Consider the following 111896-nt stretch of genomic DNA (forward strand, 5'->3'; position numbering starts at 1 on the left):
TCTTCCTGAAAATCAAGGCTGCCTTCCCCGGGAAAGCGCGATGAACCAAAAAAAAGCCGGGCATGGCCCGGCTTCATGGCTTCAGTCTGTCAAGCCTGAACAAAACTGGCAGGGTACGCGAGGGAGGCCTGGGCACTCTGCACGTTGCTGAGCGTCTCGCGCACGACCTGCTTGGCGACGCAGGCGCACTTGCCGCACTGGGTGGCGACGCCCGTCGTTTCCCGTACTTCACGGTAGCTGCAGCAGCCTTCGTAGATGGCATCGCGAATCTGGCCGTCGGTTACACCCTGGCAAAGACAGACGTACATAGAAGCACTACCCGTTGAATTCGTTGACGGTTGGGATGCTAATCAGAATGAGAATAATTGTCAAAGTTCGTTCGTCGGGGGTTTCTCCCGATGAGCGTATTTTTCCGTTCGTACCGACGGTGTCGAAGGCCGCAGCGAGGATCGGTGTTGACCGCTTTGCGGTAGACTGCGCGCCTTTTCGCAACGGAGGCCGTTCATGGCCCTGCAAGCCACACCATATAAAGTCGAGCTGAATCTCACGGACCTGGACCGCGGGGTTTACGAGAATCTGCGCTTTACGGTCGCCAAACACCCGTCGGAAACCGAAGAACGCCTCGGCGTGCGATTGATTGCCTATGCGCTCTGGTATAGCGAGCAGCTGGCCTTTGGTCGCGGCCTCTCTGATGTGGACGAGCCAGCACTCTGGGAAAAGAGTCTGGATGGCCGCGTCCTTCATTGGATCGAAGTGGGTCAGCCGGATGCAGAGCGATTGACTTGGTGTTCGCGACGAGCCGAACGCGTCAGCCTGGTTGCCTATGGCAATCTGCGCGTCTGGCAGGGCAAGGTGATCGATGCGGTGAAGGGATTGAAGAATCTGTCCATTGCCACCATCGACTCGGAGTCACTTGCCGCGTTGGTCAAGGACTTGCCGCGTAGTCTGCAGTGGGGCGTGATGATCAGTGACGGCACGTTGTTCATCACCGATGAGCGTGGCCAGTTCGAAGTGAAGTTGGGTTGGTTGCTCGGCGAGCGCTGAGAGCGCCCGCCGTGCCAGTCACGCTTGCCAGAACTCCAGCAGCGCATTGAACGACATCACCACCCCAACCGCCGTGGCCAGCATGGCCAATATGCCGAACATCAGCATCCAGGTAGGGTGACGGTAGGCATCGCCGACGATGTTCGATTTGCGCGACGCGAGCAATATGCAGCCCAGCGCCAGCGGCAGTACCAGGGCATTCAGGGTGCCCGCCACCACCAGAACCTTCACGGGCTGGCCGACCAGGCTGTAGATGAGCGTCGAGCAGGCAATAAAGGCGATCACCACACGCTGGTTATGCCGGCGGATGCTGTCATGCAGCGAGTACATGAAGGTCACACTGGTATAAGCGGCGCCGATCACCGATGAAACCGATGCGGCCAGTAGCACTACGCCAAAAATCTTGTAGCCGATGGTGCCCATCGAATGGGAGAACACCGATGCAGCGGGGTTGCTCGGGTCGAGAGTCAGGCCCTGGCTGACGACACCGAGGGCTGCGAGGAACAGGCAGATGCGCACGACGCCAGTGGTAGCGATACCGATCACGGCCGCGCGGGTTACCAGCCTGACATTCTCTACACCGGTGATGCCGGCCTCTACCAGGCGATGGCCACCGGAAAACGATATGTAGCCGCCGACCGTGCCGCCCACCAATGTCACGATCGGCAGCAGCAGGATCAATGGGTCGTCCGGATTGAAGCTGCGACTCATCGCTTCGAGCAGTGGTGGATTCGACTGCAGCATGGCGTAGCCGATCATGCACAGCATCACCAGGCCAAGGACTTGCATCACCGAGTCCATCACGCCCTTGGCGTTGCGCAGCAGGAAGATGCCGATGATCAGCACGGCGGCGATCAACGAGCCGATTATCGGCGGGATACCGAAGATCACATTCATCGCCAGGCCGGCGCCACCGATGTTGCCGATGTTGAAGGCAATGCCGCCAAGCACGATGAAGGCGGATATCAGATGGCCGACGCCGGGTATCACGCGGTTGGCGACGTCCTGGCCGCGCAGGTTGGCAACGGTGATCACCCGCCAGATATTAAGCTGGGCACCGATGTCGATGAGCAAAGAGATCAGGATCGCGAAGGCGAAACTCGCCAGATACTTCTCGGTGAACAGCGACGTTTGGGTCAGAAACGCGGGTCCGATGGACGAAGTCGCCATGATGAAAATGGCGCCGCGCAGGACGTTGCGCTGGGCGGGAGTGCCGCGTTCGGCTTGTGTGGCTTGCATTGGATACCTTCTTTTTCTTGGCGTTGGGGCAGGTAGAAATGCGCCCGGGTCATACCCGGCAATGTTGTTCTTGTTGGAATAACTGGCTGCTGGTCAGCGGCTCCTTATGAGCGACTACCGCCACTGGGCGAGCAGTTCGCGGTGCGCGCGTTGCGCGGCCTCCAGTGAAATCGGTTTGAGCCTGAGCGAGGTGCCTGGCAGGCACTGCGCCAGCTGGGCCACCGCCGCAGGTGTCAGCGCGCCGAGGCGTGGATAGCCGCCGATTGTCTGGCGGTCGTTGAGCAGGATGATCGGCTGCCCGTCGGCCGGAACCTGGATCGCCCCCAGCGGCACGCCTTCGGAAATCATGGATGAGCGCGTGCTGTGAAGCGTTGGGCCGAGCAAGCGCACGCCCATGCGGTCGGCTCGTTGATCGACTGTCCAGTCGCTGTTGAAGGCATCGAACAGGCTCTGGCCGCTGAAATCACCAATCTGCGCGCCGAGCACGACCGCCAGGGTCGGGCTCGGTAGTGGGGTGACGGTTGGCACTGGCAGCTCTCGGCGAGCAGCAGAAACACCACTGAGCCAGTGCAAGCGGCCGCCCTCGGCCAGCGCTTGGCCGTCACCGGCCAAGCCGCCGAGTTGCTCGCGCCGGACCGTGGCGCAGCTCCCCAATACCGGTGTCGCCTGAAAGCCGCCTGGCGCAGCGAGATAGGCGCGAACGCCTCGCTTTGGGTGCGTGAAGGTAAGCAGTTGGCCCTTACGGACCTCGAAGCTACGCCCCGGTGCGATGGCTTCGTCATCGAGCGCGGCGCCGAGATCGGCACCGCAGATCGCCAGGCAGGTATCGGTTTGCGCGCGAAGGCTGAAATTCCCCAGCGTGATTTCCACCGTAGCGGCCTGCACAGGATTTCCAAGCAGCCAGTTGGCCCAGCTGTGGGAAATCCAGTCCACCGGGCCGCCCTGGGTAACGCCGAGGTGGCGGACGCCCATACGGCCGCCGTCCTGCAAGCTGGCCAATGCGCCGGCGCGTTCGATAAGCAGACTCATACGGCAGTCTCCTGAAAAGGGCTGTCGTTGCCGCCCAAGCGGATGAATTCGGCGCGCTCGATGGGCACGAAGCGCACCCGGTCGCCTGGCTGCCAGAGGCTGTAGCCGTCGGGCTCGCGGTCGAACAGACGAACCGGGCTGCGCCCGATCAGATTCCAGCCACCCGGCGATACCAGCGGATATATGGCGGTCTGCCGATCGGCGATGCCCAGGCTTCCGGCCGGCACCTGCTTGCGTGGTGTGGCCAGGCGCGGGCTGGCCAAACGCTCATCGACCAGCCCGAGAAAGGCGAAGCCGGGTGCGAAGCCGAGGGCGAAGACCTGATAGATGTGTGCGCTGTGTTGCTCGATCACGCCGGCTACACCGAGCCCGCTGCGCTTGCCTAGCGCTCGTAGCTCGGGGCCGACGCTGGCGTCGTACCACACTGGGATTGCATGCTGGCGCGCAGTTTCGGCGGCGGCGGGCTGCAGACCCTCGAGCGCTTGGTGAAGGTGCTGGCGAGCCTGCAGGTCGTCCAGTTGGATCAGGTCGTAATGCACCAGCAGGGTGGTGTAGGAAGGCACCAGATCGATCAGTGCCGTGCCGAAGGCGTCGCGCACCCGCTGACTGGCGGCAAGCATCCAGGGCATGTTGCCTTCGTCGATCTGATCGAACAGGCGCAACAACAGGCTGTCGACGCCCACCACTTCGATCCGCGGCTTCATGCGGGAAGCGCTTGCAGCGCGTGGCGGATGCGCTGGACGGCGGCTATGGAACCGGCGTTGTCGCCATGCACGCAGAGGGTATCGGCCTGCAGAATCAGCGCGCTGTCATCGCTCGCGATCAGCGCCTCGCCCTTGGCCAGGCGCAGGGCCTGGTCGGTCACGGTTTCTGCATCGTGGTGGACGGCGCCTGGCAGGCTGCGCGAAACAAGCATGCCGGCGGCGTCATAGGCGCGGTCGGCGAACACCTCGAACCACAGGGTGATGCCCATTTCCTCTGCCAGTGCTTGGCTTGCGCTGTTGTCGCGGGTGGACATCAGCATCAGCGGCAGGTTGGCGCTGTAGGCCTTGATGGCGCTCATCACTGCGCGCAGCAGTTCGGGCTGGCGCATCATGTCGTTGTACAGCGCCCCGTGCGGTTTGACGTAGCGAACCTGCGTGCCTTCAGCGCGGCAGATGCCGTCGAGTGCGCCGATCTGATAGAGCAGCATGTTCTCCACTTCGGCCGGGCTGCAGGCCATGGAGCGCCGGCCGAAGCCGACCAGATCCGGATAGGCCGGATGGGCGCCGATGCGCACATCATGCTTGCGTGCCAACGCCACTGTGCGCCGCATGATCTGCGGATCGGACGCATGGAAGCCGCAGGCGACATTGGCGCAATCGATGAACGGCATCACCTCGGCATCCAGGCCCATGGTCCAGGCGCCGAAGCTTTCCCCTATATCGCAATTGAGTAAGAGACGACTCACGATGGCTGCTCCTTTCGAAATGGACTGGTGCGTTTGCGGCGGCGTTGAGGGTCGATACACTGATAAAGTATTGATAAATTATCAACGTATTTCTGCCGTTGGGCGTCTGAAGTGCCTGAGCGGACATTGCTGTATCCTTGCCCGCCCCATCGATACGAACGGCGCTGCCGCTTCATCAATCAGGAACTCAAGATGGTTGACGCCAAAAGCCCCCGCCCGTTGCGATCTTCGATCGTCGCTTCGGCGCACCTCGCCGAGCAGTCCCAGGAACTGTCTGAACTGGAGTACGGCATCATCGTCGCCAGCGCCGCGCTGATGCGCTGGATGGAGCGTTGCATGCAGGCCTGCGGCACGGTGGAGATGAACGCGCTGGACGTCATGGTGCTGCACAATCTCACCAGCCGTGGCCGCGCCAAGCGACAGGCGGATATCTGCCTGCTGCTCAATGTGGAAGACACCCACACCGTGACTTACGCGCTGAAGAAGCTGAGCAAGCTCGGCCTGGTGGAAGGGGCGAAGCAGGGCAAGGAGATGTTCTATCGCACCACCGACAAGGGCCGTGCGCTTTGTCAGGAGTACGCCGACATCCGCCGCGAATGCCTGATCGCCTCGTTCGAGAACCTCAATATCGACCCTGATGAGATCCACCGCCTGGCGGGCATGCTGCGCGCTATGTCGGGCCTGTACGACCAGGCCGCACGTGCGGCCACCTCCCTGTAATCCGTTTCACCGAGTCTGGAATCCGACGATGCGTATCGAACCCCGCCCCCTGCCCGAGCAGCTGCCCGACCTTGGCGAGCTGCCGCCGCTGCTGCAGCGCCTCTACGCGGCCCGTGGTGTGACCTGCGCAGAGGAGCTGGACAAGGGGCTGGCGCGGTTGATTCCTTATAAGCAGCTCAAGGGCATCGATGCCGCGGTCGAGCTGCTGGTCGAGGCGCTGGAGAAGCGTCAACGCATCCTGTTCGTCGGCGATTTCGATGCCGATGGCGCCACGGCCAGCACCGTGGGTGTACTTGGCTTGCGCCAGCTTGGCGCTGCCCACGTCGATTACCTGGTGCCCAATCGCTTCGAATATGGCTACGGTCTGACGCCGGAAATCGTTGCCGTTGCCTTGCAGCGCGAGCCCGATCTGTTGGTGACCGTGGACAACGGCATTTCCAGTGTCGACGGCGTGGCGGCGGCCAAGGCCGCAGGGCTCAAGGTGCTGGTCACGGACCATCACCTGCCGGGTCACGAACTGCCGGCGGCTGATGCCATCGTTAACCCCAATCAGCCTGAGTGCGCCTTTCCCAGCAAGTGCATCGCCGGTGTCGGGGTCATCTTCTATGTGCTGCTGGCATTACGCGCTCGCCTGCGTGAGCTGGACTGGTTCATCCGTCAGGGCTGGGCAGAGCCGAACCTGGCTGAGCTATTGGACCTCGTGGCGTTGGGCAGTGTCGCCGACGTGGTATCGCTGGATGCCAACAATCGCATCCTGGTCCATCAGGGATTGGCGCGGATTCGCGCGGGGCGGGCGAGGGCGGGCCTGCGGGCGATTCTCGAAGTGACGGGGCGCGACCATCGACGCATCACCTCTACCGACCTGGGCTTCATTCTCGGACCGCGGCTCAACGCGGCCGGGCGGCTGGATGACATGTCGCTGGGCATCGAATGCCTGCTCTGCGAGGACGAGGCACTGGCGCGCGATATGGCGGTCCAGCTCGATGAGCTGAACAAGGACCGCAAGAGCATCGAGCAGGGCATGCAGCGCGAGGCACTGGCGCAGCTCAAGGATTTGCCCCTGGAAGACCTGCCGTTCGGCCTGTGCCTATTCGAGGCGGACTGGCATCAGGGCGTGATCGGCATCCTGGCTTCGCGTATGAAGGAGCGCTACCACCGCCCGACCATCGCCTTCGCCGATGCCGGCGACGGCCTGCTCAAAGGCTCTGCGCGCTCGGTGCCGGGCTTTCATATCCGCGATGCGCTGGATGCGGTCGCCGCCAAGCATCCCGGCTTGATCAGCAAGTTTGGCGGGCATGCCATGGCGGCCGGGCTGTCGCTGCCGCAAGCCAGCTTCGGCGCATTCGCTGCCGCCTTCGACGCCGAAGTGCGCCGCCAGCTGTGCGAGGATGATCTCACCGGCCGGCTGCTAACCGACGGCCAGCTCAGCGTCGAGGAGTTCCACCTGGAACTGGCGCGTGCGCTGCGCAACGCCGGGCCCTGGGGCCAGCATTTTCCCGAGCCGATGTTTCATGGGGTGTTCCAGTTGGTGCAGCAACGTATCGTCGGCGAGCGCCATCTGAAGCTGGTGCTCAAGAGCGAATGCGGCTCGCTGACCCTCGACGGCATTGCCTTCAACGTCGACCGCGAAATCTGGCCGAATCCGACGGTGCGCTGGGCCGAGCTGGCCTACAAGCTCGACGTCAACGAGTACCGCGGTCAGGAAAGCGTGCAGCTGATGGTGGCGCATATCGCCCCGCGCTGATCGATGCATGCCGGCTGACGATAGGCCGGCTGAATCCAGCGCCATTCCCCGTCAAGACGTCTGATTGTTGCCCGCGGCCATGGCGCCTAGAGTGGCTGGACAACAACAGCGCCATGCGGGAATCCGAAATGAGCGAGATCAGCGTCCATCACCGTGCCTGTCATCTGTGCGAAGCCATCTGCGGCCTGACCATCCAGACCGAAGGCGAGCGCATCCTTTCGATCAAGGGCGACCCCCTCGACAGCTTCAGCCGCGGCCATATCTGTCCCAAGGCTGTCGCCCTGCGGGACATCCAGAACGACCGTGACCGGCTGCGCCACCCGATGCGGCGCTGCGGCGATGAGTGGCAGGCGATCAGCTGGGAGGAGGCCTACGAACTGGTCGCCGAGCGCCTGGCTGAGATCCGCGAGCGCCACGGCGCCAATGCCGTGGCCATCTACCAGGGCAACCCGAGTGTGCACAACTACGGGCTGATGACCCACAGCAACTACTTCCTCGGGCTGCTGAAGACGCGCAATCGCTTTTCCGCGACCTCGGTCGATCAGCTGCCGCATCACCTGACCAGCCATCTGATGTACGGCCACGGCCTGCTATTACCCGTGCCGGACATCGATCACACCGATTTCATGCTGATCCTCGGCGGCAACCCGCTGGCCTCCAATGGCAGCATCATGACCGTGCCCGACGTAGAGAAGCGGTTGAAGGCGATCCGTGCCCGCGGCGGCAAGCTGGTGGTGGTCGACCCGCGTCGCAGCGAGACCGCAGCGATCGCCGATCAACATATGTTCGTGCGGCCGGGACAAGACGCGGCGCTGCTGTTTGGCCTGCTCAATACTCTGTTCGAGGAAGGCCTGACGCGCACCAGCGAGCTCCCGCTGGACGGCATCGAGGAGGTGCGCACGGCGATCGCCGCCTTTACCGCCGAGGCGATGAGCGCCCGTTGTGGGATTCCGGCCGAGCAGATCCGCCAGCTGGCGCGGGATTTCGCGGCGGCGGACAAGGCAGTCTGCTACGGGCGGATGGGCGTCTCGACCCAGGCCTTCGGCACGCTCTGCCAGTGGTTGGTGCAGCTGATCAACCTGGTCACCGGTAACCTCGATCGGGTCGGCGGCGCGCTGTGTACCGAGCCTGCGGTGGATCTGGTGGAGACCACCTCCGGCGGCCACTTCGCCGCCTGGCATAGCCGGGTTTCGCAGTTGCCTGAATACGGCGGCGAACTACCGGTAGCGGCACTGGCCGAGGAGATGCTTGAACCCGGGGAAGGGCAGGTGCGTGCACTGATCACCGTGGCCGGAAACCCGGTGCTCTCCACGCCCAACGGGCGCAAGCTGGAGCAGGCGCTGGATGGGCTGGAGTTCATGCTCAGTGTGGATTTCTACATCAACGAAACCACTCGCTATGCCGACGTGATCCTGCCGCCGACCGCGCCGCTGGAGCACGACCATTACGACGCCACCTTCAACCTGCTCGCCGTGCGCAACGTTACCCGCTTCAACCAGCCGGTACTGCCCAAACCCGAGGGTGCGCTGCACGACTGGGAAATCTTCATCGGGCTGGCTAAGGCGTACGCAGCGCGGGTCGGCGTCGAGCTGAAGCCCACCATGCCGCCGCAGCAAATGATGGACCTGGCGCTACGCCATGGGCCATACGGCGACAAGTCCGAGCGCAAGCTGCGCCTGGCAGCACTGGAGGATCATCCCCACGGGCTGGATCTCGGGCCGCTCAAGCCAAACCTGGCGCGGCGCCTGAAAACGCCGAACAAGCGCATCCAGACCGCGCCGGCGCTGATGCTGGACGATCTGCAGCGTTTCGCCGCGCAGCCTCAGGCAGGTGCCGACGAGCTGTTGCTGATCGGCCGCCGGCATGTACGCAGCAACAATTCCTGGATGCACAACTACCAGCGCCTGGTGAAGGGCAAACCTCGTCATCAGCTGCTGATGCACCCTGCGGACATGGCTGCTCGGACTTTGCAGGATGGCCAGCGGGTGCGCGTGCATTCCCGGGTCGGCGTGGTCGAGGTGGAGGCGCTGGCCAGCGAGGAGATGATGCCCGGCGTGGTCAGCCTGCCGCATGGCTGGGGCCACGCCCGTCCTGGCGTGCAAATGGATATCGCCCGGCAGCAACCGGGCGCCAGCAGTAACGACCTGACTGACGAGCGCCAGTTGGATGTATCCGGCAATGCCGCGCTCAACGGTGTGCCGGTGCAGGTCAGCGCTGCCTGAGGCTGACAGTTCCACCGATGTCGGGCTGGGCATGAGCGGCGAAACGGTCTCTACTGACGGGTGTCAAATCCGCATCACCGACAGTAGAGGCCGACATGTCCCAGCTTTTTCAGCCGCTTACCCTGCGCCAGCTCAAACTGCCCAACCGGATTGCCGTATCGCCCATGTGCCAGTACTCGGCGAAGGCCGGGATGGCCAACGACTGGCATCTGGTGCATCTGGGCAGTCGGGCCGTCGGTGGCGCCGGGCTGGTGATCATCGAAGCGACGGCGATCAGCCCTGAGGGGCGTATTTCGCCGGACGACCTGGGTATCTGGTCCGACGAGCATGTCGAGCCATTGCGGCGGATCACCCGCTTCATCGAGGCGCAGGGCGCATTCGCCGGCGTGCAGCTGGCCCATGCCGGGCGCAAGGCGAGCACCTGGCGGCCCTGGCTCGGCAAGCACGGCAGCGTGCCGATCGCCGCTGGCGGCTGGACCCCGGTCGGTCCTTCGACCATTGCTTTCTCGCCTGAACATGCCGTGCCGACGGCGCTGGACGACGCCGGCATCGCGGGCGTCGTGCAGGCCTTCGTCGAGGCGGCCGAGCGCTCATTGGCGGCCGGCTTCAAGGTTTCCGAGGTACATGCGGCCCACGGCTACCTGCTGCATCAGTTCCTTTCGCCGCTATCCAACCAGCGGCAGGATCGCTACGGCGGCTCGTTCGACAACCGTATCCGCCTGCTGCTGGAGGTTACGGCAGCTGTTCGCCAGGTCTGGCCCGAGGAATTGCCGCTGTTCGTCCGCCTCTCGGCAACAGACTGGGTCGATGATGGCTGGAATGCCGACGAAACCGTCGAACTCGCGCGGCGGCTCAGGGAGATTGGCGTCGACCTGATCGATGTGTCGTCCGGTGGCACTGCTGCCAACGCCGATATCCCGGTCGGGCCCGGCTACCAGACCCAGTTCGCCGAGCGCGTGCGCAAGGAGGCGGGTATCGCCACCGGCACGGTCGGCATGATCACCGAGGCGGTGCAGGCCGAGCACATCCTGCGCACCGGCCAGGCCGACCTGATTCTGCTCGCCCGCGAACTGCTGCGTGATCCGTACTGGCCGCTGCATGCTGCCGAGGACCTGCGTGACAGTTCCGTGGCCTGGCCGGCGCAGTACGTGCGTGCTGCCCATCGCGACACGCCGATTCGTCAGGTGCCCGAGTCGTTTGACTGAGCACTGCTGTTCAAATCCTGATTCAATCCGTTTGGGGACTTCGATGAAAACCAGTGGCCTTCTCGATCAACTGCTCAGGTCCGGTCAGGACCTGCTGCAGAAGCAGCAATCCAGTGCAGGTGGCAAACCTGGCAAAGGCGGTTTGAGCGACCTGCTTTCCGGCGTTGGCGGCGGTTCGCTCGGCAATGCCCTGTCGGGTGCCGGTGGCGGCGCGCTGGCGGCCGGTGCCATGGGGTTGCTGCTGGGCAACCGCAAGGTGCGCAAGATGGGCGGCAAGGCGGTGACCTACGGCGGTCTGGCGGCGCTCGGCGTGCTGGCCTACAAGGCCTACAGCAACTGGCAGGCGCAGCAGGGCGGGGCGCAACAGCAGACGCCACAGACCATCGATCGCCTGCCGCCGGCAGAGGTCGAGGTGCACAGCCAGGGCATTCTCAAGGCACTGGTGGCAGCGGCCAAGGCCGACGGCCATGTCGATGCCCGAGAGCGTCAGCTGATCGAGGCGGAGCTGGGCAAGCTGGCCGATGCTGATCTGCAGCACTGGCTCGAGGCCGAACTGAACAAGCCGCTGGACCCGGCTGACGTGGCCAGTGCCGCCAGTACCCCCGAGATGGCTGCGGAGATGTATCTGGCCAGCGTGCTGATGGTCGACGAGGAGCATTTCATGGAGCGTGCCTATCTGGATGAACTTGCCCGCTGTCTGCAGCTCGATCCGCAACTCAAAGCCGAGCTGGAAAGCCAGGTACGCGGTGTGAGTGCCTGATCGACCGTCATGAGGGCAAATCCGTTTCCTGACCGTCCGCCGGCACGTCCGGCGGGCTGTCAGCGCGGGTTGGCTGAGTTATAATCGCCGGCTTTTGCACCGTCCGATTGAGAGCTGCCTACCTATGGAAATCAACCCGATCCTCAACAGCATCAAGGACCTGTCCGAGCGCACCCTGTCAATTCGGGGGTATCTTTGACTACGATCAGAAGCATGATCGTCTCGTCGAAGTAAACCGCGAACTCGAAGACCCCAACGTCTGGAACAAGCCCGAATACGCCCAGAGCCTGGGCCGTGAACGCGCCACCCTGGCGCAGATTGTCGAAACCATCGATGACCTCGATGGCGGACTTGCCGACTCTCGCGACCTGCTCGACATGGCGGTCGAAGAAGATGATCAAGGCGCCGTTGATGATGTGGCCGCCGAGCTGGACCGTCTGCGCGGAATCCTCGAAAAGCTCGAATTCCGCCGCATGTTCAGCCATGAGATGGACCCGAATAACTGCTACCTGGACATCCAGGCCGGTTCCGGCGGCACCGAGGCGCAGGACTGGGCGAACATCCTGCTGCGCATGTACCTGCGCTGGGCCGACAAGCGCGGTTTCACTGCCGAGATCGTCGAGCTGTCCGAGGGCGAAGTCGCCGGCATCAAGGGTGCCACGGTGCACATCAAGGGTGAATATGCTTTTGGCTGGTTGCGCACCGAGATCGGTGTGCACCGCCTGGTTCGCAAGAGCCCGTTCGACTCCGGCGCGCGCCGCCACACCTCGTTCTCGGCAGTGTTCGCCTCACCCGAGATCGACGACAGGGTCGAGATCGAGATCAACCCGGCCGACCTGCGCATCGATACCTACCGTTCCTCCGGCGCCGGTGGTCAGCACGTAAACACCACCGATTCGGCCGTGCGTATCACCCACGTCCCGACCAATACCGTGGTGGCCTGCCAGAACGAACGTTCCCAGCACGCCAACAAGGACACCGCCATGAAGATGCTGCGGGCCAAGTTGTACGAACTGGAAATGCAGAAGCGCAACGCCGCCTCTCAGGCGCTGGAAGACAGCAAGTCGGACATTGGCTGGGGGCACCAGATCCGTTCCTACGTGCTCGACGACTCGCGCATCAAGGATCTGCGTACCGGTGTGGAGCGCAGCGATTGCCAGAAGGTGCTCGACGGCGACCTCGACGGATACCTCGAAGCCAGCCTGAAACAGGGGCTCTGAGAGCAGCTGCAAGCCTCAAGCCGCAAGCACCTCCATTGAAACGATTTGACCGGGACGACCCGCAATGAGCGAACAACCGCTGAACCAGCACGCCATCCAAGAGGAAGAAAACAAGCTGATTGCCCAGCGCAAGGAAAAGCTTGCTGCCGTGCGCGAGCAGGGCAATGCCTTCCCCAATGACTTCCGTCGCGACCGCTATGCAGGCGACCTGCAGAAACAGTACGCCGAGAAGACCAAGGAGGAGCTGGAGGCGGCCGCCATTCCGGTCAAGGTCGCCGGGCGCATCATGCTCAACCGCGGGCCATTCATGGTGCTGCAGGATATGAGCGGGCGCATCCAGGTCTATGTCGATCGCAAGACGCTGCCGGCCGAGCAGGTCGACGCGGTCAAGCACTTCGACCTGGGCGACATCATTGCCGCCGAGGGCACACTGGCGCGCTCCGGCAAGGGCGACCTGTACGTCTACATGAACAGCGTGCGCCTGCTGACCAAGTCGCTGCGCCCGCTGCCGGACAAGTTCCACGGCCTGACCGACACCGAGCAGCGCTACCGCCAGCGCTACGTCGACCTGATGGTCAACGAGGAGGTGCGCGAAACGTTCCGCGTGCGCTCCCAGGTCATCTCGCATATCCGCAAGTTCCTCGCCGAGCGTGACTTCCTCGAAGTCGAAACGCCGATGCTGCAGACCATTCCCGGCGGCGCTGCGGCCAAACCGTTCGAGACCCATCACAACGCGCTGGACATGCCGATGTTCCTGCGCATCGCGCCGGAGCTCTACCTCAAGCGTCTGGTGGTCGGTGGCTTCGAGCGCGTGTTCGAGATCAACCGCAACTTCCGCAACGAAGGCGTCTCGACCCGGCATAACCCCGAGTTCACCATGCTCGAGTTCTACCAGGCTTACGCCGACTACGAAGACAATATGGATCTCACCGAGGAGCTGTTCCGCGAGCTGGCCCAGGCCGTGCTTGGCAGCACCGACGTGCCCTACGGCGACAAGGTGTTCCACTTCGGCGAGCCCTTCGCGCGGCTGTCGGTGTTCGACTCGATCCTCAAGTTCAACCCGGAAATCTCCGCGGATGACCTGAACGACGTCGAGAAGGCTCGCGCCATCGCCAAGAAGGCCGGCGCCAAGCTGCTCGGCCACGAAGGGCTGGGTAAGCTGCAGGTGATGATTTTCGAGGAGCTGGTCGAGCACAAGCTGGAACAGCCGACCTTCATCACCGAGTACCCGTTCGAGGTCTCGCCGCTGGCCCGACGCAATGATCGCAACCCCAACGTCACCGACCGCTTCGAACTGTTCATTGGTGGCCGCGAGATCGCCAACGCCTATTCCGAGCTCAACGATGCCGAGGATCAGGCCGAACGTTTCCACGCGCAGGTAGCCGACAAGGATGCCGGCGATGACGAAGCCATGCACTTCGACGCCGACTTCGTGCGTGCGCTGGAATACGGCATGCCGCCGACCGCGGGCGAGGGTATCGGCATCGATCGCCTGGTGATGCTGCTGACCAACTCGCCTTCGATCCGCGACGTGATCCTCTTCCCGCACATGCGTCCGGAACTCTGATCCACTGAGCGTCGACTGACACCGCAGTGTGCCGGCCTCGGCGGCTGCGGGTATAACCTCAAGGGTACGGGTCATCCGTGAAGAGGGACTGATGAACAGCCGTAACAACCTGGATGAGTATCAGACCATCGTGCGCGGGCTGTCCGACCGCATCGTCGAGGCGCAGACGCCAGTGCGCGTACTGGACGCGGTGAAGTGGGACGAGAATACCCGCCAGGGTTTTTTCGCCGCCAAGGGCCGCGAGCTGCCGAAGATCGATCGCGGCTACTACGAGGGCCGGCCACTGGCCTTCGATTCCAGCGCCAAGAAGCAGGAATTCCAGGACATCGAGCGCGACATCACCCGTCAGCTCGGTCAGTTCAACCCGGTCGGGCAGATCATGCGGCGCATGTGTAAGGAATACCGCATGGTTATCCGCATGCTCGAGGCGCGTGGCACACCGGACTTCGGCATGATCTCCCAGGAGCTCTACGGCGCGGCATCCGACGCCTTCCATGCTGGCGATCCAACCCTGGCCGACCTCGGCCTTATGCTCTCCGACTACCTGAACAACATCGCCGACCGTGGCGATCTGCGTGACGAGCCGAAGAATCTCACCGCGCCGCAGGCCGTCGAGCTGCTGCAGAAGCGGCTGGATGTGGTGTTCGGCGAAGGCGAGGGCGTGATCCGTGTTTTCGAGTCCGACGGCATCCTCGCCGATGCGGCAGCGGGCGCCGACTACATCAAGATCCGCAGCGACGCGCTGTTCAACGAGCGTGACGTGCGCGCGCTGGAGGTTCACGAAGGCCTGGTGCACGTCGGCACCACGCTCAACGGGCAGAACCAGCCGATCTGCACCTTCCTCGCCAAGGGGCCGCCGTCTTCAACGGTTACCCAGGAAGGCCTGGCAATCCTGATGGAGGTGATTGCCTTCGCCTCCTACCCGACGCGCCTGCGCAAGCTGACCAACCGCACCCGCGCCATCCACATGGCCGAGGAGGGCGCGGATTTCCTCGACGTGTTCGCCTTCTTCCGCGAGCAGGGATATGGCGACGACGACTGCTACAGCAATGCCAGCCGGGTGTTCCGCGGCTCGACCCCCGATGGTTTGCCCTTCACCAAGGACCTGTCCTACCTGAAGGGCTTCATCATGATCTACAACTACATCCAGCTAGCCGTGCGCAAAGGCCGGCTGGAGCAGATCCCGCTGCTGTTCTGCGGCAAGACCACGCTTGAGGACATGCGCACGCTGCGCCAGCTGGTGGACGAGGGCATGGTCGTCCCGCCCAAGTATCTGCCGCAGCAATTTCAGGACCTCAATGCGCTGTCGGCCTGGATGTGCTTCTCCAACTTTCTCAATCACCTGAGCCTGGATCGCATCGAAGCCGACTACGCGAACATTCTCTGATCCCGAATATCCGACATCACTCACGCAAGGAAGCGTAACGATATGGAAAACTCCGTCTTTGCCCGGCGTGCGAACCCGATGGATCGCACACTCTCCCCCGCTGCGTATAACCTCGTCATTGGCCTCACGCTCTGTTGGGGCTTCTGGGTCAACTGGTGGATGGTCGGCAACATCCCGGTCGAGTCCATTCGCAGCATCCATCCCTGGCTGTTCTTTGGCGGCTACTTCGCCAGCTGCCTCACCGGCGCCTGGCTGTTTCATCGTTCGAACCAGCCCTGGGTGAGTTTTGTCGGCTACAACCTGGTCGTGGTGCCGTTCGGACTCATCGTCAACCTGGTGGTGAGCCGCTACGACGCCTCTCTGGTGCATGAGGCGATACGCATCACCGCGCTGGTTACCCTGGGCATGATGCTGCTCGGCACGCTGTTTCCGAAGTTCTTCGCCAGCATCGCCGGTGCGCTGACAGTGGCGTTGTTGCTGGTGATCGTCGTCGAGTTGGTCGAGGTGTTCATCCTCGGCATTCATCACGGCGTGATCGACTGGATCGTCGTGCTGATCTTCTGCGGCTATGTCGGCGTGGACTGGGGCCGGGCGAATCAGATCCCCAAGACGCTGGACAATGCGATTGACAGCGCAGCCGCGCTCTATATGGACATCATCAACCTGTTCCTGCGTATCCTGCGCATTCTCGGGCGCAAATAGGCAACGGCGGGACGCTGCCGCATCCTTGCAGCGCCGCAACCCGATCGCTTCAGGAGCTCGCCGTGTCCAGCCACGAACTCGAATACGAAATCCTCGGTCAGTCCGCGCAAAGCGTGGAAATCATCCTCGATCCAGACGAGACGGTGATCGCCGAAGCCGGAGCAATGAACTACATGACCGACGGCGTGCGTTTCGAAGCGCGCATGGGCGACGGTTCGGCGAGCGGCGTGCTCGGCAAGTTGTGGGGCGCGGGCAAGCGCATGTTCACCGGCGAGTCACTGTTCCTCACTCACTTCACCAATGAAAGCAAGGCCAAGGCACGCGTGGCCTTCGCCGCGCCTTATCCGGGCACAGTGGTACCGATTGATCTTGCTGCCGTGGGCGGCAAGCTGTTTTGTCAGAAGGATGCCTTTCTCTGCGCGGCTTATGGCACGCGCATCGGCATAAGCTTCAGCAAGCGCATCGGCGCAGGCTTTTTCGGTGGTGAGGGATTCATCCTGCAGCGCCTGGAAGGCGATGGACTGGCGTTCGTGCATGCCGGCGGCACCGTGATTCGCAAGGAGCTGAACAACGAAACCCTGCGGCTGGATACCGGCTGCCTGGTGGCCTTCACGCAGGGCATCGACTACGACATCCAGCTTGCCGGCGGCCTCCGGAGCATGCTGTTCGGTGGCGAAGGGCTGCTGCTCACCACCCTCAAGGGCACCGGCAGCGTCTGGATCCAGAGCCTGCCCTTCTCGCGCCTGGCCGAGCGGGTCTACGAGGCGACCTCACAGGCCCGCGGTGAAACCCGCGCCGGCGGTAAATGAGCCGCAGGCGACCTTCGAATTTGTCACAATGCGCCTCTTTGCCTCGATGAGACCGTCCATGTCCGAACGCAATCCCATTCCCCTGATCCTGACCGCCATCGGCAGCGTGCTTGGCACGGTTGCGGTGCTGTCCTATTACGGCTACGTGCATATCGCCAAGCCAGAGGATGCGTTGCTGCTGGCTGACTACACCATGCTCAAGACCGTTCCCGGCGAGGATTACCGGGTATCGCTGAAGCCGGCGTCGCAGGTGGCTCAGTGCATCGATGGTGTGCTGGTGCTGTTCGATACCGAACAGAAGGGCCTGACAGGCGTGCTGGTCGACAGGAAGAAGCGCGCCGTGCGCTGCATGGGTCAGGATGCGCCGCAGGAGAGCAAATAAAACAGCCCGTCAGGGCGACGGGCTGCTAAAGGGGCAGGGCATCAGCTCGCCATGCCCACGGTCCGTGGTCACTCCATCGACGAACGTGGCGCGACGCGCTGGCTGTCGTTGGAGATAGTCACCTCGACGCGGCGATTCATCGCGCGGCTGGACGGCGAGTCGTTGCTCGCAACCGGGTATTGCTCGCCATAGCCCACCGCCTGGATGCGCTGTGGATCGACGCCCGCGTGGGTCAATGCGCGGCGCACGGATTGGGCGCGGCGCTCGGAAAGCTGCTGGTTGTAAGAGTCGGAGCCGGTGCTGTCGGTATAACCCTCGACTACCACCTTGCGCTCCGGATTCTCGTTCAGGAACTCAGCGAGCTTCTGGATGCCGCGCATACCGGCCGGTTTAAGTTCGGCCTTGTCCAGGTCGAACAGAACGTCACCGAAGGTCACCAGGGTGCCGCGCTCGGTCTGCTTGGCCTGCATGTCCTCCTGCAGCTTGCGGATCTGCGCGTCCCGGGCTTCGAGGCGGGCTTCGGCGCGCTGCGCGGAGGCCTTGCCGAGATCCTTTTCGGCCGCGCGCAGGGCAATAGTCTGCTCGGCCAGTTCGATGCGGCGCTTGGTCAGGTAGGCCAGCTGATCCACCGTTTCTTCGTCGGCATCGTTCAGATATGCCTTGTTGGCCTTGTCCAGCATGTTGCTGGCGTCCTGGGTTTCCAGGGCTGCGACCTTGCTTGAGCGGGCGTCGCTCTGCAGAGCGGAGAAGCTGCTGCGCGCCTCTTCAAGGTTCTGATTGGGCTGGTTGGCGCAGGCCACTAGGCCGATGCTCAGGGCCAGCATGGTAGGTAGGGTTACAAGCTTGTGCATGACGAGTTCATCCTATTGGCTATAAACGGAATGGCGGGCGTGGCGAGGAATCAGCGAACGTTGCGCATGCCTTCTTCGCGCAATTCCTGAATCCCCTGCTGCGCATCTTCGACGGCCTTCTGAGCCTTCGCCGCTTCAGCCTTGCGTTGGGCTACGCGGGCATCCCATTCGGCCTGTTCGGCCAGCTTGCGGGCTTGTTCGTAGTTTTCTTTCTGCATGGCCAGTTCGGCCTCTTTCCACTTTTCCTGCGCGGCGCGCATTTCCACTGCGGCATACTCGGTACCACCAGCGCTTACGGCGCTGCGCACGGCCGATTCAGTCACGGCGAACTGCTCGGTCGGTGGGTTGCCGGCGCATGCGGTCAGCAGCAGGCCACCAAGTGCAATGGCCGCCAGCTTGGGTAGCTGAAATCTCGAAGCGTGGGTTGCGACAGCTTTGTTCATGGTCAGTCTCCAGTTCGAATTGCTCAACGAATAGCTACCGTCCCTGGCCGGGCAGTGTGCTGAATAGGGCACTACCGATGTCGGGACATATCTTTGTGAGGCCAAATGGCGCTAATCGTTCAGTGAAAGTTGGCGGGCTAGAGCGGTTGTCATCGGGGAATCCGCTACCAGCGCGGTATTAACGGGGTGGGGACTGGCCTGCGCGGGCAGGGCGGGCGTATGCAACAAGGGTGACCTGTGTGATGGCGCCCTGAGCGGGCGCCGAGCGTACAGGGTGCGCTTTCGGGTCAGGCCGGTGGGGTAGAAGACGCTTCCTCGTCGAGCATGCGCTTGAGATGTTTGCGCGAGAGCTCGAGAAAGCGCGGGGTGGGCCCGATGTCTTCGTAGACCGGGTCGCCCTGTTCGTCAGTGGCGATGACCTGGGTGCCGCGCTCATACGGAAGGCTGGTTTCGACGGCTTCGAGGGCCGCACCAACCAGCTCGCCGAGCAGCGCTTCGGTGCTGCGCTTGGGGTACATCTCGGCGAGGGCCGCGAGCCGCGCCGCGCTCTCGACGTCCAGCGGAATGCTGTAGGTTGTCTGGCTCATGTGACCCTTGGCGTCGCGTTCCCAATGGCTGACCAGCTCGGAAATTCTCATGATTACTCCTTTGCCCGCGCTTACGAGCGGTGATGACATGTGCAATCGTGCTGTCCGCAACAGGGTCGTCGGCGTTGACGCCTTGTCATGACCGGATGCGGTGGGCACTCTGGTTGGAGGTAATTTCAGCGTAGCCGTTCAGGATCGTTTTCTCCGCGGCGCGTCTGATAAGCAGCGGCGAGTCGCTCATGTGAAGGCGGCAGCCCAGGAGGAGCAAGAAGGTCATGGCGAAAATCATCGACGCGCGCCTGCGCGACAACGTACACCTGCTTGGCGAACTGCTCGGCAACACCATTCGCGCCCAGCATGGCGACCAGTTCTTCGACAAGATCGAACGCATCCGCAAAGGCGCCAAGGCGGCACGCAAAGGCTCGGCCGAGGGTGCGCAACTGCTGTCCGAGACGCTCGACAGCCTTGACGAGAATGAACTGCTGCCGATGACACGGGCGTTCAACCAGTTCCTCAACCTAGCCAATATCGCCGAGCAGTACCATCAGGTTCGTCGCCGTACGGCAGGCGAGCCGGTACCGTTCGAAACCAGCGTGTTCGCCGATCTGATCGAACGCCTCAAGGCCGCCGGACACGGCGACGAGTTCATTGCACGGCAGGTCAGCCGCCTGGAAATCGAACTGGTGCTGACAGCGCACCCCACCGAAGTTTCACGGCGCACGTTGATCCAGAAGTACGACGCCATCGCCGAACAGCTGGCCGCACGGGACCACACCGACCTCTCCGGCGCCGAGCAGGCGAAGATCGAGCTGCAGCTGCAGCGCCTGATCGCCGAGGTCTGGCACACCGAGGAAATCCGTCGCAACCGACCGACGCCGGTGGAAGAGGCGCGGTGGGGCTTCGCCGCCATCGAGAACTCGCTGTGGAAGGCCGTACCCAATGTATTGCGCCAGACCGATGCGACGCTCAGGCGGACGACCGGGCTGCACCTGCCACTGGAGGCCGCGCCGATCCGCTTCGCCTCCTGGATGGGCGGCGACCGCGACGGCAACCCGAACGTGACCGCGATGGTATCCCGCGAAGTGTTGCTGACTGCGCGCTGGGTGGCTGCCGATCTGTACCTGCGGGAGATCGAAGGGTTGATCACCGCATTGTCGATGAGCGAAGCCAGTGAGGAACTGCTGCGTCTGACCGGTGATTCGGCCGAGCCGTACCGGGTCCTGCTCAAGCCCCTGCGTCAACGCCTGCGGGCGACCCGGGAGTGGGCGCGAGCAGCCATCGAGCATGGCCAGCCGGCTCCGGCGGAAGTGCTGCAGGACTGCGCCGAGCTGCGTCGGCCGCTGGAACTCTGCTACCGCTCGTTGCATGCCCGCGGGATGGGCATGATCGCCGATGGCGCGCTGCTTGACTGCCTGCGGCGACTGGCCGTGTTCGGGCTGTTCCTGGTACGGCTGGACATTCGCCAGGACGCGGCACGGCATGCCGCAGCGCTGGCGGAAATCACCGATTACCTCGGGCTGGGCGACTATCAGGCGTGGGACGAGCAGCGGCGACTGGACTGGCTGCAGCTTGAACTGGGCAATCGCCGCCCGCTGCTGCCGGCGCATTATCATCCGTCGGCCGATACCGCCGAGGTGCTCGCCACCTGCGCGGTGATCGCCGAGGCGCCAGCGGCGTCACTTGGCTCCTATGTCATTTCCATGGCCCATGCGGCCTCCGATGTACTCGCCGTGCAGTTGCTGCTCAAGGAAGCCGGCCTGCAGCGACCGATGCGTGTGGTGCCGCTGTTCGAAACCCTGGATGACCTGAACAACGCCGCGCCGATCATCGACCGCCTGCTCGCGCTGCCCGGGTATCGCCAGCGTCTGCATGGCCCGCAGGAGGTGATGATCGGCTACTCCGACTCGGCCAAGGATGCTGGCACCACTGCCGCCGCCTGGGCCCAGTACCGCGCTCAGGAACGGCTGGTGGACGTATGCCGGGAGCACGACGTCGAACTGTTGCTGTTCCATGGCCGCGGCGGCACCGTGGGGCGTGGCGGTGGCCCGGCGCATGCGGCGATTCTGTCGCAGCCGCCGGGCTCGGTTGTCGGGCGCTTCCGTACCACCGAACAGGGCGAAATGATTCGCTTCAAATTCGGCTTGCCGGACATCGCCGAGCAGAACCTCAACCTGTACCTCGCCGCGGTGCTCGAGGCGACTCTGTTGCCGCCGCCGATGCCCGAGGCCGACTGGCGTGAGACCATGGATCGCCTGTCCACCGAAGGGGTGGCGGCCTATCGTGGCGTGGTACGCGAGCATCCGCAGTTCGTCGATTACTTCCGCCAGGCGACACCCGAGCTGGAACTGGGCCGTTTGCCGTTGGGCAGTCGCCCCTCCAAACGTCGCGAGGGTGGGGTGGAAAGCCTGCGGGCGATTCCCTGGATTTTCGCCTGGACGCAAACGCGGCTGATGCTGCCCGCCTGGCTTGGGTGGGAGCAGGCGCTGCAGAGCGCACTGACGCGCGGCGAGGGCGAGCGGCTGGCCGAAATGCGTGCGCGATGGCCGTTCTTCACTACGCGCATCGACATGCTGGAAATGGTGCTGGCCAAGGCCGATGCCGATATCGCAAGGCGTTACGATGAGCGCCTGGTGCAGCCGGAACTGCTTTCCCTTGGTAGCGATTTGCGTGACCGATTGTCGCAGGTGGTCGGCGCTGTGCTGAGCGTGACCGGCCAGGCCGATCTGCTCGACCACAGCCCGAAGACCCAGGAGGCGTTCAGTCTGCGCAACACCTATCTTGATCCGTTGCACCTGCTGCAGATAGAACTGCTGGCTCGCTCAAGGCAGCAGCAGAACCCGGCAGACAGCCCGCTCGAGCAGGCGCTGCTGGTCAGTGTGGCGGGTATCGCGGCGGGCTTGCGCAACACGGGCTGAAGTGGCGGTTCCCGGCGCTCAACGGCTGCGCGATGCGTAGTCGTTGAGCGCAACTCGCGTCGAATCGCGACATTTATGCGGGTCGATAGACGCTTTCGGGACGGCTTGTGCCGCCTCGGTGCGCTGTGTATCGTGTTCAACCTTTTGTCGCATGGCGGCAAACCAGAATTTTTGATTCGTCAGCGAAGAGCCACTCCGGCCCGCTGGCAGGATCGCCCCCCTTCTAAGAAACTCGAGGACTCATCATGCGTGTGATTCTGCTGGGAGCGCCCGGTGCCGGAAAAGGTACCCAGGCTGGCTTCATTACCAAAAAATTCGGTATTCCGCAGATCTCCACGGGCGACATGCTGCGTGCCGCAGTCAAGGCGGGCACCGAGCTGGGCCTCAAGGCCAAGAGCGTGATGGATGCCGGTGGCCTGGTTTCCGATGACCTGATCATCAACCTGGTCAAGGAGCGCATCGCGCAGCCGGATTGCGCCAATGGCTTCCTCTTCGACGGCTTCCCGCGCACCATTCCGCAGGCCGAAGCTTTGAAGGAAGCAGGCGTGCGCATCGATAACGTGATCGAGATCGCCGTGGACGACGAGGAGATCGTCGGCCGCATCGCGGGTCGCCGTGTGCATCCGGCTTCCGGCCGCGTCTATCACACCGAGCACAACCCACCGAAGGTTGCTGGCAAGGACGACGAAACCGGCGATGAGCTGATCCAGCGCGAAGACGACAAGGAAGAGACCGTGCGTCATCGCCTGTCCGTCTACCATGCGCAGACCAAGCCGCTGGTGGACTTTTACCAGAGCCTGGCAGCCGCGGAAGGCACGCCGAAGTACAGCTGCATCGAAGGTGTCGGTTCGGTGGACGAGATTACGGCCAAGGTGTTCGCTGCACTGAGCTGATCGAAGCTGCCTGGCACGAGCGATAGAAATGCCCGTATCGAAAGATACGGGCATTTTTTTGCCCGGAGATCAGGACAGGCGCGAAAGAACCCGCTCCGCGAATACGTTAGAATCGGCGCCTTTTTACCGACCGGACCGACCCGATGACCACTCTGCTGGCCCTGGATACTGCCACCGAAGCCTGCTCAGTCGCGCTGTTGCACGACGGCAAGGTGCTGAGTCACTACGAGGTGATTCCGCGCCTGCATGCCCAGCGGCTGCTGCCGATGGTGCAGACGCTGCTCGGCGAGGCCGGGGTTGCGCTGTCCGCGGTGGATGCCATCGCTTTCGGGCGGGGGCCAGGTGCCTTTACCGGCGTGCGGATTGCCATCGGTGTGGTGCAGGGCCTGGCGTTCGCGTTGCAGCGGCCGGTGCTGCCGGTTTCGACCCTCGCGACCATTGCCCAACGGGCCTGGCGTGAGCACGGCGCAGCGCAGGTCGCGGCGGCCATCGATGCGCGCATGGACGAGGTCTACTGGGGCTGTTATCGCGAGCAGGCCGGGGAGATGCAGCTGGTCGGCAGTGAGGCCGTGCTACCGCCCGAGCAGGCCGTGCTGCCGCGCGATGCAGGTGACGACTGGTTCGGCGCCGGTACCGGCTGGGGTTACGCCGAGCGGATAACCGCGGCCGTACGTGCGCACGACGCCGGGATGCTGCCGCATGCCGAAGATCTGCTGAGTCTGGCTAGTTTCGCCTGGCGCCGAGGCGAGGCGCTGGAGGCCGATCAGGCCCAGCCGGTCTACCTGCGGGACAATGTTGCGACGCCTAAAGGGATCAAATGACGAGGAACGTTGCCAAACTCCTGGCTGCCCGTTAGAGTCGCCGGGCCTCTGATCGAGTCCAATGATGCGCGTCGAAAGCTCCTTTCCCGTTCCCTATTCAACGGATCGTTCTGCCCGTACCGGCAGGGCGGCGGATAGCTATGGGGAAACGCAGCGGGTCGCGCAGGCGCAGCGCGGGGTCGACAGCCGCTCCGGTCAGGATTACCAGCCCCAGGCTGATCGTCCGCAGCAGCGGGTCAATTCCAGCGCGCTGGTCGAACGCTACTCCGCATTCCGCTATGACGAGCCGCAGCCCGAGCGCCCACTGACCAGTCGCGTGGCCCAGGCGCTGGCCAGCTACGCCAGCACCGCCAGCATGAGCGTCGAGTTCGACGGCGCAGAGGTGCTCGGGCTCGACCTCTACGCCTGAGGCGGTTCGATCTGCCAGAGCTTCCCTATTACATCGGTTGTCCCTCTTGGAACGAGAGTGCCTGGCTCGGCTCGTTGTACCAGACGGCTACGCCGGCTTCCGATTTCCTTGCCGCCTACTGTTCCACCTTCAATACAGTCGAGGGCAATACCACGCTGTACGCCTGGCCATCGGAGCAGAAGGTCCAGCGTTGGGCCGGCGAGATGCCCGAGAGCTTCCGCTTCTGTGCCAAATTTCCCCGCGATGTCAGCCAGGCCGGCGATCTGCGTGCGGCGCTGGAGCAGGCACATGCCTTCCAGCGGCTGTTGCTGCCATTGGGGCGAAGGGTAACGCCGTTCTGGCTGCAACTGCCCGCCAGCGTTGGGCCATCCAGATTGAGCGAGCTTGCGGCGTTCATCGATGGCTTCGACGCAGCGCTGGCGATCGAGGTGCGGCATCCCGGATTCTTCGACCGAGGGGATGGCGAGCGCGCGTTGAACCGATTGCTGCGTGATCGCGGCATCGAGCGCATCTGCCTAGATACCCGCGCGCTGTTCAGCTGCCACTCTCACGACCCCGCCGTGTTGCATGCGCAGAGCAAGAAGCCGCGTCTGCCGGTACGCCCGGTGGCATTCAGCGATTCGCCGCAGGTGCGCTTCGTCGGTCACCCCGAGCTGGAGACGAACGACGCATTCATGGCGCCCTGGCTGGACAAGGTGGCTGGTTGGATCGAGGCCGGCAAGACGCCGCACGTCTATCTGCATACCCCCGACAATCATCGTGCGCCCGAGCTGGCGATGCGTTTTCACGGCTTGTTGAGCGAACGCTTGCCCGGCCTGCCGGCCCTGCCTGCATTGCGCCCTGCGCCGCAGATGTCCTTGCTGACCGACTGAGCGAGCGGTTTCGACCAGTTTTGTAAAACATCCCTTTCAACTTCGCGGGTTGGCTGTTGCCCATAAGGAATGACCTTTGGCCGCTTCTTTCTTCTCCTGTTGCTGCTGCTTGCCGGCTTCGCCCTGGCGGTGCGGCAGGATCTGATCGACATCCCGCCGCGCTGGAACCCCTGGGCGCCGCTGGATATCCGTGAGCCGCCAAACCTGTTGACGCCACTCAAGCTACGGCGCCTGCAGCAGGACCGAACGCTCTGCGAACAGGCGCTCGCCACGGCGCCGCTGCGTTATTCATCCGTGCCGGACAGCACGCCGGAGCCCGGCTGTCCGGTCGAGAACAGCGTTCGGGTGCAGGGCTCGGACGTGCGGTTCAACGGACCTTTTCTCGCCACCTGTCCGCTGGCGGCGGCATATGCGATGTTCGAGTTGCACGGGCTTCAGCCGGCGGCCCAGGCAGTATTCGAGCAGCCGGTGGTGCGCATTGATCACTTCGGCAGCTTTGCCTGTCGCAACATCGCCCGCAGCAACCGCCGCAGCCAGCACGCCAGCGCCAATGCGCTGGATATGGCGGGCTTTCGCCTTGAGGATGGCACCCGCATCACCGTGGCTCGGGACTGGCAGGGCGAGGGCGACAAGGCGCGTTTCCTGCGGCTGGTTCGCGATGCGGCCTGCGATGCGTTCAACGTGACGCTCGGGCCGGAATACAACGCGGCCCACCACGACCACTTTCACGTCGACATGGGCGGCTTCGGCATGTGCCGCTGAACGCTCGCGCGCAGCCTGGAATGCTCTGGCACAATGCGCGGCTTTCCATCACCGCTGGATGCCCCATGTCCGCATGCAACCCTGTGGTTCGAGTCGAACCGCTGACTCCTCAGTTCGCCGCTGCCGCCCATCAATGGGCGCAGCGTCTCGACTTGCCGGAAATTCAGGACGCGGCCGAATTCGCTTTGCAGATTGGCGCGGACGGCTTGCAGCTGCAGTTGCTCGAGGCGCAGGCACCGGGGCCGGTACGGGTGGATTTCGTCGAGGGGGCCGCAGCGCACCGGCGTCAGTTCGGTGGTGGCAGTGGGCAGATGATCGCCAAGGCCGTGGGCGTCCAGCCCGGTATCCGGCCACGGGTGCTGGATGCTACAGCGGGGCTCGGGCGCGATGCCTTCGTGCTGGCGACGCTGGGCTGTGAAGTGAGCCTGATCGAACGCCAGCCGCTGATTGCCGCGCTGCTGGAGGATGGTCTGGGTCGCGCGACCGGGGACGCCGAGGTGGGTGCTATCGCCGCGCGGATGACCCTGCTCAAGGGCAATGCCATCGAGCTGATGACGCAGTGGCAGGGGGAGGCGCCGCAGGTCATCTACCTCGACCCGATGTTTCCCCATCGCGACAAGAGTGCGCTGGTGAAGAAGGAGATGCGCCTGTTCCGGCCCTTCGTCGGCGACGATATGGACGCGCCGGCACTGCTGGCCGCGGCCCTGGAGCTGGCCAGCCATCGTGTGGTGGTCAAGCGTCCGCGCAAGGCGCCGGCAATCGAAGGCGCCAAGCCCGGCTACAGTCTGGAAGGAAAATCCAGCCGCTACGATATCTATCCGAAGAAGAAGCTTCAGGGCTGATTCCGCAGTCCGCGAACCTTTCGCTTGCTCAGTTCAGCGGCGGTAGGCGCGCAGAAATACACTCACCGCGTCCCGCACGTGCAGGTTGCCTTCCTCATCGGTTGGCGCTTCGGCATAGCCGACCAGCAGGCGGAAATGCTGGGCACCCTTGATCAGCGAGCAGAAATGCTCGGCGGCGCGCAGTGGGTCGTCGATCTCCAACAAGCCCAGCGCGTCGGCCCTGCTGAACAGCTGTTGCAGATCGCACAGTAGCTGTTGCGGGCCGGCATCGAAGAACATCTTCACCAGCCCCGGATTCTGCGTCGCCATTGCCACCATCACCCGATGCAGGCCGATGGACTCGGGGCTGTTGACCAGTTCATTGAAGGCGCCGCCAATCGCCAGCAGCAGCTCTTCGATATCGCAATCTTCCTCCACCTGAAACAGCCGCCTCGGCAAGCGTGTCTCGCAGGTGGTCTTCACGGCTGCGCTGAATAGCGCTTCCTTGTCCTTGAAATGGCTGTACAGCGTGAGCTTGGAAACGCCAGCTTCGGCGGCGATGGCCTCCATGCTGCTGCCTTCGTAGCCGTTGCCGAGGAACAACACCTGCGCGGCAGTGAGGATCGCCTCGCGCTTGGCGGGGTCCTTCGGGCGACCGGGGCCAGGCGATACGGAATGGATTTCTGTCATGGGCGTTTTAATAGTGGACTGGCTGGTACGGTATTTTTACTATACCGCGCAGTATAAGTATTCCAATCCGCTTCGCGACAGAGAGACTTCATCGTGTTCCGACATGCCTTGTCCCTTGCCTCTATGTTCGGTTGTGCACTTGTTCTAGTCGCCTGCGGCAATGGCGAGCCGCCGCAGCAACTGCCTCGTCCGGTCATGGTGGTGCAGCCGCAGCCGGCCAGCGAAGCACGCGAGAGCTATCCCGGCGAAGTGCACGCGCGCTACGAGCCTGAGCTGGCCTTCCGCATCGGCGGCAAGGTCGTCGAGCGGCTGGTCGAAGCGGGCGACCGCGTACGCAAGGACCAGCCCCTGGCACGTCTAGATCCGCAGGACGTGCGGCTGCAACTGGACGGCATGCGCGCGCAGGTGGCGGCCGCAGAAGCCAATCTGCGCGTTGCCAAAGCGGAACATGACCGCTACAAGGCGCTGCTCGGTCGCCAGCTGGTCAGTCAGTCGCAGTTCGATAACGCCGACAACGCCTATCGCGCCGCGGCTGCCCGTCTGCAGCAGGCACGCGCCGAATTCGATGTGGCCAGCAATCAGGTCGATTACGCGGCACTGCGCGCCACCAGCGACGGCCTGATCGCGCAGCGCCGAGTCGAGGTGGGGCAGGTGGTCGCCGCGGGGCAGACCGCGTTCGTGCTGGCGGCCGATGGCGAGCGGGAAGTGGCCATCGATCTGCCGGAGCAGTCGCTGGAGCGCTACCGGGTTGGCCAGGAAGTCGAGGTCGAACTCTGGTCGCAACCGGGGCGCCACTATCTCGGCAAGATCCGCGAACTCTCGCCAGCCGCCGATGCGCAGTCGCGGACCTATTCCGCGCGTGTTGCCTTCAGCGAACAGGAGGTGCCAGCCGAGCTGGGACAGAGCGCGCTGGTGAGCATTCGCCGCGATGGCGAAGTGTCGCTGGCGGTGCCGCTGTCAGCGCTGAGTGCGGAAAAGGGCCGGGCGCATGTCTGGCGGCTCAGAGCCGATTCCACCGTCGAGCGGGTCGAGGTTCGGACCGGGCCCTTCGGCGAACAGCTGGTGCCGGTCCTCGAAGGGCTGGGCGCCGACGACTGGATTGTCCTGGCCGGGGTGCAGATGCTCAGCGATAACCAGCCGGTTCGCCCGGTGGATCGCCACAATCGCCCCGTCGAGCTGGCCGCCCAGGAGTAATCGCGATGCGCTTCAATCTCTCCGCCTGGGCGCTGCAGAACCGGCAGATCGTCGTCTACCTGATGCTGCTGCTGGCGATCGTCGGCGCGCTGTCGTACAGCAAGCTCGGCCAGAGCGAGGACCCGCCATTCACCTTCAAGGCCATGGTCATCCAGACGCAATGGCCGGGCGCTACCGCCGAGGAAGTGTCGCGCCAGGTCACCGAGCGCATCGAGAAGAAGCTGATGGAAACCGGCGAGTACGAGCGCATCGTCTCGTTCTCCCGACCGGGCGAATCCAATGTCACCTTCATGGCACGCGACTCGATGCGCTCGAAGGACATTCCCGACCTCTGGTACCAGATTCGCAAGAAGATCGGCGACATCCAGCACACCTTTCCGCCCGGTGTGCAGGGGCCCTTCTTCAACGACGAGTTCGGCACCACCTTCGGCAACATCTACGCCCTGACCGGCGACGGTTTCGACTACGCGATCCTCAAGGACTACGCCGACCGCATCCAGCTGCAGCTGCAGCGGGTCAAGAACGTCGGCAAGGTCGAGCTGATCGGCCTGCAGGACGAGAAGATCTGGATCGAGCTCTCCAACGTCAAACTGGCCACGCTTGGCGTCCCGCTGGAAGCCGTGCGCCAGGCGCTGGAGGCGCAGAACGCGGTAACGGCTGCCGGTTTCGTCGAGACCATCAGCGATCGGGTGCAGCTGCGCGTCACCGGCAGCTTCGAGACGGTCAAGGAGATTCGTGATTTCCCCATCCGCGTTGCTGGCCGCACCTTCCGTATCGGTGATGTTGCCGAGGTACATCGCGGCTTCAACGACCCGCCCGCGCCGCGCATGCGCTTCATGGGCGAGCCGGCACTGGGGCTGGCGGTTTCGATGAAAAGCGGTGGCGACATCCTGGTGCTGGGCGAGGCACTGGAGCAGGAGTTCGCCCGCCTGCAGCAGGAGCTGCCGGCGGGGATGCAGCTGCGCAAGGTCTCGGATCAGCCCGCTGCGGTGAAGACCAGCGTAGGTGAGTTCGTCAAGGTGTTGATCGAAGCGCTGGTGATCGTATTGCTGGTGAGTTTCTTCTCGCTAGGCGTGCGTACCGGGCTGGTGGTCGCGCTGTCGATTCCGCTGGTGCTGGCGATGACTTTCGCCGCCATGAGCTATCTGGACATCGGCCTGCACAAGATCTCCCTTGGCGCCCTGGTCCTGGCTCTCGGGCTGATGGTGGACGACGCGATCATTGCGGTGGAGATGATGGCGATCAAGATGGAGCAAGGCTACGACCGCCTCAAGGCCGCCAGCTTCGCCTGGACCAGCACGGCATTCCCGATGCTGACCGGCACGCTGATCACCGCGGCGGGTTTCCTGCCGATCGCCACTGCCAATTCCAGTACCGGCGAATACACCCGTTCGATCTTCCAGGTGGTCGCCATTTCGCTCATCGCGTCCTGGATCGCCGCGGTGATGTTCGTGCCGCTGATCGGCGAAAAGCTGCTGCCGGACCTGGCCAAAAAATCGGCACACAAGCACGGCGCAAGCAGTGAAGGCCACGATCCTTACGCAACGCCGTTCTACCAGCGCGTACGGCGCGTGGTGACCTTCTGCGTGCGCCGGCGCAAGACCGTTATCCTGCTCACCCTGGCGATCTTCGTCGCCGCGGTGGTGCTGTTCCGTCTGGTGCCGCAACAGTTCTTCCCCGCTTCCGGCCGTTTGGAGCTGATGGTCGATCTCAAACTGGCCGAAGGCGCCTCGTTGAAGGCGACCGAAGCAGAGGTGGCGCGGCTGGAACAGCTGCTCAAGGAACGGGCCGGCATCGACAACTATGTGGCCTACGTCGGCACCGGCTCGCCGCGTTTCTACCTGCCGCTGGACCAGCAGCTGCCGGCGACCAGCTTCGCCCAGTTCGTCGTGCTGGCCGACAGCATCGAGTCCCGCGAGTCCCTGCGCGCCTGGCTGATCGAACGCATGCGCGAAGATTTCCCGAGCCTGCGCGGTCGCGTGACGCGGCTGGAGAATGGCCCGCCGGTGGGCTATCCGGTGCAGTTCCGTGTCACCGGCGAGCATATCGACGTGGTGCGTGGGCTGGCTCGCCAGGTCGCTGCCAAGGTCAATGAGAACCCGCACGTGGCCAACGTCCATCTGGACTGGCAGGAGCCGAGCAAGATGGTCCGGCTCAACGTCGATCAGGATCGTGCCCGTGCGTTGGGCGTGACCACCGCCGAGCTGTCCGGCTTCCTGCGGCGCACCTTCACCGGCAGCAGCGTCAGCCAGTTCCGCGAGGACAATGAGCTGATCGAGATCCTCCTGCGCGGCACCGAGCGCGAGCGGCTCGAGCTGTCGATGCTGCCGAGCCTGGCGATTCCCACCGAGAGCGGGCGCAGCGTGCCGCTGTCGCAGGTGGCGACGCTCGAGTACGGATTCGAGGAGGGCGTGATCTGGCATCGCAACCGCCTGCCGACGGTCACCGTGCGCGCCGATGTGTACGGAGAGCAGCAGCCGGCGGCACTGGTGCGTGAGATCGAGCCGACCCTGGCCGACATCCGGGATCAGTTGCCCGGCGGCTATCTGCTCGAGGTCGGCGGAACGGTGGAGGACTCCGAGCGCGGCCAGCGTTCGGTGAATGCCGGCATGCCGCTGTTCGTCATCGTCGTGCTGACCCTGTTGATGGCGCAGCTCAAGAGTTTCTCGCGCTCGGCCATGGTGTTCCTCACCGCGCCGCTGGGCATCATCGGTGTTGCACTGTTCCTGCTGCTGTTCGGGCAGCCGTTCGGCTTTGTGGCGATGCTCGGCACCATCGCGCTGTCGGGGATGATCATGCGTAACTCGGTGATTCTGGTGGATCAGATCGAGCAGGACATCGGTGCCGGTCAGGCGCGCTTCACCGCTATCGTCGATGCCACGGTGCGCCGCTTCCGGCCCATCGTGCTGACCGCGCTGGCGTCGGTGTTGGCGATGATTCCGTTGTCGCGCAGTATCTTCTTCGGGCCAATGGCGGTGGCGATCATGGGTGGCCTGATCGTCGCCACGGCGCTGACGCTGCTGTTCCTGCCGGCCCTGTATGCCGCCTGGTTCAAGGTCCGGGAAGACGAAGCCGGCACCCTCTGAACGGCATCTAGGCGCGCCCGCTGCGGCGCGCCTAGATGCCGGCGGCTTCGAGCAGTCGTTCGGCGGCGACTTTGGCATCCCGCGCCTGCTCGCCCGGGCCTTCGATGTGCGCCATGCTCAGCGCGCCTTCGAGCAGGTACTGCAGCTGGCGCGCCAGCTGCAGCGGCTGTGGCGCATCCAGGCGTTCCAGCAGCTCGCGAAGGTAGGCCAGCAGTTCTGCCTTGTAGGCGGAGGAGCGGCGGTGAATCGGGTGGTCGCGGTCGTGATATTCGGCCGCTGCGTTGATGAACAGGCAGCCGCAGAAGGCGTCGTTGCCGTGAATCATTCCGTGCAATCCATCGAAAATTCCCAGTAGCGCCTCACGCGGCGGCAGTCTGGTGGCACGCTCGCGCAGGCGCGTCAGCATCAGCTCGTGGCGCGCTTCCAGCACGGCCAGGATCAGCTCGTCCTTGGACTTGAAGTGCTTGTACAGCGTCATCTTGGCCACGCCGGATTCGGCCAGGATGCGATCGATGCCGGTGGCGTGATAACCCTCGCGATAGAACAGACTCTCTGCGGTGTTGAGCAACTGGTCGCGCTTGTTCGATGCCATGGATACCTCCTGTGGTTCGACATTATGCGGGAGCGCTCGCGGCTTGCTCCAGTTGGGATGGATTTGCGTTGGTGCTTGCAGTGTACAGACAGGTCTGTCTATTATCCAGTCGCAGCCAATCACGAGGGCAACACCATGAAGCTTTACGACCTGACGCTATCCGGCAACTGCCACAAGGTTCGTCTGTTTCTCAGCCTGATCGGCCAGCCGGTGGAGCTGGTGCCGGTGAATCTGCTTGCGGGCGAGCACAAGCAGCCGGCGTTCCGTGAAATCAATCCGCGCGGACAGATTCCGGTGCTCGAGGACGGCGATTTTCGACTTGGCGATTCCCAGGCAATCCTGGTTTATCTGGCCCAGCGCTATGCCAATGAGTGGTATCCGCAGGACGCCGAAACCCAGGGCCACATCGCCAACTGGCTGAGCTTTGCCGCCAACGAGGTGCAGCATGGCCCGGCCACCGTGCGTCTGGGCAAGCTGTTCGGCCGGCCGATCGACGAGCCTCTGGCGCAGGCACGTGCCGCCAGCGCCCTGCGTACGCTCGAGCGGCACCTTGCGCAGCACGCCTGGCTGGCGCAGACCAGCGAACCGACCATCGCCGACATCGCCGTCTACCCCAACGTCGCGCTGGGCGGAGACGGCGGGCTCGATCTGGCTGCCTATCCGGCGCTGCAGGCCTGGTTCGCCCGCGTCCGCGCGCTGCCGGGTTATGTCGGCATGCCGGGGTTGTGACGCCATGAACGTGCAGAATGGTCGGATGCCCGGCGAGCTGGACCGGCACCTGGGCCGGCGGATCGGAGTATCGCTGCTGCTGGTGATCGGGCTGGCAGTCTCCCTGTTTGGCTTCGTCGAGGATGCTTCGGCTGCGCAAGGGTTGCGCTTCAGCCTGGTGAAGACGGCGCAGAGCGACAGTGGCGACTTCTTGCTGGGACGGAACGGTTGGCAGGAGGCGCCGCCCACGCAGCACATCGCGATTCTGATCGAGCATCGCGGCAGCCGCTTGCTGTTTGGAACCGGGCTCGGTAGGCAGATCGACGCGCAGCTGGACGCCGAGGTGCCCTGGCGAATCAAGCGCTACGCGGACGTACGCCCGGTGCGCGATCAGCTGGAGGGGGACGGACTGGAGATCGATCGTATCGTGCTGGGGTGCGTGCGCTGGGAGCACGCTTCGGGGCTGGTCGACTATCCCGAGGTACCGGTATTGGCCAGCGCGGACAGCCTGGGCTATCTGGAGGCTGCCACGCCGCCAGCGGTGTTGCCCAGTCAGTTTCGCCACCCGGTCCGCTGGCAGTCGCTGGAGTTCCAGGCGAGCCCTTATCGGGAGCACCGTCGTAGCCTGGATCTGTTCGGCGACGGCCAGGTCGTGCTGGTGCCGCTGGATGGCCATGGGGCGGTCGGCCTGTTCCTCACGCTTGCCGATGGCCGCCGCTTCTTCTTTCGCGGCGACCGACTGGAACGGGACGCCGGCGATGCGCTAGAGAACGTTATCGCGCTGCAGGATGCCAACACCCAGGCTTCGCTCGGCTTCTATCCGCGCTGGGTGGAGGGAGCCGGACAATAAAAAAACAGCGCAGCGGCTGCGGATTTGGGCGATGCTTAGGGCATGGGAACGAGCGATCAGCCGCGCGACGGCGCCGCCCCGATCGCCAGGCCCGTGCCCAATGGCCGAAGTAGGTCTGCCGCTGTGAAGACGGATAGCTACGCGCCTCTTGCGAGTGTCATCGATTTGTTGCTGGATGCCATCTGCGTGGTCGATGCGCAGGGCAACTTCGTCTACGTCAGCGCCGCCTGCGAGCGCATCTTCGGCTACACCCCGCAGGAGATGCTCGGCAAGCGGATGATCGAGATGGTCTATCCCGAAGACCGTGCCCGGACCCTGGCCGCCGCCAAGGAAGTAATGGCTGATCAGCCGCTGCTGCACTTCGAGAACCGTTACGTGCGCAAGGACGGCGGTGTGGTGCACATCATGTGGTCGGCCTGCTGGTCGACCGATAACAAGCTGCGCATCGGCGTGGCGCGCGACATCACCCAGCGCAAGCAGTCCGAAGCGATGCAGGCGGCGCTCTATTCGATCTCCGAGGCGGCGCACGGGGCCAAGGACCTCGCAGCGCTGTATCAGCAGATCCATCTGACCATCGCCCAGCTGCTGCCGGTGGACGATTTCATCGTGGCCATCCGCAATGCTGCCAGCGGCGAGCTGAGTTATCCCTACCAGGCGCTGGCGCTCGATTCGACCGGTCTGCCAGCGGAACCCGCGGCGTCCCTGTGCTTTTCCGTCCTGCATGGCGCGCAGCCGTTGCGCTTCAATGCGGACTCGATGCCAGCGCTAGCGCTCCCGCTCGGTGATGGGGATACCCATGCCTGGTGGCTGGGGGTGCCGCTCAGTTCGAGTGAGGGGGTGATCGGCGTGCTGTTGCTCAAGAGCACGGCCGCGCCCTACACCGAGAAGGATCAGGAGCTGCTGCAGTTCGTCTCGATGCAGGTGGTCACGGCAATCGAGCGCAAGCAGCTGTATGCGCGACTGCACCGGATGGCGCAGTACGACGAACTCACCGGCCTGCCGAATCGCGCCTGTTTTCGCGATCGCCTGGACACCGCCCTGGCGCGGGTGCGGCGCAATGGCGGACGCGTCGCCTTGCTCTACGTGGATCTGGATCGCTTCAAGCAGGTCAACGATACCTACGGCCACAGCGGCGGCGACCAGCTGCTGCGCGCAGTGGCCGATCGCCTAACGCACTGCGTGCGCGACACCGATACCGTGGCGCGGCTGGGTGGCGATGAGTTCGTGGTGCTGCTGGAAAGCATCGCCGAGGCAGAGGATGCCCGCCGCGTCGTCGACAAGATCCGCGCGGCCTTCGAGCAGCCGATGCAGATTGCCGAGCACAGTCTCGATATCGGCTTGAGCATCGGCACCGCGCTCTATCCCGAAGACGGTGATGCGGAGGCCCAGCTGCTCAAGCAGGCCGACGACCGCATGTATCTGATGAAGGCCCGTGGCGGCCAGCCGCAGGATTGCGACTGAAGGTCCCGGACATATCGTCACCGCGCCTCAGAACGACTTCAGCATCCTGCCCAGCAACTTCATCGCCTGCTCGCTGCGGGCGTCCCATGGATGGCCGTGATTCAGCCGCGCGCAGTTGCGAAAGCGCTGGGTCGCCGAAAAGATCGGCCCTGGCGCCAGGCTGATGCCCTGGGCCAGCGCCAGTTGCAGCAGCTGCAGCGAATCCACCTGCTCGGGAAATTCGAACCACAGAAAGTAGCCGCCGCTGGGCCGGGTGACTCGCGTGCTCGCAGGGAAATGGCGGGCCGCGGAGGCGAGCATCGCACCCTGCTGCATCTCCAGCGCATGGCGCAGCTTGCGCAGGTGACGGTCGTAGCCGCCGTGCTGCAGGTAATCGGCAATGGCGGCCTGCGCCGGCACGGAAGGGGAAATGGTGGTCATCAGCTTGAGCCGGGCGATCTGCTCGGCATAGCGACCGCCGGCAACCCAGCCGACCCGGTAACCGGGCGCGAGACTCTTGGAGAACGAACCGCAGTGCATCACCAGACCTTCGCGATCATGGCTTTTCACCGGCTTGGGCGGCTCGCGGGTGAAGTAAAGCTCGGCGTAGACGTCGTCCTCGATCAACGGCACCTGGTGGCGCTGCAACAGCTCATAGAGCTGCTGCTTCTTCGCCTCGCCCATGCTCGCGCCCAGCGGGTTCTGCAGGCTGCTCATGAACCAGCAGGCCTTGATCGGCAAGTGCGCGAGGCGATCGGCGAGGATGTCGAGGTCGATGCCTTCGCGTGGGTGCACCGGAATCTCCACCGCCTTGAGCTTGAGCCGTTCCAGTACCTGCAGCGTGGCGTAGAACGCTGGCGCCTCGATGGCCACCAGATCACCCGGTTCGGTTACCACCTGCAGGCAGAGGTTCAGAGCCTCCATCGCACCGGTGGTGATCACCAGTTCGTCCATCGGCAGCATCACACCGCTGACCATGTAGCGCAGGGCGATCTGCCGGCGCAGGTCCGGGTTGCCGGCGGTCATCTCGGCAATCACCTCGCGTGCCGGCATGTCGCGCACGCTCTGTGCCATCGAGCGCGCCAGGCGCTGCAGGGGAAACAGCTCGGGACTGGGAAAGGCCGAACCGAAGGGCACCGTGGCCGGGTCGCGCAGCGAGGCGAGCACCGAGAACACCAGCTCGCTGACGCCGACATCGGTGGTTTCCGCCGGACGCAGGCTGATGTCCGGTTCGTGCAACGGGCGCTTGGCATGTTCGCGGACGAAATAGCCCGAACGCGCCCGCGCCTGGATCAGCCCGCGGTCTTCCAGCAGGTAGTAGGCCTGGAACACGGTGGACGGGCTGACGCCGTAGGTGCGGCTGGCGTGGCGCACCGAGGGCACCTTTTCTCCCGGCGCGAGCACGCCACTGCGGATCAGTTCGGCAATCTCGTCGGCGAATTTCTCGTAGCGCTTCATCGTGTCCGGGCCGTGGCGGTTGGGCATGGCCAGTCTACTGGCGTAGCGCCGCGATGGGGGCGACGAAGGTGCTCGGTGTACTCACCCGGCTGCTCGGCTCGGCCAGGTCGCTGACCTCGAAACGCAGCTCGCGGCTGAAGTCGCGGGCGTTGTCGAGCAGCGCAACGCTGACCGGCAGGTCGGCGATCTCGCCCGGGGCCAGGGCGATCTCGCGCGGTCCCTGCAGTGCGAACGGCCCGCCTTCCAGCCCGAGCGCGTAGCGGCGCGCTTGCTGGGTCTTGTTGATCAGCTTGAGGCGGTACATGTTTTCGATCTGCCCCTGCATGTTCTCGCGGTACAGCGTGCGGTCGCGGGTGACGTCCAGCTGCAGCTGCGGCCGCGCGTCCAGTGCCCAGACGAAGGCGGCGATCATCGCCGTCATCGCCACGGCATATCCGATCAGGCGCGGCCGCAAGAGGCGGGTGGCGCCGCCTTTGAGCGCGCGTTCGGAGGTGTAGCGCAGCAGGCCGCGAGCGTAACCCATCCGGTCCATGACGCTGTCGCAGACGTCGATGCAGGCACCGCAGCTGATGCAGTCCAGCTGTAGGCCGTCGCGGATGTCGATGCCGGTGGGGCAGACCTGCACGCACAGCGTGCAGTCGACGCAGTCACCGAGGCCTTGCGCGCGCGGGTCGCTGCCCTTGCGTCGCGCGCCGCGGTTCTCGCCACGGGCTGTGTCGTAGGAGACGAGCAGGGTATCGGCGTCGAACATCACGCTCTGGAAGCGCGAGTAGGGGCACATGTGCAGGCACACCTGCTCGCGCAGCCAGCCGGCGTTGATATAAGTCGCGGCAGTGAAGAACAGCAGCCAGAAGGCGGTGGTGGCACCGACCTCGAAGCGGGCGAGGTCGGCCACCAGTTCGCGCACCGGGGTGAAATAGCCGACGAACGCCATCGCCGTGGCCAGGCTGATGGCCAGCCATAGCGTGTGCTTGGCGGCACGGCGCAGCAGCTTGGCGGCCGACCAGGGCGCGGCGTCGAGCTTGATGCGCTGCAGGCGATCACCCTCGGTGATCTTTTCCACCCACATGAACATCCAGGTCCAGGTGCTCTGCGGGCAGGCGTAGCCGCACCAGATGCGTCCGGCCAGCACGGTGATGAAGAACAGGCCGAACGCGGCGATGATCAGAATCGCCGAGAGCAGGATGAAATCCTGCGGCCAGAAGGTGGCGCCGAAGATGTGAAACTGCTGCCGGTCCAGATCCCACAGCACCGCCTGGCGCCCGTTCCAGTTCAGCCAGACGGTGCCGAAGTAGAGCAGCATCAGCAGCGCGCCGCCCAACAGGCGCAGGTTGCGGAACCGGCCGCTGAAACTGCGCGTATGAATGGGCCCGCCGCCCTGCGCGGGCGTCAGGCGGATCGGTTGGCTGGGATCAACGGTTTCGATGATCTGCGCGGGTATGCGGTCGGTCATTAGGCTTCGCCCCATAGGCATTTCAGGCGAAGCGGATGATCCCTGCCAGTGGTGCTGCATAACAGACTCAGATGAACAGCCAAAATACAGATCAGATGAGCATCGGTTGCCTGCCCTGCAACGTCTTCGGACAATGGGTTGACCTGCATCAGTGGAACGTTTCGGGATCGGCTGATCTGCTTTTTTAGTGCCAATCTGCATCTGTTGCGCCGCTGCCAACAAAGCCATAGTCGAAACCTTTTGCCACGCACTGAGGAGCTGTCGTCATGATTTCTGACCTGCCGTCAATGGAGCGCCGCCGATGATTCTCAAGGGCCTGACCTGGCTGGTGCTGCTGCAACTGTTCGGCAACCTGATCAATCTGGTGCTGCTGCCGGCATTGCCTGGGCCAATCATCGGCATGCTGTTGCTGTTTGGCCTCCTGTTGCTGCGCCGCAGCATTCCCGAGTCGCTGGAGAAGACCGCGGCGCTGCTGCTGCAGTACCTGCCGCTGCTGCTCATCGTGCCCGCCGCCGGAATCATGACCAGCGGCGCCGCGCTGCTGGATGACCTGCCTGCCATCGCCGCCGGGCTGGTGCTGTCGTTGCTGATCACCGTGCCGTTCTGCGGCTGGCTGATGCAGCGACTGATTCGCCGGCTCGATCTCAAGCGGGAGGATCAGGCATGACGGTTCTCGACTGGCGCACGGCCTGGGCGGCCGTCGTGGTGCATCCGCTGTTCGCCGTGGCGCTGACGCTGATCGCTTTCAAACTCGCGCTGATGCTCTATCGGCGTAGCGGCTGGTTGGTTCTGCAGCCGGTGATGATCGGCATGCTGCTGGTAGTCGGCACGCTCACCCTGGTGGATTTGGAGTACGCGCGCTACCGCGAGGGTGCCTCGTTGATCGCCATGTTGCTGGGGCCTGCAACCGTGGCGCTGGCGGTGCCGCTGCATCGTCACCTCAAGCGGATTCAGCAATTGTTCTGGCCGATCGTCATTACCCTGGCTGTGGGCGGCGTGCTCAGCGTGGTGCTGACGCTGGTGATCGCCTGGGCGCTGGGCGCGCAGCTGCCGGTGCTGATGAGCCTGGCGCCGAAGTCGGCGACCATGCCCATCGCCATGCTGGTGGCCGAGCAGCTCGGTGGACTGGCCTCGCTGGCGGCGGTGTTCGTCATGCTCACCGGCGTTATCGGCACCGCGTTGGGGCCGCTGTTGCTGCGCTGGGCAGGTGTCGAGCATCCCGCCGCGCGGGGCCTCAGCTATGGCATCAACGCGCATGCCATCGGTACGGCGAGGGCGTTGGAAGAGGGTGACGAATGCGGCGCTTTCGCCGCGCTGGGCATGAGTCTGCTGGGCATCCTGATCGCGCTGCTGCTGCCCTTTGCCCTGGGCTGATGCGCGGCGCTGCCGAAAGTAGGTGAACCGGACGGATTCCGGGCCCTTCAGCCTTCACGCACCACTGGCTAGCACTCCGTCCGCCCGGTTAGAGTAGGCAGCGGTCGCTTGACCGTGCACAGGGTGCAAACATGAAATTGCGGATGTTCCAGGTCGATGCCTTCACTGCCGAGCGCTTCAGGGGCAATCCCGCGGCAGTGATACCCCTGCAAACCTGGCTGCCGGACGCGCTGATGCAAGCCATCGCCGCCGAAAACAATCTTTCTGAAACGGCCTTTTTCGTACGCGAAGCGGACGGGGCGTTTCACATCCGCTGGTTTTCGCCACTGACTGAAATCGACTTCTGCGGCCATGCCACGCTGGCCAGCGCCTTTGTGCTGCTGGAAGCGGGCCTGGCTCAGGCACCGCTGACCTTCCGCGCCGCCGCTGTGGGTGACTTGGCGGTGCAGCGACGGGCTGATGGCATGCTGGAAATGAGCTTCCCCAACCGCGCGCCGGAACCGGTTGCCGAACCGCCGGCGGCATTGTTGCAGGGGCTTGGGTGCGAGCCGGAAGCGGTGCTGTGCAGTCCGCAGGCATGGTTCGCCGTCTACCGTGACGAGCGCGAGGTCAGGGCGCTGGCGCCCGATCTGCAGGCGCTGCGCACGCTGGCGCCACTGGATGTGGTAGTGACCGCGCCGGGACGCGAGCAGGATTTCGCCTCCCGTTATTTCTGGCCAGCCAACGGCGGCGACGAGGACCCGGTCACCGGCTCCATCCATGCCGGGCTTGCGCCGTACTGGGCCGAGCGGCTGGGGCGTAACGAGCTGGTGGCGCTGCAGGCGTCGAAACGTAGCGGCATCCTGCACTGCCGGGTCGAAGCGGATCGTGTGATGGTGGCCGGGCAGGCCGTGCTTTATCTCGACGGCACCATCGAACTTTAAAAATTGTCTTCAACCCATTGCGATCGGCTTTCACAGGCGGCGCGATGGGTGTGCCTGTGTGTGGCTGATCGGTTCTAACGAATGGGGTTGCGGAACGTGATGATGAAAAGGCTGTTGCCGTTTGTCCTGCTTGCCAGCGCGATGGGCTCGTTCGCCAGTGCGGCACAGCCCGCGTTGCCGCTGGATGACCGGCAGGCGCTGATCGAAACCCTGCTCGAGCGCATGACCCTGGTGGAGAAGATCGGCCAGCTGCGGCTGATCAGCATCGGTGGTGACATGCCGCGCGAGCGGATCGTCGAGGAGATCGCTGCCGGACGCATTGGCGCCACCTTCAATTCGGTCACCCGCGCCGACAACCGCCCCATGCAGGATGCGGCGCTGCGCAGTCGCCTGGGCGTTCCGATCTTTTTCGCCTACGACGTCATTCACGGCCACCGCACCATCTTCCCGATCAGCCTGGCGCTGGCGTCGAGCTGGGATCTCGAGGCCATCGCCCTTAGCGGTCGCGTGTCGGCCATCGAGGCCAGCGCCGACGGCCTGGACCTGACATTTGCACCGATGGTCGACATCACCCGTGATCCGCGCTGGGGCCGGACCTCCGAAGGCTTCGGCGAAGATCCCTACCTGGTATCGCAGATCGCCGGCACGCTGGTGCGCGCCTATCAGGGTGAGCGCCTGAGCGCCGCGGACAGCGTGATGGCCAGCGTCAAGCACTTCGCCCTGTACGGCGCGGTGGAAGGGGGCCGCGACTACAACGTGGTCGACATGAGCCCGCAGCGTATGCATCAGGATTATCTGCCGCCATACCGTGCCGCGGTGGACGCCGGGGCAGGCGGCGTGATGATCGCGCTGAACACCGTCAACGGCATGCCGGCCAGCGCCAACCGCTGGCTGTTGCGCGACCTGCTGCGCGACGACTGGGGCTTCCGTGGGCTGAACATCAGCGACCACGGCGCCATCGACGAACTGCTGCGCCACGGCGTGGCCCGCGACGGGCGCGAGGCTGCGCGCCTGGCGATCGAGGCGGGTATCGATCTGAGCATGCACGACTCGCTTTATCTGCAGGAACTGTCGGGGCTGGTCGAGCGCGGTGAGGTGCCGATAGAGCTGATCGACCAGGCGGTGGGGCGTGTGCTCGGTGCCAAGTACGACCTCGGCCTGTTTCATGATCCTTATCGGCGTATCGGCAAGGCGGCGGACGATCCGGTTGAGGTCAATGCTGAAAGCCGCCTGCATCGCCAGGCGGCAAGGCAAGTGGCGCGCGACTCGCTGGTCCTGCTGGAGAACCGTCAGCAGACGCTGCCACTGGGCAAGGACGCGACCATCGCGCTGGTCGGCCCGCTGGCCGATTCCCACGTTGACATGCTTGGCAGCTGGTCGGCGGCCGGTGTGGCGGCACAGACGGTGACGCTGCGTCAGGGCCTCGAGGCAGCAATGGGCGATTCCGGCCGGGTCATCCATGCCCGTGGCGCGAACGTCACAGACGATCCGCGACTGATCGAGTACCTGAACTTTCTCAATTGGGATCGCCCGGAAGTGACGCAGGACCCGCGCCCGCCGCAGGCGATGATTGACGAGGCCGTGCGTGCCGCGCGCGAGGCTGACGTGATCGTTGCTGCGGTGGGCGAGTCACGTGGCATGTCCCACGAATCCTCCAGCCGTACCAGCCTTACGCTGCCGGCCAGCCAGCAGGCACTGCTCGAAGCGCTGGCTGCCACCGGCAAACCGCTGGTGGTGGTTTTGATGAATGGCCGGCCGCTGCAACTGGGCTGGGTCAAGGACAACGCGGATGCGGTGCTGGAAACCTGGTTCGCCGGCACCGAGGGCGGGCACGCGATTGCCGAGGTGCTGCTCGGTGCGCACAACCCGTCCGGCAAACTGCCGATCTCCTTTCCGCGCTCGGTTGGCCAGATTCCGACCTACTACAACCACCCGCGACTCGGCCGACCCTTCGTCGAGGGTCGCCCTGGCAACTACACCTCGCAGTATTTCGAAGAACCCAACGGTGCGCTGTACCCGTTCGGTTATGGCCTGAGCTACACCGAGTTCGAGCTGGCGAAGCCGCAGCTTTCACGACATCAGCTGAAACGCGGCCAGATTCTGGAGGTCAGCGTAACGGTAAAGAACACTGGCGCACGCGCCGGCGCGACGGTAGTGCAGCTGTATCTGCAGGATCTGGTCGGCTCCAGCGTACGTCCGATCAAGGAACTCAAGCGCTTCGAAAAGCTCATGTTAGAGCCAGGCGAGTCGCGGGTAGTGCGCTTTGAACTGGGCGAGGACGATCTGAAGTTTCCTGACGCGCGACTCGACTACGTGGCCGAGCCCGGCGAGTTCGAAGTCCAGTTGGGCCTCGACTCGCGATCGGTGCAAAGCGCGCGATTCGAGTTGTTGTAAGACTTTTTTCTGTATGGCGATCTGCATCCAGCCCACGATCGCTGCCGCGCTGTAGAGCAAAGCGGCGGAATACGTGGGTTGTAGGCGATCAGAAACAGCGAAGCAGAGCGGACTCTGCACAAACGTGTAATTCGGAGGCGGTGTGTTACGCATTTTTCAATGGAACACGGGGAATCAGCCGGCACGCATGCTGGCCGGTCTGGCGGGTGGCCTGTGCATGCTGATGGCCGGCAGCTCGCTGGCGTTCAGCCTCGACGATGTGGCCAAGCGGGCTCAGGAACTGGCTGCCAGCGGTTACGAGGAGCCGGTGAGCAACCTGCCCGACGAATTCCGCAAGATGGCATTCGCCGACTACCAGCGCGTGCGCTTCAACCCGGAGCATGCCTACTGGAAGGACGTCGAAACCCCGTTCCACCTGCAGTTCTATCACCAGGGGATGCACTTCGACACGCCGGTGCGCATCAATGAAATCACCGCGACGAAAGTGCGCGAGATTCGCTACGACCCGTCGATGTTCGAGTTCGGCGGTGTCGACATCGACCCGGCCTCGCTGGAGGGGCTGGGCTTCGCCGGCTTCAAGGTGCTCTATCCGCTGAACAGGAAGGACAAGCAGGACGAGGTGATGACCCTGCTCGGCGCCAGCTACTTCCGCATCATCGGCAAGGGCCAGTGGTACGGGCTCTCCGCGCGCGGGCTGGCGGTCGACACGGCACTGCCAGTGGGCGAGGAGTTCCCGCGGTTCCGCGAATTCTGGGTCGAGCGGCCGCAGGCTGATCGGCGCAACCTGGTGATCTACGCGCTGCTCGATTCGCCGCGCGCCACCGGCGCCTATCGCATGGTGCTGACGCCGGGCAAGGACAGCACGCTGGACGTGCAGGCCAAGGTGTTTCTCCGCGAGCAGGTCGGCAAGCTCGGGATTGCGCCGCTGACCAGCATGTTCCTGTTCGGCGCCAACCAGCCGAGCAATGTCACCAACTTCCGTCCGCAACTGCATGACTCCGAGGGTCTGGCGATTCATGCCGGCAGTGGCGAATGGATCTGGCGCCCGCTGAACAATCCGAAGCGGCTGGCCGTGAGTGCGTTCAGCGTGGAGAACCCGCGCGGCTTCGGGCTGATGCAGCGCACTCGCGATTTCGGCCGTTACGAAGACCTGGACGACCGCTACGAGCTGCGCCCGAGCGGCTGGGTGGAAACCCGCGGCGACTGGGGCAAGGGCCACGTTGAGCTGATCGAGATCCCGACGCCTGACGAGACCAATGACAACATCGTCGCCTTCTGGTCCCCGGAAAAGCAGCCGGAGCCCGGCCAGTCGCTGGATCTGGAATACCGCCTGCACTTTTCCATGGACGAACCGAGCCTGCACGATCCTGAGCTGGCGTGGGTGCAGCAGACCCGTATCTCCACCGGCGACGTCAAGCAGGCCAACCTGATCCGCCAGCCTGACGGCAGCACGGCTCTGGTCGTGGACTTCGTCGGGCCGGTGCTGGAGAAGCTCGCCGAGGATGCGCCGGTCAGCACGCGCGTCAGCGTGGATGACAATGCCGAGCTGGTGGAAAACAACCTGCGCTACAACACCGTCACCAAGGGCTGGCGCCTGACGCTGCGCGTGAAGGTGCGCGACCCGGCGCGCCCGGTCGAGATGCGTGCGGCGCTGGTCGATGGCGACAAGACCCTTTCCGAAACCTGGACCTACCAGATTCCTCCCCATGAATGAGCAGCATGCAGTGAATGGTCTGACGCAAAGCTATTGCGACGGCCTGGCATTGAACGAAACCGAGGACCCGGCCAGATACCGGCAGGCGGCCGAGCGGGGCGGCCTGTTCGCGCTGCATGATGAACTGTCTGCCGAGACCAGCGCGCAGCGCAGCCCGTCGCGGCGTCTGCTCGACTCGGTGGTCGCGCGACTGCGGCTGGGCTGGGGCGATCTGTTCGACCGCGCCGGCGTGATCGCCGAGGACCACCAGGGGCGCGCCTATGTGCAGTCGACCCCGCCGATCGTGCGCACACGCATGGTGCCGGAGCCCTGGCATACCAATATTCTGCGCCGCGGTTGGCGCCGGATGCTGGGCCGCACGCCGCCGCGGCGTCACTTCGAGCCCAGTCCGCAGCCGCTCGACGAGGCGCGCTGGCGTCGGGTCGCGGCGCTGCGCCGTGCGGCACTGCTGGTGCTGATGCTCGGCCAGACCGCCTTTGCCACCTGGCAGATGAAGGCGGTGCTGCCTTACCAGGGCTGGTTCCTGGTCGACATGCAGGAAGTGTTCGTCCAGCCGCTGTCCGAATCAGCCCGGCAGATCCTTCCCTATGTGGTGCAGACGAGCATCCTGCTGCTCTTCGCACTGCTGTTCTGCTGGGTCTCGGTGGGCTTCTGGACCGCGCTGATGGGCTTCTTCCAGCTGCTGCGCGGCAAGGACCGTTACAGCATCTCGGCCAGCAGCCCCGGCACCGAACCGATACCGGCCGAGGCGCGTACGGCGCTGGTGATGCCGATTGCCAACGAGGACGTGCCGCGTGTGTTCGCCGGCCTGCGCGCGACTTACGAGTCGCTCAAGGCAACCGGTGAACTCGAGCATTTCGACATCTTCGTGCTCAGCGACAGCAACGACCCCGACACCTGTGTTGCCGAGCAGAAGGCCTGGGTCGAGTTGTGCCGTGCGGTGGATGGCTTCGGTCACATCTTCTACCGTCGCCGCCGGCGCCGCGTGAAGCGCAAGAGCGGCAACATCGACGACTTCTGCCGTCGCTGGGGCAGCAGCTACCGCTACATGGTGGTGCTGGACGCCGACAGCGTGATGAGCGGCGAATGCCTGACCAGCCTGGTGCGACTGATGGAGGCCAACCCCAACGCCGGCATCATCCAGACTGCGCCCAAGGCGTCGGGCATGGACACGCTCTATGCGCGGCTGCAGCAGTTCGCCACGCGGGTCTACGGCCCGCTGTTCACCGCCGGGCTCAACTTCTGGCAGCTGGGTGAATCGCACTACTGGGGCCACAACGCGATCATTCGCGTGAAGCCGTTCATCGACCACTGCGCGTTGGCGCCGTTGCCCGGCACCGGCTCGTTCGCCGGGGCGATCCTCTCCCACGACTTCGTCGAAGCCGCGCTGATGCGCCGCGCCGGCTGGGGCGTGTGGATCGCCTACGACCTGCCGGGCAGTTACGAGGAGCTGCCGCCGAACCTGCTCGACGAACTCAAGCGTGATCGTCGCTGGTGCCACGGCAACCTGATGAACTTCCGCCTGTTCATGGTGCGCGGTGTACATACGGTGCATCGCCTGGTGTTCCTCACCGGGGTGATGTCCTACCTGTCGGCGCCGCTGTGGTTCCTCTTCCTGCTGCTGTCCACCGGCCTGCTGGCGATCCATACGCTGATGGAGCCGGAGTACTTCCTGCAGCCGAACCAGCTCTACCCGCTGTGGCCGCGTTGGCATCCGCAGGAAGCCATTGCGCTGTTCTCGGCGACCATGACGCTGTTGTTCCTGCCCAAGCTGCTCAGTGTGCTGCTGGTCTGCATCCAGGGCGCCCAGGCTTATGGCGGGCGGCTGCGGGTGGTGCTGTCGATGCTGATCGAAACGCTGTTCTCGGTGCTGCTGGCGCCGGTGCGCATGCTCTTTCACAGCGTGTTCGTCACCGCCGCGTTCCTCGGCTGGTCGGTGCAGTGGAAGTCGCCGCAGCGCGGCGACGACGCCACCCCCTGGGGCGAAGCGCTGCGCCGGCACGGCTCGCAGATTGTCATCGGTGTGCTCTGGACGGCCCTGGTCGCCTGGCTGGATGCAGCCTTTCTCTGGTGGCTGGCACCGATCGTGGTGTCGCTGATCCTGTCGGCGCCGGTCTCGGTGATCACCAGTCGTACCGGTCTCGGTCTGGCCGCGCGGCGCAGCAAGCTGTTCCTGATCCCGGAGGAATACGCACCGCCCACCGAGCTGGCCAATACCGACCTGTACCAGCAGCAAAACCAGGCCAACGCGCTGCGCGAAGGCTTCCTCGTGGCGGTGGTCGATCCGCTGTACAACGCGCTGGTCTGCGCCATGGCCCGTGCGCGTCACGCCAAGGTCGTGCCGTCGGCCGACCATCTGCGCGAGCAGCGCCTGGGCAAGGTGCTGGCCGCCGGGCCCGATGGCGCGGATGCCGAGGCGGCGCGCTGGCGCCTGCTGAACGATCCGGACGGCATGGCGCTGCTGCACCGTCACGCCTGGGAAGATCCGGCCGGGGCCGTCTGGCTAGCGCGCTATCGGGAGCAGTATCCCCGAGGCGTGGCGCGCCCGGACCTCGCGGGCGAGGCCTGATACCTGCGACTTTCTGGCGGCCCGCAGGGGGCGCCAGAAAGGCTGATCAGTCGTCGCGCGTCAGCACTTCCAGCAGCTCGATCTCGAAATGCAGATCCGAATTGGGCGGGATATGCGCGCCGACCTGGCGCTCGCCATAGCCCAGCTGCGCCGGCACGAACAGCCGGCGCTTGCCGCCGACCCGCATGCCCATCAGCCCGATGTCCCAACCCTTGATCACCCGACCGGTGCCGATCACGCACTGGAAGGGTTTGCCGCGCTCGTAGGAGCTGTCGAACAGCGTGCCGTCGCTCAGCGTGCCGCGGTATTGGGTGGTGATCAGCGCACCCTTGACCACCGCTTTGCCATCGCCGAGCTGAATGTCTTCGACCAGCAATTCATCGTTCATTCATGCGCTTCCTGAAAGCTGAAAGAGGGGAGCGCTTTGTGGCAGGTAAATGCGCTACGGGCAAGAGACTGGTCGCTACGCTAGAGCGCCGAGCCAGTTCGCCTGCATACGTATCGATCTCATCGATAGTTATTGGCTGAAAATTGCAAACAATATTGATCTGATTGAATGGATCATCTCCCTCATTGGCCGGGTTCGTCCCGGTGCCCCGATCTGTGGAGAGCGAGATGACCGAACTACGTCCATATGCCCAGCTTGGCCATGCGCAGCACGGCTGGCTGAACGCGCGTCACCACTTTTCCTTTGCTGGTTATCACGACGTCGAGCGCATGCGCTGGGGCCGCCTGCGCGTATGGAACGACGACAGCATCGCGCCGCAATCGGGCTTCGAACCGCACTCGCACCGGGACATGGAAATCATCACCTACGTCCGCCAAGGCGCCATCACCCATGAAGACAGCCTCGGCAACCGCGGCCGTACCGTCGCTGGCGATGTGCAGGTGATGAGCGCCGGCACCGGGATCGTGCACAGCGAGTACAACCTGGAGGATGTGGAAACGCGCATTTTCCAGATATGGATTCACCCGCAGCAGACCGGACTGCCGCCGGCCTGGGGCACTCGCCAGTTCCCCACCGGCGAGCGCGCCGGCGCCTTCGTCACGCTCGCCAGTGGCCTGTCCGGCGATGCCGAGGCGCTGCCGATTCGTGCTGAAGCCAGGCTGGCAGCGGCTACGCTTGCAGCAGGGCAGAGCGCCGACTACGAAATTGCTGCCGGGCACCGGGTGTATCTGGTGCCGGCCAGCGGCCAGATCGAGATCAACGGACTTGCGGTCGCCGCCGGCGATGGCGTGGCCGTGCGTGATGAGACACGGCTGAGCATCAGGGCCGTGGCAGACAGCGAAGTTGTCCTGGTCGAGTCGCTCTGACGCCTGCTGTTGGAACGACCCGTCTGGCGCGTTATCCCATCCACCACTTAATTCAGACTCACCCACCGAAAGAGGAAAGCAAGATGGCGAAGATTCTCGTGCTCTATCACTCCATGTACGGCCATATCGAAACGATGGCCAATGCCGTCGCCGAAGGCGCGCGCCGCGTGCCGGGCGTGGAGGTGACGATCAAGCGCGTGCCGGAAACCATGCCGGAAGACGCCTTCCGCAACGCCGGCGGCAAGGTCGATCAGCCAGCCGATATCGCCGATCCGAACGAGCTGCCGGACTACGACGGAATCATCTTTGGCACCCCGACCCGCTTCGGCAACATGTCCGGACAGATGCGCAACTTCCTCGACCGCACCGGCGGCCTGTGGGCCAAGGGCGCGCTGCACGGCAAGGTCGCCAGCGTGTTCGCCTCGACCGGTACCGGCGGTGGGCAGGAGATGACCATCACCTCGACCTGGACCACCCTGGCGCACCACGGCATGGTCATCGTGCCGACCGGTTATGGCATCAGCGAGTTCTTCGACATCTCCGAAACCAACGGTGGCACGCCCTATGGCGCCACGACCATCGCCGGTGGCGACGGCTCGCGTCAGCCTTCGGAGAAGGAACTGTCCATCGCGCGCTACCAGGGCGAGCACGTGGCGAAGATCACCAGCAAGCTCAAGGGCTGATCTGCCGCGCAGTACCTACGCTGGGACCCGCCCGGGTCCCAGCAACAGTCCATACATCAGTTCGTCGACGAAGCCGTCGTCGCTGCTGCGCTTGTAAGCGGCGCGCTGCGTGCCTTCGTAGACGAAACCGAAGTGCTCGTAGAAGGCGATCGCCCGCGGGTTGTCCGCTTCCACCGTCAATTCCACACGACGAATGCCGCTGGCGGCCAGCCTGTCGAGGGCGTCCCGCATCATCCGTCGCGCCAGGCCGCTGCCCCTGACCTCGGACGCGACGGCCAGGGTGCCGAGGTAGGCCACATGGGCGGCGCGGCCCAGATGGCGCTGCACCTTGTAGAAGCCCTGCACCACGCCAGCGTCTTCGAAGACATAGAAACCGGCGCTTTCGAACAACGGCTCGAAGACCTTGCCGAAGTGCTCGCGCGGCATGGGGTCGAAGCCCAGGTAGGGCACCACGTCCGGGTGCATGTAGATGTCGTAGACCCGCTGCTGGTCGGCGGGGGTAGCAAGGCGGCGCATGGGGTTCTCCGATCGGGGGCGGCCTCCAGCATAGCCGGAGCGCGGAAGATACTGCGCTGTATCAGTCAGCGCGCGGCGATTGAGGTGATAATGGCCGCCGCTCATCTCCCTCCTCAGCCAAGGACATCGCCCCGTGGTGCTATTCGAGATCGTTCCGCTCAGCCCCGAAACCTATCGCCAGCAGACTCGGCGCAGCACCCTGATCGTCGCCGTGACCTTCGCGGTGCTCGCCATGGGCTTGTCGACCCTGGCCGTGGCGCTGTTCGGTGAGCCGGGTGGCGACAACCTGCAGCTGAACATCGTCGGCGTCGTGGCCGGACTGGCGCTGACGATCGGAATCGTCAGGTGGCTGTACTGGCAGCAGCCGTGGATGGCGGCGGCGGTGTACGGCTGGCAGCTCAAGCGCAGCCTGATGCGTGTGACCAACATGATGCACCAGGTCAAGGCAGGCGTAAGTGCGGGCGATCCGGATGCGATGAAGCTGCTGCGCTTCTATCACCTGGGGCTGACGCAGATGCATCGGCTCGATGGCAACTCCAGCGGCCTCAGCGATTCGGTTGCCGAGATTGATCGTCACCGCGAGGCGATGGAGGCGCGGAACATGGATACCGACCAGCCACGCCTGGAGCCGGGTTGGCTGGAGCGAGTCGGACGGATCGAGGCGAAGCGCTGAAGCGAACGGCTTGAAGGACGATTGCGCCGTTCATGGCGCAGCGCATCAATGCACGTGGCGGCTACCGTCCGGGTGGTGGTGTACGTCGGCTTCCGGTACTGCTTCTGATTGCGCCGGCGCATGGCCGTCGTGTGCGCCCTGATGATGGTCTGTGCTTGCCGGCTGCTGATCGGCGGCAGGAGCGGGATGCTGGCCGCTGTGATCGTGCATGTCCGATTCACCGCCACCGTGCTGGTGGCCGTCACTAGAGTCCACCAGCGTCTGGTATTCCAGCGGGGTGAGTGAGGGCAGCTGTTCGACGAAGGCGACCAGCGACCAGATGTAGCGGTCCTCCATGAACTTGCCCCACGCCGGCATGCCGGTGGACTTGAGTCCATGCTTGATGACCCAGAAAGTCGCGGCCGGGTCGTTGTCGCGGGAGTCCTCGGCAAGCGTTGGGGGCGCGGGGTAGAGGCCCTGGCTCAGTTCGGTCGGCTCGACGCCGGGCGCCAGGTGGCAACCGACGCACATGGCCGCGTAGTTGCCCGCCCCGGAACGAATCTGCTCCGCAGACCCCAGCGTCGGCACTTCGAGGTCGCGGGCGCGCACGGCCACGGCGCGTTCACGGGTGGTCTCCAGCACGGCGTGCAGTGGCGCGCTGTGCGGGGCGTCCGCGCCGACATCGATGATGCCGGAATACACCACCAGCGCGCCGCCGATTGCAACCAGCAGGGTGCTCAGTGCCAGTGTCGCCAGGACAGTCTTCATACGTGGGGCCTCAGAACCAGAAGCGAATACCGGCTACCAGCTTCGCCTCGCTGACGTCTTCGTCATCGGCACGCAGCAGGTCAGCGGTATTGCCGTAGGCACGGCCCCAGCTGACGCCGACATAAGGCGCGAACTGACGACTTATCTCGTAACGCAGGCGCAGACCGACACTGGCGTCGCTGAGACCGGAACCGACGCCGCGCGCCTGGTCGTTGCGCCCGTGCAGGTTCAGCTCCGCGGTGGGCTGCAGTACCCAGCGCTGGGTCAGCAGGATGTCGTATTCAGCCTCCAGGCGCAGCGCGCTCTGGCCCCTCGCCAAGGAAAGCCGTGGCTTCTGTTTCCAGACCGAACAGTGGCATGCCCTGCACGCCAAAGGCGGCCCAGGTCTGTGGCGAACCAGGCTTGAAGTCCTGGCGCACGCCGGCGACGGTTTCCCACCAGGGGCCGATGGCGTGGCTCCAGAGCAGCTGCAGTTCGGCCTCCTCGGTGTGGCCATTGGTGCGCTCACCCTCGGAGCGGAAGGCGAGGCGGTCGATATCGCCGCCATACCAGCCGGAAAGGTCCCAGGCCAGCGTGCTGCCTTCATCGGCGTCCTGCCATTCCAGCTGATCGGCGAGGAACAGAAAATTGCTGCCGCCCTGATGCATAGAATGAGGCGGCAGGTCGGGAAATGCCGCGGCGCGGTCAGCATCGCTGATCGTAGGAATTGGCGTGCGCGGCTCCTGTCCGGTGCCGACGCCGGTGACTGGCGGGTGAGCCATTGAACTGTGATCCATGCTGCTGTGATCGCGATGATCCATGCCGCCTTGGTTCACAGGCTCATGGTTCATCTGGCTGTGACCCATCTGCCCAGGATCCATCTGGCTGTGGTCCGCTGGCGCAGCGTGCCCGGCGTGTCCGGAATGATCCATGGCCTGCTGCGCCTGGCTCGCCGTCGCAGCCAGTGCGAGGGCGATGGCGACCGGCAGTGTCTTAATGATCATGCGGCTTGCCTTGTTCGGCGCCCTTTGGCAGGTCGTTCTGCATCTTTCCGTTGCCCATGCTGCCGTGGTCCATGTGGTCGGAACCCATGTGCTGGTCGTGCATGTCCTGCATCTTGTCGTGGTCCATGCCCTGCATCATGTCGCCCTGCTTTTGTCCGGGCTTGGGCTGGCTGGCCTGCGGCGCGGCCTGTTCGGCTGGCGCGTTGGCGGGATGATGACCGTCCTGCTCGCTTTGCGCGTAGGCGGCGTTGAGGCTGAGAGCGGCGGCCAGGCCGAAGGCGAGCAGGGCGGTGCGCTTGATTGTTTTCATGGTTTTCTCCGTCATTCTTCTACGCGGACTTCGCGGAACATCCCGAGGTCCATGTGCATCAGCATGTGGCAGTGATAGGCCCAGCGCCCGAGGGCGTCGGCGGTGACGCGATAGCTGCGTTTCGAACCCGGTGGCATGTCGATGGTGTGCTTGCGCACCTGGAAATTGCCGTGTTCGTCCTCCAGATCGCTCCACAGCCCGTGCAGGTGGATGGGGTGGTGCATCATGGTGTCGTTGACCAGCACGAAGCGCACCCGCTCGCCGTATCTGAGGCGGATCGGCTCGGCGTCGGCGAAGGGGATGCCGTCGAACGACCAGGCGAAGCGCTCCATGTGTCCGGTCAGGTGCAGTTCGATGGTGCGCGTCGGCTCACGGCCGTCCGGATCGGCGAAGGTGCTGCGCAGGTCGGCGTAGGTCAGCACGCGCCGGCCGTTGTCGCGCAGGCCGATGCCGGGATCGTCCAGCTTGGACACCGGCATCATGGTCTGCATGTACACCAGCGGGTTGTCGGTTTCGCTTGCCGGATGCGTCTGCATGCCGCCGCCGGACGAGCCGTGGCCCATGGTCGCGTGGTCCATCTGGCCATTCATCTCATTCTGATTCATCGCGCCGTGATCCATGTCGCCATGCCCGGCGTGAGGATCGTCGCTCGGCGCAGGCGCAGCAGCCTGGCCGTGGGCGGCATGATCACCGTGGCCCATGTCCTCCATGCTCAGTTCTGGGCGCGGATCGGGCTCGGGCACCGACGCCTGCAAGCCATCGCGCACTGCCAGCGTGCCGCGGGCATAGCCGCTGCGGTCCATGGCTTGGGCGAACAGGGTATAGGCGTCCTGGCTGCCGTCCGGCTCGACGATCACGTCGAGGGTTTCCGCCACGGCCAGGCGCACTTCGTCCACCTGCACCGGTTCGACGTTCTGCCCGTCGGCGGCGACCACGGTGAGCTTGAGACCGGGGATGCGGAAGTCGAAATAACTCATCGCCGAGCCGTTGATCAGGCGCAGGCGGATGCGCTCGCCTGGCTGAAACAGGCCGGTCCAGTTGCCGTCCGGCGCCTGGCCGTTGAGCAGGTAGGTGTAGGTGGCACCGCTGATATCGGCCAGATCGGTCGGCGACATGTTCATCTTCGCCCAGGCCCAGCGCTTGCTGACGGTGTCACTCCAGCCGTTGTCGGCGACGTCATTGATGAAATCGCCAAGCGTGCGGCGGCCCCGGTTGTAGTAGTCCGAGCGCTTCTTCAGCTTGGCCAGCACCCGTGCCGGGCTTTCGTCGGTCCAGTCGGAAAGGAACACCACATAGTCGCGATCGTAGCTGAAAGGCTCCGGCTCCTTGGGATCGATGATCAGCGCGCCATAGACGCCCAGCTGTTCCTGAAAACCGGAGTGGCTGTGGTACCAGTAGGTGCCGCTCTGGACGACCTTGAAGCGGTATTCGTACATGCCATCCGGCGCGATGCCGGCGAAGCTGAAGCCGGTAAGCCGTCCATGTTGGCCGGCAGCAGGATGCCGTGCCAATGGATGGAAGTGTCGTGGGGTAGCCGGTTGCGCACGCGCAGGGTCACGGTGTCGCCCTCGCGCCAGCGCAACAATGGGCCGGGGATGCTGCCGTTGATGGCCATGGCAGTGCGGCGCTTGCCGGTGAAGTCCACGCTCATGGAATCAATGGTGAGGTCGAACTCGGTGCCGCTGAGCACCGTCGGCTGACCTGGGCTGGTCAGCGCCCAGACGGGCTGTTGCCACAGCCCGAGGCCAGCGACGGCGCCGCCGGCAGCCAGGCTTTTGACGAAGGTGCGCCGAGAACTGGTCAATTGCATGCGGGTCCTGTTCGGTCGATCGAATTGTTGGTTTGCCGCCGCGCAGGCGCGACGTTGCAACGCTTGTGACAAGCACCATAGCGCGGTGCATCTGTCAGCGACCTGAAGCGAAAATTACGATTTTGTCAGCTGGCAGCGTGGCCAGCCCCAATCGGGCTGGCCCTGCCGGAGATGCCGAACGGCATCGCCTGTCCTGATGGCAGCGCGGCTTAGCGAACCGGTTGCGCGCCGAGGTAGTCGCCGAGCACCAGATCGCGGCCCTTGGTGGTCAGGCCGATCACCTGGTACTGCTGGTGCGGCTGGCCATAATCCATGCCCGGCGAGCCCGCCGGCATGCCCGGTACGGCAACACCGGCGAGATCGTCGCGCTTCTTCAGCTCATGAATCGCCGCAACCGGAACGTGGCCTTCGACGAACTTGCCGTCAATCACACCGGTGTGGCATGAGCCCAGGCGAGGCGCGACACCCAGCTTCTGCTTGACCGCCGACATGTTGCTTTCGACGTGATCGCGCACCTCGAAACCGTTGGCCTCCAGGTACTTGATCCAGTCCTTGCAGCAGCCGCAGTTGGCATCGCGATGCACATCGATGACGTCCGCGGCGTGGGCCATGCCGGACATCAGCAGAGCGGCGAGTGCGGTGAGGTAGAGTTTCATGGGCTTCTCCAGAGCGATGTTCAGTTGCAGCCGCAACCGCATCCGGTTTTGCGGGGCGTCGGGGCAGGCGAGTCGGTGGTGACCTCGGCAGGGTAACCGGCTTCGTCGAGTGCGGCGATCAGCTCCGCGCTATCGGCCGTGCCGTCTATCCGGGCGACCCCGGCGGCCAGATCGACCTCGACGCGCTCGACACCCGCCAAGGGCTGTAGTGCCGCGGTTACATGCCGGACGCACGCGCCGCAGGTCATGCCGGATACCTTGAGTTGAATGCTGGTCATGGGATGGTCCTCGGTTAGCCAGTCTGGTAGCACTGGCTTGATGCTCAACCTTGACGCGATGGCAAGGTCAAGCATCATTTTTCTGAGTACCACGCTAACCCCGGCGGCCTGACAAGAGGCTGATCGGAAGATTACTTTTTTGTCAGCTTCGTGGCGTCCCAGCTGCGGGCACTGCCACACTTGCGGCGTCGCCACCGAAGGAACTCGCCGCCATGAAATTGCTGGTCGCTGAAGACGAACCGAAAACCGGCATGTACCTGCAGCAGGGGCTGAGCGAGGCCGGCTTCACCGTCGACCGTGTTACCAGCGGCACCGACGCGCTGCAGCATGTGCTGAGTACGCCCTATGACCTGCTGATTCTCGACGTGATGATGCCGGGCCTTGATGGCTGGGAAGTGTTGCGCCTGGTGCGGGCGTCGGGCAACGAGGTGCCGGTGCTGTTTCTGACCGCGCGCGATCGCGTCGAGGATCGCGTCAAGGGGCTGGAGCTGGGCGCCGACGATTATCTGGTCAAGCCGTTCGCTTTCTCCGAACTGCTGGCGCGCGTGCGCACCCTGCTGCGACGAGGCAACGCGGCGGCCTTGCAGACCCAGTTGAAGATCGCCGATCTGGAGGTCGATCTGCTCAAGCGCCGCGCGGTGCGGGCTGGCCAGCGTATTGACCTGACTGCCAAGGAATTCGCCCTGCTGGAACTGCTGCTGCGTCGGCGCGGCGAGGTGCTGCCCAAGTCGCTGATCGCTTCCCAGGTGTGGGACATGAATTTCGACAGTGACACCAACGTCATCGAGGTGGCGATCCGTCGCTTGCGTGTGAAGATCGACGATGGCTTCGAGCCCAAGCTGATCCACACCGCACGGGGCATGGGTTACATGCTCGACGAGCCGGACGCGCCATGAAGCGGCTGTCGCTGACCGCGCGGCTGAGCCTGATGTTCATGCTGGCGGTGACCGGCGTGTTGGCCGCCGCCGGTTACTTCTTCAGCCAGCTCAGCGAACATCACTTCGACGAACTGGACCGCCATACGCTGCACGAAAAGCTCGAGGCAAGCCGACGCCTGCTGGGGGAGCTGGACGACCTGCAGAACTTCGAGCGCGTTCGCCCACAGCTGCAGGCGCTGCTCGGCGGGCACAGCGAGATGCGCGGTTTCATTTTCGATGAACGCGGTGCACAGCTGTTTCCTCAGCCGGGCGTTGATGAAGCGGAACCGCCGCTACTCGGGCTGATCGGCCGGGAGGCGGGAGAGCTGACACTGGACGGCCACGTCTGGCGTGGCGAGGCCGGGCATCTCGCGATCGGCGCACAGCGGCTGACCTTGCTGATCCTGCTCGATGTCACCGCGCACAAGGCCTTCTTCCATACGTTCAGCGGCTGGCTATGGTCGGCGCTGGTGCTCTGTGCCTTGCTCAGCGGGCTGCTCGGCTGGCTGCTGGTGCGCAGCGGCTTGCGACCGTTGCGCGATGTGACCCAGGTGGCCGCGTCCGTCTCGGCCAAGTCGCTGCGCGAGCGCATCCCCGACGAGTCGACACCGGCCGAGCTGCAGCAGCTGGTGCAGGCGTTCAACGCCATGCTGGCGCGACTGGAGGACGCCTTCGTGCGGCTGTCGAACTTTTCCGCCGACATCGCCCACGAGCTGCGCACACCGCTGAGCAACCTGATGACCCACACCGAGGTGGCGCTGACCCGCGCGCGTACGCTGGATCAGTACCAGGACAACCTGCATTCGAATCTGGAGGAGCTGCAGCGCATGTCCCGGATGATCGACGACATGCTGTTCCTCGCCAAGGCGGATAACGGGCTGATCGTGCCGGACGCCAAGCCCGTCGCGCTGGATGCGTTGTGCGCGCAGCTGCTGGACTATTACCAGCTCTCGGCGGACGAGCGCGGGGTGCGTTTCGAGCTTTCCGGTGCCGGCACCATTCAGGGCGATCTGTTGATGCTGCGCCGGGCGCTGTCGAACCTGCTGTCCAATGCGCTGCGTTACACGCCCGACGGCGAGCGGATCCGGGTGACCATCGAGCGAGGCTCAGGTCACGTGACGCTTGAGGTGAGCAATCCCGGGGCGACCATAGCGCCCGAGCATCTGGAGCGACTGTTCGACCGCTTCTACCGGGTCGACCCGGCGCGCCGCGAAGGCAGCCCGAGCAATGCCGGGCTGGGCCTGGCGATCACCCGTTCGATCGTTCAGGCCCATCAGGGTGCGATCGGTTGTACGTCGCAGAAGGGCTGGACGACCTTCCACCTGGAATTCCCTGGCTAAGCGCGTGCTCAGCGCTGCAGCGGCACCGTCAGCAATACGCGTAGGCCGCCGGCCTGGCTCTCGAAGGTGAGGGTGCAGTCGCAGCGTTGCGCGATCGCCTGGACAATGGCCAGGCCCAGGCCGCTGCCACTGCTGGCGGCGTGTCGCCAGAAGCGGCGGGTCAGGTGCTCGAGATGCTCGGCGGCGATGCCCGGGCCCTGGTCGCGTACTTCGAAGCGTACTCGCTCGGCTTCAGGCTGCAGGGTCAGCGTGACGGCGCTGCCCGGCGCGGTGTGGCGCTGGGCATTTTCCAGCAGGTTGCGCAGCGCGGCGATGGCCAGCACCGGCGGCATGGCCAGCGGCGTGTCGGGCAGGTCCGCCGGGACCTGCAACAGGATTGGCGCGCCGTCACCGCCACTGGCGTCCTGAATCGCCAGTCGCGCGACCTCGGCGGCCGTGCACTGCAGGCCATCGTCGAAATCCAGACTGCCTTCCACCCGGGCCAGCAACAATAGCTGTTCCAGTGTGCGCTGCAGGCGGTCGGCGCCGGCCTCGGCGTTCGCCAGCGCCTGTTCGGCGGTGGCGCCTTCTGTCATGCGTGCTACCTGCAGGTGGGTCTTGATCGCTGTCAGCGGGCTGCGCAGTTCGTGGGCGGCGTCGCCGGTCAGCCGGCGTTCGCGTTCGATGGCCTGGGCGATGCGCTGGAACAGCTGGTTCTGCGTCTGCACCAGCGGCAGCAGCTCCGGCGGCAGGCCTTCGACCGGCAAGGGTTCGAGGGAGTCGGCGCTGCGTCGGGTCAGTGCCTCGCGAATCCGCCGCACGGGCGCCAGCCCTCGGCCCAGGCCAAGCCAGAGCAGACCCAGGCTGCCGAGCAGGGCGACCGCCACGGGCAGCGCCGCCGCCAGCAACACCGAGCGCTTCAGCGCGGCACGCTCATCCAGGCGGTCGGCCGTGGTGATGCGCAGCTCGCCTTGCACCAGGGTGAAGCTGCGCCAGGGCACGCCGTCGATCAACTGGTCGCGAAAGCCGTTCTGCTCGGCGTCCAGCTGCTGGTCGGGCGCACTGTGGCTGCGCGCCAGCACCTCGCCACGCAGCGAGCTGACCTGGCAGGCCAGGCCGTTGGGGATGCCCAGTTGCTCGGCGCTCAGACGCTGCGGCGGGCCGTCGCCGGGCACCGGCTGCGGCAACTGCACCAGCAGACCGGCGACCATGCGCGCCGAGGCGGCCAAGCGCTGATCGAGCGAGAGCATCATCTGGCTGCGAAGATCGACCAGCATCCAGGTCGCAGCCAACGTCCAGAGCAGCACGAAGGCCGAACCGAGCATCACGGTCAGGCGCAGACGCAGGCTCATGGCGCGTCCTCGTCGCCTGCGAGGCCGAGACGGTAGCCGAGGCCCCGCACGGTTTCGACGATGCCGCTGCCGAGCTTGCGGCGCAGATGGTGGATATGCACGTTCAGGGCGTTGCTCTCGACGTCGTCGGCAAAACCGTAGACCGCGTCCTTGAGCTGCTCGCTGCTGAGCACCCGGCCCTGGTTGTTGAGCAGCGCCTGCAGCAGTGCCTGTTCGCGGCGCGACAGGTCGACGAGGCGGCCGTCCAGGCGTGCTTCGCAGCGGCTCGGGTCGTAGCTCAACCGGCCATGTTCGATGAGGTTGACGCTGCGGCCGGACATGCGCCGCATCAGCGTGTGCAGGCGCGCGGCCAGCTCGCGCAGGTCGAACGGCTTGAGCAGGTAGTCGTCGGCACCCGCCTGCAGGCCGGTGACCCGGTCGCTGACCGCATCGCGTGCGGTGAGCACCAGCACCGGTAGTTCCAGGCCCTGTTGGCGCAGGCGTCGCAGCAGGACGATGCCGTCTTCGTCGGGCAGGCCGAGGTCGAGGATCAGCACATCGAAGTGCGCCGTACGCAGCAGGGCTTCGGCATCCGCCGCAGTCGCGGCGTGGTCGACGATCAGGCCCTGGGCATTGAGCCCGGCGACGATACCGCTGGCGATCAGCGCGTCGTCTTCGGCAAGCAGCACGTGCATGGGAGGGTCCGCAGAAAAAGCTCAAGGATGGACCTTAGCGATTAAGGCAACGTTATGCAGCCGTGCGCTGGCGTTAGCAGGCCGTTGAAAAACTACCTGCGTTGCCATCGCAGCGTTAAAAACAGGCTCAAAATGCTCATTTACCGTTCGTAAACTGCGCTTTTTCGCCTGTTTTGCCTCGCGCTGGCGGCCTCGCCTACGTTTTTCAACGGCCTGTTAATGGCGCGTTAATCCCGTCGCGGCATGCTGCGCGGCAGTCATTTCTCGGCCAGGACTCTCATGCGCATATTGGTTCTTCTGCTGTTTCTGTTGGCGCCCGGATTGGCGCTGCCGGCCGGTGGGCTGTTTGGCGGCGGCTCGCAGGATGATTTTCTGCCGGTGGAAGAGGCGTTCGCGCTGACGGTCAGCCCGCAGGAGAACGGCGCGACGCTGCTGCACTGGCGGATCGCACCGGGCTATTACCTCTATCAGCAGCGCCTGCAGTTCGACGGCCTGCCGCCGGAGCGCCAGCCGCCGCTGCCCGAGGGCGAGCCCTACAGCGACGAGTTCTTCGGCAATTCGCAGATCTACCGCGACAGCCTCGAACTGCTGATCCCGCCGGGCGCGGAGAATAGTGTGCGTCTCGGCTGGCAGGGCTGCGCCGATGCAGGACTCTGCTATCCGCCGCAGACCCGCGAGGTGTCGTTGACTGGCAACGGCACGGCGGCAGCGCCTGGGCTGGCCGAAGATCAGGCGCTGGTCAGCGGCCTCGAAAGCCAGGCACTGGCCTGGAGCCTGCTGGTGTTCTTCGGCCTCGGTCTGCTGCTGGCCTTCACTCCCTGTTCGCTGCCGATGTTGCCGATCCTGGCGGGCATCGTGGTCGGCAGCGGTGCCACCTCGCGCCGTGGTTTTGCCCTGGCGGCGACCTACGTAGTCAGCATGGCGCTGGTCTACGCCGGGCTCGGTGTACTGGCGGCGCTGCTCGGCGCCAACCTGCAGGCGGCGCTGCAGCAGCCCTGGCTGCTGACCAGTTTCGCCGTGCTGTTCGTGTTGCTGGCGCTGCCGATGTTCGGTTTGTTCGAGCTGCAATTGCCGGTGACGCTGCGTGATCGCCTGCAGCGTGTCGGTGATCGCCAGCGCGGGGGCAGCCTCGCCGGGGCTGGCGCGCTGGGCGTGCTCTCCGGCCTGCTGGTCGGCCCCTGCATGACCGCACCGCTGGCCGCCGCGCTGCTGTTCATCGCACAGAGCGGCAGTGCGCTGCAGGGTGGCTTGGTGCTGTTCGCGCTGGGCCTGGGCATCGGCACGCCGTTGCTGTTGCTGGTGACGGTCGGCCAGCGTTTTCTGCCCAAGCCGGGCGCCTGGATGGACCGGGTCAAGGTGGTATTCGGCTTTCTCTTCCTCGCGGCAGCGCTGTTCGTTGCGCGTCCGTTGCTGGCCGACTGGCTGTGGCTGGGCCTGTGGGGCGCACTGTTGGTGGTGCTCGCCACCGCCTTGCTGCATGTGGCGCAGGCAGTGCAACGCCAGCGCGTGCTCTGTCAGGCCAGCGGCATTCTGCTGGGCCTGTGGGGCGCAGCGATGCTGCTCGGTGCCGCCGGCGGCGCGGATGATCCGCGTCGGCCGCTGGCGATCTATGCCGGCGGTGGAACGGGTGCCATCTCCGCCGAAGCTCACGCGCTCGGTTTCAGCGATCCGGCGGTGCTGGATCGTGAGCTGGCAGCGGCCAAAGCGCAGGGCCAGTGGGTGCTGATCGATTACTACGCCGACTGGTGCGTCTCCTGTAAGGTCATGGAGAAGGAGGTCTTCGGCAATGCCGAGGTGCAGGCGAGCCTGGACGGCGTGCGCGTGCTGCGCCCCGACGTGACCCGCAGCGACGCCGCCAGCCGCGAATTGCTGGACCGTTACCAGGTGCTCGGCCCGCCGACGCTGCTGTGGATCGGCCCGGATGGCGTCGAGCGCCGCGAACGCCGTATCACCGGCGAGGTCGGTGCCGGGGACTTTCTGCAGAACTGGAACCAGACCCGGGAGCGAGGTTGATGCTGACTGTGAATATCGGGCCGCTGGCCCTGGCGGTGCCCCATGTATTGCTGCTGGGCAGCCTGCTGCTGGCGACCCTGACCGGCTGGTGGGTCGGCCGCCGCAGCGAGCGCAACCCGGAGCGGCAGCTGTTTCGCCTGCTGCTGGTGGCGCTGCTGGTGGCTCGCCTGGCCTTTGTCACGCTGTACTGGGCGTACTACCGGGATGACTGGCTAAGCGTCATCGATATCCGTGACGGTGGCTTCATCGCCTGGCCCGGGCTGGTCGCTGCGCTGGCGTTGGGCATCTGGTGGGGCTGGCGCGACCGCGAACTGCGCAAGCCGCTGGGTATCGCGCTGACGGTGGGAATCCTCAGCTGGGGCTTCAGTAACCTGGCCTGGCACTCCTTCGAGCAGGGCACGCGGCTGCCGGAAATGGCCCTGCGCGACAACCAGGGTCGCCCGGTGGCGCTGGAGGATTACTCCGGCCAGCCGCTGGTGATCAATCTCTGGGCGACCTGGTGCCCGCCGTGCCGGCGCGAGATGCCGGTGCTCGCCGACGCCCAAGCCCGGGAAAGCGACACCCTGTTCCTGTTCGTCAATCAGGGCGAGGGGGAGGGGGAGATCAATCGCTTCCTGGAAACCGCGGGGCTGAGTCTCGATAACGTCCTGCTCGACAGTGGCGGGCGCCTCGGCCAGCACGTGGGCTCCACGGCGCTGCCGACCACGCTGTTCTACAACGCCGATGGCCGCCAGGTCAGCAGCCATCTCGGCGAACTCTCGCACGCCAGCCTGGCGCGCGCGCTGGAAAAACTGAAAGAGGAAGCTGCGCAGTGATTCGATTCAAGCCGTTACCCTACCTGCTGGCCGGCGTCAGCCTGCTGGCCCTGCCCATGGCGCAGGCCGAGGAATTGCCGGAGGCGATCAAGGCCGTCGAGGCGCGTGGCGCCGAGGTCGTCGGCAGTTTCGCGGCACCCGGCGGGCTCAAGGGCTATGCCGCGCGTTACAACGGACAGGGCATGGCGCTGTATCTCACCCCGGATGGCGAGCACGTGCTGATCGGCAGCCTGCTCGATGCCAAGGGTGAGGACCTGACCCGCGCGCACCTGGAGAAGCTGGTCTACGAACCGCTGGGCAAGGAAATGTGGACGCGCATGGAGAACAGCACCTGGATCGCCGACGGCAAGGCCGACGCGCCGCGCGTCATCTACATGTTCAGCGACCCGAACTGTCCGTACTGCAACATGTTCTGGAAGCAGGCCCGGCCCTGGGTCGAGTCCGGCAAGGTGCAGTTGCGACACATCATGGTCGGCATGCTGCGCGCCGACAGTGCCGGCAAGTCCGCCGCGTTGCTCAGCGCCAAGGATCCGCAGGCAGCGCTCAACGAGCACGAGGCGGCCGGCAAGGCGAGCAAGCTGAAGCCGTTGCAGAAGATCCCGGCAGCTCTGGAGAAACAGCTCACCGACAACCTGATGCTGATGAGCGAACTGGGCGCCCAGGCGACTCCGGCGATCTTCTATCTCGACGACAACGACCGCCTGCAGCAGCACCAGGGTGCGCCGCAGCCGGATGCGCTGGCGCAGATCATGGGGCCACGCTGAAGGATTGCTGCGGGTGGTCGCTGAGCTGTTTCGCGGCACATCCGCTTCAGCACGGGGCGGCGTTTCACTGCGAAGCGACTATCCGCTGTAGACATCATTGGGTGGGGCGCCATCAGAACAGATGGCGCGGCAGCCAGACGATCATCACCGCGCAGAAGATGCTGAGACCAATGCAGAACCACAGGAAGCGCCGCTGCCGGCGCTCCGGGGCGCTGTCGGCGTGTTCCGGCAGCGGCATGCCGCAGTTGCCGCATTCGGCTTGCTTCGGCGGGTTGTCCTGCTGGCAGTACAGGCATCTGGGCATGGCGGCGCTCCTCTCGGTCGGTAAAGCCTGACACGGCGGAAAATCCGCGGGCTTTGACGACGATCAACTCACTCGAACTGCTCGAGTCGCTGGCGATCGAGGATGGCGATCTGCCGGCCTTCCTGGGTGATGATGCTCTCGTCGATCAGTCGACGAATGATCCGCGAGAACGTCTCCGGCTGGATCGACAGGTGCCCGGCCACCAGCTGCTTGGCCATCGGTAGTTCGAAGCTGTTGCTGCCGTCCTTCACTCGCGCCAGTTGCGTCAGCAGATAGCGCACCACGCGGTGGGTGGCGTTCTTCAGCGACAGCGTTTCGATCTCGTTGATGCGCTGGTGCAGGCGCACGCAGAGCTTGCCGAGCAGGGCGAAGGTGAGGCGCTGGTTCGCTTCCAGCAGGCGCATGTAGGCCGCGTTGGAGAACCGGTAGACCTGCGACGGGCAGACCGCCTGGGCCGAGGCCACGTAGTTGGGCGTGTCCATCAGCATCATGGCTTCGGCAAAGGTCTGGCGGTTGCCGATGACCTCGAAGACCTTCTCCTGGCCGTCGGGCGTCAGGCGGTAGACCTTAACCGCACCGGAGATGACGAAGTAGAAGTTGTGTGCCGGCTCGCCCTGGTGGAACAGGTTGTCACCCTTGTCGAGGTTGAGCAGTTGGCTGGCATTGAGCAGTTCTTCCATCTGCTCTTCATTCAACGGTTCGAACAGGTGGTGGCTGCGGAGAATCTGGTGGTGTACGCGGTGAAGCACCATGCAAGGCGTCCTGTTTCAATTGAACAACAACAAACGTCGGCCTTCAGCCTAGCGCATGTGATGGGCGATGACGCAGGTTAGAAGTTGATGACGGTCATGATCTGGCCATACGCGGCTCAGTACCGCGTAGGCGATCAGTGCAGATGCGCGACGAATCCTTCACGCCATACCGGCTCGGCAAACAGCTGCGGATAACGTTCCAGTGCCTCGAAAATGCGCTGCAGGCCCTGTTCACGCTGCTCGGCGTCGGACAGCGCCTCGGCGCCCTTGAGCAGGTCGATCAACAGGCCATGCAGCGCATTGTCAGCGGCTTCCGGCAACTTGCAGTTGGCGATGAGATAGCTGGTCGCCGCTTCGATGTCGCGTTGCAGCGCGGCCGCCGACTCGTCACTGACCGGCTGGCCGGGGGCACTTGGCATGCTGCGTTGTACGACTTCGTGGATACGGGTCATGCCTTCGCGCAGAGCGGCGTCGGTGGCCCAGCGCTCGCCTGGCGTAGCTTGGGCGGCGACGGGCGTTGGGTGGCTGTGATCGTGTGCAGTGGCCGCCTGCGCCGTGCCGACGGCCATGCTCAGGGCGAAGCTGCTGGCCAGGGCGACGACCGAGGCCATTGCCACGCCCCAGGCGATAGGTTGCAGATACTGTTTCATGGTTGAGCCACCTCAATACGTTGTACGCCTTCATCGCTCGCTGTCGGCGCGGTCATTTCCGCGTTACGGAACAGCACGTTGTTCTCCAGGTGGATGTGCTGCATCAGGTCGCTGCGCATCTCCTCCAGCCCGCGATACAACGCGCGCCAGGTATTGCATGCGTTGGCCGGCGGGGTGATGTCGTTGGTCAGCGCTGCCAACTGTTCCAGGGCATTGCCGTGCTCCTGATGCTCGTAGCGCATTACCGAGATCGGCCCCTGTGCCTGCGGGAAGCGCATGCCGCGCTGCAGCATCGGGAAGAGAATCTGTTCCTCCTTCAGCATGTGGCTTTCCAGCTCCTGCTGCATGTGCCACAGGTGTTCGGCGAGACCGTTGGGGCATTCGGGGCGGCTGCCATGGACCTGCTCGACCCGGCTGGCCAGGCGAATCAGCTCCGGGAACTGGTCGCGATGCCGCTCATGGAAGCGCGCCAGGATGTATTCGATCAGCTGGCCAGCGGGCTCGGCGCGCCAGTCCTTCTCGGACTCTTCCGGCTCGAGGGCGAGCAGTGCGTCGGCGATGATGTGCGGATCGACATCGATTCGCGCCGCGGCCTCGCTCAGCGGCAGGTCGCCACCGCAGCAGAAGTCCAGGCGGAACTGGCGGAATACCCGGGTGGCACCCGGCACCGAACATGCGAGATTGCCGAGGGTCTGGTCGATTAGGTCGGTGGTCATGGCAGTGGTCCTGATGGATATGACCCGTCCATCGCAACAGCCGTGCCAGGCGCCGACACCGCGGAAACTGGCGGCTGCGACACGCTGCTGGTGGAAATTACCCGAAGCGGTTATGGTTCGAAAAACCATGAGGGTATCCAGCACCATGATGGCTGACGCACTGCTTGCCGACCTGACCACCGAACTGCCCAACGCGGTGCGCCTGCAACGTCTGGTGCACACCCTGCACCAGCACTTTCGCTGCGGTGCCGTCGTGCTGTTGCGCCTCGACGAGGACAGCCTGCGGCCACTGGCGGCGGTAGGGCTGGTGCAGGAGGCGCTGGGCCGGCGCTTCGTCGTAGCGCAGCATCCGCGTCTGGCGGCGATCCTCTCCCAGCGCGAGCCGACCTGGTTCGAGCCCGACAGCCGCCTGCCGGACCCCTATGACGGTTTGCTCGACGAGCACATCGGCGAGCCGTTGCCGGTGCATGACTGCATGGGCGTCAGCCTCTACGTCGAAGGCAAGCTGTGGGGTGCGCTGACGCTGGATGCGCTGCATGCCGGCACCTTTGGCGATGACGCCCGCTGCGACCTGCAGCGCTACACACTGGTGATCGAGGCCGCGGTGCGGGTTACCCGGCTGGAGCATGAGAATCGCGGTCTGCGCCTGGCGCGTAGCGACGTAATGGAAGCCGCACTCGATCATGGTGATGGCGAAATTCTCGGTCAGAGCGATGTGATCCGCGAACTGCTGCGCGAATTGCAGGTGGTGGCCGATTCCGAATTGCCAGTGCTGCTGCTGGGCGAGACCGGTGTCGGCAAGGAGCTGTTCGCGCGCTGGCTGCATCGGCATTCGCGGCGGCGCAACAAGCCGCTGGTGCACGTCAACTGCGCGGCACTGCCGGAATCCCTGGCCGAGAGCGAACTGTTCGGCCACGTCAAAGGCGCGTTCTCCGGTGCCACCACCGATCGGCCCGGTCGTTTCGACGCCGCCAATGGCGGCACGCTGCTGCTCGACGAGGTTGGCGAGCTGCCGCTGACGGTGCAGGCCAAGCTGCTGCGCACCTTGCAGAATGGCGAGATCCAGCGCCTCGGTGCGGACAAACCGCGCCAGGTCGATGTGCGCATCATCGCCGCGACCAACCGCAACCTGCGCGAAAGCGTGCGTGACGGGCATTTTCGCGCCGATCTCTATCACCGGCTGTCGGTCTATCCGGCGCCGATTCCACCCTTGCGCGAGCGTGGCAACGACGTGCTGATCCTCGCCGGGCACTTCCTCGAACTCAATCGCGCGCGGCTGGGGCTGCGCAGCATGCGACTGTCGCCGGCCGCCGAGCGCGCTCTGCTGGCCTATTCCTGGCCGGGCAACGTGCGCGAGCTGGAGCATGTGGTCAGCCGCGCGGCGCTGCGCCTGCTCAGCCGTGGCGCGTCGCGCAGCGAGATCCTGACGCTGGAGCCCGATCTGCTGGACCTGGACAGCCATGCTGTCGGTGCGGTCGCGGCGCAGGTAGCCGATGAGCCGGTAGTCGCCGACGAGGTGCTGCCGCTGCGCTACACCGTCGATGCTGCCCAGCGCCAGGCCATCGTCCGGGCGCTGGAGGCCAGCGGCGAGAACTGGGCGCAGGCCGCCCGCCTGCTGGATGTCGACCCGAGCAACCTGCACAAACTGGCGCGACGGCTAAAGCTCAAGTAGCGCCCGTCGGCCAGCGAGAGTCGCAGACGACCAGCCATGGTCTAACCTCACATCACCACGCGAGGAGAGCTCCATGGCACTGGACCAGAACGAATTCGAAGCACTTTTGAGCGAGGCGCAGGCCTTCGCCGAACGCGCCGCCAGCGAAAACAATCCGCTGCACTATCGCGACGCCTTCGCTGCGAGCCTGAAGGCCATACGCCTGCTTGGTGAGGAGTCCGGCGCGTGGCGGCAGATGGTCGCCCGTGCCACCGAGGAATTCGAGGGCGACGAGGGCATTTGAGGCAATTGCGCGCCAGCCATGGCACGGCTGGCGCGCACCTTCCGCTGCATTTCGTCGCAGTCGCGACGTCCGAGCAAACTTGACCCCTATCAATGCTGGCCAATGGTCAGCTGCCTAGACTGCCGGCTGTTTTCCGTTCAGCCGAACGACCGCCACGCCATATCGGTGCGTGGCGCGCATGTACCCGAATGTCTAGGAGTTGTCATGCACCTGGTCTGCCCGGCAGGAAGCCTGCCCGCGCTCAAGGTCGCCGTCCAGCAGGGCGCCGATGCCATCTATGTCGGATTTCGCGACGACACCAACGCTCGCCATTTCGCTGGCCTCAATCTCGATGAAAAGCAGCTCGACAAGGGTCTGCAGCTGATCCGCGAGAAGGGCCGGCAGCTGTATATCGCCGTCAACACCTATGCCCAGCCGGACGGCTGGAATCGCTGGCAGCGCGCCGTGGATCAGGCCGCCGACATGGGCGTGGATGCGCTGATCGCGGCCGACCCCGGCGTGCTCGGCTATGCCAGCAAGCGCCATCCCAAACTCAATCTGCATCTGTCGGTGCAGGGGTCGGCTACCAATGCCGCCGCGCTGGGCTTCTATCAGCAGCGCTACGGAATCAGCCGCGCTGTGCTGCCGCGGGTGCTTTCGCTCAAGCAGGTCAAGCAGGTCGCGGCGAGCAGCCCGGTGCCGATCGAAGTATTCGCGTTTGGCAGCCTGTGCATCATGGCCGAGGGTCGTTGCCATCTGTCTTCGTACCTTACCGGCGAATCACCCAATCTCTGTGGCGTCTGCTCGCCGGCCAAGGCGGTGCGCTGGAGCGAGGAGCCGGAAGGGCTGACCTCGCGCCTCAACAACGTGCTCATCGACCGCTACGCCGAAGGCGAATCGGCTGGTTACCCGACGCTGTGCAAAGGGCGCTTCATGGTCAATGGTCAGCGCTTCCACGCGCTCGAAGAACCCACCAGCCTGAACACCCTGGATCTGATCCCCGAGCTTTCCGCCATCGGCGACACCGCGATGAAGATCGAGGGCCGCCAGCGCAGCCCGGCCTATGTCGAGCAGGTCACTCGGGTCTGGCGCGCGGCGCTGGACAGCTATCTCAAGGCGCCGCAGCGCTACGCGGTCGAACCCGGCTGGCGGCAGGTGCTGGACGGTCTCTCCGAAGGCTCGCAAACCACCCTGGGTGCCTACCATCGGGCCTGGCAATGAACGAGGAGTCACCCATGAAACTGTCTCTGGGCCCGGTGCTGTTCTACTGGGATCGCCAGCAGACGCTGGACTTCTACGCCAACATGGCCAGCCAGCCGCTGGATGTTATCTACCTCGGCGAAACCGTTTGCTCCAAGCGCCGCGCGCTGATGCTCGACGACTGGCTTGGTCTGGCCCGCGATCTGGCTGAAGCCTCCTCGGCGCAGCTGGTGCTGTCCGGCCTGACCCTGGTCGAAGCCGCTTCCGAGCTATCCAGCCTGCGCCGCCTGTGTGACAACGGCGAGCTGCTGGTGGAAGCCAATGACATGGGCGCGGTGCAGCTGATGTCCGAGCGCAAGCTGCCCTTCGTTGGCGGCCCGGCGCTGAACCTATACAACGGCCACGCCCTGGCCGAGCTGGTGGCCAGCGGCATGACCCGCTGGGTGCCGCCGGTGGAAGCCTCCGGCAAGCTGATCAAGAGTGCCCGCGCGCAACTGCAGGAGCTGGGCGTGGCACTGCCGGAAATCGAGATATTCGCCTATGGTCATCTGCCACTGGCCTATTCGGCGCGCTGCTTCACCGCCCGTGCCGAGAACCGGCCGAAGGACGACTGCCAGTTCTGCTGCCAGAACTATCCCGAGGGCATTCCGCTGCTGAGCCAGGAGGGTGAGGCGCTGTTCACGATCAACGGTATCCAGACCATGTCTGCAGCGGTCAGCAACCTGCTCGCCGACTACGCGGGTCTGGTCGACAGCGGTGCCGATCTGCTGCGCCTGAGCCCGCGCGCTGCCGGTATGGACGAGGTGGTCGCTGCCTTCGATGCGGTGCGCAAGGGCGCGCTGCCGCCGCTGGCGGTGGACGGTTGCAATGGGTATTGGCATGGCCAGCCGGGCATGCTGCGCGCCGAGGAGGCCGGATTATGCTGAATCCACGTGCCCATCTGGTGAATCTCGGCGGGCGGCTGTTGCCGCTTGCGGCCAAGACGCCATTCCTGCTCCAGCGCCTTGCGCTGGAGCGCAGCCTCAATCAGGTATTCGCCGAAGCACTGAGCGACGGCGCCTTTGACGTGCTTGACGGCCACTGGATGAAGCTCGAAGTCGCCGACCTCGGCCTTGCCTGGTGCCTGACCTGCGAGCGCGAGCAGCTGCGCATTGCGGCGCAGGCACCGGTGGAGGTGACCATTCGCGGCAACTGGCGCGAGTTCCTGCTGTTGGCCAGCCGTCAGGAAGACCCGGATACGCTGTTCTTCCGCCGCCGGCTGGTTATCGAGGGTGATACCGAGCTGGGCCTGGCGATCAAGAATCTGATCGACAGTCTCGACCCCGACACGCTGCCGAGCTGGCTGTGGAAACTGCTGCAGGGTGCCGGCGAGGAGGTGGCGGCGGCCGGCCGGGCACAGGCGGCCAGAGCCTGACCGATTGTTCCGCCCGCAGCCGTCGCAAACTGCCTGCGCCTGCAAGGCTCAGGCTGGCGGACCGCCCCGGCGCGGCGCAGCAGTGCGGGGGGCGCAGGGCGCGCTACCCGCTGGAACGAACTGTTCCGCGATTCCAGCGACACGCTCAGTCCGTGGGTTTCAGGCCGTGCGCAACTGCATCCGGTCACTGGCGATAATGTCTTTCATGTCATCGAACAGCGCGCTGATCTCCTCCTCGCTGCAGTCTTCCCGATAGCGCTTGCGCAAGCCGTAGCTGCTGAGGGTGATGTGCACGTCGGGTGTCACGCCGTGCTGCGCGAGGCAGGCGCGGGCGCAATGCATCGGGCAGCCGTCGATGGCGAGAATGGGGCGGCCGGAGTTGGCTTTCTTCACCAGCGCTGCAACGCGCCCGCCGACGCCGGCGATGCAGGACATTTCCGCCAGCCCGGCGCGATCGAGACGCACCGCCAGGGTGTTGGCCAGCTGCGCGACATTCGAACAACCGGAGCATGAATAGACCAGGGGCGCAGGCGTTGTGGTGATCATCGCGTTTTCCTGACGGTGGCGTGGCGCGGGTCATTTTCCAAGGCGCGCCGGCGACTGGCTTTGACAGCAATCAAGAACACTGGGGCGTTCTGCCGCAGGTCACTCGTCATAGGCGGCGAGCTTGCGGTTGTCGAGAATCTCGATGCGTCGCCGCTGGACCGATATGGTTCCGGCGTCGATCAGCCGATGCAGGATGCGCGAGAAGGTTTCCGGCTGAATGCCCAGTTTCGACGCGATCAAGCGTTTCGGCACATCGAGCACCACCACGCCGCTGTCGTCCTGCTGCGATTGCGCGAGAAAGCGCACCACGCGATGGCTGGCGTTGGCCAGGGTGAGGGTGTCGATCTCGGTCATACGCTGGTGCAGACGAATGCTCAGGGTGGCGAGGATGTCTAGGCAGATATCCGGGTGCTGCTCGAGAATTCGCCGGTAATGCGGCCCGTTCAGGCTCGCCACCAGGCTGGCCTTTAGCGCGGTGGCGCTGACCGGATAGCTCGGCGTGCCCTTGAACAACAGCGCTTCGGCGAACGATTCACCGGCACGCATCACTTCCACCAGCTTCTCCTGCCCGTCGCAGACTACGCGGTGCAGCTTGATCTGGCCGCTGAAGAGGAAATAGAAGCGGTCGGCCTTATCGCCCTGATGAAACAGCGAGGCCCCCGCAGGCAGGCGCTTCAGGTTGGCAGAGGTGCACACCTCCTGTAACGCCGCCTCGGGCAGTCGGCTGAACAGATGGTGGCGGCGCAATTCCGCGACCAGGGTTTTTTCAGTGAGCATGTGTCCTCCCCCGGATTGAACCGGGTTTATCAGCCTGCATCCTAGGAGTCCGGTGTCCGCCGCTTCCTTGATCACGGACAAGAGTGTCGGCCATGAGCCGTCGGCGCCGTCGGGCGATCACTTGCCTGTGCTTGACGATGATCAATTCGGTAATGAGGTTCCACCTCTAAAGTCACACCATATTGTGTTTCTTGCGAATAAATTCACTACATATGGTTATGGAGGCGTTGATGCCCAGGCAGGCAGAGGTGGCGAAACCGGTTTCACTGCGCAAGCGCGATGGCCGACTGGCGGCGTTCGAAGTGGACAAGATCGAGCGCGCCATCGCGGCGGCGGGCGCGGCGACCGGCGAGTTCGAGTTGGCAGTGGCGCAGGCATTGGCCCAGGCCGTTCGTCAGCAACTGGCCCATCGCACGGCGGTGGAGGTGGAGCAGGTGCAGGACGGCGTCGAGCGTGCCCTGATGGCAGCCGGCTACTTCGATACCGCCCGGGCCTACATTGTCTACCGCGAACGCCATGCGCGTCTGCGCCGAGATCGCAAGGTGGTGGTCGAGGTCGCCGCCTCGATGAACGAATACCTCTCCCGCGAAGACTGGCGGGTGCGCGCTAACGCCAACCAGGGCTACTCACTCGGCGGGCTGATCCTCAACGTGTCTGGCAAGGTCACCGCCAACTACTGGCTGGACGAGGTCTACAGCCCGGAGATCGGCACGGCGCATCGCGAAGGTGATCTGCATATCCATGACCTGGACATGCTCGCCGGCTATTGCGCTGGCTGGTCACTGCGGACCCTGCTCAATGAGGGCTTCAACGGGATTCCGGGGCGGGTTGAGGCCAGCCCGCCCAAGCATCTGTCCAGCGCGCTGGGGCAGATGGTCAATTTTCTCGGCACGCTGCAGAACGAGTGGGCCGGCGCGCAGGCATTCAGCAGCTTCGATACCTACCTTGCACCGTTCGTGCGCAAGGACAACCTTGGCTTCGCCGAAATCCGCCAGGCCATTCAGGAGTTCATCTACAACCTCAACGTGCCGTCGCGCTGGGGCACGCAGACCCCGTTCACCAACCTGACCTTCGACTGGGTCTGCCCGGAAGATCTGCGCGAGCAAATCCCCTACATCGGCGGCGAGGAGATGCCCTTCGCCTACGGCGAGCTGCAGGCCGAGATGGAGCTGATCAACCGTGCCTATATAGAAGTGATGCAGGCCGGTGACGGCCTCGGCCGGGTTTTCACCTTCCCGATCCCGACCTACAACATCACCCACGATTTTCCCTGGGACAGCGAGAACGCCGAGCGCCTGTTCGAGATGACCGCGCGCTACGGGCTGCCGTACTTCCAGAACTTCCTCAATTCGGACATGCAGCCGAACCAGGTGCGTTCGATGTGCTGCCGCCTGCAGCTGGACGTGCGCGAGCTGCTCAAGCGCGGTGGCGGGCTGTTCGGTTCTGCCGAGCAGACCGGTTCGCTGGGCGTGGTGACGGTGAACTGTGCACGCCTGGGCTATCTCTTGCGCGGTGACAAGGCGGCGCTGCTCGAGCAATTGGATGCGCTGCTGGACATGGCGCGGCAGAGTCTGGAGGTCAAGCGCAAGGTCATCCAGCACCATATGGATGCCGGGCTCTACCCCTACACCAAGCGTTATCTGGGCACACTGCGCAATCACTTCTCCACCATCGGGGTGAACGGTCTGCACGAGATGGTGCGCAATTTCACCGACGACACCGAGGGGCTGCAGACCGCTGCCGGTCGCGCGCTGGCGATCGAGGTGCTCGACCACGTGCGGGCGCGGCTGGTGCAGTTCCAGGAAAACACCGGGCACCTCTACAACCTCGAGGCGACGCCGGCCGAAGGCACCACCTATCGTTTCGCCAAGGAAGACCGCAAGCGCTTCCCCGACATCCTCCAGGCGGGTTCGGCCGAGGCGCCGTACTACACCAACTCCTCGCAACTGCCGGTCGGCTTCACCGACGACCCCTTCGAGGCCTTGGAGCTGCAGGACGAGCTGCAGTGCAAGTACACCGGCGGCACCGTGCTGCACCTGTACATGGCCGAGCAGATTTCCTCGGCCGAGGCCTGCAAGAAGCTGGTACGCAATGCGCTGTCGCGCTACCGCCTGCCGTACCTGACGGTAACGCCCACCTTCTCGATCTGCCCGGTGCACGGTTATCTCGCTGGCGAGCACGAGTTCTGCCCGAAGTGCGATGAGGCGCTGCTGCACAAGCAGCAAGCCGAAGCGGCCCTGGCGGTCTGATCTGCGATCCCGTGTCACGCCGCTCCAATAGGTGCGGCGCCGCATAATCAACCCTAAGCAAAAGGAGCGTCACCATGAACCCACCCAGCCAACTGCCCCAGGACCAGCGCCAACGTTGCGAAGTCTGGACCCGCGTGATGGGCTATCACCGCCCGGTTACCGCATTCAATCCGGGCAAGCAGTCCGAGCATCGCGAGCGTCTGCATTTCACCGAAGCAGCGGCGCGGTGACCGCAGCACTTCGCGTCGGGGGGCTGGTCCCCCTGACCACGCTGGATTTCCCAGACCATCTGGCCTGCGTGCTGTTCTGCCAGGGTTGCGGCTGGCGCTGCCGCTACTGCCACAACCCGCAGCTGATCCCCGCCTCCGGCAGTGAGGAAAAGCCCTGGCCGGAGATTCTCGCCTTTCTCGAACAGCGCGTCGGCTTGCTCGAGGCGGTGGTGTTCAGCGGTGGCGAGCCGACCCTGCAGACCGCGCTGCCCGAGGCCATCGCCCAGGTGCGGGCGCTGGGCTACAAGGTCGGCCTGCACAGCGCCGGCATCAAGCCGAAGCTGTTCGCCAACATCCTGCCGCTGGTGGATTGGGTCGGTTTCGACATCAAGGCGCTACCCGAGCACAGTAGCGCGATCACCGGCGTGGATGGCAGCGGCAAGGCCAACTGGAAGAGTCTCGAACACCTGCTGCAAAGTGACGTCGAGCATGAGTGCCGGACCACCGTGCACTGGCAGCTGTTCGACGCCGATGCGCTGTGGGACATGGCCCAGCGCCTGCGCCGACTGGGTGTCGAACGCTTCGCCGTGCAGTGCGTGCGCACCGCGCGGATGCTCGACGACAGCCTCGCCGAGAGCCGAGCACCCTACGATCAGCAACAGCTGTGGGAAAGGCTGGGCCAGCTGTTCCCTTCGTTCGTCCTGCGCGGTTAGGTCTATGTGGGCCGCAGCGGACGGCCCACTCAATGCCTCATCGACCTCAGCTCCAGCCCCAGAACTGCAGCCACCAGCCATAGCCCACCAGCGCGCAGCCGGCGTTGACGCAGGCGAACGCCAGCAGCCGGCGCAGGCCGTTGCCGCCGTGACGGCTGATGACGTTCCAGGCCAGGTAAAGACTCCAGAGTACGGCACCGATCAGCAGCGCGGCGCGAGCCGGTTGCGCCCAGGCCAGTAGCAAGCCCTCGTAGCGCAGCAGCTTGACCGTGGTGGCGGACAGGCCGAGAAACAGCCCGGCGCCACCCAGCGGCACCAGTGCCAATGCGAGGTGCTGGAACACATTGTCGCCACGGCGCATTACCCGCACGGCGGCGCGCAGCAGTAGCCACAACGCACCGCCGACGAGCAACGAGGCACCGAAGATGTAGGTGAGGATCACGGCGCCATCGAGCCAGGTGAAGGCATCGTTGGCCTGCGGATAGTGGGTCAGCAGCCACCAAGGCGCGTTGGCTTCCAGCGGCCAGATGATGTCGCTATCCACCAGCCATTCCGCGGCGGCCTGCTTGAGGGTGATGAACCAGGGACTGACCGTCCACTGGAAGGCGCCCATGGCCAGGCCGATCATGCCGAACAGCAACAGCGTGCTGTCCCAGTGATCGCTTTGCTGCTGGCCGCCGACGATAAGAATTTCCGAATTGGGCGAACGGGCGCTCAGCTGCACTGCACCGCGCTGGCTGCTGCATCGGCCACAGGCATGGCAATCGGCATTGCCCTGCATGCGGCGGATGTCGATAAGCGGGGCGCAGTTGGGCGTCGGCAGGTGCGGTTCACGATTTTCCAGCCAGCGCTGTTCGTCGACCTTGTAGTGCACCGGCGCCAAGCGGGCGAGCAGGGCGAACACGCCGCTGACCGGGCACAGATGGCGGCACCAGACCCGCTTGCCGCGGCCGTAGAGAAAGCCCACCAGCATCGCCGCGACGGTGGAGCCGCCGAGGATCAGCAGTGCCGCCTGGGCATAGTCATAGACGCTGATCAGCTGGCCGTAGACGGTGGTGAGGATGAAGGCGATGGTCGGCCAGCCGCTCCAGCGCACCCAGCGCGGCGTGCGTTTGTTCAGCCCGCGCCAGCTGATCCATTCGCTGAGCGAGCCTTCGGGGCAGAGCACGCCGCACCACAGGCGACCGAAGAAGATCATCGACAGCAGCACGAAGGGCCACCACAGGCCCCAGAAGATGAACTGCGCCAGTACCGTCAGGTTATCGAGCATGCCGGCCTGGGCCGGCGGCAGATCAAGAAAGGCGGGGATCACCAGCAGCGTCAGGTAGAACCCCACCACCAGCCATTGCAGCGTGCGAATGGCTTTCGCATGCTGGCGCAGCAGGTCACCGAGTCGCGCCAGCCACGGCGCCTGGGTGATCATGCTGGCCTCGCAGCGAGCTGCACCTGTGCCCGCGGTTTGAGCCATGTCCACGCGGCGAGCCAGTAAAGGCCCAGAACTACCGTGGCGGCCAGCGAAGGCATGGCGCGATAGCCGGTGAGGCCGGCCAGGGTGCCGCCGAGCGCGCCGCCATCATCCAGCAGGGACGAGGTATCCCAGAGCGGATCGCCGAACACCGTGTACAGCACTTCCGGTACGTCCATACCCATCAGCTGGCCGCTGAAGCGATCCAGCGCGGCCATCAGCAATGCGCCGCCGAGCAGCAGCAACATCACTTCGCTGACCTGGAAAAAACGCCGCCAGCTGAAGTAGCGGCTGCCGGCCTGCAGGGCTGCATAACTGAGCACTGCGAGGACGAAACCGAGTACACCGCCGATGACGAAGCGGGTGAGGTCCATACCCGCCTGCTGGTTACCGATGCCGTAGAGGAACACCACTGTCTCGCTGCCTTCACGGCCCACGGCGAGCATGGCCAGCAGCAACAGGCCGATGCCGCTGCCCTGGCTGAGCTTTTCCGCGGCGCTGTTCTGCAGGCTGGTCTTCAGCGTGCGGCCATGCTGATGCATCCAGCCGACCATGTGCAGGATCAGCAGGCTGGCTACCAGCAGCATCGCGCACTGGAACCATTCGCCACCGCTGCCCGCCAGCCAGTCGCCGGCATGCAATACCCCCCAGCCCAGCGCAGCGGCCAGACCGAGACCGGCGGCGACACCGGCCCAGAGCATGCGCAGCGCATTGCCCGCGCCTGGTTGCTGGCGCAGCCAGGCATGCAGGATGCCGATGACCAGCAGGGCCTCGACGCTTTCGCGCCAGACGATGAACATGGATTGGCCCATGGGACTCTCCTCAGAAAAGCAACTACTTGGCGACGATCTCGCCTTCGGGAAGATCCATATGGAATTCGTCGAAGAATGGATAGCGGCCCGGCTTCAGTGGGTGGATCACGACGAAGGAGGTCACCCCGGGTGACAGCACCTTCTCGACGCGTAGCGGGGTGCTCTCGAACTCGGTCGGCCCGCTGCCGGCGTTGTGCACGATGATCTTGAAGCGCTGGCGGGCAGGGACTTCGATGGTCGCTGGCTCGAAGTGGCCGTCACGTATGGTCAGCTCGTACGTCGGCAGCGCGGCCTGCGCCGGGCTCGCGAGCCCGACCAGTATCGGCAGCACGCCGAGCAGCGATTGCCCGGCGCGACGCATCAGTAGCCCCCTTTCTTGCCGATGCCGGCGTAGGTGAACTCGTACGTCAGCTCGCAGCCTTCGAACCAGGGGGCGACGCCGGTTTCCTTGTCGGTGTGGCGACCGAACATGTTGTGCCCCGAGCCTGGCGGCAGGATCTTGTAGGTCAACTGGTACTTGCCTGGGCCGAGCAGCTTGACGTTGTCACCGTAGTGCGGGCCGTCGTTTGCCACCATCGGATGGAAATCGCCTTCGACGACTTCGTCGGAACCCTTCTTGCGCAGCGTGTAGTGGATGCTCAGATATGGCACGAAGCTGCCTTCCTGCCAGCCGTTGCGGTTGTCTTCGGTGGCGCTGATATCGGCCTCGAGATGCACGTCGGACTCGGCCGCGGCACGCATCATGCCCGGTGGGTCCATTTCGACCGGCTGCAGATACACCGCGCCGACCTCCATGCCGCCGCACTGCTGCGGTTCGCCGATGGGCTATTCCTTCGCCTGGGCGAGCGGGGTGAGCAGCAGGGTGGTGATGGCCAGTGTGGCGGGGATGCGCATTGGGAATTCTCCGGAAACAGAAAGGACGGAGCGAAGATTGCACTTGCGCTTCCGAATGATAATGATTCGCGTCAATTTCCCAAGAAATATTTTGTTACCGGTGTCTGAATGCAAGGCTGTATGCCGCTGCAGATGGCTATTTGCGGGCGCTGCAGGCTAACTGCGACAGGTCGTCACAGTGGCGCTTGGTGTGGGTGTGCGGGGAGCAGCGACCCGAACCGGCGCCGAACGAATCCTCTAAGATGGTGCACCTTTCGTATCCGGGGACTTCATGCAACCGCCCGTCTCACTCGACGCCCGTACCGCGCGAATTTTGCCGTGGCTGGTGGCCATCGCCTTCTTCATGCAGACGCTGGACGGCACCATTCTCAATACCGCGCTGCCCGCCATGGCGCGCGATCTGGCGGAAAACCCGCTGCGTATGCAGGGCGTTGTGATCGCGTACATGCTCACAGTGGCGTTGCTGATTCCGGCATCCGGCTGGATTGCTGACCGCTTCGGTAGCCGGCGCATCTTCGTGACCGCCATCGTGCTGTTTTCCGTGGGCTCGCTGTTGTGCGCGTTGTCGACCAGCTTCAACCAGCTGGTGGCTTCCCGCGTGCTGCAGGCGCTGGGCGGAGCGCTGATGCTGCCGGTGGGGCGGCTGGTGGTGCTGCGGGCATTTCCGCGCAGCGACTTCGTGCGGATCATGGCCTTTATCGCACTGCCAGGACTGGTCGGCCCGTTGCTCGGGCCAACCCTGGGTGGCTGGCTGGTGGAGTACGCCTCCTGGCACTGGATCTTCCTGATCAATCTGCCGGTGGGCGTGATTGGCTGCATCGCCGCGCTGCGCTTCATGCCCGATCTCAAAGGGCCCGAGCGGGTGCGCTTCGATACGCTCGGCTTCCTGCTGTTCGGCGCAGCGATGGTGCTGGTCACCATCGCGCTGGAGGGGCTCGGCCAGATGCACATGTCGCATGCCCGGGTGATGCTGCTGCTGTTCGGCGGCGCAGCGTGCATGGCGGCCTACTGGCTGCGCGCCGGGCGCATCGATGCGCCGCTGTTCAGCCCTAAGCTGTTCCATACGCGCAGCTTTGCGGTGGGCATCTTCGGCAACCTGTTTGCCCGGCTGGGTGGTGGCGCGCTGCCGTTCCTGTTGCCATTGCTGCTGCAGGTGGCGCTTGGCTATTCGCCGGCGCAGGCCGGGATGAGCATGATTCCGCTGGCCTTGGGTGCGATGGCGGTCAAATCCCTGGCCAAGCCGATCATCGATCGTCTCGGTTATCGCCGTCTGCTGATCGGCAACACGCTGCTGCTCGGCTGCCTGATCGCCAGCCTGGCGACCATCGATGGACAAACGCCGACGTGGCTGCTGCTGGTGCATCTGGGCCTGATCGGCATGGTCAACTCGATGCAGTTCACCGCGATGAACACCGTCACCCTGGTCGGCCTTAGCCATGCCGACGCCAGTAGCGGCAATAGCCTGCTGTCGGTGGTGGTGCAGCTATCAATGAGCCTTGGCGTCGCCACCGCCGGTGCGCTGCTGGGAGGCTTTACCGTGGACGACGCGCAGGGCAGCGAGGTGCTGCGGGCATTTCAGCTGACGTTTCTCTGCGTCGGCGGTATGGCGATGCTCGCTGCCGCATTGTTCCTGCAGCTGGAACATCGCGACCCTGGCCATGACGACGATGTGCGGCGACCGGTGGACGTCGGCGAGTAATCCTCTGTCGACCTGTAACGAATCACGACAGGTGGTCGCAGTGGCGCTGCGTCATGCTGGCACATCGCCGGGCGGCCTGCGTGGTCCATAGCCGTCCTTCACTAGCAGATGGCGGCAATGACCTGCTGCAAATGTTTACCTGTGCAAGTAAACATTATCGACCTGTCGTCATAAGCTACATATCGTTGAGCCTCTGGAAGCGGCATTGCGCCGCAAGCAAAGGAGCGAAACGATGAGTGCAATGAGCCTCGCCTGGCTGCTGATCGGCACCTCGCTGTGCGGCGTGATGGTGCTACTGGTACTGCTCTGGCTGCTATGGATGGGCCGGCAGAGCCAATGCCGAGAACTGGAAGTGCTGCGCGAACTGCTGGATGGCCTTGGTCAGGTGATCGTGCGCCTGGAGCAGGACAAGGCTGAGTTGACTTCCGGGCTGCGGGCGGAAAAGGCGCAAGCCGCCCAGCTACGTCGTCAGCTAGAACTGCTACGTCGTTGAGCGTGGTGTTATTTTGTTGTTTAAACAAACATATTTCTTCGAAATCGTCCCGCTCGTCGTTATGATGCCGCCTGATTGTTTATAAAAACTACAAATCAGGAGGTTTTCATGCATCCCGTAGTGGTCGAAGTCACCCAGCGCCTGATCAAGCGTAGCCGGCCTACGCGCGAAGCCTATCTCGCCATGGTTCGCGGCGCTGCCAGTGCCGGGCCTGCCCGCAACGGCGCGCAATGCGCGAACTTCGCCCATGGCGTTGCCGGTTGCGGCGCGCAGGACAAGCAGCGCCTGCGGCTGCCGGATGCGGCCAACATCGCCATCGTCACGGCCTACAACGACATGCTCTCGGCGCATCAGCCCTATGAGGACTACCCCGAGCGCCTGCGCCACGCGCTGCGCGATATCGGCTCGGTGGGGCAGGTGGCCGGCGGTGTGCCGGCGATGTGTGACGGCGTCACCCAGGGCGAGCCGGGCATGGAGCTGGCCATCGCCAGTCGCGAGGTGATCGCCATGAGCACCGCGGTGGCGCTGTCGCACAACCTGTTCGATGGGGCGCTGCTGCTCGGCATCTGCGACAAGATCGTTCCCGGTTTGCTGATCGGTGCGCTGCGCTTCGGGCATCTGCCCGCTGTGTTCGTGCCGGCCGGGCCGATGCCGTCCGGCCTGGCCAACAAGGACAAGGCCGCGGTGCGCCAGCGCTACGCCGAAGGCAAGGCAGGTCGCGACGAGCTGCTGGCGGCGGAAATGCAGGCCTATCACAGTCCCGGTACCTGTACCTTCTACGGCACCGCCAACACCAACCAGATGCTGATGGAGGTCATGGGCCTGCACTTGCCGGGCTCTTCCTTCGTCAACCCGGGCACGCCATTGCGCGATGCGCTGACCGCCGAGGCCGCGCGGCAGGTCACTCGACTGACGCCACAGGGCGGCAGCTTCACGCCGCTCGGTGAGCTCGTCGACGAGCGCGTATTGGTCAACGCCATCGTCGCGCTGCATGCCACCGGCGGCTCGACCAATCACACCCTGCACATGCCGGCCATCGCCCAGGCGGCGGGCATCCAGCTGACCTGGCAGGACATGGCCGACCTTTCCGCAGTGGTGCCGACGCTGGCGCGGGTCTATCCCAATGGCTCAGCCGACATCAATCACTTCCATGCCGCGGGCGGCGTCGCGCTGCTGGTGCGCGAGCTGCTCGATGCCGGCCTGCTGCATGAGGATGTGCATACCGTGATGGGTCGTGGCCTCAGTCGCTATACCCAGGAGCCCTTCCTCGAAGGCGGTCGATTGACCTGGCGTGAAGGCGCTGCGGCGAGCCTGGACGAAAGCATCCTGCGGCCGGTTGCGCGGCCGTTCTCGGCTGAAGGCGGGCTGCGGGTGATGAGCGGCAATCTCGGTCGCGGGGTGATGAAGGTGTCCGCCGTGGCGCCCGAGCACCGTGTCGTGGAAGCGCCGGCGCGGGTCTTTGCCGATCAGCTGGAGTTGGTCGAGGCCTTCAAGGCGGGCGAGCTGGAGCGCGACGTCGTTGCGGTGGTGCGCTTCCAGGGGCCGCGCGCCAACGGCATGCCCGAGTTGCACAAGCTGACGCCTTATCTTGGTCTGTTGCAGGACCGCGGTTTCAAGGTCGCGCTGGTCACCGACGGGCGCATGTCCGGTGCGTCGGGCAAGGTGCCGGCGGCGATTCATGTGTGCCCGGAGGCAATCGATGGCGGCCCGTTAGCGCGCGTGCGCGACGGCGATCTGCTGCGTGTGGATGGGCAGAACGGTGTGCTCGAGGTGCTGGTCGATGCCGCCGAGCTGGCCGATCGGTCGCCGGCTGCTGCGCCGCCTGTGGGTGTGCAGGGCTGCGGGCGCGAGCTGTTTGGCTTTATGCGCTCGGCGTTCAGCTCCGCTGAGCAGGGCGCCAGCGTGTTCACTGCTGGGCTGGAGGCGCTGCGATGAGGCTGGCGCTGGTCGGCGATATCGGCGGCACCAATGCGCGCTTCGCGCTGTGGCGCGACTCGCGGCTGGAGTCGGTACGGGTGCTGGCGGCGGCGGATTTCGCCACGCCCGAAATGGCGGTTGAGTATTACCTGGCATCCCTCGGCCTGGCGCCGGGCAGCGTCGAGGCAGCCTGTTTGGCCTGCGCCGGGCCGGTCAAAGGCGAGCAATTCACGTTCACCAACAATCACTGGCGGCTGACGCGAAGCGACTTCTGCGGCGCCCTGCAGCTGGACGAGCTGCTGCTGATCAATGACTTCGCCGCGATGGCGCTAGGCATGACGCGGGTAAGCGAGACGGGGCGGCGCATGATCTGTGCTGGTGAGGCCGAGCCCGATGCGCCGGCCCTGGTTATCGGGCCGGGCACCGGGCTTGGCGTCGCCGCGTTGCTGCCCTTGGGTGGCGGTAATTGGCGTGCTCTGCCGGGGGAGGGTGGACACGTCGATCTGCCCGTGGCGGATGCTCACGAGGCGGCGCTGTGGCAGATGCTCTTCGCCCAGCTTGGCCATGTGCGCGCGGAAGACGTGCTCAGTGGTGGCGGCCTGTTGCTGCTCTATCGTGCGGTCTGTGCCCTGGCCGGTTTGATGCCGCGACTGGTGTCGCCGGCTGAGGTCACGGCGGCTGCGCTGGCTGGCGATCATGTCGCGGTGGCGACCCTGGAGCAGTTCTGCGTGTGGCTCGGGCGGGTCGCCGGCAACAACGTGCTCACGCTCGGCGCGCGCGGTGGGGTGTATATCGTCGGTGGTGTGGTGCCGCGTTTCGCCGATTTTTTCGCGGCCAGCGGTTTCGCCCGAGGCTTCGCCAGCAAGGGTTCCATGAGCGGCTATCTCGGCGATGTGCCGGTGTGGCTGGTCACCGCTGACTATCCGGGGCTGGAGGGCGCCGGTGTGGCGCTGGAACAGGCGCTGGCACGCTGATCGGGTGCTTTTTCGGATATGTGGCGGCCGGATGTTGTTATAGCAACATCCCCTTCTCATGCCGGCGCGATTGCCTTAGCTCGGCTCTTCGTCCGCCGGATAACGGCTGGCATTGAGGCTTTCCTTCACCTTGCGGAGGTGCGGCTGGAAATCCACGCCGCGGCGCAGGGTCATGCCGGTGGCGAGCACGTCGAGCACGGTGAGCTGGATGATGCGCGAGGTCATCGGCATGTAGATGTCGGTGTCCTCGGGCAGCGGGATGTTCAGGCTCAGCGTGCAGGCCTGCGCCAGTGGCGAGCCGGCGGCGGTCAGGCCGAGTACCGAGGCGCCGTTCTGTCGTGCGATACGTGCCACCTCCACCAGTTCGCGGGTGCGCCCGGTGTAGGAAATGATCACGAACAGCTCGCCGGTATGCGCCACCGAGGCCAGCATGCGCTGCATCAGCACGTCCGAATGCGCGGTGACCGCCAGGTTGAAGCGGAAGAATTTGTGCTGCGCATCCAGTGCCACCGAGGCTGAGGCACCGAGGCCGAAGAAGTGGATCTGCCGGGCCTGGATCATCAGGTCGACGGCGCGGCTGACCAGCTGCGGATCGAGGCTCTGGCAGGCGCTATCCAGCGAGGCGATGGCCGAGCCGAAAATCTTGCGCGTGTATTCCGCCGGGCCGTCGTCGGGCTCCACCGCCTGGCTGACATAGGCGGCGCCGCTGGCCAGGCTCTGCGCCAGTTGCATCTTCAGTTCCGGGTAGCCGCTGACGCCGAACGAGCGACAGAAGCGATTCACTGTCGGCTCGCTGACCTGCGCGGTCTGCGCCAGGGTGGCGATGCTGAAGCGGGTGGCCTGCTGCGGGTTGCGCAGGATCACCTCGGCGACCTTGCGCTCGGCCTTGTTGAGGTCTTCGATGCGGCGCTGAATCTGCTCGAGCAGGTTGTGTACGCGGTCCATGTCGGTCCTGATGCGGCTTGCCAATGGGGTGGCCTATCCTACTGAGGGCGGTGCGGAGCGGCCACAGGTATCTAAATTTGCGGCAAATGTTGTTTTTATTACTACATTGAACTTGAATAACAGGGCATCGCAGTGTATTCATAGTGCAGTTTTAGTAGAAGAACAAACATCATGACGCCACTATCTGTCGAACCCTGCACCCTGGCGCTGTTCGGCGCCCTCGGTGATCTGGCCCTGCGCAAGCTGTTTCCCGCGCTCTATCAGCTCGATCGCGCCGGTCTGCTGCCAACCGAAACGCGCCTGCTCGCGCTGGCTCGCGAGAGCGGCGAGGCGGCAAGCCATCTGGCGTTGATCGAAGAACATCTGCGCCGCCACGTCGGCGAACGCGACCTCGATGAAGCCGTGCTTCAGCGCTTCATGGCGCGCCTGGACTACCTGAGCATGGATTTCCGCCGCGCCGAGGATTTCGCCGCGCTGGCGGACAAGGCCGGCAACGCGGATAGCATCGTCGCCTTCTTTGCCACGCCGGCATCTGTCTACGGCGCGATCTGCGCCGGGCTGGCCGAGGCGGGCCTGGCCGAGCGCACCCGCGTAGTGCTGGAAAAGCCCATCGGCCACGACCTGGAGTCGTCCCGCGAAGTGAACGAAGCGGTGGCGCGCTTCTTCCCGGAAGACCGCACCTACCGCATCGATCATTACCTGGGCAAGGACACGGTGCAGAACCTGATCGCCCTGCGTTTCGCCAACAGCCTGTTCGAAACCCAGTGGAACCAGAATCACATCTCCCACGTGGAGATCACCGTTGCCGAAACCGTCGGCATCGAAGGCCGCTGGGGCTACTTCGACCAGGCCGGCCAGCTGCGCGACATGATCCAGAACCACCTGTTGCAGCTGCTCTGCCTGATCGCCATGGACCCGCCCAGTGACCTCTCGGCCGACAGCATCCGCGACGAGAAGGTCAAGGTGCTCAAGGCGCTGGCGCCGATTGCGCCGGAGCATCTTGGTCAGCAGCTGGTGCGCGGCCAGTACGTCGCCGGCAGCATCCTCGGCCGCCACGTGCCGGGCTATCTGGAGGAAGAAAACTCCAACACCCAGAGCGACACCGAAACCTTCGTCGCGCTGCGGGCGGAAATCTGTAACTGGCGCTGGGCGGGCGTGCCGTTCTACCTGCGTACCGGCAAGCGCATGCCGCAGAAGCTGTCGCAGATCGTTATCCACTTCAAGGCGCCGCCGCACTACATCTTTGCCCCGGAACAGCGCCAGCTTATCGGCAACAAACTGATCATCCGCCTGCAGCCGCAGGAGGGCATCTCGCTGCTGGTGATGACCAAGGACCAGGGCCTGGACAAGGGCATGCAGCTGCGCAGCGGCCCGCTGCAGCTGAATTTCTCGGAAACCTACAAGAGCCCCCGCATCCCCGACGCCTACGAGCGGCTGTTGCTGGAAGTGATGAAGGGCAACCAGAACCTCTTCGTGCGCAAGGACGAAATCGAATACGCCTGGAAGTGGTGCGACCAGCTGATCGACGGCTGGCAGCGCGTCGGCGCCCCACCCAAACCTTACGCAGCAGGCAGCTGGGGACCGGCTGCCTCGATTGCCCTGATCAGCCGTGATGGCAGGAGTTGGTATGACGATCTCTAATCTCGATCTGCCGGTGCAGACCCTGGGTTTCAGCCTTGGTGACGCCGAGCAGCTGGCCGGCGAACTGGCGCTGACCGTGAGCAACGCGCTGCGCAGCGCGATTGCCGAACGTGGCGCGGCGACGCTGGTGGTTTCCGGCGGCCGCAGCCCGATCGCCTTCTTCGAGCGGCTGGCGCAGCAGCAACTGGATTGGGCCAAGGTCACCGTCAGCCTCGCTGATGAGCGCTGGGTGCCGGTCAGCCATCCCGACAGCAACGAAGGCCTGTTGCGCCGCCATCTGTTGCAGGGCCCGGCCGCTGCGGCGCGTCTGGTTGGCCTGTATCAGAGCGCGGCAAGCCTCGAACTGGCCGCCGACCGCGCCGATGCCGTATTGGCCGAGCTGCCGCCGATTGACGTATTGGTGCTGGGCATGGGCGAGGACGGCCACACCGCCTCGCTGTTCCCCGATAGCCCGAATCTGCAGCAGGCGCTCGACCCGCGTGGTACGCGGCGTTGCCTGCCGATGCAGGCGCCGACTGTGCCGCGCCAGCGTTTGAGCATGAGCCTGGCGTTGCTGGCCAGCGCGCGGCTGACGCTGCTCGCCCTGCACGGTCGCGGCAAGCTGGCCACGCTCAATCAGGCGCTGGCTGGCGAGCCCTACGAAGCGATGCCGATCCGCGCATTCCTCGCCCGTCCCCTCGAAATCTACTGGTGCCCCTGAGGCCGCAAGGAATTTTCCATGACATCTATCCAAACCAGCGCCGACGCCATGACCGACAAGATCGCCCTGATCGACCAGTGGTGCAGCGCTGCGCGCATCCTGCCGGTGATCACCATCGAGCGTGAGGCGGACATCCTGCCGTTGGCCGATGCTCTGGCCGCCGGTGGCCTGCGCGTGCTGGAAATCACCCTGCGATCGGCGCTGGGCCTGGGCGCGATTCGCCTGCTGCGCGAGCAGCGCCCGGAGCTGATCGTCGGCGCCGGCACCGTGCTCGACGCCAACATGCTCGAGCAGGCCGAGGCCGCCGGGGCGCAGTTCATCGTCTCGCCCGGCAGCACCCCGGCGCTGCTCGAAGCCGCCTTGCAGGGTCCGCTGCCGCTGCTGCCAGGCGTCGCCAGCGCCTCGGAAATCATGCTCGGCTACGCCATGGGCTATCGCCGCTTCAAGCTGTTCCCGGCCGAGATCTGTGGCGGCGTGGCAGCACTCAAGGCACTGGGCGGGCCGTTCGGTGACATCCGCTTCTGCCCGACTGGCGGTGTCAATGCGCGCAATGCGCGGGATTACCTGAGTCTGGCCAATGTGATGTGCGTCGGCGGCACCTGGATGGTCGACGCCAAGGCCGTGCGTGCCGGCGACTGGGCCGCCATCGAAAGTGCTACGCGCCAGGCCCTGCAGGCGCTGGACAGTGCACCGGCCGAGCTGCCACGTGACTTCGACCTGCGCGCCGAGCGTGCCGAGCAGCGCGAGCTGTAACAGTCCCATCCCCTGCGGCGGGCGAAGGTCCGCCGCCTCTTTCACCATCTTCTCGCTACCTGGAGGTTGCATGAGCAACGCGCGCCCGCTTTCCGAGCTTTTCCCCCGTCTGGATGAGATTCCCGAAGCCTATCGGCCGGACGCACCGGTGACGCAGCGCGACTATCTGGTCGATGGCGAGTTGATGCACTGGGACGGCCCGCTGGCTGAAGTTCGCAGCCCGGTGTTCCTGCGCGAGGCCGATGGCAATGAGCGTCAGGTGGTCCTCGGTAGCACGCCACTGCTGGATACCGACGCCGCGCTGCGTGCGCTGGACGCCGCCGTTGCCGCCTATGACTACGGCCGCGGGGCCTGGCCGACCATGCGTGTGGCCGAGCGTATCGCCCATGTCGAGGCCTTCCTGGCGCGTATGCGCGAGCAGCGCGAGGCGGTGGTCAAATTGCTGATGTGGGAGATCGGCAAGAACCTCAAGGATTCCGAAAAGGAGTTCGATCGCACCTGCGACTACATCGTCGACACCATTCATGCGCTGAAGGAGCTGGACCGCAGCTCCAGCCGTTTCGAGCTGGAGCAGGGCACGCTCGGCCAGATCCGCCGCGTGCCGATGGGAGTGGCGCTGTGCATGGGCCCGTACAACTACCCGCTGAACGAAACCTTCACCACGCTGATCCCGGCGCTGATCATGGGCAACACGGTGGTGTTCAAACCGGCCAAGTTCGGCGTGCTGCTGGTACATCCGCTGCTCGAAGCCTTCCGCGACAGCTTCCCGGCCGGCGTCATCAACGTTATCTACGGCCGTGGTCGCGAGACGGTCAGCGCACTGATGGCCAGCGGCAAGATCGACGTGTTCGCCTTTATCGGCACGCACAAGGGCGCCGCCGATCTGAAGAAACTGCACCCGCGTCCGCACCGCCTGCGTGCTGCGCTGGGGCTGGATGCGAAGAACCCGGGCATCGTCCTGCCGGATGTCGATCTGGATAACGCCGTGGAAGAGGCGGTGACCGGCGCGCTGTCGTTCAACGGCCAGCGCTGCACAGCGCTGAAGATCCTCTTCGTGCATGAGGCGGTGCTCGATGGTTTCCTCGAACGCTTCGCTGCGCGGGTCAACGCGCTCAAGCCGGGCATGCCCTGGGAGCCGGGCGTGGCGCTGACGCCGCTGCCCGAGCCGGGCAAGACCGATTATCTGCATGCCGTGCTCGAAGACGCCGTGGCCAAGGGTGCGCGGGTGATCAATGCCGGCGGCGGCGAGTCGCACCAGACCTTCTTTCATCCGGCGGTGCTGAGCCCGGTTGATTCGTCCATGCGTGTCTATCACGAAGAGCAGTTCGGCCCGCTGGTGCCCGTAGTGCCGTACCGCGACCTGCAGGAAGTAATCGACTATGTGACTGCCTCCGACTACGGCCAGCAGCTGTCGATCTTCGGCAACGATCCGGCGCAGGTCGGCGAGCTGGTCGATGCCTTCGTCAACCAGGTCGGTCGCATCAACATCAATGCCCAGTGCCAGCGCGGGCCGGATAGCTATCCGTTCAACGGCCGCAAGAATTCGGCCGAGGGAACGCTGTCGGTACACGATGCGCTGCGGGTGTTCTCCATCCGCACCCTTGTGGCGACCCGTTTCAACGAGGCCAACAAGCAGCTGGTTGACACCATCATCCGGGAGCGTCGCTCGGGCTTTCTGACCACCGATTACATCTTCTGACGGAGCCTTGCCATGGCCTCGCCCGTGCTCGCCCAGCCGCTGTTGCTGGGCATGATGCGCCTGCTGGAATACCCCGAGCTGGGTGAACCCCAGGCACTGCTGGCGTTCATCAAACGCTGCGTCGAGCGCGGGCTGAACGGTTTCGACCATGCCGACATCTATGCCGGCGGGCGCTGCGAGGCGCACTTCGGCGCGGCCCTGCGTCAGGCACCGGGGCTGCGTCAGCGCCTGCAGATCATCGGCAAGGCCGACATCGTACCGGCCGGACAGGATTGTTCGCGCTGGCGGGTCAAGCACTACGACTCCAGCGCCCGCTATCTGCGCCAGGCGGTGGACGGCAGCCTGACGCGGCTGGGTGTCGAGCGGCTCGACGGCTTTCTGCTACATCGGCCGGACCCGCTGTTGCAGGTCGACGAGGTGGCGGACACGCTGAACGACCTGATCGCCAGCGGCAAGGTCGGCTGGGTAGGGCTGTCGAATGCCGAGGTGTTGCATTGCCAGGCATTGGCGCAACGCGTGCCGCTGCGCTGCAACCAGATCGAACTCTCGCTGCAGGCCCAGCAAGGGGTATGGGACGGCGGTTTGCATGCCTTGCAGGCCGCGGGTCTGCAAGTGCTGGCCTGGGCGCCGATGGCCGGTGGGCGTTTCGGCGAGCGACTGCGCAGTGCGCTCGAAGAAGTCGCCGCGGATCGGGGCGCAACGGCCAATCAGGTGGCGCTGGCCTGGCTTCGGGAATTGCCCGGCCACCCGTTGCCGATCCTCGGCAGCCTGCGCTGGGAACGGATCGAGGAGGCGCTGCAGGGCGTCGAATTGGAGCTGGACCGCCCCGCCTGGTTCTACCTGAGCGCAGCGGCCCGCGGGCATGAGGTGGCGTAGGCAGGGGCTCATCTGTCCGCCATCCAAGGTGGAAAATGCTTCGCAGTTTTCCACCCTACGCGAGGTTCGCAGGGTGGATGACGCTTCATCCATCCACCGCCCGGCATCCGCAAAGAGATCACATTCGACAGATCCCTCGATTCAAAACACCACATCAATGATTGATCGTGCGCGCTTTCGTGGGTAGGCCGCTACACGCCAGCGATCAAGGTGCGCTGCGAGTGGTCCAAAACAGTGCGCCGCTGTGCTAGGGTCGCGTCCGTCGCGGGACGACCCGCTGGCATGTCGAATCGTGCGGGGACGGCCCTGCAGTTGATGGAGTCATCGTCATGCATTCGGCCTGGATCATGCTGATCGTAGCCGGCCTTCTGGAAGTGGGTTGGGCCATTGGCCTCAAGGCTTCCGAAGGCTTCACCCGCCCGCTACCCAGCGTGCTCACCATAGCGGCCATGGCTGGCAGCTTTTTCCTGCTCGCGCGTGCCATGCAGGTTCTGCCGGTGGGTACCGCCTACGGCATCTGGGTCGGTATCGGCGCATTGGGTACCGTGCTGCTGGGCATTCTCATCTTCGGCGAAAGCGCCTCGCCCGCGCGGCTGGTGAGCGTGCTGCTGTTGCTGGCTGGGCTGGTTGGTCTGAAGCTGAGCGCCTGAGGAGTCTCTGCGGCGCTCACTCCCGAACGGGTGCCCGTCAGTCCTGCAGCTTCAGATGCGAGATATCCGGCACCACGGCGGTGGTGTCGCGCGGCTTTTCGCCCATGTCGCTGCCCACCGGGGCAAGGCTGAACTGAGAAAGGTCCACGCGCGGCGCCTCTGGCTCGGGCCGGGCGTCCTGCAGGTCGACGCCGATCGGCGCAATACCGAAGTCCGGTGCCTCGACGTCGGCGAAGGCTGCCATGTATTCGTCACGCGGCGTCACCTTGAGTATGGCCGGGGCGTCGCTCGTTTTTCCTGCGCTGCTCTCGGTGCTGGCCGTGCTGGTCGCCGTCGATGCCGGAGGCGGCGCCAGTTCGATTTCCTCCACATCGACGGGCAGCGGTTTGAGTTCTACCTGCGCGCCGGCACGCTCCATCGCCTGGCGATATTTTTCGGCCGCGGCGAAGTCCAGATTCTGCTTGATCACGATGCGCCGGCCGGAGAACAGCAGCGCGATACGCTGGGCGTCGGCCTGGAACAGCTTGGTCAGGTTGGCCTCGACCTGCTCGAGCTTGGCGCCCGGGAGCAGTTGGCCGGAAAAGGCGATCTCGTAGAGACTCATGGTGCGGTTCCTTTTGTAACCGATGCCAGTGATCGTGGAGGCGGCGGGGCGCCTCGGGACGGAAACGTAAGCGAGGTGGCGATGATCTGGCAAAGAGCAAACTGCTGCACTCGCCGGTGTCACAAGTTTGCATGCCGCCATAGCGTCAGGGTAGCGGTGCGAACAGGGCGTCGATGTCGCGTTCGCCAAGCTGCAAGCTGCCGTCGACTGCACCTTCGAGTACACCGGCCGCGAGTTCGGCCTTGCGCGCCTGCAACTCGCGGATGCGCTCCTCGACGGTGCCGCGGCTAATAAGACGATAGACGAAGACCGGCTTGTCCTGGCCGATGCGATAGGCGCGGTCGGTCGCCTGGTTCTCCGCAGCGGGATTCCACCAGGGATCGTAGTGGATCACCGTATCCGCCGCCGTCAGGTTGAGCCCGGTGCCACCGGCCTTCAGGCTGATCAGGAACAACGGCACTTCGCCGGCCTGGAAGCGCTCGACCGGCGTGCGTCGATCATCGGTCTCACCCGTCAGCTTGACGTACTCGATGCCGCGCTTGTGTAGCGCCTGCTCGATCAACGCCAGCATCGAGGTGAACTGGGAAAACAGCAGCACCCGCCGGCCTTCGCTCATCAGCTCGTCGAGCATCTCCAGCAGGCTGTCGAGCTTGCCGGAGCTGCTGCCGCGTGCGGCTCGTGCCGACTCACCCTTCAGCAGGCGCAGGTCGCAGCAGACCTGACGCAGCTTGAGCAGCGCCTCGAGGATGACCATCTGGCTGCGCGCGAGTCCCTTGCGCTCGATCTCGTCGCGCACCTTGCGATCCATTGCCAGCCGTAAGGTCTCGTAGACCTCGCGCTGGACGTCATTCAGTTCGACCCAGTGGACGAACTCGTTCTTGGCCGGCAGCTCAGTGGCTACCTGTTCCTTGGTGCGCCGCAACAGGAACGGCCGAATGCGGGCGCGCAGGTGCGCCAGTCGTGCATCGTCGCCGTGTTTTTCGATCGGATTGCGGTACTCCTGGGTGAAGCTTTTGGCGTCTCCAAGCCACCCGGGCATGAGGAAGTGGAATAGCGACCAGAGCTCGCCGAGGTGATTCTCCAACGGCGTGCCGGTCAGGCACAGGCGCTGCCGGGTCTGCATTTCGCGTACGGCCTGGGCCGCTTTGCCGGACGGGTTCTTGATGTGCTGCGCCTCGTCGAGAATGAGTAGGTGCAGCGGCTGCTCACGCAGTGCGGCTATGTCGCGCGTCAGCAGCGCATAGCTGGTCAGCAGTAGATCGTGCTCGCCAAGTTCGCCGAAGTGTTTCTGCCGGGTGCTGCCCTTGAGCGTCAATACCCGTAGCTGCGGGGCGAAACGGCTGGCCTCGTCCTGCCAGTTGGGAATCAGGCTGGTCGGCATCACCACCAGCGCCGGACGATCGAGCCGTCCTGCCTGCTTTTCGGCGAGGATGTGGGCAAGGCTCTGCAGTGTCTTGCCCAGCCCCATGTCGTCGCCGAGGATGCCGCCTGCGCCCAGCTCACGCAGCGTCTGCATCCAGACCAGGCCCTGCTGCTGGTAGGGCCGCAGTTTGCCAGCGAGCCCGGTTGGGGGCGGGCAGGCCTTGATGTCAGGGTTGCGCAGGCGCCCGGCGAACTCACGCAGTCGTTCACCGCCTTTCCATTGCAGTGCCAGGCTGTCGAGCCCAGCCAGACGCGCGCCGTCGGCCTTGCTCATACGCAGCGATGGCCCATCCATCTGTTCGCGCATGTAGAGTTCACCGAGGGTCGCCAGAATCGGCTTGATGCGCCCCAGCGGCAGCGTCACCTGCAGCGCCTGCTTGTCGTGTTGTCCCGGCCGGTCCAGTTGCACGCGCAGCTGCTCCTCATCGCTACGCAGCGCGATGGCGCGAGGGCTGAGCAGTTGAGGGTTCTGGCGGATCAGCCGCAACAGGACCGGTAGCATGCCGATGCGCTGCCCGTTGACGATGATGCCTAGATCGAGATCGAACCAGTCGTCATCAGCTGACTCGTCGATCTGCGCGTACCAGCTGTCGATGGCGGTCAGGTCGTAGGCGAAGCCGGGATGGATATCGATCTGCCAGCCTTGTCGGCGCAGTTCGGGCAGTTGCTCCTGAACGAACCTGAGCCAGGCATCTTCCCCGGGCAGCTGGAACATCTCCGCCGACTCCTTCGGCAGCGCCAGGCTCTGGCGCAGCGCCGGCCGGAAGCCCAACTGTTCAAGTTGTCTGCGCAGTGCCTGTTCGGCCTGAGGATGGCGTGCGATCAGCTGCAGCTCGTTGCCGACCAGATGGCGGACACGTTCGCCGTCGCGCTTGCCGTGGATGCGCGCGTCCCCATAAAGAAACGACAGGCCGGCGCGGTGCTGATGGTCGCTGACCATGCGCTGATTGCCCGGCTGGTAGTTGATCGCCAGATGACTGCCGAGACTGAGCAGCGGCACGGGCGGCAGATCGTCGATCAGCCGTTCGTCGCGAGGTGCCAGTGGAGGGCTCATCTGCCAGGCCCTCTGTGCCGGAGTGCGGCAAGGAGGGCCAGCCGGCTGTGGGCCGGATATCGGCGCGAAATGCTCATAGTGGTTTCAGTTCGATCAGCAGCCCGAGGCTGTCATGGTCGATGTAGGTAAGACGGCCAGGGACCAGGCGAACCCGCTGCGCCAGGCGCTCGCTGGCGAGCAACTGGCCGTACTCGCCGAAGCGGTTCACCCAGAAGGTCATGTCAGTCTGCATATAGCGCCCAGGTCTGACCCTCAGCAGACCCTGAATCGGGTAGTGCTCGAAATGGCGTTGCCCCTGGTGCAGTGCAATGGTCGGCGCATCTTCGCTGACTGCTTGCTGCCAGGCCCGTTGCAACAGTACCTGGTAGCCCTGGTCCGGCGTAAGCCTGGCGGCGACATGCTCGAGGGCTGGCTGGCGTTCGGCGCGCCTGTCCAGCACCTGCGCACTATCGGCCCAGTCGTAGGGCGCGTGCTGGCTGGCTTCCAGTGGCGGGGCGTGGCGAAACAGGATCAGCTCGACGCGATATAGCGCCTCGGCGTGAGCCTGAGGCGCCAGCAGCGTCAGCAGCAAGACCAGATAGCGAAGTGGCATCTACGATCCTTGCTCATTGGGCGCCAGCCGCTCAAGCAGCGCTTCCAGCGTATTGAAGCGTTCCTCCGGGCGTTCCATCGGCACCTGGAATTTGAACAGCGTGGCGCCTTCGAACTTGTAGCGATTCGGCTGGCTCTGGATCAGCTTGATCAGCACCATCGGGTCGACCGAGGTGTCGGCCGAGAACTCGATGCGCCCACCCTGCGGGCCTGCGTCGATCTTGGTAATGCCGAGCTTTTCCGCCTGCAGCTTGAGCAGTGTCAGGCGCACCAGGTTCTTCGTCGGTTCCGGTAGCAGGCCGAAGCGGTCGATCATCTCCACCTGCAGTTCTTTCAGCCCGTCTTCGTCGGCCGCATTGGCAATGCGCTTGTAGAGGATCAGGCGGGCATGCACATCCGGCAGGTAGTCTTCCGGGATCAGGGCTGCCAGGCGCAGGTTGATTTCCGGCCCGCCGCCGAGCGGCTGCTCCAGATTCGGCTGCTCGCCCTTGCGGATCGCCTTGACCGCGCGCTCGAGCATTTCCATATAAAGGGTGAAGCCAACCGCCTGGATCTGCCCGCTCTGGCCCTCGCCGAGCAGCTCGCCGGCGCCGCGGATTTCCAGGTCGTGGGTGGCGAGGACAAAGCCTGCACCGAGGTCCTGGGCATTGGCGATGGCCTCCAGGCGCTTCTGCGCGTCATCGGTCATTGCCTTGCGGGTCGGGGTCAGCAGATAGGCATAGGCCTGGTGATGGCTGCGGCCTACCCGGCCACGCAGCTGGTGCAGCTGCGCCAGGCCGAACTTGTCGGCGCGCTCGATGATGATGGTGTTGGCGCTGGGCACGTCGATGCCGGTTTCGATAATGGTCGAGGCCACCAGCACGTTGAAACGCTTGTGGTAGAAGTCGCTCATGACCTGTTCGAGGTCACGCTCGCGCATTTGCCCGTGGCCGATCGCGACGCGTGCCTCCGGCACCAGTGCCTGCAGGTCGGCGGCGCATTTTTCGATGGTCTTCACATCGTTATGCAGGTAATAGACCTGGCCGCCGCGCAACAGCTCGCGCAGCAGCGCCTCCTTGATCACGGTGTTCTGCTGTTCCATGACGAAGGTGCGAACCGACAGCCGGCGCGCCGGCGGCGTGGCGATGATCGACAGGTCGCGCATGCCGGCGATGGACATGTTCAGCGTGCGTGGAATCGGCGTGGCGGTCAGCGTGAGAATGTCCACTTCACTGCGCAATGCCTTGAGCTGTTCCTTCTGGCGCACGCCGAAACGGTGTTCCTCGTCGATGATGACCAAGCCCAGGTTGCTGAACTTGACGTCATCCTGCAGCAGCTTGTGGGTGCCGATGAGAATGTCGATCTTGCCCTCGGCCAGCTCGGCGATGGCGCTCTGCACTTCCTTGGCGGATTTGAAGCGGCTCATCACCTCGACCCGCACCGGCCAGTCGGCGAAGCGGTCGCGGAAGCTGTTGTAGTGCTGCTGAGCGAGCAGGGTGGTCGGCACCAGTACGCCAACCTGCCGGCCGCCATGGACGGCGATGAAGGCGGCGCGCATGGCCACCTCGGTCTTGCCAAAGCCGACGTCACCACAGACCAGACGATCCATCGGCTTGGCCGACAGCAGGTCCTCGCGTACCGCGTCGATGGCGGCCTGCTGATCGGGCGTTTCTTCGAACGGAAAGCCTGCGGCGAACGTTTCGTAGTCGACCTGCGGGTCCTTGAAGGCATAACCCTCGCGTGCGGCGCGGCGGGCGTAAATATCCAGCAGCTCGGCCGCGACATCGCGCACCTGCTCGGCCGCCTTGCGCTTGGCCTTCTGCCAGGTTTCCGAACCGAGCCGGTGCAGTGGCGCGAGCGCGTCGTCGCTGCCTGTATAGCGGGCGATCAGGTGCAGGCTGGCGACCGGTACGTAGAGCTTGGCATCCTCGGCGTACTGCAGCAGCAGGAATTCCTGCGCCTGGCCTTCGATCTCCAGAGTGACCAGGCCCTGGTAGCGACCGACACCGTGATCGATGTGCACCACCGGCGAGCCTTCGCGCAGCTCGGTGAGGTTCTTGATGACGTTCTCGCCACCGTCGCGGCTCTTCTCGCGTCGCCGGCGCTGCATGACGCGCTGACCGAACAGCGGGCTTTCCGCGACCAGTGCGACGTCGTCCAGTTGCAGGCCTTCGTCGAGCGGGGCGATGGTGATCGCCAGACGCTCCTGGCTGGCGAGGAATTCCTCCCAGCCTTCGACTTCTTGCGGGCGCAGCTTTAGACGGGCGAGCAGCTCCAGCAATACTTCGCGGCGGCCGGCTGATTCGGCAGTAAACAGCACACGCCCGGCATATTCGTCGAGGAAGCGCCGCAGCTTGCCCAGCGGTTCGCTCGCCTTGGCCTCGATTGCCAGTTCCGGCAGGGCCTGCGCGGTGAAGCGTTCGCGGCCGATGCCAGGCTCGACATCCTGTTGGCTGGCGACCACACGCGGCCAGAGCTTGAGCCGAGCGAAGCAGTCTTCCACCGGCATGAACAGTTCGGCCGGCGGCAGCAGCGGTCGCTCGGGGTCGACGCGGCGTTCTTCGTAGCGATTGCGAACGTCGCTCCAGAACTGCTCGGCGGCCTGCTCGATGCCGGGCAGGGAGAACACCTGGCTGTCTTCGGGCAGGTAATCGAACAACGTCGCGGTTTCTTCATAGAACAGCGGCAGGTAGTACTCGATGCCCGCCGGGGTGATACCGGTGGAGAGATCCTGGTAGATCGGGCAGCGGCGGAAGTCGACGTCGAAACGCTCGCGAAAACGCGCGCGGAAGCCGGTGACTGCCTCCTTCTTCAGGGGGAACTCGCGTGCTGGCAACAGGCGGATCGACTCGACCTTGTCGATCGAGCGCTGGTTCTCCGGATCGAAGGTGCGCAGCGTCTCTATCTCGTCATCGAACAGGTCGATGCGGTAGGGCAGGGGGCTGCCCATGGGGAACAGGTCGATCAACGCGCCGCGCACGGCGAACTCGCCGTGCTCGTACACGGTATCCACGCAGCGATAGCCGGCTGCTTCCAGGCGCAGGCGCATCTGCTCCACATCCAGCTTCTGCCCGACGTCCAGCGCCAGGCTCGAACCCAGCAGGAAGCGCTTTGGCGCCAGCCTGTGTAGAGCGGTAGTGATTGGCACTACCAGCACGCCGTGGCTCAGCTCCGGTAGCTGGTAGAGGGCGGCAATGCGCTGGGAGACGATGTCCTGGTGCGGCGAGAAGATGTCGTAGGGCAGCGTTTCCCAGTCAGGAAAATGCAATACCGCCAGCTGTGGCGCGAAGAAGGCGAGTTCTTCCTGCAGGCGCTCGGCGCTTTGGCTGTCGGCAGTGAGCAGGAGCGTGAAGCGTTTGGCGTTGCTGGCTGCTTCGGCAATCGCCAGGCTTAGCGCAGCTCCTGGAAGATTGCCCCAATGTTGCTTGCCGCTGGCGGCAGGCAGGGGGGGAAGGCGCAAGACGGACACGAGTGGGCGTGGCTCCGATCAAAAAATAGGCCGCCGGGATTGTAACTATCGAGGCGGTAGGCTGTCAGTGTTTCGTCCGCTGCAGATTGCCGGCGCTAGGGTGCGCCGTCATAATGTAGCCCCTTTTCTCAGCCCCTACATGTTGGAAGGAACTGCCCGTGACTCAGAAGCCCGACCAGTGTCTTGGTGAATGGATTGACCGCGAAGCGCTCGCCGAAGCGATGATTCCGCTGATTGGTCAGCTGTATCGCAACAACAACGTGGTGACTTCGATCTACGGCCGTGGCCTGATCAATCGTTCGGTTATCGCCATCCTCAAGGCACACCGTTTCGCCCGTCACCGCATCGCCGACGAAACCGAGCTGTCGGTGCACGACACCTTCCAGATCCTCAAGACGATGAGCGAAATGAACCTGGGCGCCGCTTCGGTGGACCTGGGCAAGCTGGTCGCCAAGTACAAGGAAGTGGGCAACGGTCGCAATCTTGAGCAGTTCGTCCGTGAAGAGCTGGCTGAGGTGGCCGACAAGCGTCACGCCGCAGCTGGTCACAAAGGCACTGACGTGGTTCTCTACGGTTTCGGCCGTATCGGCCGTCTGCTGGCGCGTATCCTGATCGAGAAAACCGGTGGTGGCGACGGCCTGCGCCTGCGCGCCATCGTCGTGCGCAAGGGCGCGGACAACGATCTGGTCAAGCGTGCCAGCCTGCTGCGTCGCGACTCGGTGCATGGTCCTTTCGATGGCACCATCACCATCGACGAAGAGAACAGCACCATCACCGCCAACGGCAACCTGATTCAGGTGATCTACTCCAACGATCCGTCCTCGGTGGATTACACCCAGTACGGCATCGAGAACGCGCTGCTGGTCGACAACACTGGCAAGTGGCGTGACGCCGAAGGCCTGGGTCAGCACCTCAAGTGCCCGGGTGTTGCTCGCGTCGTATTGACCGCGCCGGGCAAGGGTGAGCTGAAGAACATCGTGCATGGCATCAACCATGGCGACATCACCGCCGATGACAAGATCATCTCCGCCGCATCCTGCACCACCAATGCCATCGTGCCGGTGCTCAAGGCGGTGAACGATCAGTACGGCATCGTCAACGGTCACGTGGAAACGGTGCATTCGTACACCAACGACCAGAACCTGATCGACAACTTCCACAAGGGCAGTCGTCGTGGTCGCAGCGCTGCGCTGAACATGGTGATCACCGAAACGGGTGCCGCCACCGCTGCAGCCAAGGCGCTGCCGGTGCTCAAAGGCAAGCTGACCGGCAACGCGATCCGCGTCCCTACGCCGAACGTGTCCATGGCAATTCTCAACCTGAACCTGGAGAAGGCCACCAGTCGCGAAGAGATCAACGAGTACCTGCGCCAGATGGCCATGCACTCGGATCTGCAGAAACAGATCGACTTCGTCAACTCGCAGGAAGTTGTATCCACTGATTTCGTCGGATCGCGCCATGCCGGCGTGGTGGATGCCGAAGCGACCATTTGCAACGACAACCGTGTCGTGCTTTACGTCTGGTACGACAACGAGTTCGGCTACAGCTGTCAGGTCGTGCGGGTGATGGAAGACATGGCAGGGGTTAACCCGCCAGCCTTCCCGCGCTAAACGCTGCGGACGGTGAAATCGAAACGGGAGCCTCGGCTCCCGTTTCGCGTTTCTGGGCGGTAGTAATGGCGCGAGCTGCCGGGGTTGAGCGGCCGAGCCGTCGGCTCGATTTCGTGCATCGCTAATTTTGCTTCTCTTGTTTCGAGTCAAAAATCCGCAATGCTTGGGTGGTCAGTCAAGGTCCGCGACCTCTATAATCGGGCGGATTTTTTACCTGGGTCCGCGACATGGTGTCGCGTCAATAACGTATTGGCGCGCGCGGCGCAATCCTACTTTGCGCCATGCCGCTGGGCCTGCAAAAAAAGCTTTCTAAAATCAGTGGTTAGGCAAACCGATGATCAATATAAAACGAGGGCTTGATTTGCCCATAGCCGGTGCGCCGGCGCAGCGTATCGAGGCCGGCAGGCCCGTGCGCAGCGTCGCCGTCGTCGGCTTCGACTATCCGACCATGAAGCCAACCATGGCTGTTCAGGTCGGTGATCGGGTTAAGCTGGGGCAGATCCTTTTTTCCGACAAGAAGTCCGAAGGCGTGCATTACACCGCGCCCGGCGCCGGTGTCGTCAGTGCAGTTCACCGCGGCGAAAAGCGCGTGCTGCAATCGGTGGTCATCGACCTCGAGGGCGATGAAGAGGTCACCTTCACGAGCTATTCGCCAGCCCAGCTGGATGGTCTGAGCGGCGAGCAGGTGCGTGAAAACCTGCAGCAGTCAGGCCTGTGGACCGCGCTGCGCACGCGCCCGTTCAGCAAGGTGCCGGCCGTCGATGCCACGCCTGCCTCGATTTTCGTGACCGCGATCGACACGCATCCGCTGGCAGCCGATCCGGCGATCATCATCGCTGAACAGCCTGAAGCCTTTGAAGCCGGACTCAAGGTCCTGACTAATCTGGCCAAGGTGTTCCTGTGCAAGGCGCCAAATGCCTCGTTGCCAGGCGAGTCCCTGGCCAAGGTTCAGGTCGAAAGCTTCAACGGTCCGCATCCTGCCGGGCTGGCTGGTACCCACATCCATTTCCTTGACCCGGTAAGCGCCAGCAAAAGCGTCTGGACCATCGGTTATCAGGACGTGATTGCCGTGGGCAAGCTGTTCACCAGTGGGCGTTTGTCGGTGGAGCGCGTTGTCGCACTGGCCGGCCCGGTGGTCGAGCAGCCACGTCTGGTACGTGCCCGTCTCGGTGCCAACCTCGACGAACTGACCGCTGGTGAGTTGCAACCCGGAGCCAATCGCGTCGTTTCCGGCTCGCTGCTGGGTGGTCGTACCGCCCATGGTGCGTTCGCCTACCTTGGTCGCTACCACCAGCAGGTTTCCTGCCTGCGTGAGGGCAAGGAGCGCGAAATGCTCCATTACATGCGCCCGGGCGTCGACAAGCATTCGATCCTCAACATCTATATCTCCAAGCTGATGGCCGGCAAGAAGTTCGCCTTCTCTACCTCCACCAACGGCAGCCCACGGGCGATGGTGCCGGTAGGTAACTACGAAGAGGTCATGCCGCTGGACGTCCTGCCGACCCAGTTGCTGCGTGCACTGATCGTGGGTGACACCGAAGTGGCGCAGAAACTCGGTTGCCTGGAGCTGGATGAAGAAGATCTGGCGCTGTGCAGCTATGTCTGTGCCGGGAAATACGAATACGGCCCGATCCTGCGGGACAATCTGACCCGCATCGAGAAGGAGGGTTAAGGCATGGGCATTCGCGCATTCCTCGACAAGATCGAGCATCATTTCGAAAAAGGCGGCAAGTACGAGAAGTGGTACGCGCTTTACGAAGCGGCCGACACTTTCCTCTATCGTCCCGGCAGCGTCACCAAGACCACGGCCCACGTGCGCGACGGCATCGACCTCAAGCGCATGATGATCACCGTCTGGATGTGTACCTTCCCGGCGATGTTCTTCGGCATGTGGAACACCGGCTACCAGGCCAACCTGATCTTCGCGCAGAGCCCTGATCTGCTCGCAGCTCAAGAAGGCTGGCGCTTCGGTCTGATCGGCGCACTGGCGGGCTTCGATCCGAACAGTCTCTGGGATAACTTCATCCAGGGCGCAGCCTACTTCCTTCCGATCTACGCGGTGACCTTCATCGTCGGTGGGTTCTGGGAAGTGCTGTTCGCTTCGATCCGCAAGCACGAGGTCAACGAGGGCTTCTTCGTTACATCCGTGCTGTTTGCCCTGATCCTGCCGCCGAGCATTCCGCTGTGGCAGGTCGCGCTGGGTATCAGCTTCGGCGTGGTAATCGGCAAGGAAATCTTCGGTGGTACCGGCAAGAACTTCCTGAACCCGGCGCTTACTGCGCGGGCGTTCCTGTTCTTTGCCTACCCGGCACAGATGTCCGGTGACGGCGTCTGGACTGCGGTCGATGGCTATGCCGGCGCAACTGCGCTGAGCCTCGGCTTCGTCGGCGGTATCGAAAACGTGATCGACAACGGCATCACCTGGATGGACGCCTTCGTCGGTACCATTCATGGCTCGATCGGTGAAACCAGCACGCTGGCGATCTTTATCGGCGGCGTTATCCTGATCGGTAGCAAGATTGCCTCCTGGCGCATCGTTTCCGGTGTGATGCTCGGCATGATTGGTCTGAGCTTCCTGTTCAACCTGATCGGTTCCGACACCAACCCGCTGTTCGGCATGCCCTGGTACTGGCACATGGTCGTCGGTGGCTTCGCCTTCGGCATGATCTTCATGGCGACTGACCCGGTGTCGGCCTCCATGACCAATACCGGCAAGTGGGTGTTCGGCATGCTGATCGGTGTGATGGTCGTGCTGATCCGTGTGGTCAACCCCGCCTTCCCGGAAGGCATGATGCTGGCGATCCTGTTCGCCAACCTGTGTGCGCCGCTGATTGACCATTTCGTCATTCAGGCCAATATCAAGCGGAGGCTGGCACGTAATGTCTAGTCAGAAAGAATCCACCGTTCGCACGCTGACGGTAGCCCTGTTGGTCTGCCTGGTGTGCTCCATCTTCGTGGCTGGCGCCGCCGTGGCGCTTCGCCCGACTCAGCAGGAAAACCGTCTGCTGGACAAGCAGCGCAGCATCCTGGCGATCGCCGGTCTGGGCGAGGCGGGCATGTCCGGTAATCAGGTCAAGCAGTTGTTCAACGAGCGCATCGTCGCCCGTCTGGTCGATCTGGAAACCGGCAAGTTCAGCGATGAATTCGAAGCCAAGACCTTCGATCCGCTCGCCGCTGCCAAGGACCCTGCGCTGTCCCAGGCGCTGCCTGGGGAGCAGGATATTGCCTCGATCAAACGTCGCGAGCGTTACAGCACCGTTTATATCGTCGAAGGGCAGGGCGAGGGCGAGATCGATACGCTGATCCTGCCGGTTCGTGGCTACGGTCTCTGGTCGACGCTCTATGGCTTCATGGCAGTCGAGGGTGACTTGAATACCGTTGCCGGCTTCGGCTTCTATCAGCACGGTGAAACCCCGGGCCTTGGCGGTGAGGTCGACAATCCGAAGTGGCGCGGCATGTGGCCCGGCAAGGAACTGTACGACGACAACGGCAAACTGGCGGTGCAGATCGTCAAGGGCGGTGTCGACCCTCAGAGCCCGAAAGCCGACCACCAGGTCGATGCCCTGGCCGGTGCGACCCTGACCAGCAACGGTGTCAATTCGCTGTTGCACTTCTGGTTGGGCGAGAACGGCTTCGGTCCATTTATCGCTAATCTGCGCGCTGGGGAGGCTTGATCATGTCGCAACCCACTGTCAAAGAAGTTCTGCTCAATCCGATCTTCAATAACAACCCCATTGGCCTGCAGATTCTCGGAATCTGCTCGGCGCTGGCGGTCACGTCCAACCTGAACACGGCGCTGGTGATGTCAGTGGCGCTGACGCTGGTCACGGCGTTCTCCAACCTGTTCATCTCGATGATCCGCAGTCAGATCCCCAACTCGATCCGCATGATCGTGCAGATGGTGATCATCGCCTCGCTGGTGATCGTGGTTGATCAGATCCTCAAGGCCTATGCCTTCTCGTTGTCCAAGCAGTTGTCGGTGTTCGTCGGTCTGATCATCACCAACTGTATCGTGATGGGACGTGCGGAAGCCTTCGCCATGCAGAACCCGCCAATGCTGTCGTTCTTCGACGGTATCGGCAACGGTCTGGGCTACAGCGCCATGCTCATTGCGCTCGGCATCGTTCGCGAACTGTTCGGAGCTGGCAAGCTGATGGGTTACACCATTATTCCAGTTGTGAACGACGGTGGTTGGTATCAGCCCAACGGCTTGCTGCTGCTGCCACCTTCGGCGTTCTTCCTGATCGGTCTGTTCATCTGGGGCATTCGCACCTGGAAGAAGGAACAGGTCGAGAAGCCTGCCTTCAAGATGGCGCCGCAAGTCTCGAACAAGGAGGCTTACTAATGGAGCACTACATCAGCTTGTTCGTCCGTGCGGTGTTCATCGAGAACATGGCGCTGGCGTTCTTCCTCGGCATGTGTACCTTCATCGCGATTTCCAAAAAGGTGGAAACCGCCATCGGCCTGGGTATCGCGGTCATCGTGGTGCAGGCCATTACCGTGCCTGCCAACAACCTGATCTACACCTACCTGCTGAAAGCCGGTGCGTTGTCCTGGGCAGGATTGCCAGATGTGGACCTGAGCTTTCTCGGTCTGCTCAGCTATATCGGCGTGATCGCGGCCATTGTGCAAATCTTGGAAATGCTGCTGGATAAGTACGTACCTAGCCTCTACAACGCACTGGGCGTATTCCTGCCGCTGATCACCGTGAACTGCGCCATCATGGGCGGCACTTTGTTCATGGTCGAGCGTGACTACAACCTGGGCGAGAGTGTCGTCTACGGGTTCGGCTCCGGCGCATCCTGGGCGCTGGCCATTGCTTTGCTGGCCGGTATTCGCGAGAAACTGAAATACAGCGATGTTCCGGATGGGTTGCAGGGGTTGGGTATCACCTTCATCACCATCGGACTGATGTCGCTGGGCTTCATGTCTTTCTCTGGCGTACAGCTGTAAGGACGGAACGAACTGATGAGTTACGAAATTTTCCTCGCCATCGGTATGTTCACCGCCATCGTGCTTGCGCTGGTGGTGATCATCCTGGCTGCACGCGCCAAGCTGGTATCCAGCGGTGACGTGTCAATCGAAATCAACGGTGAGCGTACGATTACCGTGCCCGCCGGTGGCAAGTTGCTGCAGACCCTGGCCGCCAACAACATCTTCCTCTCGTCAGCCTGTGGTGGCGGCGGTACCTGCGCGCAGTGCAAGTGCATCGTCGAGAGCGGTGGTGGCGAGATGCTGCCTACCGAGGAGTCGCACTTCACCCGTCGTGAGGCGGGCGAGGGCTGGCGCCTGTCCTGCCAGACTCCGGTCAAGGCGGACATGAAGATCGAAGTGCCGGAAGAAGTCTTCGGCGTGAAGAAGTGGGAATGCACCGTCGAGTCCAACCCCAACGTCGCGACCTTCATCAAGGAACTGACACTCAAGCTGCCGGAAGGCGAGAACGTCGACTTCCGCGCTGGTGGTTATGTGCAGCTCGAGTGCCCGCCGCATGAAGTGCGTTACCGGGACTTCGACATTCAGGAAGAGTATCGCGGCGACTGGGACAAGTTCGACCAGTGGAAGTACGTGTCGAAGTGCGACGAGACCGTTATTCGCGCCTACTCCATGGCGAACTATCCGGAAGAGCGTGGCCTGGTGAAGTTCAACATCCGTATCGCCTCACCGCCGCCAGGCCGTGACGATATTCCGCCGGGCAAGATGTCATCCTATGTCTTCAGCCTGAAGCCGGGCGACAAGATCACCGTTTACGGACCGTTCGGCGAGTTCTTCGCCAAGGACACCGACGCCGAGATGGTCTTCATCGGCGGTGGTGCGGGGATGGCACCGATGCGCTCGCACATCTTCGACCAGCTCAAGCGCCTGAAGTCCAAGCGCAAGATGAGCTTCTGGTATGGCGCGCGCTCCATGCGCGAGGCCTTCTACGTGGAAGAGTACGACCAGTTGCAGGCGGAGAATCCGAACTTCCAATGGCATCTGGCCCTGTCCGATCCGCTGCCGGAAGATAACTGGGATGGCCCGACCGGCTTTATCCATAACGTGCTGTACGAGAACTATCTGAAGGATCATCCGGCTCCGGAAGATTGCGAGTTCTACATGTGCGGCCCGCCCATGATGAACGCATCGGTGATCAAGATGCTCACCGACCTCGGCGTCGAGCCGGAGAATATTCTGCTCGACGACTTCGGCGGCTAGCATGACCCGAGCGTCACTGCAGGCTCTCCATGCTGTCGTGTACCTCCGGCCCGTCATCGCTGTCGCTCTCGCGGCAGCCCTGACGGGCTGTCTGTTTCAGGACAGGGTCGAGGTCATCAGCGGCCCAACGATGGGCAGTACCTATACCGTCAAGTACGTAAACAGCGGCGACGTCCCCTCCAGGGAGGAGCTGCACGGTGAAGTCGAGGCCATTCTCGGCGACATCGACAAACAGCTGTCCACCTACCGTAGTGATTCCGACGTCGAGCGCTTCAATGCGCTGCCGGCTGGTAGCTGCGAGCCGATGCCGGATACGGTGCGCGAATTGGTCGCAGCGGGCGATCAGCTATCGGCCGACAGCGATGGCGCGTTCGATCTTACACTCGAGCCATTGCTGAACCTTTGGGGCTTCGGTCCGCAAGGTCGTGCCGATCAGGTTCCATCCGCGGCGGATATCGAGGCGGCGCGGGCGTTGACCGGCCATCGGCATCTACGTATCGATGGCGATCAGTTGTGCAAGACGGTGGCGCTGCAGCTGGACTTCAACAGCATCGCTGCCGGTTATGCGGTTGATCGCGTTGTCGATCGTTTGAAGGCGCTCGGCGTAAAGAGTTACCTCGTTGAGATCACTGGCGAGCTCAGGGCTGAGGGCCGCAAGCCCGATGATTCTCCGTGGCGCATAGCCATTGAAGCGCCCAGGGATGACCAGCGGGTTGCGCAGAAGATCGTCGAGCTCGATGGTCTGGGCGTATCCACCTCCGGCGACTATCGAAACTATTTCGAGCAGGACGGCCGGCGTTATTCACATACCCTGGACCCGCAAAGCGGCAGACCGATCGAGCATCACCTCGCTGCGGTGACGGTCATCGATAAATCGACTTTGCGTGCTGACGGGTTGTCTACCGCGTTGATGGTGCTCGGCCCCGAGCGGGGGCTGGCACTGGCAGAGCGTAATGCGATCGCCGCGTTCTTCGTCGTGCGCGAGGGGCAAGGCTTCGTAACAACGAGCACCAAGGCTTTTGACGAGCTGTTCGGTGCGGGAGTAGAGCAATGACTTGGTTACTGGTTTTTCTGGTGATGCTGCTTGTGGTATTCGGCATGGCCATCGGCGTGATCATGGGACGCAAGCCCATCGCGGGTTCCTGCGGGGGTATCGCCAATCTGGGCATCGAGAAGGAGTGCTCCATCTGTGGCGGTAGCCGCGAGAAGTGCGAAGAAGTGAACGAGGCGAAGAACGCGGGTAACGCCGATCTCGCCTACGACGCCACCAAGCGTTGATGTGAACCTTTGCGCGTCCAGGCAGCCCTGAGCGGACTTGCCTGGCCGGGCTCGCTGACGGGCACGGCGCGCGCAGAGCTTGAAAGAAGTGGCTGGTTTGCGTCTTTGGACATCGGCGAATTCGTTGACAGCAGCGGCGTCTCCCGCTGCGTTTTCAGGAGTGTATATGGCGGTCTATAACTACGATTTGGTGGTATTGGGTTCCGGTCCGGCCGGGGAGGGCGCGGCAATAAATGCCGTCAAGGCGGGACGCAAGGTCGCCGTGGTAGATAACCGTCCGCTGGTTGGGGGCAACTGCACACACCTGGGCACCATCCCGTCCAAGGCCTTGCGCCATTCGGTACGGCAGATCATGCAGTACAACACCAACCCGCTGTTCCGCCAGATCGGCGAACCACGGTGGTTCTCCTTTCCGGACGTGCTGAAGAGTGCCGAGAAGGTCATCAGCAAGCAGGTCACTTCCCGCACGAGTTACTACGCGCGTAACCGCATCGATACCTTCTTCGGGACTGCCAGCTTCTCCGATGAGCAGAGCGTCGAAGTGGTCTGCCTCAATGGCATGGTGGAAAAGCTGGTTGCCAGCCAGTTCGTCATCGCCACCGGCTCGCGCCCGTATCGACCGGCTGATATCGACTTCAATCACCCGCGTATCTACGACAGCGACACCATTCTTACTCTCAGTCACACGCCGCGCCGGATGATCATCTACGGGGCCGGCGTCATCGGTTGCGAATATGCATCGATCTTCAGCGGTCTGGGCGTGCTGGTCGACCTGATCGACAACCGCGAGCAGCTGCTCAGCTTCCTCGATGACGAGATTTCCGATGCGCTCAGCTATCACCTGCGCAACAACAACGTGCTGATTCGCCACAACGAAGAGTACGAGCGGGTCGAGGGGCTGGAGAACGGCGTCATCCTGCATCTCAAGTCGGGCAAGAAGATCAAGGCAGACGCATTCCTCTGGAGCAACGGACGTACCGGCAATACCGACAAGCTCGGGCTGGAGAACATCGGGCTCAAGGCCAACAGTCGTGGTCAGGTCCAGGTTGATGAGCACTACCGCACCGAGATCGGCAATATCTACGCTGCCGGCGATGTGATCGGTTGGCCGTCGCTGGCCAGTGCCGCTTATGACCAAGGCCGTTCGGCAGCGGGCAGCATCGTCGAGAATGACTCCTGGCGTTTCGTCGATGACGTACCGACCGGTATCTACACCATTCCCGAGATCAGCTCGATCGGCAAGAATGAGCGCGAACTGACCCAGGCGAAGATTCCCTATGAAGTCGGCAAGGCGTTCTTCAAAAGCATGGCGCGGGCGCAGATTTCGTTCGAGCCAGTGGGCATGCTGAAGATTCTCTTCCACCGCGAAACGCTGGAAGTGCTCGGTGTGCACTGCTTCGGTTATCAGGCTTCGGAGATCGTGCACATTGGCCAGGCGATCATGAACCAGAAGGGGCCGGCGAACAGCATCAAGTACTTCGTCAACACCACCTTCAACTACCCGACAATGGCCGAAGCCTACCGCGTCGCTGCGTTCGACGGGCTCAACCGGCTTTTTTGAGAAGCTCCGGCCGCTGGCCTGAGGCGGCTGGAGAGGGCGGCGACTCTCGTGATTGGCATTGGCCTAACCGGGAGAGCTTCTGATCAGGTGAGGGCGAATCCGGCAGCGGCCTGCGCTGCCGGATCGTGCCGCGGTGTTGGCTGTCAGGATCGCGATAGCGTACTGACAGCCAGGCTGGGGTAGTCGGTGATCAGGCTGTCGACGCCGAAGTCGGCCAGGCGGCGCATCAAGGCTGGTTCATTGACTGTCCACACCGATACATGCAGGCCCTGTTTACGCGCTTTTTCCAGACGCTCCGGGGTGCACAGCGTCCACTTTAATGCCAGCAGGCTGCAGCCATATTGACGGGCGACCTTCAGTGGGTCTAGCCAGGTGTACTCGGCTACCAGCCCGCGTGATATCTCCGGCGCCAGCCGGTTCAGCGCACGCAGGACTTCACGAGAACTCGACGTGACGGTGATGCGATCGAGCAACCGATGCTGTTCGGCCAGCTCCTTGATTGCCATGACCGTACGCGCGGCGCGCACCCGGGAAGCACTCTTGACCTCAAGCTGCCAGTGCTCGAAATCGCATTTTTCGAACAGCTCGCTCAGCCTCGGAATAGGGCAGGGTGTCTTCCAGCCAGGTCCGCCTTCCCGGGCGTCGTAGTTCACAAGCTCGTCGGCATCATGTTGCACGACTTTTCCCCGGCGACCGGTGGTGCGCTTGAGTGTCGGGTCGTGGATGACCATCAATTCGCCGTCGCGGGAAAGATGCAGATCCAGCTCGCAGCGGCGCACGCCGTGCTGGAGGCATTGCTCGAAGCTCACCAGGGTGTTTTCTGGCGCTTCGCCCTTGGCGCCGCGATGGCCGTAGATGAGTGTCACGGTTGCAAGTCTTCCTTAGGTGATGATGGGGTGCGTTGATGATGGCGCACGCTGTTGATCACCCGGTCGCCTTCGAAGTACACGGAAAACTCCCGGTAATCCCAGCGGGTGATCGGCGGCTGGCCGACGGCGGGTCGCTCTTCATCGGCCAGGCCGAAGCGGTCCAGAACCTGGTTCTTCGAGTCGCCACGACTCGGCATGGTCATTTCCGGCAGGCCTTGTTGGCCAACAGGTATCCGAATGTCTTCGGCGAACAGGGGGGGACTGAATGTCAGTACGAGCAGCAGAGTCGCCAGGCGGCGCATCGGTCAATCTCCTTGCAGGCTTTCCAGGGCCAGGCGCCGCTCCAGCGCCTGTTTCTGCAGGATATGTCGTGCGAGCAACTGTCGCTGTGCATCAGTCAACGCTTCGAACTCTGTGCCGATATCGTAACGCCCGTCATCCATCGGCGTGCAGTAGATAACCCGCGCGGCCAGCACAAGGCCAAGCCCCTGGGGCAGCAGAATCAGCTTCAGTGTGAGCCCCTCTCCTTCAGCCTTGGGCTGCTCGCTGGCGAAGCTGATACCGCCTTCGGACAATATCACCGGCTGCGGTGCGCCCTGATCCTTCAGCAGATCCTGCGCCAGTGCCTGGCCCAGGAGTTCGATTCGTTTGTTCTGCACCTTCAGGTAATTGGCCAGCGTGCGATTGCTCTCGGCAATCTGCCGCAACAAATGCTGCGCTTCGAAATCAAGTTGGTGCAGCTCGCCGAGCAGGCTGAAAAGCGGCGGTAGGGGCGCTGCGTCGGCCTCCTGGCCTTGGCCGGCCGGGATGATTTCCAGTGCCACACGATCCTCGATACGGTAGTATTCGCGGCGTTCTTCAGTGTCTTGTGTCGGCATGGCGATACCCCGGATGCAGTAATGGCCAGAGTGTATCAGGCCCCGCGGTGACGTCAGCTGCATGTTGTTTCTTCCCCCGCCAGCGAACCCGTCGATCTTATGTTCAGACCGCTGTCCGTCTTTATCGGCGCGCGTTACACCCGCGCCAGACGTCGTAGCCTCTTCGTCTCCTTCATCTCCCTGACATCCATGATCGGGCTCGCCCTGGGTGTGCTGGTGATGATCGTCGTGCTTTCCGTGATGAACGGCTTTGATCACGAGATGCGTACCCGCGTGTTGGGCATGGTGCCGCATGCGACGATCGAAAGCCCGACGCCAATTGGCGACTGGCAGACACTTGGGAAGCGCCTCAAAGGGCACTCCCAGGTCGCGGCGACGGCACCTTTCATTCAAAGCCAGGGGTTGCTGACCCATCAGGGGCAGGTGACCAAAATCCTGATCAACGCAGTGGACCCCGAGGCTGAACGGCGGGTTTCGATCATCGATCAGTTTTTCCGCGAGGGTTCGCTGGACGATCTCGCCGCAGGCGAGTTCGGCATCGTCATCGGTGACAAGGCTGCGACCAAGCTCGGTGTCGGCGTGGGGGACAAGATCACCTTCGTGGCGCCCGAAGTCATCGTGACTCCAGCTGGGGTGTTCCCGCGCATGAAGCGTTTTACCGTGACCGGAATCTTTCATGTCGGAGCCGGCGAGATCGATGGCTACGTTGCGCTGGCGAACATCGCTGACATAGCACGGCTGCAGCGCTGGAAGCCGGACCAGGTCCAGGGAGTTCGTCTGCGTTTCGACGACCTGTTCCAGGCGCCCCGCATTGCCTGGGAGCTGGCCGGCCAGCTCGGCGATGATTTCTATTCCCGTGACTGGACCCGCACCCATGGCAACCTGTACCAGGCGATTCGCATGGAGAAGGCCATGATCGGACTGTTGTTGCTGCTGATCGTGGCGGTGGCGGCGTTCAACATCATTTCGACGCTGGTGATGGTAGTAACCGACAAGCGCGGCGATATCGCCATTCTTCGCACGCTGGGCGCGACGCCGAAACAGATCATGGCGATATTCATGGTCCAGGGTACGGTGATCGGCGTCGTCGGCACCTTGGTCGGGGCGCTGCTGGGCATGTTCGCGGCAGTCAATGTCAGCAGCTGGATCGCTGCCCTGGAACGCCTGATCGGACATAAGTTTCTCAGCGCCGACGTCTATTTCATCGACTATCTGCCGTCACGGCTGATGGCGGCCGACGTCATCCAGGTCTGTGTTGCCGCGCTGGTCCTGAGTTTCCTCGCGACCCTGTATCCGGCCTGGCGCGCTGCGCGCACCCAGCCGGCAGAGGCGCTACGTTATGAGTGAACAGGTTATGAACGAGCTTTCTTCGCAAAAGCACGCGGTGCTGAGCTGCCGCAATCTTGGCAAACGCTATGAGCAGGGTCCGGAGTCGGTGGAAGTGCTGTCCGGCCTGCAACTCGAGTTGTTCCCGGGGCAGCGCGTCGCCATCGTCGGCAGTTCCGGCTCGGGCAAGAGCACCCTGTTGAACCTGCTTGGCGGGCTGGATACGCCCAGTGAGGGCAGTGTCTGGCTGGCCGGTGAAGAGCTTTCGGCGCTCAACGAAAAGGATCGCGGGTTATTGCGTAACCGCGCGCTGGGCTTCGTTTACCAGTTCCATCACCTGCTCGCCGAATTCACTGCACTGGAGAACGTCTGCATGCCGTTGCTGATCGGCCGGACGCCGATCCCGGAAGCGCGGCAGAAGGCCGCTGCGCTGTTGACGCGTGTCGGACTCGGGCATCGCCTCGAGCACAAGCCGGCGGAGCTCTCGGGCGGTGAACGCCAGCGTGTGGCGATTGCACGGGCGCTGGTGAACGAGCCGGCGCTGGTACTGCTCGACGAACCTACCGGAAATCTTGACCATCACACGGCGCAAGGCATCCAGGACCTCATGCTGGAGCTCAGCAAGTCGTTGCAGACCGCCTTCCTGGTGGTTACCCATGACCGTCAGCTTGCCGCGCAGATGGATCAGATCCTGCGGTTGGAAGACGGACGTCTGGTGGTCGAATGATGTTCAGGCCTCTGAGTGTCTTTATCGGCAGCCGCTACACCCGTGCCAAGCGGCGCAACCATTTCATCTCGTTCATCTCCCTGACCTCGCTGATCGGCCTGGCACTTGGCGTGTTGGCGATGATCATGGTCCTGTCCGTGATGAACGGATTTCAGCGCGAGATGAGCTCGCGCATTCTCGGGATGGTGTCCCACGCCACCGTCATCGGTGATCAGCCATTGGACGACTGGC

At 64.1% G+C, this 111896-nt stretch carries 106 protein-coding genes and 3 pseudogenes (1 of these 109 running past the window's edge); 69 read left to right on the forward strand and 40 right to left on the reverse strand.

All coding sequences use genetic code 11. The annotated features are described in order from the left end of the window. Nucleotides 1-89 precede the first annotated feature (89 nt). Complete coding sequence (locus RT582_RS03150; RefSeq protein WP_014821003.1) at nt 90-308, reverse strand: bacterioferritin-associated ferredoxin; 219 nt, start codon at nt 306-308, stop codon at nt 90-92. Between the two features lie 196 nt (nt 309-504). Here RT582_RS03150 and RT582_RS03155 point away from each other — a divergent pair, with 196 nt between their 5' ends. Continuing rightward, nucleotides 505-1044 carry a YaeQ family protein gene (locus RT582_RS03155; protein WP_003300734.1) on the forward strand — a complete coding sequence of 180 codons (540 nt, stop codon included), beginning with the start codon at nt 505-507 and terminating at the stop codon, nt 1042-1044. Nucleotides 1045-1062: 18 nt separating this feature from the next. Here the strand turns inward: RT582_RS03155 and RT582_RS03160 are convergent, their stop codons facing one another. The 4 genes from RT582_RS03160 to RT582_RS03175 all read right to left on the reverse strand — a co-directional run bounded on the left by RT582_RS03160 (nt 1063) and on the right by RT582_RS03175 (nt 4762). Beyond that, nucleotides 1063-2283: an NRAMP family divalent metal transporter gene (locus RT582_RS03160; protein ID WP_090521312.1), complete on the reverse strand. Its 1221-nt coding sequence runs from the start codon at nt 2281-2283 to the stop codon at nt 1063-1065. Between the two features lie 114 nt (nt 2284-2397). Then, nucleotides 2398-3312, reverse strand: a complete 915-nt coding sequence (locus RT582_RS03165; protein WP_044315264.1) for a 5-oxoprolinase subunit C family protein — start codon at nt 3310-3312, stop codon at nt 2398-2400. Beyond that, complete coding sequence (pxpB, locus tag RT582_RS03170) at nt 3309-4016, reverse strand: 5-oxoprolinase subunit PxpB (protein WP_044315263.1); 708 nt, start codon at nt 4014-4016, stop codon at nt 3309-3311. Before pxpB ends, RT582_RS03165 begins: the two co-directional genes overlap by 4 nt. After that, a complete protein-coding gene (locus RT582_RS03175) occupies nt 4013-4762 on the reverse strand; it encodes a 5-oxoprolinase subunit PxpA (RefSeq protein ID WP_044315262.1) in 750 nt (249 codons plus the stop codon). The genes pxpB and RT582_RS03175 overlap by 4 nt, the downstream gene beginning before the upstream one ends. Before the next feature lie 192 nt (nt 4763-4954). Between RT582_RS03175 and RT582_RS03180 the strand changes: the two genes are divergently transcribed. The 11 genes from RT582_RS03180 (at nt 4955) to RT582_RS03230 (ending at nt 17480) form a co-directional block, all read left to right on the forward strand. Beyond that, on the forward strand, nt 4955-5482 hold the full coding sequence (locus RT582_RS03180) for a winged helix DNA-binding protein (RefSeq protein WP_038658189.1): 528 nt from the start codon (nt 4955-4957) through the stop codon (nt 5480-5482). 28 nt (nt 5483-5510) lie between these two features. After that, a complete protein-coding gene (recJ, locus tag RT582_RS03185) occupies nt 5511-7226 on the forward strand; it encodes a single-stranded-DNA-specific exonuclease RecJ (protein WP_044315261.1) in 1716 nt (571 codons plus the stop codon). Between the two features lie 128 nt (nt 7227-7354). Further along, nucleotides 7355-9448, forward strand: coding sequence for a molybdopterin oxidoreductase family protein (locus RT582_RS03190; RefSeq protein WP_044315260.1), 2094 nt, complete (start codon nt 7355-7357; stop codon nt 9446-9448). 95 nt (nt 9449-9543) lie between these two features. Further along, nucleotides 9544-10653, forward strand: a complete 1110-nt coding sequence (locus tag RT582_RS03195) for an NADH:flavin oxidoreductase/NADH oxidase (RefSeq protein ID WP_044315259.1) — start codon at nt 9544-9546, stop codon at nt 10651-10653. A 43-nt stretch (nt 10654-10696) separates the two neighbouring features. Next, nucleotides 10697-11413, forward strand: coding sequence for a tellurite resistance TerB family protein (locus RT582_RS03200; RefSeq protein ID WP_044315258.1), 717 nt, complete (start codon nt 10697-10699; stop codon nt 11411-11413). Between the two features lie 124 nt (nt 11414-11537). Next, nucleotides 11538-12633 (forward strand): peptide chain release factor 2 gene (gene prfB, locus RT582_RS03205; protein ID WP_102832577.1). Its coding sequence is split into 2 segments (ribosomal slippage): nt 11538-11609 and nt 11611-12633, totalling 1095 coding nucleotides; the frame shifts between segments, so codons are not numbered across the junction. Nucleotides 12634-12697: 64 nt separating this feature from the next. Then, entirely contained in the window at nt 12698-14200 is a 1503-nt protein-coding gene (gene lysS, locus RT582_RS03210) for a lysine--tRNA ligase (protein ID WP_044315257.1), read from the forward strand. Between the two features lie 91 nt (nt 14201-14291). Beyond that, nucleotides 14292-15587, forward strand: coding sequence for a flavohemoglobin expression-modulating QEGLA motif protein (locus RT582_RS03215; RefSeq protein ID WP_003283839.1), 1296 nt, complete (start codon nt 14292-14294; stop codon nt 15585-15587). 42 nt (nt 15588-15629) lie between these two features. Beyond that, nucleotides 15630-16289 (forward strand): Bax inhibitor-1 family protein, encoded by a 660-nt coding sequence (locus RT582_RS03220; RefSeq protein WP_044315256.1) that lies wholly within the window; start codon nt 15630-15632, stop codon nt 16287-16289. 62 nt (nt 16290-16351) lie between these two features. Then, nucleotides 16352-17098, forward strand: coding sequence for a TIGR00266 family protein (locus tag RT582_RS03225; RefSeq protein ID WP_042926247.1), 747 nt, complete (start codon nt 16352-16354; stop codon nt 17096-17098). A gap of 58 nt (nt 17099-17156) precedes the next feature. Then, entirely contained in the window at nt 17157-17480 is a 324-nt protein-coding gene (locus RT582_RS03230; protein ID WP_014820988.1) for a hypothetical protein, read from the forward strand. A gap of 68 nt (nt 17481-17548) precedes the next feature. Here RT582_RS03230 and RT582_RS03235 read toward each other — a convergent pair whose 3' ends face one another. The 3 genes from RT582_RS03235 to RT582_RS03245 form a co-directional block, all read right to left on the reverse strand. Next, nucleotides 17549-18331, reverse strand: coding sequence for an OmpA family protein (locus tag RT582_RS03235; RefSeq protein WP_044315255.1), 783 nt, complete (start codon nt 18329-18331; stop codon nt 17549-17551). Nucleotides 18332-18381: 50 nt separating this feature from the next. After that, nucleotides 18382-18774: a DUF4398 domain-containing protein gene (locus tag RT582_RS03240; RefSeq protein WP_014820986.1), complete on the reverse strand. Its 393-nt coding sequence runs from the start codon at nt 18772-18774 to the stop codon at nt 18382-18384. A gap of 287 nt (nt 18775-19061) precedes the next feature. Further along, nucleotides 19062-19412, reverse strand: a complete 351-nt coding sequence (locus RT582_RS03245; RefSeq protein WP_044315254.1) for a hypothetical protein — start codon at nt 19410-19412, stop codon at nt 19062-19064. Between the two features lie 224 nt (nt 19413-19636). Between RT582_RS03245 and ppc the strand changes: the two genes are divergently transcribed. From ppc to RT582_RS03280, 7 genes are all read left to right on the forward strand, one after another. Next, nucleotides 19637-22276, forward strand: a complete 2640-nt coding sequence (gene ppc, locus RT582_RS03250; protein WP_044315253.1) for a phosphoenolpyruvate carboxylase — start codon at nt 19637-19639, stop codon at nt 22274-22276. Between the two features lie 245 nt (nt 22277-22521). Beyond that, the gene (adk, locus tag RT582_RS03255) at nt 22522-23169 is read left to right on the forward strand and encodes an adenylate kinase (RefSeq protein ID WP_041014541.1); all 648 of its coding nucleotides are present in this window, start codon (nt 22522-22524) and stop codon (nt 23167-23169) included. 143 nt (nt 23170-23312) lie between these two features. Beyond that, nucleotides 23313-23990: a tRNA (adenosine(37)-N6)-threonylcarbamoyltransferase complex dimerization subunit type 1 TsaB gene (gene tsaB, locus RT582_RS03260; RefSeq protein ID WP_044315252.1), complete on the forward strand. Its 678-nt coding sequence runs from the start codon at nt 23313-23315 to the stop codon at nt 23988-23990. A 64-nt stretch (nt 23991-24054) separates the two neighbouring features. Then, complete coding sequence (locus RT582_RS03265) at nt 24055-24399, forward strand: hypothetical protein (RefSeq protein ID WP_014820981.1); 345 nt, start codon at nt 24055-24057, stop codon at nt 24397-24399. A 74-nt stretch (nt 24400-24473) separates the two neighbouring features. After that, nucleotides 24474-25271, forward strand: a complete 798-nt coding sequence (locus RT582_RS03270; RefSeq protein ID WP_044315251.1) for a DUF72 domain-containing protein — start codon at nt 24474-24476, stop codon at nt 25269-25271. Nucleotides 25272-25340: 69 nt separating this feature from the next. Next, nucleotides 25341-26033: an extensin-like domain-containing protein gene (locus RT582_RS03275; RefSeq protein ID WP_044315250.1), complete on the forward strand. Its 693-nt coding sequence runs from the start codon at nt 25341-25343 to the stop codon at nt 26031-26033. 65 nt (nt 26034-26098) lie between these two features. Next, entirely contained in the window at nt 26099-26875 is a 777-nt protein-coding gene (locus tag RT582_RS03280) for a class I SAM-dependent methyltransferase (RefSeq protein WP_044315249.1), read from the forward strand. 33 nt (nt 26876-26908) lie between these two features. Here the strand turns inward: RT582_RS03280 and RT582_RS03285 are convergent, their stop codons facing one another. Then, the gene (locus tag RT582_RS03285; RefSeq protein ID WP_044315248.1) at nt 26909-27544 is read right to left on the reverse strand and encodes a TetR/AcrR family transcriptional regulator; all 636 of its coding nucleotides are present in this window, start codon (nt 27542-27544) and stop codon (nt 26909-26911) included. Nucleotides 27545-27637: 93 nt separating this feature from the next. On the opposite strand from RT582_RS03285, the gene RT582_RS03290 reads away from it, so the two are divergent. Both RT582_RS03290 and RT582_RS03295 read left to right on the forward strand, forming a co-directional pair. Beyond that, nucleotides 27638-28738 carry an efflux RND transporter periplasmic adaptor subunit gene (locus RT582_RS03290; RefSeq protein ID WP_044315247.1) on the forward strand — a complete coding sequence of 367 codons (1101 nt, stop codon included), beginning with the start codon at nt 27638-27640 and terminating at the stop codon, nt 28736-28738. Between the two features lie 5 nt (nt 28739-28743). Then, nucleotides 28744-31824: an efflux RND transporter permease subunit gene (locus tag RT582_RS03295; protein ID WP_102832576.1), complete on the forward strand. Its 3081-nt coding sequence runs from the start codon at nt 28744-28746 to the stop codon at nt 31822-31824. 31 nt (nt 31825-31855) lie between these two features. Here the strand turns inward: RT582_RS03295 and RT582_RS03300 are convergent, their stop codons facing one another. After that, nucleotides 31856-32416: a TetR/AcrR family transcriptional regulator gene (locus RT582_RS03300; RefSeq protein ID WP_102832575.1), complete on the reverse strand. Its 561-nt coding sequence runs from the start codon at nt 32414-32416 to the stop codon at nt 31856-31858. A 135-nt stretch (nt 32417-32551) separates the two neighbouring features. Between RT582_RS03300 and RT582_RS03305 the strand changes: the two genes are divergently transcribed. The 3 genes from RT582_RS03305 (at nt 32552) to RT582_RS03315 (ending at nt 35435) form a co-directional block, all read left to right on the forward strand. After that, entirely contained in the window at nt 32552-33145 is a 594-nt protein-coding gene (locus tag RT582_RS03305; RefSeq protein ID WP_044314380.1) for a glutathione S-transferase family protein, read from the forward strand. A 25-nt stretch (nt 33146-33170) separates the two neighbouring features. Further along, nucleotides 33171-33974, forward strand: a complete 804-nt coding sequence (locus RT582_RS03310) for a hypothetical protein (protein ID WP_044314381.1) — start codon at nt 33171-33173, stop codon at nt 33972-33974. 123 nt (nt 33975-34097) lie between these two features. After that, complete coding sequence (locus RT582_RS03315; protein ID WP_044314382.1) at nt 34098-35435, forward strand: sensor domain-containing protein; 1338 nt, start codon at nt 34098-34100, stop codon at nt 35433-35435. A 27-nt stretch (nt 35436-35462) separates the two neighbouring features. Here the strand turns inward: RT582_RS03315 and mapR are convergent, their stop codons facing one another. Both mapR and ccoG read right to left on the reverse strand, forming a co-directional pair. Beyond that, a complete protein-coding gene (mapR, locus tag RT582_RS03320) occupies nt 35463-36872 on the reverse strand; it encodes a GntR family transcriptional regulator MpaR (RefSeq protein WP_044314384.1) in 1410 nt (469 codons plus the stop codon). A gap of 34 nt (nt 36873-36906) precedes the next feature. Next, nucleotides 36907-38325, reverse strand: coding sequence for a cytochrome c oxidase accessory protein CcoG (gene ccoG, locus RT582_RS03325; RefSeq protein WP_023446783.1), 1419 nt, complete (start codon nt 38323-38325; stop codon nt 36907-36909). A 301-nt stretch (nt 38326-38626) separates the two neighbouring features. Here ccoG and RT582_RS03330 point away from each other — a divergent pair, with 301 nt between their 5' ends. From RT582_RS03330 to mdoH, 6 genes are all read left to right on the forward strand, one after another. After that, a complete protein-coding gene (locus RT582_RS03330) occupies nt 38627-38992 on the forward strand; it encodes a CidA/LrgA family protein (protein WP_023446782.1) in 366 nt (121 codons plus the stop codon). Further along, nucleotides 38989-39699 (forward strand): LrgB family protein, encoded by a 711-nt coding sequence (locus RT582_RS03335; RefSeq protein ID WP_023446781.1) that lies wholly within the window; start codon nt 38989-38991, stop codon nt 39697-39699. The genes RT582_RS03330 and RT582_RS03335 overlap by 4 nt, the downstream gene beginning before the upstream one ends. A 143-nt stretch (nt 39700-39842) precedes the next feature. Then, on the forward strand, nt 39843-40622 hold the full coding sequence (locus RT582_RS03340; protein ID WP_023446780.1) for a PhzF family phenazine biosynthesis protein: 780 nt from the start codon (nt 39843-39845) through the stop codon (nt 40620-40622). A 102-nt stretch (nt 40623-40724) separates the two neighbouring features. Further along, the gene (gene bglX / locus RT582_RS03345) at nt 40725-43016 is read left to right on the forward strand and encodes a beta-glucosidase BglX (RefSeq protein ID WP_313476551.1); all 2292 of its coding nucleotides are present in this window, start codon (nt 40725-40727) and stop codon (nt 43014-43016) included. 187 nt (nt 43017-43203) lie between these two features. Then, entirely contained in the window at nt 43204-44730 is a 1527-nt protein-coding gene (locus RT582_RS03350) for a glucan biosynthesis protein G (protein WP_278389965.1), read from the forward strand. Then, complete coding sequence (gene mdoH, locus RT582_RS03355; protein WP_278389819.1) at nt 44723-47299, forward strand: glucans biosynthesis glucosyltransferase MdoH; 2577 nt, start codon at nt 44723-44725, stop codon at nt 47297-47299. The genes RT582_RS03350 and mdoH overlap by 8 nt, the downstream gene beginning before the upstream one ends. Before the next feature lie 46 nt (nt 47300-47345). Here mdoH and RT582_RS03360 read toward each other — a convergent pair whose 3' ends face one another. Further along, complete coding sequence (locus RT582_RS03360) at nt 47346-47687, reverse strand: FKBP-type peptidyl-prolyl cis-trans isomerase (protein ID WP_014820962.1); 342 nt, start codon at nt 47685-47687, stop codon at nt 47346-47348. 227 nt (nt 47688-47914) lie between these two features. Here RT582_RS03360 and RT582_RS03365 point away from each other — a divergent pair, with 227 nt between their 5' ends. Then, entirely contained in the window at nt 47915-48613 is a 699-nt protein-coding gene (locus RT582_RS03365; protein WP_090521284.1) for a pirin family protein, read from the forward strand. 83 nt (nt 48614-48696) lie between these two features. Then, nucleotides 48697-49296, forward strand: coding sequence for an NAD(P)H:quinone oxidoreductase (wrbA, locus tag RT582_RS03370; RefSeq protein WP_228208556.1), 600 nt, complete (start codon nt 48697-48699; stop codon nt 49294-49296). A gap of 15 nt (nt 49297-49311) precedes the next feature. Here the strand turns inward: wrbA and RT582_RS03375 are convergent, their stop codons facing one another. Continuing rightward, complete coding sequence (locus RT582_RS03375; protein WP_278389822.1) at nt 49312-49812, reverse strand: GNAT family N-acetyltransferase; 501 nt, start codon at nt 49810-49812, stop codon at nt 49312-49314. 133 nt (nt 49813-49945) lie between these two features. On the opposite strand from RT582_RS03375, the gene RT582_RS03380 reads away from it, so the two are divergent. After that, nucleotides 49946-50485: a DUF3087 domain-containing protein gene (locus tag RT582_RS03380; protein WP_278389824.1), complete on the forward strand. Its 540-nt coding sequence runs from the start codon at nt 49946-49948 to the stop codon at nt 50483-50485. 45 nt (nt 50486-50530) lie between these two features. On the opposite strand, the gene RT582_RS03385 is transcribed toward RT582_RS03380, so the two are convergent. From RT582_RS03385 to RT582_RS03410, 6 genes and pseudogenes are all read right to left on the reverse strand, one after another. Further along, nucleotides 50531-51232 carry a c-type cytochrome gene (locus RT582_RS03385; protein WP_313476554.1) on the reverse strand — a complete coding sequence of 234 codons (702 nt, stop codon included), beginning with the start codon at nt 51230-51232 and terminating at the stop codon, nt 50531-50533. A gap of 10 nt (nt 51233-51242) precedes the next feature. Next, nucleotides 51243-52215, reverse strand: a pseudogene (locus RT582_RS03390) (copper resistance protein B). Next, the gene (locus tag RT582_RS03395; protein ID WP_044314887.1) at nt 52205-52525 is read right to left on the reverse strand and encodes a hypothetical protein; all 321 of its coding nucleotides are present in this window, start codon (nt 52523-52525) and stop codon (nt 52205-52207) included. The pseudogene RT582_RS03390 and the gene RT582_RS03395 overlap by 11 nt, the downstream one beginning before the upstream one ends. A gap of 11 nt (nt 52526-52536) precedes the next feature. Next, a pseudogene (locus RT582_RS03400) lies at nt 52537-54335 on the reverse strand (copper resistance system multicopper oxidase). A gap of 209 nt (nt 54336-54544) precedes the next feature. Then, nucleotides 54545-54991 carry a DUF411 domain-containing protein gene (locus RT582_RS03405; protein WP_044315681.1) on the reverse strand — a complete coding sequence of 149 codons (447 nt, stop codon included), beginning with the start codon at nt 54989-54991 and terminating at the stop codon, nt 54545-54547. Nucleotides 54992-55011: 20 nt separating this feature from the next. Continuing rightward, nucleotides 55012-55269, reverse strand: a complete 258-nt coding sequence (locus RT582_RS03410) for a heavy-metal-associated domain-containing protein (RefSeq protein ID WP_044315680.1) — start codon at nt 55267-55269, stop codon at nt 55012-55014. 212 nt (nt 55270-55481) lie between these two features. Here RT582_RS03410 and RT582_RS03415 point away from each other — a divergent pair, with 212 nt between their 5' ends. Then, on the forward strand, nt 55482-56165 hold the full coding sequence (locus RT582_RS03415; RefSeq protein ID WP_014820951.1) for a heavy metal response regulator transcription factor: 684 nt from the start codon (nt 55482-55484) through the stop codon (nt 56163-56165). Then, nucleotides 56162-57526 carry a heavy metal sensor histidine kinase gene (locus tag RT582_RS03420; protein ID WP_041014517.1) on the forward strand — a complete coding sequence of 455 codons (1365 nt, stop codon included), beginning with the start codon at nt 56162-56164 and terminating at the stop codon, nt 57524-57526. Before RT582_RS03415 ends, RT582_RS03420 begins: the two co-directional genes overlap by 4 nt. An 8-nt stretch (nt 57527-57534) precedes the next feature. On the opposite strand, the gene RT582_RS03425 is transcribed toward RT582_RS03420, so the two are convergent. Beyond that, a complete protein-coding gene (locus RT582_RS03425) occupies nt 57535-58857 on the reverse strand; it encodes a sensor histidine kinase (protein WP_041014516.1) in 1323 nt (440 codons plus the stop codon). Further along, nucleotides 58854-59531 carry a response regulator gene (locus RT582_RS03430; RefSeq protein WP_041014515.1) on the reverse strand — a complete coding sequence of 226 codons (678 nt, stop codon included), beginning with the start codon at nt 59529-59531 and terminating at the stop codon, nt 58854-58856. Before RT582_RS03430 ends, RT582_RS03425 begins: the two co-directional genes overlap by 4 nt. Before the next feature lie 279 nt (nt 59532-59810). Here RT582_RS03430 and dsbD point away from each other — a divergent pair, with 279 nt between their 5' ends. The 3 genes from dsbD to dsbG are packed head-to-tail and all read left to right on the forward strand — an operon-like array spanning nt 59811 to nt 63123. Beyond that, entirely contained in the window at nt 59811-61544 is a 1734-nt protein-coding gene (gene dsbD / locus RT582_RS03435) for a protein-disulfide reductase DsbD (protein ID WP_041014514.1), read from the forward strand. Then, nucleotides 61544-62359 (forward strand): TlpA family protein disulfide reductase, encoded by an 816-nt coding sequence (locus tag RT582_RS03440; RefSeq protein ID WP_041014513.1) that lies wholly within the window; start codon nt 61544-61546, stop codon nt 62357-62359. The genes dsbD and RT582_RS03440 overlap by 1 nt, the downstream gene beginning before the upstream one ends. Continuing rightward, nucleotides 62356-63123, forward strand: coding sequence for a thiol:disulfide interchange protein DsbG (gene dsbG, locus RT582_RS03445; RefSeq protein WP_041014512.1), 768 nt, complete (start codon nt 62356-62358; stop codon nt 63121-63123). The genes RT582_RS03440 and dsbG overlap by 4 nt, the downstream gene beginning before the upstream one ends. Nucleotides 63124-63235: 112 nt before the next feature. Here dsbG and RT582_RS03450 read toward each other — a convergent pair whose 3' ends face one another. From RT582_RS03450 to ytfE, 4 genes are all read right to left on the reverse strand, one after another. Then, nucleotides 63236-63427, reverse strand: a complete 192-nt coding sequence (locus RT582_RS03450) for a hypothetical protein (protein WP_041014511.1) — start codon at nt 63425-63427, stop codon at nt 63236-63238. A gap of 68 nt (nt 63428-63495) precedes the next feature. Further along, nucleotides 63496-64179 (reverse strand): Crp/Fnr family transcriptional regulator, encoded by a 684-nt coding sequence (locus RT582_RS03455; RefSeq protein WP_003299699.1) that lies wholly within the window; start codon nt 64177-64179, stop codon nt 63496-63498. A 134-nt stretch (nt 64180-64313) separates the two neighbouring features. After that, complete coding sequence (locus tag RT582_RS03460) at nt 64314-64829, reverse strand: hypothetical protein (RefSeq protein ID WP_041014510.1); 516 nt, start codon at nt 64827-64829, stop codon at nt 64314-64316. Then, the gene (gene ytfE, locus RT582_RS03465; RefSeq protein WP_041014509.1) at nt 64826-65545 is read right to left on the reverse strand and encodes an iron-sulfur cluster repair protein YtfE; all 720 of its coding nucleotides are present in this window, start codon (nt 65543-65545) and stop codon (nt 64826-64828) included. Before ytfE ends, RT582_RS03460 begins: the two co-directional genes overlap by 4 nt. A gap of 145 nt (nt 65546-65690) precedes the next feature. Between ytfE and norR the strand changes: the two genes are divergently transcribed. The 5 genes from norR to ubiT all read left to right on the forward strand — a co-directional run bounded on the left by norR (nt 65691) and on the right by ubiT (nt 70093). Continuing rightward, nucleotides 65691-67217, forward strand: a complete 1527-nt coding sequence (norR, locus tag RT582_RS03470; RefSeq protein WP_041014508.1) for a nitric oxide reductase transcriptional regulator NorR — start codon at nt 65691-65693, stop codon at nt 67215-67217. A 73-nt stretch (nt 67218-67290) separates the two neighbouring features. After that, nucleotides 67291-67500: a hypothetical protein gene (locus RT582_RS03475; protein ID WP_003299695.1), complete on the forward strand. Its 210-nt coding sequence runs from the start codon at nt 67291-67293 to the stop codon at nt 67498-67500. Between the two features lie 204 nt (nt 67501-67704). Further along, nucleotides 67705-68700, forward strand: coding sequence for a ubiquinone anaerobic biosynthesis protein UbiU (gene ubiU / locus RT582_RS03480; RefSeq protein ID WP_313476559.1), 996 nt, complete (start codon nt 67705-67707; stop codon nt 68698-68700). Nucleotides 68701-68714: 14 nt separating this feature from the next. Next, nucleotides 68715-69605, forward strand: a complete 891-nt coding sequence (locus tag RT582_RS03485) for a U32 family peptidase (protein ID WP_041014507.1) — start codon at nt 68715-68717, stop codon at nt 69603-69605. Then, nucleotides 69599-70093 carry a ubiquinone anaerobic biosynthesis accessory factor UbiT gene (ubiT, locus tag RT582_RS03490; protein WP_003279700.1) on the forward strand — a complete coding sequence of 165 codons (495 nt, stop codon included), beginning with the start codon at nt 69599-69601 and terminating at the stop codon, nt 70091-70093. The genes RT582_RS03485 and ubiT overlap by 7 nt, the downstream gene beginning before the upstream one ends. A gap of 159 nt (nt 70094-70252) precedes the next feature. On the opposite strand, the gene RT582_RS03495 is transcribed toward ubiT, so the two are convergent. Both RT582_RS03495 and RT582_RS03500 read right to left on the reverse strand, forming a co-directional pair. Beyond that, nucleotides 70253-70639: a putative zinc-binding protein gene (locus RT582_RS03495; RefSeq protein WP_003299688.1), complete on the reverse strand. Its 387-nt coding sequence runs from the start codon at nt 70637-70639 to the stop codon at nt 70253-70255. Between the two features lie 99 nt (nt 70640-70738). Further along, complete coding sequence (locus RT582_RS03500) at nt 70739-71416, reverse strand: Crp/Fnr family transcriptional regulator (protein WP_003299686.1); 678 nt, start codon at nt 71414-71416, stop codon at nt 70739-70741. A 230-nt stretch (nt 71417-71646) separates the two neighbouring features. Here RT582_RS03500 and RT582_RS03505 point away from each other — a divergent pair, with 230 nt between their 5' ends. The 3 genes from RT582_RS03505 to RT582_RS03515 all read left to right on the forward strand — a co-directional run bounded on the left by RT582_RS03505 (nt 71647) and on the right by RT582_RS03515 (nt 74587). Further along, the gene (locus tag RT582_RS03505; protein WP_041014506.1) at nt 71647-73665 is read left to right on the forward strand and encodes a ribonucleoside triphosphate reductase; all 2019 of its coding nucleotides are present in this window, start codon (nt 71647-71649) and stop codon (nt 73663-73665) included. Between the two features lie 74 nt (nt 73666-73739). After that, nucleotides 73740-73895, forward strand: coding sequence for an anaerobic ribonucleoside-triphosphate reductase (gene nrdD / locus RT582_RS03510; RefSeq protein ID WP_041014505.1), 156 nt, complete (start codon nt 73740-73742; stop codon nt 73893-73895). Next, nucleotides 73892-74587, forward strand: coding sequence for an anaerobic ribonucleoside-triphosphate reductase activating protein (locus tag RT582_RS03515; protein WP_313476562.1), 696 nt, complete (start codon nt 73892-73894; stop codon nt 74585-74587). The genes nrdD and RT582_RS03515 overlap by 4 nt, the downstream gene beginning before the upstream one ends. A gap of 46 nt (nt 74588-74633) precedes the next feature. Here RT582_RS03515 and RT582_RS03520 read toward each other — a convergent pair whose 3' ends face one another. From RT582_RS03520 to RT582_RS03535, 4 genes and pseudogenes are all read right to left on the reverse strand, one after another. Beyond that, the gene (locus tag RT582_RS03520; protein ID WP_313476563.1) at nt 74634-76010 is read right to left on the reverse strand and encodes a 4Fe-4S binding protein; all 1377 of its coding nucleotides are present in this window, start codon (nt 76008-76010) and stop codon (nt 74634-74636) included. Next, the gene (locus RT582_RS03525) at nt 76007-76864 is read right to left on the reverse strand and encodes an FTR1 family iron permease (RefSeq protein WP_313476564.1); all 858 of its coding nucleotides are present in this window, start codon (nt 76862-76864) and stop codon (nt 76007-76009) included. The genes RT582_RS03520 and RT582_RS03525 overlap by 4 nt, the downstream gene beginning before the upstream one ends. A gap of 22 nt (nt 76865-76886) precedes the next feature. Continuing rightward, a complete protein-coding gene (locus tag RT582_RS03530) occupies nt 76887-77225 on the reverse strand; it encodes a cupredoxin domain-containing protein (protein WP_041014501.1) in 339 nt (112 codons plus the stop codon). Then, a pseudogene (locus RT582_RS03535) lies at nt 77225-77758 on the reverse strand (iron transporter). The gene RT582_RS03530 and the pseudogene RT582_RS03535 overlap by 1 nt, the downstream one beginning before the upstream one ends. A gap of 271 nt (nt 77759-78029) precedes the next feature. Here RT582_RS03535 and mdtD point away from each other — a divergent pair. The 4 genes from mdtD (at nt 78030) to RT582_RS03555 (ending at nt 82841) form a co-directional block, all read left to right on the forward strand. Then, nucleotides 78030-79457: a multidrug transporter subunit MdtD gene (gene mdtD / locus RT582_RS03540; protein WP_041014500.1), complete on the forward strand. Its 1428-nt coding sequence runs from the start codon at nt 78030-78032 to the stop codon at nt 79455-79457. Nucleotides 79458-79689: 232 nt separating this feature from the next. Continuing rightward, entirely contained in the window at nt 79690-79950 is a 261-nt protein-coding gene (locus RT582_RS03545) for a hypothetical protein (RefSeq protein WP_003299674.1), read from the forward strand. Between the two features lie 108 nt (nt 79951-80058). Further along, entirely contained in the window at nt 80059-81885 is a 1827-nt protein-coding gene (gene edd, locus RT582_RS03550) for a phosphogluconate dehydratase (protein ID WP_041014499.1), read from the forward strand. Further along, nucleotides 81882-82841 carry a glucokinase gene (locus tag RT582_RS03555; protein ID WP_041014498.1) on the forward strand — a complete coding sequence of 320 codons (960 nt, stop codon included), beginning with the start codon at nt 81882-81884 and terminating at the stop codon, nt 82839-82841. The genes edd and RT582_RS03555 overlap by 4 nt, the downstream gene beginning before the upstream one ends. A gap of 75 nt (nt 82842-82916) precedes the next feature. On the opposite strand, the gene RT582_RS03560 is transcribed toward RT582_RS03555, so the two are convergent. Next, nucleotides 82917-83786, reverse strand: a complete 870-nt coding sequence (locus RT582_RS03560; protein WP_102832574.1) for a MurR/RpiR family transcriptional regulator — start codon at nt 83784-83786, stop codon at nt 82917-82919. 171 nt (nt 83787-83957) lie between these two features. On the opposite strand from RT582_RS03560, the gene zwf reads away from it, so the two are divergent. From zwf to sugE, 6 genes are all read left to right on the forward strand, one after another. Next, a complete protein-coding gene (zwf, locus tag RT582_RS03565) occupies nt 83958-85427 on the forward strand; it encodes a glucose-6-phosphate dehydrogenase (RefSeq protein ID WP_102832573.1) in 1470 nt (489 codons plus the stop codon). Next, nucleotides 85414-86127: a 6-phosphogluconolactonase gene (gene pgl, locus RT582_RS03570; RefSeq protein ID WP_102832572.1), complete on the forward strand. Its 714-nt coding sequence runs from the start codon at nt 85414-85416 to the stop codon at nt 86125-86127. Before zwf ends, pgl begins: the two co-directional genes overlap by 14 nt. An 18-nt stretch (nt 86128-86145) precedes the next feature. Beyond that, nucleotides 86146-86880 (forward strand): bifunctional 4-hydroxy-2-oxoglutarate aldolase/2-dehydro-3-deoxy-phosphogluconate aldolase, encoded by a 735-nt coding sequence (locus RT582_RS03575; protein ID WP_102832571.1) that lies wholly within the window; start codon nt 86146-86148, stop codon nt 86878-86880. A gap of 70 nt (nt 86881-86950) precedes the next feature. Further along, nucleotides 86951-88579, forward strand: coding sequence for an NADP-dependent glyceraldehyde-3-phosphate dehydrogenase (locus RT582_RS03580; RefSeq protein ID WP_102832570.1), 1629 nt, complete (start codon nt 86951-86953; stop codon nt 88577-88579). A gap of 12 nt (nt 88580-88591) precedes the next feature. Further along, nucleotides 88592-89455 carry an aldo/keto reductase gene (locus tag RT582_RS03585; protein ID WP_102832569.1) on the forward strand — a complete coding sequence of 288 codons (864 nt, stop codon included), beginning with the start codon at nt 88592-88594 and terminating at the stop codon, nt 89453-89455. 329 nt (nt 89456-89784) lie between these two features. Then, a complete protein-coding gene (gene sugE, locus RT582_RS03590) occupies nt 89785-90105 on the forward strand; it encodes a quaternary ammonium compound efflux SMR transporter SugE (protein ID WP_014820923.1) in 321 nt (106 codons plus the stop codon). Between the two features lie 37 nt (nt 90106-90142). Here the strand turns inward: sugE and RT582_RS03595 are convergent, their stop codons facing one another. The 4 genes from RT582_RS03595 to mfd all read right to left on the reverse strand — a co-directional run bounded on the left by RT582_RS03595 (nt 90143) and on the right by mfd (nt 97224). After that, nucleotides 90143-90709 (reverse strand): hypothetical protein, encoded by a 567-nt coding sequence (locus RT582_RS03595; protein ID WP_102832568.1) that lies wholly within the window; start codon nt 90707-90709, stop codon nt 90143-90145. Nucleotides 90710-90854: 145 nt separating this feature from the next. Then, the gene (locus tag RT582_RS03600) at nt 90855-93185 is read right to left on the reverse strand and encodes a DEAD/DEAH box helicase (protein ID WP_102832567.1); all 2331 of its coding nucleotides are present in this window, start codon (nt 93183-93185) and stop codon (nt 90855-90857) included. Nucleotides 93186-93258: 73 nt separating this feature from the next. Continuing rightward, nucleotides 93259-93777, reverse strand: a complete 519-nt coding sequence (locus RT582_RS03605; RefSeq protein ID WP_023446741.1) for a CsiV family protein — start codon at nt 93775-93777, stop codon at nt 93259-93261. After that, the gene (gene mfd, locus RT582_RS03610) at nt 93778-97224 is read right to left on the reverse strand and encodes a transcription-repair coupling factor (protein WP_102832566.1); all 3447 of its coding nucleotides are present in this window, start codon (nt 97222-97224) and stop codon (nt 93778-93780) included. A gap of 158 nt (nt 97225-97382) precedes the next feature. Between mfd and RT582_RS03615 the strand changes: the two genes are divergently transcribed. From RT582_RS03615 to sthA, 10 genes are all read left to right on the forward strand, one after another. Beyond that, nucleotides 97383-98834, forward strand: a complete 1452-nt coding sequence (locus tag RT582_RS03615) for a glyceraldehyde-3-phosphate dehydrogenase (protein ID WP_003299659.1) — start codon at nt 97383-97385, stop codon at nt 98832-98834. A 334-nt stretch (nt 98835-99168) separates the two neighbouring features. Beyond that, nucleotides 99169-100506 carry a Na(+)-translocating NADH-quinone reductase subunit A gene (locus RT582_RS03620; RefSeq protein ID WP_003299658.1) on the forward strand — a complete coding sequence of 446 codons (1338 nt, stop codon included), beginning with the start codon at nt 99169-99171 and terminating at the stop codon, nt 100504-100506. Between the two features lie 3 nt (nt 100507-100509). Next, entirely contained in the window at nt 100510-101721 is a 1212-nt protein-coding gene (locus tag RT582_RS03625) for an NADH:ubiquinone reductase (Na(+)-transporting) subunit B (protein WP_312727787.1), read from the forward strand. Then, a complete protein-coding gene (locus tag RT582_RS03630; protein WP_014820917.1) occupies nt 101714-102508 on the forward strand; it encodes a Na(+)-translocating NADH-quinone reductase subunit C in 795 nt (264 codons plus the stop codon). The genes RT582_RS03625 and RT582_RS03630 overlap by 8 nt, the downstream gene beginning before the upstream one ends. Next, nucleotides 102505-103179 (forward strand): NADH:ubiquinone reductase (Na(+)-transporting) subunit D, encoded by a 675-nt coding sequence (locus RT582_RS03635; RefSeq protein WP_173425604.1) that lies wholly within the window; start codon nt 102505-102507, stop codon nt 103177-103179. Before RT582_RS03630 ends, RT582_RS03635 begins: the two co-directional genes overlap by 4 nt. Then, nucleotides 103179-103787, forward strand: coding sequence for an NADH:ubiquinone reductase (Na(+)-transporting) subunit E (gene nqrE / locus RT582_RS03640; RefSeq protein ID WP_003283709.1), 609 nt, complete (start codon nt 103179-103181; stop codon nt 103785-103787). The genes RT582_RS03635 and nqrE overlap by 1 nt, the downstream gene beginning before the upstream one ends. A 12-nt stretch (nt 103788-103799) precedes the next feature. Then, entirely contained in the window at nt 103800-105026 is a 1227-nt protein-coding gene (gene nqrF, locus RT582_RS03645) for an NADH:ubiquinone reductase (Na(+)-transporting) subunit F (protein WP_172602804.1), read from the forward strand. 130 nt (nt 105027-105156) lie between these two features. Beyond that, nucleotides 105157-106080 carry an FAD:protein FMN transferase gene (locus RT582_RS03650; protein ID WP_313476653.1) on the forward strand — a complete coding sequence of 308 codons (924 nt, stop codon included), beginning with the start codon at nt 105157-105159 and terminating at the stop codon, nt 106078-106080. Further along, complete coding sequence (nqrM, locus tag RT582_RS03655) at nt 106077-106304, forward strand: (Na+)-NQR maturation NqrM (protein ID WP_003283705.1); 228 nt, start codon at nt 106077-106079, stop codon at nt 106302-106304. The genes RT582_RS03650 and nqrM overlap by 4 nt, the downstream gene beginning before the upstream one ends. 166 nt (nt 106305-106470) lie before the next feature. Then, nucleotides 106471-107865 carry a Si-specific NAD(P)(+) transhydrogenase gene (sthA, locus tag RT582_RS03660; protein WP_003299651.1) on the forward strand — a complete coding sequence of 465 codons (1395 nt, stop codon included), beginning with the start codon at nt 106471-106473 and terminating at the stop codon, nt 107863-107865. Between the two features lie 143 nt (nt 107866-108008). Here sthA and RT582_RS03665 read toward each other — a convergent pair whose 3' ends face one another. Genes RT582_RS03665 through RT582_RS03675 form a run of 3 tightly spaced genes read right to left on the reverse strand, consistent with a single transcriptional unit; the run spans nt 108009 to nt 109675 of the window. Next, nucleotides 108009-108731 (reverse strand): glycerophosphodiester phosphodiesterase, encoded by a 723-nt coding sequence (locus RT582_RS03665; RefSeq protein ID WP_003299650.1) that lies wholly within the window; start codon nt 108729-108731, stop codon nt 108009-108011. Continuing rightward, a complete protein-coding gene (locus RT582_RS03670; protein ID WP_221103932.1) occupies nt 108728-109036 on the reverse strand; it encodes a phosphodiesterase in 309 nt (102 codons plus the stop codon). The genes RT582_RS03665 and RT582_RS03670 overlap by 4 nt, the downstream gene beginning before the upstream one ends. Before the next feature lie 3 nt (nt 109037-109039). Then, entirely contained in the window at nt 109040-109675 is a 636-nt protein-coding gene (locus RT582_RS03675; RefSeq protein WP_080950566.1) for a PilZ domain-containing protein, read from the reverse strand. Between the two features lie 36 nt (nt 109676-109711). On the opposite strand from RT582_RS03675, the gene RT582_RS03680 reads away from it, so the two are divergent. The 3 genes in view from RT582_RS03680 to RT582_RS03690 are tightly spaced (at most 7 nt apart) and all read left to right on the forward strand, a layout consistent with a single transcriptional unit that may run on beyond the window. Beyond that, nucleotides 109712-110959 carry a lipoprotein-releasing ABC transporter permease subunit gene (locus tag RT582_RS03680; protein WP_044316181.1) on the forward strand — a complete coding sequence of 416 codons (1248 nt, stop codon included), beginning with the start codon at nt 109712-109714 and terminating at the stop codon, nt 110957-110959. 7 nt (nt 110960-110966) lie between these two features. After that, nucleotides 110967-111665 (forward strand): lipoprotein-releasing ABC transporter ATP-binding protein LolD, encoded by a 699-nt coding sequence (gene lolD, locus RT582_RS03685; RefSeq protein WP_003299646.1) that lies wholly within the window; start codon nt 110967-110969, stop codon nt 111663-111665. Further along, nucleotides 111665-111896 carry the beginning of a lipoprotein-releasing ABC transporter permease subunit gene (locus tag RT582_RS03690; RefSeq protein ID WP_221104088.1) on the forward strand. Its footprint extends 1013 nt past the window's final position, so 232 of the gene's 1245 nt are visible here — the first part of the coding sequence; it begins with the start codon at nt 111665-111667; its stop codon lies off the right edge, out of view. The genes lolD and RT582_RS03690 overlap by 1 nt, the downstream gene beginning before the upstream one ends.

The organism is Stutzerimonas kunmingensis (assembly GCF_032106285.1).
GTDB classification, from domain to species: domain Bacteria; phylum Pseudomonadota; class Gammaproteobacteria; order Pseudomonadales; family Pseudomonadaceae; genus Stutzerimonas; species Stutzerimonas kunmingensis_B.

Coding starts and splice junctions, on each gene's coding strand:
- RT582_RS03155 (WP_003300734.1), top strand. CDS start 505: ATGGCCCTGCAAGCCACACCATATAAAGTCGAGCTGAATCTCACGGAC.
- RT582_RS03280 (WP_044315249.1), top strand. CDS start 26,099: ATGTCCGCATGCAACCCTGTGGTTCGAGTCGAACCGCTGACTCCTCAG.
- ubiU (WP_313476559.1), top strand. CDS start 67,705: ATGCACCTGGTCTGCCCGGCAGGAAGCCTGCCCGCGCTCAAGGTCGCC.
- nqrE (WP_003283709.1), top strand. CDS start 103,179: ATGGAGCACTACATCAGCTTGTTCGTCCGTGCGGTGTTCATCGAGAAC.
- RT582_RS03680 (WP_044316181.1), top strand. CDS start 109,712: ATGTTCAGACCGCTGTCCGTCTTTATCGGCGCGCGTTACACCCGCGCC.
- RT582_RS03265 (WP_014820981.1), top strand. CDS start 24,055: ATGCGCGTCGAAAGCTCCTTTCCCGTTCCCTATTCAACGGATCGTTCT.
- RT582_RS03525 (WP_313476564.1), bottom strand. CDS start 76,864: ATGGGCCAATCCATGTTCATCGTCTGGCGCGAAAGCGTCGAGGCCCTG.
- RT582_RS03560 (WP_102832574.1), bottom strand. CDS start 83,786: ATGGACCGCGTACACAACCTGCTCGAGCAGATTCAGCGCCGCATCGAA.
- nrdD (WP_041014505.1), top strand. CDS start 73,740: ATGAACCCACCCAGCCAACTGCCCCAGGACCAGCGCCAACGTTGCGAA.
- RT582_RS03235 (WP_044315255.1), bottom strand. CDS start 18,331: ATGCACAAGCTTGTAACCCTACCTACCATGCTGGCCCTGAGCATCGGC.
- RT582_RS03330 (WP_023446782.1), top strand. CDS start 38,627: ATGATTCTCAAGGGCCTGACCTGGCTGGTGCTGCTGCAACTGTTCGGC.
- RT582_RS03585 (WP_102832569.1), top strand. CDS start 88,592: ATGGCCTCGCCCGTGCTCGCCCAGCCGCTGTTGCTGGGCATGATGCGC.
- RT582_RS03475 (WP_003299695.1), top strand. CDS start 67,291: ATGGCACTGGACCAGAACGAATTCGAAGCACTTTTGAGCGAGGCGCAG.
- RT582_RS03360 (WP_014820962.1), bottom strand. CDS start 47,687: ATGAACGATGAATTGCTGGTCGAAGACATTCAGCTCGGCGATGGCAAA.
- RT582_RS03575 (WP_102832571.1), top strand. CDS start 86,146: ATGACATCTATCCAAACCAGCGCCGACGCCATGACCGACAAGATCGCC.
- RT582_RS03275 (WP_044315250.1), top strand. CDS start 25,341: ATGACCTTTGGCCGCTTCTTTCTTCTCCTGTTGCTGCTGCTTGCCGGC.
- RT582_RS03405 (WP_044315681.1), bottom strand. CDS start 54,991: ATGAAACTCTACCTCACCGCACTCGCCGCTCTGCTGATGTCCGGCATG.
- RT582_RS03450 (WP_041014511.1), bottom strand. CDS start 63,427: ATGCCCAGATGCCTGTACTGCCAGCAGGACAACCCGCCGAAGCAAGCC.
- RT582_RS03220 (WP_044315256.1), top strand. CDS start 15,630: ATGGAAAACTCCGTCTTTGCCCGGCGTGCGAACCCGATGGATCGCACA.
- RT582_RS03420 (WP_041014517.1), top strand. CDS start 56,162: ATGAAGCGGCTGTCGCTGACCGCGCGGCTGAGCCTGATGTTCATGCTG.
- RT582_RS03395 (WP_044314887.1), bottom strand. CDS start 52,525: ATGAAAACAATCAAGCGCACCGCCCTGCTCGCCTTCGGCCTGGCCGCC.
- RT582_RS03180 (WP_038658189.1), top strand. CDS start 4,955: ATGGTTGACGCCAAAAGCCCCCGCCCGTTGCGATCTTCGATCGTCGCT.
- RT582_RS03595 (WP_102832568.1), bottom strand. CDS start 90,709: ATGAGTCTCTACGAGATCGCCTTTTCCGGCCAACTGCTCCCGGGCGCC.
- RT582_RS03365 (WP_090521284.1), top strand. CDS start 47,915: ATGACCGAACTACGTCCATATGCCCAGCTTGGCCATGCGCAGCACGGC.
- RT582_RS03375 (WP_278389822.1), bottom strand. CDS start 49,812: ATGCGCCGCCTTGCTACCCCCGCCGACCAGCAGCGGGTCTACGACATC.
- RT582_RS03190 (WP_044315260.1), top strand. CDS start 7,355: ATGAGCGAGATCAGCGTCCATCACCGTGCCTGTCATCTGTGCGAAGCC.
- RT582_RS03520 (WP_313476563.1), bottom strand. CDS start 76,010: ATGATCACCCAGGCGCCGTGGCTGGCGCGACTCGGTGACCTGCTGCGC.
- RT582_RS03160 (WP_090521312.1), bottom strand. CDS start 2,283: ATGCAAGCCACACAAGCCGAACGCGGCACTCCCGCCCAGCGCAACGTC.
- RT582_RS03295 (WP_102832576.1), top strand. CDS start 28,744: ATGCGCTTCAATCTCTCCGCCTGGGCGCTGCAGAACCGGCAGATCGTC.
- norR (WP_041014508.1), top strand. CDS start 65,691: ATGATGGCTGACGCACTGCTTGCCGACCTGACCACCGAACTGCCCAAC.
- RT582_RS03335 (WP_023446781.1), top strand. CDS start 38,989: ATGACGGTTCTCGACTGGCGCACGGCCTGGGCGGCCGTCGTGGTGCAT.
- ccoG (WP_023446783.1), bottom strand. CDS start 38,325: ATGACCGACCGCATACCCGCGCAGATCATCGAAACCGTTGATCCCAGC.
- RT582_RS03410 (WP_044315680.1), bottom strand. CDS start 55,269: ATGACCAGCATTCAACTCAAGGTATCCGGCATGACCTGCGGCGCGTGC.
- RT582_RS03625 (WP_312727787.1), top strand. CDS start 100,510: ATGGGCATTCGCGCATTCCTCGACAAGATCGAGCATCATTTCGAAAAA.
- RT582_RS03530 (WP_041014501.1), bottom strand. CDS start 77,225: ATGCGTCGCGCCGGGCAATCGCTGCTCGGCGTGCTGCCGATACTGGTC.
- RT582_RS03215 (WP_003283839.1), top strand. CDS start 14,292: ATGAACAGCCGTAACAACCTGGATGAGTATCAGACCATCGTGCGCGGG.
- RT582_RS03495 (WP_003299688.1), bottom strand. CDS start 70,639: ATGATCACCACAACGCCTGCGCCCCTGGTCTATTCATGCTCCGGTTGT.
- RT582_RS03350 (WP_278389965.1), top strand. CDS start 43,204: ATGCTGGCCGGTCTGGCGGGTGGCCTGTGCATGCTGATGGCCGGCAGC.
- mdoH (WP_278389819.1), top strand. CDS start 44,723: ATGAATGAGCAGCATGCAGTGAATGGTCTGACGCAAAGCTATTGCGAC.
- RT582_RS03670 (WP_221103932.1), bottom strand. CDS start 109,036: ATGCGCCGCCTGGCGACTCTGCTGCTCGTACTGACATTCAGTCCCCCC.
- RT582_RS03440 (WP_041014513.1), top strand. CDS start 61,544: ATGCTGACTGTGAATATCGGGCCGCTGGCCCTGGCGGTGCCCCATGTA.
- bglX (WP_313476551.1), top strand. CDS start 40,725: ATGAAAAGGCTGTTGCCGTTTGTCCTGCTTGCCAGCGCGATGGGCTCG.
- dsbD (WP_041014514.1), top strand. CDS start 59,811: ATGCGCATATTGGTTCTTCTGCTGTTTCTGTTGGCGCCCGGATTGGCG.
- recJ (WP_044315261.1), top strand. CDS start 5,511: ATGCGTATCGAACCCCGCCCCCTGCCCGAGCAGCTGCCCGACCTTGGC.
- RT582_RS03485 (WP_041014507.1), top strand. CDS start 68,715: ATGAAACTGTCTCTGGGCCCGGTGCTGTTCTACTGGGATCGCCAGCAG.
- RT582_RS03200 (WP_044315258.1), top strand. CDS start 10,697: ATGAAAACCAGTGGCCTTCTCGATCAACTGCTCAGGTCCGGTCAGGAC.
- ubiT (WP_003279700.1), top strand. CDS start 69,599: ATGCTGAATCCACGTGCCCATCTGGTGAATCTCGGCGGGCGGCTGTTG.
- RT582_RS03245 (WP_044315254.1), bottom strand. CDS start 19,412: ATGAGAATTTCCGAGCTGGTCAGCCATTGGGAACGCGACGCCAAGGGT.
- wrbA (WP_228208556.1), top strand. CDS start 48,697: ATGGCGAAGATTCTCGTGCTCTATCACTCCATGTACGGCCATATCGAA.
- RT582_RS03600 (WP_102832567.1), bottom strand. CDS start 93,185: ATGAGCCCTCCACTGGCACCTCGCGACGAACGGCTGATCGACGATCTG.
- RT582_RS03650 (WP_313476653.1), top strand. CDS start 105,157: ATGGGCAGTACCTATACCGTCAAGTACGTAAACAGCGGCGACGTCCCC.
- RT582_RS03415 (WP_014820951.1), top strand. CDS start 55,482: ATGAAATTGCTGGTCGCTGAAGACGAACCGAAAACCGGCATGTACCTG.
- RT582_RS03500 (WP_003299686.1), bottom strand. CDS start 71,416: ATGCTCACTGAAAAAACCCTGGTCGCGGAATTGCGCCGCCACCATCTG.
- RT582_RS03150 (WP_014821003.1), bottom strand. CDS start 308: ATGTACGTCTGTCTTTGCCAGGGTGTAACCGACGGCCAGATTCGCGAT.
- pgl (WP_102832572.1), top strand. CDS start 85,414: ATGACGATCTCTAATCTCGATCTGCCGGTGCAGACCCTGGGTTTCAGC.
- tsaB (WP_044315252.1), top strand. CDS start 23,313: ATGACCACTCTGCTGGCCCTGGATACTGCCACCGAAGCCTGCTCAGTC.
- RT582_RS03630 (WP_014820917.1), top strand. CDS start 101,714: ATGTCTAGTCAGAAAGAATCCACCGTTCGCACGCTGACGGTAGCCCTG.
- RT582_RS03455 (WP_003299699.1), bottom strand. CDS start 64,179: ATGGTGCTTCACCGCGTACACCACCAGATTCTCCGCAGCCACCACCTG.
- ytfE (WP_041014509.1), bottom strand. CDS start 65,545: ATGACCACCGACCTAATCGACCAGACCCTCGGCAATCTCGCATGTTCG.
- RT582_RS03505 (WP_041014506.1), top strand. CDS start 71,647: ATGCCCAGGCAGGCAGAGGTGGCGAAACCGGTTTCACTGCGCAAGCGC.
- lolD (WP_003299646.1), top strand. CDS start 110,967: ATGAACGAGCTTTCTTCGCAAAAGCACGCGGTGCTGAGCTGCCGCAAT.
- nqrM (WP_003283705.1), top strand. CDS start 106,077: ATGACTTGGTTACTGGTTTTTCTGGTGATGCTGCTTGTGGTATTCGGC.
- RT582_RS03580 (WP_102832570.1), top strand. CDS start 86,951: ATGAGCAACGCGCGCCCGCTTTCCGAGCTTTTCCCCCGTCTGGATGAG.
- RT582_RS03545 (WP_003299674.1), top strand. CDS start 79,690: ATGAGTGCAATGAGCCTCGCCTGGCTGCTGATCGGCACCTCGCTGTGC.
- pxpB (WP_044315263.1), bottom strand. CDS start 4,016: ATGAAGCCGCGGATCGAAGTGGTGGGCGTCGACAGCCTGTTGTTGCGC.
- RT582_RS03305 (WP_044314380.1), top strand. CDS start 32,552: ATGAAGCTTTACGACCTGACGCTATCCGGCAACTGCCACAAGGTTCGT.
- RT582_RS03555 (WP_041014498.1), top strand. CDS start 81,882: ATGAGGCTGGCGCTGGTCGGCGATATCGGCGGCACCAATGCGCGCTTC.
- RT582_RS03340 (WP_023446780.1), top strand. CDS start 39,843: ATGTTCCAGGTCGATGCCTTCACTGCCGAGCGCTTCAGGGGCAATCCC.
- mapR (WP_044314384.1), bottom strand. CDS start 36,872: ATGAAGCGCTACGAGAAATTCGCCGACGAGATTGCCGAACTGATCCGC.
- edd (WP_041014499.1), top strand. CDS start 80,059: ATGCATCCCGTAGTGGTCGAAGTCACCCAGCGCCTGATCAAGCGTAGC.
- mdtD (WP_041014500.1), top strand. CDS start 78,030: ATGCAACCGCCCGTCTCACTCGACGCCCGTACCGCGCGAATTTTGCCG.
- RT582_RS03285 (WP_044315248.1), bottom strand. CDS start 27,544: ATGACAGAAATCCATTCCGTATCGCCTGGCCCCGGTCGCCCGAAGGAC.
- RT582_RS03460 (WP_041014510.1), bottom strand. CDS start 64,829: ATGAAACAGTATCTGCAACCTATCGCCTGGGGCGTGGCAATGGCCTCG.
- RT582_RS03240 (WP_014820986.1), bottom strand. CDS start 18,774: ATGAACAAAGCTGTCGCAACCCACGCTTCGAGATTTCAGCTACCCAAG.
- RT582_RS03620 (WP_003299658.1), top strand. CDS start 99,169: ATGATCAATATAAAACGAGGGCTTGATTTGCCCATAGCCGGTGCGCCG.
- RT582_RS03195 (WP_044315259.1), top strand. CDS start 9,544: ATGTCCCAGCTTTTTCAGCCGCTTACCCTGCGCCAGCTCAAACTGCCC.
- RT582_RS03300 (WP_102832575.1), bottom strand. CDS start 32,416: ATGGCATCGAACAAGCGCGACCAGTTGCTCAACACCGCAGAGAGTCTG.
- ppc (WP_044315253.1), top strand. CDS start 19,637: ATGGCGAAAATCATCGACGCGCGCCTGCGCGACAACGTACACCTGCTT.
- RT582_RS03605 (WP_023446741.1), bottom strand. CDS start 93,777: ATGCCACTTCGCTATCTGGTCTTGCTGCTGACGCTGCTGGCGCCTCAG.
- sthA (WP_003299651.1), top strand. CDS start 106,471: ATGGCGGTCTATAACTACGATTTGGTGGTATTGGGTTCCGGTCCGGCC.
- adk (WP_041014541.1), top strand. CDS start 22,522: ATGCGTGTGATTCTGCTGGGAGCGCCCGGTGCCGGAAAAGGTACCCAG.
- RT582_RS03310 (WP_044314381.1), top strand. CDS start 33,171: ATGCCCGGCGAGCTGGACCGGCACCTGGGCCGGCGGATCGGAGTATCG.
- RT582_RS03230 (WP_014820988.1), top strand. CDS start 17,157: ATGTCCGAACGCAATCCCATTCCCCTGATCCTGACCGCCATCGGCAGC.
- RT582_RS03385 (WP_313476554.1), bottom strand. CDS start 51,232: ATGAAGACTGTCCTGGCGACACTGGCACTGAGCACCCTGCTGGTTGCA.
- zwf (WP_102832573.1), top strand. CDS start 83,958: ATGACGCCACTATCTGTCGAACCCTGCACCCTGGCGCTGTTCGGCGCC.
- sugE (WP_014820923.1), top strand. CDS start 89,785: ATGCATTCGGCCTGGATCATGCTGATCGTAGCCGGCCTTCTGGAAGTG.
- RT582_RS03675 (WP_080950566.1), bottom strand. CDS start 109,675: ATGCAGCTGACGTCACCGCGGGGCCTGATACACTCTGGCCATTACTGC.
- RT582_RS03430 (WP_041014515.1), bottom strand. CDS start 59,531: ATGCACGTGCTGCTTGCCGAAGACGACGCGCTGATCGCCAGCGGTATC.
- RT582_RS03165 (WP_044315264.1), bottom strand. CDS start 3,312: ATGAGTCTGCTTATCGAACGCGCCGGCGCATTGGCCAGCTTGCAGGAC.
- RT582_RS03425 (WP_041014516.1), bottom strand. CDS start 58,857: ATGAGCCTGCGTCTGCGCCTGACCGTGATGCTCGGTTCGGCCTTCGTG.
- lysS (WP_044315257.1), top strand. CDS start 12,698: ATGAGCGAACAACCGCTGAACCAGCACGCCATCCAAGAGGAAGAAAAC.